Source organism: Streptomyces sp. NPDC051051, assembly GCF_040682975.1.
GTDB lineage: Bacteria > Actinomycetota > Actinomycetes > Streptomycetales > Streptomycetaceae > Streptomyces.
This window is the reverse complement of sequence record NZ_JBFBCB010000023.1, coordinates 1-114,209: the sequence shown is the minus strand read 5'-3', so window position 1 is coordinate 114,209 and position 114,209 is coordinate 1. Positions and strand designations below refer to the sequence as shown.

At 72.9% G+C, this 114,209-nt stretch carries 99 protein-coding genes and 4 pseudogenes (1 of these 103 running past the window's edge); 58 read left to right on the top strand and 45 right to left on the bottom strand.

The window, feature by feature from the left end; all coding sequences use genetic code 11:
• The 10 genes from AB0N31_RS19220 to AB0N31_RS19175 form a co-directional block, all read right to left on the bottom strand.
• Positions 1-25, bottom strand: partial view of a DUF6380 family protein gene (locus AB0N31_RS19220; protein ID WP_366059579.1) — the 5' portion only. 128 nt of this gene lie to the left of the window's left edge; only the first 25 of its 153 coding nucleotides appear in the window; the start codon lies at positions 23-25; the stop codon falls past the left edge of the window.
• Positions 25-975: a presqualene diphosphate synthase HpnD gene (gene hpnD, locus AB0N31_RS19215; protein ID WP_366059578.1), complete on the bottom strand. Its 951-nt coding sequence runs from the start codon at positions 973-975 to the stop codon at positions 25-27. The genes AB0N31_RS19220 and hpnD overlap by 1 nt, the downstream gene beginning before the upstream one ends.
• A complete protein-coding gene (gene hpnC, locus AB0N31_RS19210; protein ID WP_366059577.1) occupies positions 972-1,865 on the bottom strand; it encodes a squalene synthase HpnC in 894 nt (297 codons plus the stop codon). Before hpnC ends, hpnD begins: the two co-directional genes overlap by 4 nt.
• A 359-nt stretch (positions 1,866-2,224) precedes the next feature.
• Positions 2,225-3,004 (bottom strand): ABC transporter ATP-binding protein, encoded by a 780-nt coding sequence (locus AB0N31_RS19205; protein WP_366059576.1) that lies wholly within the window; start codon positions 3,002-3,004, stop codon positions 2,225-2,227.
• Positions 2,997-3,926 carry an ABC transporter permease gene (locus AB0N31_RS19200; protein WP_366059575.1) on the bottom strand — a complete coding sequence of 310 codons (930 nt, stop codon included), beginning with the start codon at positions 3,924-3,926 and terminating at the stop codon, positions 2,997-2,999. Before AB0N31_RS19200 ends, AB0N31_RS19205 begins: the two co-directional genes overlap by 8 nt.
• A gap of 97 nt (positions 3,927-4,023) precedes the next feature.
• On the bottom strand, positions 4,024-4,908 hold the full coding sequence (locus AB0N31_RS19195; RefSeq protein ID WP_366059574.1) for a glycosyltransferase: 885 nt from the start codon (positions 4,906-4,908) through the stop codon (positions 4,024-4,026).
• The gene (locus AB0N31_RS19190) at positions 4,905-5,684 is read right to left on the bottom strand and encodes a CDP-alcohol phosphatidyltransferase family protein (protein ID WP_366059573.1); all 780 of its coding nucleotides are present in this window, start codon (positions 5,682-5,684) and stop codon (positions 4,905-4,907) included. The genes AB0N31_RS19195 and AB0N31_RS19190 overlap by 4 nt, the downstream gene beginning before the upstream one ends.
• Positions 5,662-6,723, bottom strand: coding sequence for an iron-containing alcohol dehydrogenase family protein (locus AB0N31_RS19185; protein ID WP_363090683.1), 1,062 nt, complete (start codon positions 6,721-6,723; stop codon positions 5,662-5,664). Before AB0N31_RS19185 ends, AB0N31_RS19190 begins: the two co-directional genes overlap by 23 nt.
• Complete coding sequence (locus AB0N31_RS19180) at positions 6,711-7,463, bottom strand: phosphocholine cytidylyltransferase family protein (protein WP_366059572.1); 753 nt, start codon at positions 7,461-7,463, stop codon at positions 6,711-6,713. The genes AB0N31_RS19185 and AB0N31_RS19180 overlap by 13 nt, the downstream gene beginning before the upstream one ends.
• On the bottom strand, positions 7,460-9,307 hold the full coding sequence (locus AB0N31_RS19175; protein ID WP_366059571.1) for a DUF5941 domain-containing protein: 1,848 nt from the start codon (positions 9,305-9,307) through the stop codon (positions 7,460-7,462). Before AB0N31_RS19175 ends, AB0N31_RS19180 begins: the two co-directional genes overlap by 4 nt.
• Positions 9,308-9,607: 300 nt before the next feature.
• Between AB0N31_RS19175 and galE the strand changes: the two genes are divergently transcribed.
• The 3 genes from galE to idi all read left to right on the top strand — a co-directional run bounded on the left by galE (position 9,608) and on the right by idi (position 12,467).
• On the top strand, positions 9,608-10,597 hold the full coding sequence (gene galE, locus AB0N31_RS19170) for a UDP-glucose 4-epimerase GalE (RefSeq protein WP_366059570.1): 990 nt from the start codon (positions 9,608-9,610) through the stop codon (positions 10,595-10,597).
• A gap of 118 nt (positions 10,598-10,715) precedes the next feature.
• Positions 10,716-11,657 (top strand): cation diffusion facilitator family transporter, encoded by a 942-nt coding sequence (locus AB0N31_RS19165; protein WP_366059569.1) that lies wholly within the window; start codon positions 10,716-10,718, stop codon positions 11,655-11,657.
• A 216-nt stretch (positions 11,658-11,873) separates the two neighbouring features.
• The gene (idi, locus tag AB0N31_RS19160) at positions 11,874-12,467 is read left to right on the top strand and encodes an isopentenyl-diphosphate Delta-isomerase (protein WP_366059568.1); all 594 of its coding nucleotides are present in this window, start codon (positions 11,874-11,876) and stop codon (positions 12,465-12,467) included.
• A 1-nt stretch (position 12,468) separates the two neighbouring features.
• Here idi and AB0N31_RS19155 read toward each other — a convergent pair whose 3' ends face one another.
• Positions 12,469-13,005, bottom strand: a complete 537-nt coding sequence (locus AB0N31_RS19155) for an ATP-binding protein (protein WP_366059585.1) — start codon at positions 13,003-13,005, stop codon at positions 12,469-12,471.
• Positions 13,006-13,176: 171 nt separating this feature from the next.
• A complete protein-coding gene (locus AB0N31_RS19150; protein ID WP_366059567.1) occupies positions 13,177-13,818 on the bottom strand; it encodes a DUF308 domain-containing protein in 642 nt (213 codons plus the stop codon).
• 109 nt (positions 13,819-13,927) lie between these two features.
• Here AB0N31_RS19150 and AB0N31_RS19145 point away from each other — a divergent pair, with 109 nt between their 5' ends.
• The gene (locus tag AB0N31_RS19145; protein ID WP_366059566.1) at positions 13,928-14,677 is read left to right on the top strand and encodes an enoyl-CoA hydratase/isomerase family protein; all 750 of its coding nucleotides are present in this window, start codon (positions 13,928-13,930) and stop codon (positions 14,675-14,677) included.
• Here the strand turns inward: AB0N31_RS19145 and AB0N31_RS19140 are convergent.
• Both AB0N31_RS19140 and AB0N31_RS19135 read right to left on the bottom strand, forming a co-directional pair.
• The gene (locus AB0N31_RS19140) at positions 14,664-15,299 is read right to left on the bottom strand and encodes a DJ-1/PfpI family protein (RefSeq protein ID WP_366059565.1); all 636 of its coding nucleotides are present in this window, start codon (positions 15,297-15,299) and stop codon (positions 14,664-14,666) included. The two genes, AB0N31_RS19145 and AB0N31_RS19140, sit on opposite strands and share 14 nt — an antisense overlap.
• 31 nt (positions 15,300-15,330) lie before the next feature.
• Positions 15,331-16,347: a GlxA family transcriptional regulator gene (locus tag AB0N31_RS19135; RefSeq protein ID WP_366059564.1), complete on the bottom strand. Its 1,017-nt coding sequence runs from the start codon at positions 16,345-16,347 to the stop codon at positions 15,331-15,333.
• A 257-nt stretch (positions 16,348-16,604) separates the two neighbouring features.
• On the opposite strand from AB0N31_RS19135, the gene AB0N31_RS19130 reads away from it, so the two are divergent.
• Positions 16,605-16,736, top strand: a complete 132-nt coding sequence (locus AB0N31_RS19130; protein WP_363090691.1) for an LPFR motif small protein — start codon at positions 16,605-16,607, stop codon at positions 16,734-16,736.
• A gap of 89 nt (positions 16,737-16,825) precedes the next feature.
• Positions 16,826-19,231 carry a Tex family protein gene (locus AB0N31_RS19125; protein WP_366059563.1) on the top strand — a complete coding sequence of 802 codons (2,406 nt, stop codon included), beginning with the start codon at positions 16,826-16,828 and terminating at the stop codon, positions 19,229-19,231.
• Positions 19,232-19,303: 72 nt separating this feature from the next.
• Here AB0N31_RS19125 and AB0N31_RS19120 read toward each other — a convergent pair whose 3' ends face one another.
• Positions 19,304-20,944 (bottom strand): ABC-F family ATP-binding cassette domain-containing protein, encoded by a 1,641-nt coding sequence (locus AB0N31_RS19120; protein WP_366059562.1) that lies wholly within the window; start codon positions 20,942-20,944, stop codon positions 19,304-19,306.
• An 84-nt stretch (positions 20,945-21,028) separates the two neighbouring features.
• Here AB0N31_RS19120 and AB0N31_RS19115 point away from each other — a divergent pair, with 84 nt between their 5' ends.
• Positions 21,029-21,985, top strand: a complete 957-nt coding sequence (locus AB0N31_RS19115) for an FAD-dependent oxidoreductase (RefSeq protein WP_366059561.1) — start codon at positions 21,029-21,031, stop codon at positions 21,983-21,985.
• A gap of 45 nt (positions 21,986-22,030) precedes the next feature.
• On the opposite strand, the gene AB0N31_RS19110 is transcribed toward AB0N31_RS19115, so the two are convergent.
• From AB0N31_RS19110 to AB0N31_RS19100, 3 genes and pseudogenes are all read right to left on the bottom strand, one after another.
• On the bottom strand, positions 22,031-23,974 hold the full coding sequence (locus AB0N31_RS19110; protein ID WP_366059560.1) for a Xaa-Pro dipeptidyl-peptidase: 1,944 nt from the start codon (positions 23,972-23,974) through the stop codon (positions 22,031-22,033).
• An 81-nt stretch (positions 23,975-24,055) separates the two neighbouring features.
• Entirely contained in the window at positions 24,056-24,970 is a 915-nt protein-coding gene (locus AB0N31_RS19105; RefSeq protein WP_366059559.1) for a PfkB family carbohydrate kinase, read from the bottom strand.
• A pseudogene (locus AB0N31_RS19100) lies at positions 24,967-25,083 on the bottom strand (Appr-1-p processing protein); the annotation flags it as partial. The pseudogene AB0N31_RS19100 and the gene AB0N31_RS19105, both read right to left, overlap by 4 nt.
• Before the next feature lie 120 nt (positions 25,084-25,203).
• On the opposite strand from AB0N31_RS19100, the gene AB0N31_RS19095 reads away from it, so the two are divergent.
• Complete coding sequence (locus AB0N31_RS19095; RefSeq protein WP_366059558.1) at positions 25,204-25,926, top strand: MerR family transcriptional regulator; 723 nt, start codon at positions 25,204-25,206, stop codon at positions 25,924-25,926.
• A gap of 29 nt (positions 25,927-25,955) precedes the next feature.
• Here AB0N31_RS19095 and AB0N31_RS19090 read toward each other — a convergent pair whose 3' ends face one another.
• Genes AB0N31_RS19090 through AB0N31_RS19080 form a run of 3 tightly spaced genes read right to left on the bottom strand, consistent with a single transcriptional unit; the run spans position 25,956 to position 30,576 of the window.
• Positions 25,956-28,148 (bottom strand): 3-hydroxyacyl-CoA dehydrogenase NAD-binding domain-containing protein, encoded by a 2,193-nt coding sequence (locus tag AB0N31_RS19090; protein WP_366059557.1) that lies wholly within the window; start codon positions 28,146-28,148, stop codon positions 25,956-25,958.
• Positions 28,149-28,189: 41 nt separating this feature from the next.
• Positions 28,190-29,404 carry an acetyl-CoA C-acetyltransferase gene (locus tag AB0N31_RS19085; RefSeq protein ID WP_366059556.1) on the bottom strand — a complete coding sequence of 405 codons (1,215 nt, stop codon included), beginning with the start codon at positions 29,402-29,404 and terminating at the stop codon, positions 28,190-28,192.
• Positions 29,401-30,576, bottom strand: a complete 1,176-nt coding sequence (locus AB0N31_RS19080) for a CaiB/BaiF CoA-transferase family protein (protein ID WP_366059555.1) — start codon at positions 30,574-30,576, stop codon at positions 29,401-29,403. Before AB0N31_RS19080 ends, AB0N31_RS19085 begins: the two co-directional genes overlap by 4 nt.
• A 200-nt stretch (positions 30,577-30,776) precedes the next feature.
• On the opposite strand from AB0N31_RS19080, the gene AB0N31_RS19075 reads away from it, so the two are divergent.
• The gene (locus AB0N31_RS19075; RefSeq protein WP_366059554.1) at positions 30,777-31,955 is read left to right on the top strand and encodes a saccharopine dehydrogenase NADP-binding domain-containing protein; all 1,179 of its coding nucleotides are present in this window, start codon (positions 30,777-30,779) and stop codon (positions 31,953-31,955) included.
• Positions 31,956-32,043: 88 nt separating this feature from the next.
• Here AB0N31_RS19075 and AB0N31_RS19070 read toward each other — a convergent pair whose 3' ends face one another.
• Both AB0N31_RS19070 and AB0N31_RS19065 read right to left on the bottom strand, forming a co-directional pair.
• Positions 32,044-32,190 (bottom strand): hypothetical protein, encoded by a 147-nt coding sequence (locus AB0N31_RS19070; protein ID WP_366059553.1) that lies wholly within the window; start codon positions 32,188-32,190, stop codon positions 32,044-32,046.
• Between the two features lie 153 nt (positions 32,191-32,343).
• Positions 32,344-33,039 (bottom strand): endonuclease V, encoded by a 696-nt coding sequence (locus AB0N31_RS19065; protein ID WP_366059552.1) that lies wholly within the window; start codon positions 33,037-33,039, stop codon positions 32,344-32,346.
• A 50-nt stretch (positions 33,040-33,089) separates the two neighbouring features.
• Between AB0N31_RS19065 and AB0N31_RS19060 the strand changes: the two genes are divergently transcribed.
• On the top strand, positions 33,090-33,386 hold the full coding sequence (locus tag AB0N31_RS19060) for a YciI family protein (protein ID WP_366059551.1): 297 nt from the start codon (positions 33,090-33,092) through the stop codon (positions 33,384-33,386).
• Positions 33,387-33,403: 17 nt separating this feature from the next.
• Here the strand turns inward: AB0N31_RS19060 and AB0N31_RS19055 are convergent, their stop codons facing one another.
• Together AB0N31_RS19055 and AB0N31_RS19050 are read right to left on the bottom strand one after the other, a co-directional pair.
• Complete coding sequence (locus AB0N31_RS19055) at positions 33,404-33,730, bottom strand: plasmid stabilization protein (RefSeq protein ID WP_366059550.1); 327 nt, start codon at positions 33,728-33,730, stop codon at positions 33,404-33,406.
• Positions 33,731-33,780: 50 nt separating this feature from the next.
• Positions 33,781-34,917, bottom strand: coding sequence for an oxidoreductase (locus tag AB0N31_RS19050; protein ID WP_366059548.1), 1,137 nt, complete (start codon positions 34,915-34,917; stop codon positions 33,781-33,783).
• Positions 34,918-35,141: 224 nt separating this feature from the next.
• Here AB0N31_RS19050 and AB0N31_RS19045 point away from each other — a divergent pair, with 224 nt between their 5' ends.
• The 4 genes from AB0N31_RS19045 to AB0N31_RS19030 all read left to right on the top strand — a co-directional run bounded on the left by AB0N31_RS19045 (position 35,142) and on the right by AB0N31_RS19030 (position 39,590).
• A complete protein-coding gene (locus tag AB0N31_RS19045) occupies positions 35,142-35,558 on the top strand; it encodes an SsgA family sporulation/cell division regulator (protein WP_366059547.1) in 417 nt (138 codons plus the stop codon).
• Positions 35,559-35,848: 290 nt separating this feature from the next.
• A complete protein-coding gene (locus AB0N31_RS19040) occupies positions 35,849-37,471 on the top strand; it encodes an ABC-F family ATP-binding cassette domain-containing protein (RefSeq protein WP_366059546.1) in 1,623 nt (540 codons plus the stop codon).
• Positions 37,472-37,599: 128 nt separating this feature from the next.
• Positions 37,600-38,376, top strand: coding sequence for a dimethylargininase (ddaH, locus tag AB0N31_RS19035; protein WP_366059545.1), 777 nt, complete (start codon positions 37,600-37,602; stop codon positions 38,374-38,376).
• 236 nt (positions 38,377-38,612) lie between these two features.
• Entirely contained in the window at positions 38,613-39,590 is a 978-nt protein-coding gene (locus AB0N31_RS19030) for an acyl-ACP desaturase (RefSeq protein WP_366059544.1), read from the top strand.
• A gap of 242 nt (positions 39,591-39,832) precedes the next feature.
• Here the strand turns inward: AB0N31_RS19030 and AB0N31_RS19025 are convergent, their stop codons facing one another.
• Positions 39,833-40,078: a WhiB family transcriptional regulator gene (locus AB0N31_RS19025; RefSeq protein ID WP_366059543.1), complete on the bottom strand. Its 246-nt coding sequence runs from the start codon at positions 40,076-40,078 to the stop codon at positions 39,833-39,835.
• Between the two features lie 238 nt (positions 40,079-40,316).
• Between AB0N31_RS19025 and AB0N31_RS19020 the strand changes: the two genes are divergently transcribed.
• Positions 40,317-41,108, top strand: a complete 792-nt coding sequence (locus AB0N31_RS19020) for a VOC family protein (protein ID WP_366059542.1) — start codon at positions 40,317-40,319, stop codon at positions 41,106-41,108.
• A 48-nt stretch (positions 41,109-41,156) separates the two neighbouring features.
• Here the strand turns inward: AB0N31_RS19020 and AB0N31_RS19015 are convergent, their stop codons facing one another.
• On the bottom strand, positions 41,157-42,209 hold the full coding sequence (locus AB0N31_RS19015; protein WP_366059541.1) for a LacI family DNA-binding transcriptional regulator: 1,053 nt from the start codon (positions 42,207-42,209) through the stop codon (positions 41,157-41,159).
• 108 nt (positions 42,210-42,317) lie between these two features.
• Complete coding sequence (locus tag AB0N31_RS19010; RefSeq protein WP_366059540.1) at positions 42,318-43,274, bottom strand: multicopper oxidase domain-containing protein; 957 nt, start codon at positions 43,272-43,274, stop codon at positions 42,318-42,320.
• 198 nt (positions 43,275-43,472) lie between these two features.
• Between AB0N31_RS19010 and AB0N31_RS19005 the strand changes: the two genes are divergently transcribed.
• Both AB0N31_RS19005 and AB0N31_RS19000 read left to right on the top strand, forming a co-directional pair.
• Positions 43,473-45,986, top strand: coding sequence for a ThuA domain-containing protein (locus AB0N31_RS19005; RefSeq protein ID WP_366059539.1), 2,514 nt, complete (start codon positions 43,473-43,475; stop codon positions 45,984-45,986).
• On the top strand, positions 45,983-48,205 hold the full coding sequence (locus AB0N31_RS19000; protein WP_366059538.1) for a family 16 glycoside hydrolase: 2,223 nt from the start codon (positions 45,983-45,985) through the stop codon (positions 48,203-48,205). Before AB0N31_RS19005 ends, AB0N31_RS19000 begins: the two co-directional genes overlap by 4 nt.
• An 85-nt stretch (positions 48,206-48,290) precedes the next feature.
• Here the strand turns inward: AB0N31_RS19000 and AB0N31_RS18995 are convergent, their stop codons facing one another.
• Entirely contained in the window at positions 48,291-48,620 is a 330-nt protein-coding gene (locus AB0N31_RS18995; RefSeq protein WP_366059537.1) for a hypothetical protein, read from the bottom strand.
• 284 nt (positions 48,621-48,904) lie between these two features.
• Here AB0N31_RS18995 and AB0N31_RS18990 point away from each other — a divergent pair, with 284 nt between their 5' ends.
• The 4 genes from AB0N31_RS18990 (at position 48,905) to AB0N31_RS18975 (ending at position 56,011) form a co-directional block, all read left to right on the top strand.
• A complete protein-coding gene (locus AB0N31_RS18990; RefSeq protein WP_366059536.1) occupies positions 48,905-49,165 on the top strand; it encodes a hypothetical protein in 261 nt (86 codons plus the stop codon).
• Between the two features lie 333 nt (positions 49,166-49,498).
• Positions 49,499-50,794 carry a DNRLRE domain-containing protein gene (locus AB0N31_RS18985; protein ID WP_366059535.1) on the top strand — a complete coding sequence of 432 codons (1,296 nt, stop codon included), beginning with the start codon at positions 49,499-49,501 and terminating at the stop codon, positions 50,792-50,794.
• Between the two features lie 65 nt (positions 50,795-50,859).
• The gene (locus tag AB0N31_RS18980) at positions 50,860-55,668 is read left to right on the top strand and encodes an RHS repeat-associated core domain-containing protein (protein ID WP_366059534.1); all 4,809 of its coding nucleotides are present in this window, start codon (positions 50,860-50,862) and stop codon (positions 55,666-55,668) included.
• Between the two features lie 7 nt (positions 55,669-55,675).
• On the top strand, positions 55,676-56,011 hold the full coding sequence (locus AB0N31_RS18975; RefSeq protein WP_366059533.1) for a hypothetical protein: 336 nt from the start codon (positions 55,676-55,678) through the stop codon (positions 56,009-56,011).
• Positions 56,012-56,047: 36 nt separating this feature from the next.
• Here AB0N31_RS18975 and AB0N31_RS18970 read toward each other — a convergent pair whose 3' ends face one another.
• Entirely contained in the window at positions 56,048-57,553 is a 1,506-nt protein-coding gene (locus AB0N31_RS18970; protein WP_366059532.1) for an FAD-dependent monooxygenase, read from the bottom strand.
• Positions 57,554-57,944: 391 nt separating this feature from the next.
• On the bottom strand, positions 57,945-59,135 hold the full coding sequence (locus tag AB0N31_RS18965) for a zinc-dependent alcohol dehydrogenase (RefSeq protein ID WP_366059531.1): 1,191 nt from the start codon (positions 59,133-59,135) through the stop codon (positions 57,945-57,947).
• 238 nt (positions 59,136-59,373) lie between these two features.
• Between AB0N31_RS18965 and AB0N31_RS18960 the strand changes: the two genes are divergently transcribed.
• Positions 59,374-60,429, top strand: a complete 1,056-nt coding sequence (locus tag AB0N31_RS18960) for a DUF3048 domain-containing protein (protein WP_366059530.1) — start codon at positions 59,374-59,376, stop codon at positions 60,427-60,429.
• Positions 60,430-60,444: 15 nt separating this feature from the next.
• Here the strand turns inward: AB0N31_RS18960 and AB0N31_RS18955 are convergent, their stop codons facing one another.
• Positions 60,445-60,942 carry a MarR family transcriptional regulator gene (locus AB0N31_RS18955; RefSeq protein WP_366059529.1) on the bottom strand — a complete coding sequence of 166 codons (498 nt, stop codon included), beginning with the start codon at positions 60,940-60,942 and terminating at the stop codon, positions 60,445-60,447.
• 212 nt (positions 60,943-61,154) lie between these two features.
• On the opposite strand from AB0N31_RS18955, the gene AB0N31_RS18950 reads away from it, so the two are divergent.
• Genes AB0N31_RS18950 through pcaD form a run of 7 tightly spaced genes read left to right on the top strand, consistent with a single transcriptional unit; the run spans position 61,155 to position 67,631 of the window.
• On the top strand, positions 61,155-61,937 hold the full coding sequence (locus AB0N31_RS18950; protein WP_366059528.1) for a CoA transferase subunit A: 783 nt from the start codon (positions 61,155-61,157) through the stop codon (positions 61,935-61,937).
• Positions 61,937-62,584 (top strand): CoA transferase subunit B, encoded by a 648-nt coding sequence (locus AB0N31_RS18945; RefSeq protein ID WP_366059527.1) that lies wholly within the window; start codon positions 61,937-61,939, stop codon positions 62,582-62,584. Before AB0N31_RS18950 ends, AB0N31_RS18945 begins: the two co-directional genes overlap by 1 nt.
• The gene (locus AB0N31_RS18940; RefSeq protein ID WP_366059526.1) at positions 62,581-63,786 is read left to right on the top strand and encodes a thiolase family protein; all 1,206 of its coding nucleotides are present in this window, start codon (positions 62,581-62,583) and stop codon (positions 63,784-63,786) included. Before AB0N31_RS18945 ends, AB0N31_RS18940 begins: the two co-directional genes overlap by 4 nt.
• A 13-nt stretch (positions 63,787-63,799) precedes the next feature.
• On the top strand, positions 63,800-64,573 hold the full coding sequence (gene pcaH, locus AB0N31_RS18935; RefSeq protein WP_366059525.1) for a protocatechuate 3,4-dioxygenase subunit beta: 774 nt from the start codon (positions 63,800-63,802) through the stop codon (positions 64,571-64,573).
• A 6-nt stretch (positions 64,574-64,579) separates the two neighbouring features.
• Positions 64,580-65,185: a protocatechuate 3,4-dioxygenase subunit alpha gene (pcaG, locus tag AB0N31_RS18930; protein ID WP_366059524.1), complete on the top strand. Its 606-nt coding sequence runs from the start codon at positions 64,580-64,582 to the stop codon at positions 65,183-65,185.
• Positions 65,182-66,510 carry a 3-carboxy-cis,cis-muconate cycloisomerase gene (gene pcaB, locus AB0N31_RS18925; protein WP_366059523.1) on the top strand — a complete coding sequence of 443 codons (1,329 nt, stop codon included), beginning with the start codon at positions 65,182-65,184 and terminating at the stop codon, positions 66,508-66,510. Before pcaG ends, pcaB begins: the two co-directional genes overlap by 4 nt.
• The gene (pcaD, locus tag AB0N31_RS18920) at positions 66,507-67,631 is read left to right on the top strand and encodes a 3-oxoadipate enol-lactonase (RefSeq protein WP_366059522.1); all 1,125 of its coding nucleotides are present in this window, start codon (positions 66,507-66,509) and stop codon (positions 67,629-67,631) included. The genes pcaB and pcaD overlap by 4 nt, the downstream gene beginning before the upstream one ends.
• 96 nt (positions 67,632-67,727) lie before the next feature.
• Here the strand turns inward: pcaD and AB0N31_RS18915 are convergent, their stop codons facing one another.
• Entirely contained in the window at positions 67,728-70,442 is a 2,715-nt protein-coding gene (locus tag AB0N31_RS18915) for an AAA family ATPase (protein WP_366059521.1), read from the bottom strand.
• Between the two features lie 298 nt (positions 70,443-70,740).
• Here AB0N31_RS18915 and AB0N31_RS18910 point away from each other — a divergent pair, with 298 nt between their 5' ends.
• Positions 70,741-71,724 (top strand): DUF2510 domain-containing protein, encoded by a 984-nt coding sequence (locus AB0N31_RS18910; protein WP_366059520.1) that lies wholly within the window; start codon positions 70,741-70,743, stop codon positions 71,722-71,724.
• Positions 71,725-72,033: 309 nt separating this feature from the next.
• On the opposite strand, the gene AB0N31_RS18905 is transcribed toward AB0N31_RS18910, so the two are convergent.
• Positions 72,034-72,678: a TetR/AcrR family transcriptional regulator C-terminal ligand-binding domain-containing protein gene (locus tag AB0N31_RS18905; RefSeq protein WP_366059519.1), complete on the bottom strand. Its 645-nt coding sequence runs from the start codon at positions 72,676-72,678 to the stop codon at positions 72,034-72,036.
• 292 nt (positions 72,679-72,970) lie between these two features.
• Between AB0N31_RS18905 and AB0N31_RS18900 the strand changes: the two genes are divergently transcribed.
• Positions 72,971-73,777 (top strand): phosphatase PAP2 family protein, encoded by an 807-nt coding sequence (locus AB0N31_RS18900; RefSeq protein ID WP_366059518.1) that lies wholly within the window; start codon positions 72,971-72,973, stop codon positions 73,775-73,777.
• Positions 73,774-74,874: a hypothetical protein gene (locus AB0N31_RS18895; protein WP_366059517.1), complete on the top strand. Its 1,101-nt coding sequence runs from the start codon at positions 73,774-73,776 to the stop codon at positions 74,872-74,874. The genes AB0N31_RS18900 and AB0N31_RS18895 overlap by 4 nt, the downstream gene beginning before the upstream one ends.
• A 6-nt stretch (positions 74,875-74,880) precedes the next feature.
• Here the strand turns inward: AB0N31_RS18895 and AB0N31_RS18890 are convergent, their stop codons facing one another.
• Together AB0N31_RS18890 and AB0N31_RS18885 are read right to left on the bottom strand one after the other, a co-directional pair.
• Positions 74,881-75,753 carry a phospholipid scramblase-related protein gene (locus AB0N31_RS18890; protein WP_366059516.1) on the bottom strand — a complete coding sequence of 291 codons (873 nt, stop codon included), beginning with the start codon at positions 75,751-75,753 and terminating at the stop codon, positions 74,881-74,883.
• An 82-nt stretch (positions 75,754-75,835) separates the two neighbouring features.
• Positions 75,836-77,887: a phosphocholine-specific phospholipase C gene (locus tag AB0N31_RS18885; RefSeq protein ID WP_366059515.1), complete on the bottom strand. Its 2,052-nt coding sequence runs from the start codon at positions 77,885-77,887 to the stop codon at positions 75,836-75,838.
• A 551-nt stretch (positions 77,888-78,438) separates the two neighbouring features.
• Here AB0N31_RS18885 and AB0N31_RS18880 point away from each other — a divergent pair.
• The 10 genes from AB0N31_RS18880 (at position 78,439) to AB0N31_RS18835 (ending at position 90,611) form a co-directional block, all read left to right on the top strand.
• Positions 78,439-78,963, top strand: coding sequence for a hypothetical protein (locus tag AB0N31_RS18880; RefSeq protein WP_366059514.1), 525 nt, complete (start codon positions 78,439-78,441; stop codon positions 78,961-78,963).
• 493 nt (positions 78,964-79,456) lie between these two features.
• Positions 79,457-81,613, top strand: a complete 2,157-nt coding sequence (locus tag AB0N31_RS18875; RefSeq protein WP_366059513.1) for a hypothetical protein — start codon at positions 79,457-79,459, stop codon at positions 81,611-81,613.
• 134 nt (positions 81,614-81,747) lie between these two features.
• Positions 81,748-83,259 (top strand): GT4 family glycosyltransferase PelF, encoded by a 1,512-nt coding sequence (pelF, locus tag AB0N31_RS18870; protein ID WP_366059512.1) that lies wholly within the window; start codon positions 81,748-81,750, stop codon positions 83,257-83,259.
• On the top strand, positions 83,256-84,671 hold the full coding sequence (locus AB0N31_RS18865) for a hypothetical protein (RefSeq protein WP_366059511.1): 1,416 nt from the start codon (positions 83,256-83,258) through the stop codon (positions 84,669-84,671). Before pelF ends, AB0N31_RS18865 begins: the two co-directional genes overlap by 4 nt.
• A 103-nt stretch (positions 84,672-84,774) precedes the next feature.
• A complete protein-coding gene (locus tag AB0N31_RS18860; RefSeq protein ID WP_366059510.1) occupies positions 84,775-85,776 on the top strand; it encodes a GDP-mannose 4,6-dehydratase in 1,002 nt (333 codons plus the stop codon).
• 42 nt (positions 85,777-85,818) lie between these two features.
• The gene (locus tag AB0N31_RS18855; protein WP_366059509.1) at positions 85,819-86,532 is read left to right on the top strand and encodes a sugar phosphate nucleotidyltransferase; all 714 of its coding nucleotides are present in this window, start codon (positions 85,819-85,821) and stop codon (positions 86,530-86,532) included.
• Positions 86,533-86,539: 7 nt separating this feature from the next.
• The gene (locus tag AB0N31_RS18850; RefSeq protein ID WP_366059508.1) at positions 86,540-87,433 is read left to right on the top strand and encodes an NAD-dependent epimerase/dehydratase family protein; all 894 of its coding nucleotides are present in this window, start codon (positions 86,540-86,542) and stop codon (positions 87,431-87,433) included.
• Entirely contained in the window at positions 87,430-88,092 is a 663-nt protein-coding gene (locus AB0N31_RS18845) for a spherulation-specific family 4 protein (RefSeq protein WP_366059507.1), read from the top strand. Before AB0N31_RS18850 ends, AB0N31_RS18845 begins: the two co-directional genes overlap by 4 nt.
• Positions 88,089-88,895 carry an endo alpha-1,4 polygalactosaminidase gene (locus AB0N31_RS18840; protein ID WP_366059506.1) on the top strand — a complete coding sequence of 269 codons (807 nt, stop codon included), beginning with the start codon at positions 88,089-88,091 and terminating at the stop codon, positions 88,893-88,895. The genes AB0N31_RS18845 and AB0N31_RS18840 overlap by 4 nt, the downstream gene beginning before the upstream one ends.
• 204 nt (positions 88,896-89,099) lie before the next feature.
• Complete coding sequence (locus AB0N31_RS18835) at positions 89,100-90,611, top strand: MFS transporter (RefSeq protein WP_366059505.1); 1,512 nt, start codon at positions 89,100-89,102, stop codon at positions 90,609-90,611.
• Positions 90,612-90,882: 271 nt separating this feature from the next.
• Here AB0N31_RS18835 and AB0N31_RS18830 read toward each other — a convergent pair whose 3' ends face one another.
• Entirely contained in the window at positions 90,883-91,548 is a 666-nt protein-coding gene (locus tag AB0N31_RS18830) for a hypothetical protein (protein WP_366059504.1), read from the bottom strand.
• Between the two features lie 228 nt (positions 91,549-91,776).
• Here AB0N31_RS18830 and AB0N31_RS18825 point away from each other — a divergent pair, with 228 nt between their 5' ends.
• From AB0N31_RS18825 to AB0N31_RS18815, 3 genes are all read left to right on the top strand, one after another.
• On the top strand, positions 91,777-92,427 hold the full coding sequence (locus AB0N31_RS18825; RefSeq protein WP_366059503.1) for a helix-turn-helix transcriptional regulator: 651 nt from the start codon (positions 91,777-91,779) through the stop codon (positions 92,425-92,427).
• Between the two features lie 41 nt (positions 92,428-92,468).
• Positions 92,469-93,011 carry a toxin-antitoxin system, toxin component gene (locus AB0N31_RS18820; RefSeq protein ID WP_366059584.1) on the top strand — a complete coding sequence of 181 codons (543 nt, stop codon included), beginning with the start codon at positions 92,469-92,471 and terminating at the stop codon, positions 93,009-93,011.
• A gap of 235 nt (positions 93,012-93,246) precedes the next feature.
• Positions 93,247-93,486 (top strand): hypothetical protein, encoded by a 240-nt coding sequence (locus AB0N31_RS18815; RefSeq protein ID WP_366059502.1) that lies wholly within the window; start codon positions 93,247-93,249, stop codon positions 93,484-93,486.
• 32 nt (positions 93,487-93,518) lie between these two features.
• Here the strand turns inward: AB0N31_RS18815 and AB0N31_RS18810 are convergent.
• The 3 genes and pseudogenes from AB0N31_RS18810 to AB0N31_RS18800 form a co-directional block, all read right to left on the bottom strand.
• A pseudogene (locus AB0N31_RS18810) lies at positions 93,519-93,647 on the bottom strand (4'-phosphopantetheinyl transferase); the annotation flags it as partial.
• 147 nt (positions 93,648-93,794) lie between these two features.
• Positions 93,795-94,484: a 4'-phosphopantetheinyl transferase superfamily protein gene (locus AB0N31_RS18805; RefSeq protein WP_366059501.1), complete on the bottom strand. Its 690-nt coding sequence runs from the start codon at positions 94,482-94,484 to the stop codon at positions 93,795-93,797.
• Positions 94,481-95,341 (bottom strand): metallophosphoesterase, encoded by an 861-nt coding sequence (locus AB0N31_RS18800; RefSeq protein WP_366059500.1) that lies wholly within the window; start codon positions 95,339-95,341, stop codon positions 94,481-94,483. The genes AB0N31_RS18805 and AB0N31_RS18800 overlap by 4 nt, the downstream gene beginning before the upstream one ends.
• A gap of 271 nt (positions 95,342-95,612) precedes the next feature.
• Between AB0N31_RS18800 and AB0N31_RS18795 the strand changes: the two genes are divergently transcribed.
• On the top strand, positions 95,613-96,743 hold the full coding sequence (locus tag AB0N31_RS18795; protein ID WP_366059499.1) for an ATP-grasp domain-containing protein: 1,131 nt from the start codon (positions 95,613-95,615) through the stop codon (positions 96,741-96,743).
• Positions 96,744-97,279: 536 nt separating this feature from the next.
• On the opposite strand, the gene AB0N31_RS18790 is transcribed toward AB0N31_RS18795, so the two are convergent.
• Together AB0N31_RS18790 and AB0N31_RS18785 are read right to left on the bottom strand one after the other, a co-directional pair.
• A complete protein-coding gene (locus AB0N31_RS18790) occupies positions 97,280-100,342 on the bottom strand; it encodes a glycoside hydrolase family 38 C-terminal domain-containing protein (protein WP_366059498.1) in 3,063 nt (1,020 codons plus the stop codon).
• A gap of 201 nt (positions 100,343-100,543) precedes the next feature.
• Positions 100,544-101,881 (bottom strand): 6-phospho-beta-glucosidase, encoded by a 1,338-nt coding sequence (locus AB0N31_RS18785; RefSeq protein ID WP_366059497.1) that lies wholly within the window; start codon positions 101,879-101,881, stop codon positions 100,544-100,546.
• A gap of 130 nt (positions 101,882-102,011) precedes the next feature.
• Between AB0N31_RS18785 and AB0N31_RS18780 the strand changes: the two are divergent.
• The 5 genes and pseudogenes from AB0N31_RS18780 to AB0N31_RS18760 all read left to right on the top strand — a co-directional run.
• A pseudogene (locus AB0N31_RS18780) lies at positions 102,012-102,092 on the top strand (IS5/IS1182 family transposase); the annotation flags it as partial.
• 169 nt (positions 102,093-102,261) lie between these two features.
• Positions 102,262-102,615, top strand: a complete 354-nt coding sequence (locus AB0N31_RS18775) for a hypothetical protein (protein WP_366059496.1) — start codon at positions 102,262-102,264, stop codon at positions 102,613-102,615.
• Positions 102,612-103,058: a MerR family transcriptional regulator gene (locus AB0N31_RS18770; protein ID WP_366059495.1), complete on the top strand. Its 447-nt coding sequence runs from the start codon at positions 102,612-102,614 to the stop codon at positions 103,056-103,058. Before AB0N31_RS18775 ends, AB0N31_RS18770 begins: the two co-directional genes overlap by 4 nt.
• Entirely contained in the window at positions 103,039-103,353 is a 315-nt protein-coding gene (locus AB0N31_RS18765; RefSeq protein WP_366059494.1) for a hypothetical protein, read from the top strand. The genes AB0N31_RS18770 and AB0N31_RS18765 overlap by 20 nt, the downstream gene beginning before the upstream one ends.
• 11 nt (positions 103,354-103,364) lie before the next feature.
• The gene (locus tag AB0N31_RS18760) at positions 103,365-103,700 is read left to right on the top strand and encodes a YnfA family protein (protein WP_366059493.1); all 336 of its coding nucleotides are present in this window, start codon (positions 103,365-103,367) and stop codon (positions 103,698-103,700) included.
• Positions 103,701-104,195: 495 nt separating this feature from the next.
• Here the strand turns inward: AB0N31_RS18760 and AB0N31_RS18755 are convergent, their stop codons facing one another.
• Positions 104,196-104,474, bottom strand: coding sequence for a metal-sensitive transcriptional regulator (locus AB0N31_RS18755; RefSeq protein ID WP_366059492.1), 279 nt, complete (start codon positions 104,472-104,474; stop codon positions 104,196-104,198).
• A 198-nt stretch (positions 104,475-104,672) separates the two neighbouring features.
• Positions 104,673-105,002 carry a hypothetical protein gene (locus AB0N31_RS18750; RefSeq protein WP_366059491.1) on the bottom strand — a complete coding sequence of 110 codons (330 nt, stop codon included), beginning with the start codon at positions 105,000-105,002 and terminating at the stop codon, positions 104,673-104,675.
• Between AB0N31_RS18750 and AB0N31_RS18745 the strand changes: the two genes are divergently transcribed.
• Together AB0N31_RS18745 and AB0N31_RS18740 are read left to right on the top strand one after the other, a co-directional pair.
• On the top strand, positions 104,992-105,318 hold the full coding sequence (locus AB0N31_RS18745) for an Ig-like domain-containing protein (RefSeq protein WP_366059490.1): 327 nt from the start codon (positions 104,992-104,994) through the stop codon (positions 105,316-105,318). The two genes, AB0N31_RS18750 and AB0N31_RS18745, sit on opposite strands and share 11 nt — an antisense overlap.
• A 277-nt stretch (positions 105,319-105,595) precedes the next feature.
• On the top strand, positions 105,596-106,999 hold the full coding sequence (locus AB0N31_RS18740; protein ID WP_366059489.1) for a glycoside hydrolase family 16 protein: 1,404 nt from the start codon (positions 105,596-105,598) through the stop codon (positions 106,997-106,999).
• Between the two features lie 45 nt (positions 107,000-107,044).
• On the opposite strand, the gene AB0N31_RS18735 is transcribed toward AB0N31_RS18740, so the two are convergent.
• Positions 107,045-107,932: an AraC family transcriptional regulator gene (locus AB0N31_RS18735; protein WP_366059488.1), complete on the bottom strand. Its 888-nt coding sequence runs from the start codon at positions 107,930-107,932 to the stop codon at positions 107,045-107,047.
• A gap of 155 nt (positions 107,933-108,087) precedes the next feature.
• On the opposite strand from AB0N31_RS18735, the gene tkt reads away from it, so the two are divergent.
• The 5 genes and pseudogenes from tkt to AB0N31_RS18710 all read left to right on the top strand — a co-directional run.
• A complete protein-coding gene (gene tkt, locus AB0N31_RS18730) occupies positions 108,088-110,163 on the top strand; it encodes a transketolase (RefSeq protein WP_366059487.1) in 2,076 nt (691 codons plus the stop codon).
• A 19-nt stretch (positions 110,164-110,182) separates the two neighbouring features.
• Positions 110,183-111,346, top strand: coding sequence for a transaldolase (tal, locus tag AB0N31_RS18725; protein WP_366059486.1), 1,164 nt, complete (start codon positions 110,183-110,185; stop codon positions 111,344-111,346).
• Positions 111,343-112,887, top strand: coding sequence for a glucose-6-phosphate dehydrogenase (zwf, locus tag AB0N31_RS18720; protein ID WP_366059485.1), 1,545 nt, complete (start codon positions 111,343-111,345; stop codon positions 112,885-112,887). Before tal ends, zwf begins: the two co-directional genes overlap by 4 nt.
• On the top strand, positions 112,884-113,819 hold the full coding sequence (opcA, locus tag AB0N31_RS18715) for a glucose-6-phosphate dehydrogenase assembly protein OpcA (protein WP_366059484.1): 936 nt from the start codon (positions 112,884-112,886) through the stop codon (positions 113,817-113,819). Before zwf ends, opcA begins: the two co-directional genes overlap by 4 nt.
• Positions 113,812-114,209, top strand: a pseudogene (locus AB0N31_RS18710) (glucose-6-phosphate isomerase); the annotation flags it as partial. The gene opcA and the pseudogene AB0N31_RS18710, both read left to right, overlap by 8 nt.

Below are 114,209 nucleotides of genomic sequence, written 5' to 3'. Positions count from 1 at the left end.
CCGCGTGGTCGCCCCGTGGGTCCATCAGATCTGCCTCCTGCCGGTCAGCCGGGACACGTGGCGGGTGTCCAGACCGGAGAGGCCGCGGACGGCGACGTACGCCTTCTCCCGGCCGGGCAGGGAGACCCTGCCGCGCAGGACGGCCTCGGGGTCGCGCTCGATGCGGTCCAGCAGGCGGCGGTAGATGCCGGCCATGGCGGCGACGCAGGCGCCGCTGCGCCGGTCGAGCAGGGGCAGCAGCCGGTAGCCCTCGGCGAACAGGGCGCGGGCGCGCCGCACCTCGAAGTGCACGAGGCCGGCGAAGTCGGAGCCCTCCGGCGGTGTCGGCCCGTCGAAGCCGGCCGAGCAGCCGAACTTGGCGAGGTCGTCGGCGGGCAGGTAGGTGCGCCCGCCGGCGGCGTCCTCGCGGACGTCCCGGAGGATGTTGGTGAGCTGGAGGGCGAGGCCGAGGGTGTCGGCGTACTCCGGGGCCCGTTCGGCGCCGCGCGCTCCCGGTCCGGTGCCGAAGACGCCGAGGGAGAGCCGTCCGATGGCGCCCGCCACACAGCGGCAGTACGTCTTCAGGTCGTCCCAGGTCTCGTAGGTCTCGCCGCGGACGTCCATCAGGACGCCGTCGATCAGCTCGTCCAGGCCGCCCAGCGGGATCGGGAAGGTCCTGGCTGCGTGCGCGAGGGCGACCGCGACGGGGTCGGTGTCGTCCTCCTCGACCTCGCCCGCGCGGACCCGGGTGAGCAGCGCCCGGGTGTCCTCCAGCCGGGCGCTCTTGACCTCGCCGTCCAGGGCGCCGTCGCCGATGTCGTCGACGCGGCGCGAGAACGCGTACAGCGCCGACATGGCGCGGCGCTTCGCGGTGGGCAGCAGCCGGATGCCGTAGGCGAAGTTGCGCGCCTGCTGTCCGGTGACGGTCTCGCAGTAGCCGTAGGCGGCGAGTACCGGTGCGGACACGGGTGGCGGAGAGTCCACGGTCGGGATCACCCCTCTCCTCGCAGGGTCGTGCCCACCTCGCGCAGCAGCCGGAGCTTGCCGGGCTTGGGCGGGCCGGGAAGAACGTCGTGGTGGGCGGCGGAGATCGCGTGGAGCGCCGCCCTTCCTCCCGCCACGAAGCCCGCGAGCAGCAGTCTCAGTCTTCCGTGGACGCTGCCCACGAGGGGGGCGCCTTCGTCCAGGAGGTCGCGGGCGCGCTGGGCCTCGAAGGCGACCAGGGCGCGCACCGAGGCCCCCGCGGTCGGCGCGGCGAGGTCCGCCTCCTGGACGTGGAAACGCTTCATGTCCGTGGCGGGGAGGTAGACACGGTCGCGGCCGAGGTCCTCGGCCACGTCCTGGAGGTGCTCGACGATCTGGAGCGCGGTGCAGACCGCGTCGGAGCGGCGCACGCGCTCGGGGGTCGTGGTGCCGGTGACGGCGAGGACCAGCCGGCCCACGGGATTGGCGGACAGCTCGCAGTAGGCCAGCAGGTCGTCGTAGGTCTCGTACCGGGTGACGATCTGGTCCTGGCGGTTGGCGGCGATCAGGCCGAGGAAGGGCTCGGGGGTGAGCGAGCGGCGGCGCACGGTCGGCTGGAGGCGGCGCAGCAGGGGGTGGCGGGGCGTGCCGTCGAAGACGCGCCGCAGGTCGGCCTCGAAGGCGTCGAGGAGGACCAGCCGGTCCTCGGTCTCGGCGGCCGGCACGCCGAGCAGGCGGGCGTCGGCGCCGCCGGGCGCGAGGTCGCCGTCACCGATGTCGTCGACGAGGCGGGCGAAGCCGTACACGGCGACCAGGTCTTCGCGCCAGTCCCGGGGCAGGAAGAAGGGTGCCACGGGGAAGTTCTCGTCCGCGGCCTTGGCGAGGGTGGAGCGCTCCGTGTCCGCGACGTCCGGCGCCGTCATCGCCGGCTGCCCGGGGCAGGGACGGCACATGCTGCGTGGAGCAGGGGAGTTTCCGTAGCCATCGCCGTCACATCTCCCGTTCTACACCGACAACCCGACACCCACTATTTCGGACACGCCGCCCGGCCGCCCGCGCGGCGTCGGCGCTCGAGGGTGTCGCGCATTATCGCCCCACTTGCCGCGTTTCGGGACCGGTACAGCTTACGTTGTACAACGCACCGGGGGCCGCGCGGGTGTCCCGGACATCACAACAACACACCGATCGGCGTCAAGATTCCTACGACCGGCGGGAGTTGACGCTTCCTTTGCAGACGCGGGGCGCCACCGGAAGGTTCCGGCGGCGCCCCGGTGGCACCGGTTCACTTCCCGGTGAACTTCTCGTACTCCCTGAGGACCTCTTCGGTCGGTCCGTCCATGCGCAGTTCGCCGCGTTCCAGCCACAGCACGCGGTCGCAGGTGTCGCGGATCGACTTGTTGCTGTGGCTGACCAGGAACACCGTCCCGGCCTGCCGGCGCAGCTCGCGGATCCGCTCCTCGGAGCGCTTGCGGAACTTCGCGTCGCCGGTGGCCAGCGCCTCGTCGATCATGAGGACGTCGTGGTCCTTGGCGGCGGCGATGGAGAACCGCAGGCGGGCCTGCATGCCGGAGGAGTAGGTGCGCATGGGCAGGGTGACGAAGTCGCCCTTCTCGTTGATGCCGGAGAAGTCGACGATCTCCTGGTAGCGCTCCTTGATCTGCTCCCGGGACATGCCCATGGCGAGTCCGCCGAGGACGATGTTGCGCTCACCGGTGAGGTCGTTCATCAGGGCGGCGTTGACACCGAGCAGGGAGGGCTGGCCGTCGGTGTAGACCTTGCCGCTCTCCGGCGGCAGCAGGCCGGCGATGGCGCGCAGCAGGGTGGACTTGCCGGATCCGTTGGAGCCGATCAGGCCGATCGCCTCGCCCCGGTGGGCGACGAACGAGACGCCGCGCACCGCGTGCACCTTGCGCACGCCCCGGTCCTCGCTGCGCCTGACGATGCGGCTGAGGGCGGCGGTGGCGCTGCCCTTGCCCGTCCGGGCGCCGTTGACGCGGTAGACGATGTGCACGTCGTCGGCGATGACGGTGGGGACCCGGGTGCCCGGCGGCTGGTCAGCCACGGCCGTACCTCTCCTCCGCCTGCCAGAAGTAGACGAAGCCGCCGATCGCGAACAGCGCGGCCCAGCCGCCGGCGACCGCCCACACGTGCTGGGGCAGGTTCTCGGCGCCGTACTCGTCGATGAGGGCGAAGCGCATCAGGTCCATGTAGATGGCCGCCGGGTTCCACTGGAGGACGTTCGCCACCCACTGCGGCTTCTCGGCGAGGAAGACGGGGATGGAGAACATGACGCCGGAGGCGTACATCCAGGTCCGCATCACGAACGGCATCAGCTGCGCCAGGTCCGGGGTCTTCGCGCCGGCCCGCGCGAAGATCAGGGCCAGACCGGTGTTGAAGCAGAACTGGAGCACCAGCACCGGGACGATCAGGGCCCAGGAGGCGTCCGGGTAGCTGCCGAAGCCGATCACCACCAGGAACAGCACGATCATCGAGTACAGCAGCTGCTGGAGCTGCTGGAGCGCGAAGGAGATCGGCAGCGAGGCGCGCGGGAAGTGCAGGGCGCGGACCAGGCCGAGGTTGCCGGAGATCGCGCGGACACCGCTCATCACCGAGGACTGGGTGAAGGTGAAGACGAACACGCCCGTGACGAGGAACGGGATGTAGACGTCCTTCGGCATGCCCTTGCTGGCATTCAGGATCACGCCGAAGATCATGAAGTACACGGCGGCGTTCAGCAGCGGGGTGGCCACCTGCCACAGCTGCCCCAGCTTGGCCTGGCTGTACTGAGCCGTCAGCTTCGCCTGCGAGAAGGCCAGGATGAAGTGGCGGCGCCCCCAGAGCTGGCGGACGTACTCCCGCAGCGGGGGCCGGGCACCGCTCACGGCCAACCCGTACTTGGCGGCCAGCCGCGCCGCCGTGAGGCCCTCGTCGGGCGACGGCGGCGCGCTCACCACGACTGCGCCGTCATGCGTTGTCTCACTCACCAGTAGGAAACTTTCGTCTTCGGGATGCGCGGCCTGAACCGGGCCGGCACGTGCCGGGGGGCCGCGGAACGGCCCGGGGCCCTCGGGGACGAGCTTGTCAGATGACGGGAGGCCGGCCCAGTCGGGTCAGCCGCCACACCGTACGCCACTTCATGGGCCTGCGCGGCCCGCACGATGTGGTCCACCCTTCCCGGAAACCACCGAACCACGCCTTCAGGGCCGGGCGCGAGGGGCGGCGCAGGAGAGTGAGCAGCAGCCACACGCCGAGATAGACCGGGACGAGGGGCGCGGGAAGGTTGCGCCGGGCCAGCCAGACCCGGTTGCGGGCGACCATGCGGTGGTAGACGGCGTGCCGCGAGGGCGCTGTCGTCGGGTGGTGCAGCACCATGTCGGACCGGTAGTCGATCATCCAGCCCGCGTCGAGGGCCCGCCAGGCCAGGTCGGTCTCCTCGTGGGCGTAGAAGAACGCGTCCGGGAGGGCGCCGACCTCGGCGAGGACCTGGGTGCGCACCGCGTTGGCGCCGCCGAGGAAGGTGGTGACGCGGGAGGAGCGCATCGGGTCGGAGGCGCGCAGCCGGGGCACGTGGCGGCGCTGGGTGACGCCGGTCTCCGGATCGGCGATGCGGAAGCTGATGATGCCGAGCCCGGGGTCCTCCTCGAAGGCCCGGCGGCACAGCTCGGCGGTGTCGTGGTGTGCGAGGAGGCCGTCGTCGTCGAGGAAGAGCAGCACGTCGACGTCGCGGCCGCTCGGACCGAACGCCTCGATGCCCACGTTGCGGCCGCCGGGGATGCCGAGGTTCTCCGGCAGCTCGATCGTGCGGACGCCGGCGGGGACGTCCGGGACGGGCGAGCCGTTGCCGACGACGACCACCTCGACCCGTTCGCCGTCCTGCTTGGCGATCGAGTCGATCAGGGCGCGCAGCTCGTCGGGGCGGTTGCCCATGGTGATGATCACCGCGCCGACCTTCACCGGGGCGCTCACCGCAGCCTGCTCGACGCGAGGATGGACACCAGGTGCAGCACGGTCTGGAGCAGCGCGATGCCCGCGAGGACGGCGACCCCGAGCCGGGTGAAGAAGAGATCGCCGCGCGCCTGGTCCACGACCGCCAGGACCAGGATGAGCAGGGAGGCCTCGATGCCCAGGATCAGGCGGTGGAACTTCAGCATGGCGGCGGCCCTGCGGGCCAGCGCCATGCCGGAGGAGCGCATCTCCGAGGCCGCCTCCTGCACCGGCGGTTTCCCGGCCTGGTGGCGGGCGACGCCGACGAGGTCGGTCTCCGCCTTGATCAGGATCGCGCCGAGCGCGGCGAGCGTGCCGAGGAAGGCCCACAGCCAGTCGATGCGCCCGGTGCCCCACGGGTCGGCGGCGCGCAGGCCGAAGCCGACGAGCACGGCGGCGTCGGTCAGGTAGGCGCCGACCCGGTCCAGGTAGACGCCGCCGAGCGAGTACTGCTTCTTCCAGCGGGCGATCTCGCCGTCGACGCAGTCCAGCAGCAGGTACATCTGGACGCAGACCACGCCGAGCACCGCGCCCGTGATCCCCGGCACCAGCAGGGCCGGGGCCGCGAGCACGCCGAAGACGGTCATCAGGTACGTGAGCTGGTTGGGCGTGACCCTGGTGTTCACCAGATAGCGGTCGACCCGCAGGGACACCTCACGCATGTAGAGGCGTCCCATCCAGTGCTCACCGCTGCGCCGGTCCTTCACCCCCGCGGGGTGGACGACCGGTCTGAGTTCAGCTACTGATGGCCTTGACATAGTCGGCGTAGGTGTCCTTGATCTGTTCGGTCTTGAGGTCGAGGTGTTCGAGGATCGTGTAGCGGCCGGGGCGGGTCTGCGGGGCGTACTCCACGACCTTGACGAACTCTTCCGTCGTGAAGCCGATCTCGTCGGGCAGCACCGGCAGTCCGTGCCGGCGCAGCACCTCGGCCATGTACGCCGACTCCTCGTGGGCTCCGCGCAGGTACATCGCGAAGGCCGCGCCCAGTCCGCACTGCTCGCCGTGGGCGGCGGCACGTCTGGGGTACAGCAGGTCGAAGGCGTGGTTGATCTCGTGGCAGGCCCCGGACGACGGGCGGGAGTCGCCGGACACCGACATCGCGATGCCGCTGAGGACGAGCGCCTCGGCGAGCACCTGGAGGAAGCCGGTGTCGCCGACGCCGCCCGGGTGCCGCAGGACCGCCTCGCCGGCCTGCCGCGCGATGGCGGCGGCCAGTCCGTCGATCTTCTCGCCCTTGACGCGGTGGGCCAGCTCCCAGTCCGCGATCGCGGAGATGTTGGAGACGGCGTCGCCGATGCCGGCCCGCACGTAGCGGACCGGCGCGTCCCGGATGACGTCCAGGTCGATCACGACGGCGATCGGGTTCGGCACTCCGTAGGAGCCGCGGCCCGCGTCGTTGTCGAGGGTGGCGACCGGGGAGCACAGTCCGTCGTGCGCGAGGTTCGTCGGTACGGCGACCAGCGGCAGGCCCACCCGTGCCGCGGCGAACTTGGCACAGTCGATGATCTTGCCGCCGCCCAGGCCGACGACGGCGTCGTAGTGGCCGGCCTTTATGTCACCGGCGAGCCGCACGGCGTCGTCGAGGGTGCCGCCGTCCACCTCGTACCAGGTGGCGCCGGACAGGGCGGGGGTGAGGCGCTCGCGCAGCCGGGCGCCCGAGCCGCCGCTGACGGCGACGGCGAGCTTGCCCGAGTGCGAGATGCGCTCGTCGGCGAGGACCCCGACGAGGTCGTCGAGGGCACCCGGACGGATGTCGACGACGACCGGCGAGGGGATCAGCCGGGTCAGTAGTGGCACGCGATCTCCCGTCCACGGGCGAGATCGTCGTGGTTGTCGATCTCGACCCACTTGACGTCGCCGATCGGCGCCACGTCGATGCGGAAGCCGCGGTTGACCAGCTCCTGGTAGCCGTGCTCGTAGAACTGCTGGGGGTCCTTCTCCCAGACGGTCTTCAGCGCGTCGGCCAGGTCGGGGGCGGCGTCGCCCTCGATGAGGGTGACGCCGATGTACTCGCCGGTGGCCTCGGCGGGGTCCATGAGCTTGGTGATCCTCGTCATGCCCTTGGCGGGGTCGACGACGACCTTCATCTCCTCGTCGGCGAGGGACTTCACGGTGTCGAGCGCGAGGATGATCCGCTTGCCGTCGCCGCGGGCGGCGAGCAGGGTCTTCTCGACGGAGACCGGGTGCACGGTGTCGCCGTTGGCGAGGATCACACCGTCCTTGAGGGCGTCACGTCCGCACCACAGGGAGTAGGCGTTGTTCCACTCCTCGGCCTTGTCGTTGTCGATCAGGGTGAGCTTCAGGCCGTACTTCGCCTCCAGGGCCGCCTTGCGCTCGTACACGGCTTCCTTGCGGTAGCCGACGATGACCGCGACCTCGGTCAGACCGATCTCGGCGAAGTTGCCGAGGGTCAGGTCCAGCACCGTGGGCTCGCCCTCTATGCCCGCGGGCCCCACCGGCACCAGCGCCTTGGGAAGGCTGTCGGTGTAGGGGCGCAGACGCCGTCCGGCGCCGGCCGCCAGCACGAGGCCGATCATGCGGGTTCTCCTTCATCGTGTACGGACGGGGCGCCTGCCCGGTGGGCGGCGACCCAGAAGTGGATGCTCTCGGCGAGCACCACGAGGGCGACGGCCACGGCGAGGACCGTGAGCGCGACCGTGAACTGCCCGGCGGTGAGCACCGCGGCGAGCACGGCCACGAGCAGCGTCCGCCCCTCCTGTCCCCCGACGACGCGCACCAGCCAGGCCGGCGGCGCTCCGGCGTTGCCGCGGATGCGGTACACCGTGTCGTAGTGATGGTAGGCGACGGCGGCAACCAGCCCGAAAGCGGCAGGTAGCGCTCCGTTCACGTCGGCCTTCGCCGCGAGGAGCAGCACCGTGCCGTACTCGGCGGCGCGGAAGAGAGGGGGGACGAGCCAGTCGAGGGCGCCCTTGAGGGGGTGGGCGACGGCCTCGGCGGACAGCAGGGCGTAGGCACCGGCCATCAGCACGACCCACCAGCTCGGTCCCCACAGCCAGGCACCGAGGGTGACGACGACAGCGCCGACGGCGGCGCTCAGGGGCGCCGTGGGTCGGGGCTTGCCGGGCAGGAAGCGGACGAGCAGGCCGGTCAGCGGGCCGCTGTCCGCGAGGTCGGCCAGGGCCTGCGCGGCCCGGTCGGTACGGCTGGCCCTGCGGGTCAGCGAGCGCAGGACGCGGCCCGCGGTCGTGTACGTCGCGGCCAGGGCGCAGCCGACGAGCAGGACGGAGAGGGTGACGCGCGGGGTGGTGGCCGCGGTCAGGACGGCGATCATGGCCCATCGTTCGCCGATGGGCAGCACTATCATCCGGCGCGCCCAGACCGTCCAGCCGACGCTGTCCAGCTTGCCGGAGAGGGCGGCGGTGGGGCTGGTGTTGGCGGTGGCGTCGTGATTGGCCTCGTTGAAGGAGAAGTCCACGACGTGCCGGCAGGTCTGCAGCACCATCGCGCCGAGGGCCAGCGCCCAGACGTCGTCGCCCCCGCGGGCCGCCCCGAGGGCGAGGCCCGCGTAGTAGGCGTACTCCTTGGCCCGGTCGAAGGTGGCGTCCAGCCAGGCCCCGAGGGTGGAGTACTGGAGCGAGTAGCGGGCGAGCTGGCCGTCGGTGCAGTCCAGGACGAAGGAGAAGAGGAGCAGCAACGCGGCGGCGACGTAGCCGGCGCGGGTGCCGGTGGCCGCGCAGCCCGCCGCGATCAGCGCGGTGACCAGCGAGGCGGTGGTGACCTGGTTCGGGGTGAGGCCCCGGCGGGCGCACCAGCGGGCGAGGTAGCGCGAGTAGGGGCTGATGCAGAACGTCGTGAAGAAGCCGTCGCGGGCCTTCACGGCCGACTTCAGGCGTACGGCCTCGTCGTCGACGGCGCCGACGGCCTGCCGCGCCTCGTTGCGGGCCTGCGGGTCGGCGGGGACGGCGGCGACCAGGCTGCCCAGCTCGGGCCGGTGGACCTCGCTGCCGTCGGCGTCGAGGGCGGTGACGATGCGGTCGGCGAGGCTGTCTGCGTCCCCTGCGTTCCCCACGCTCGGCTTCGCTCGCGCGGGGGCACCCCCATCCGCGGTGCCGCCGCTCGCGGAGTTCTCGCGGGCCATCGCGCGGGTCAGGGCCTGGCGGCCGGCCGGCTGGGCGGTGACGGCGCCGGGGACCGCGGCGAGCGGGAAGCGGGGGTCGGTCAGACCGAGGCGCAGCGCGTGCTGATGGCCCACGAAGCGGGTGTCGACGACGGCGACCCGCTGGTCCGCCGGGACGGCGGCGAGAAGCGTCTCCGTGTCGGCGGCGTCGGCGGCGGTCCGGACGTCGAAGCCGAGGGACCGCAGGTCGGCCTCGATCGACGAACCGGGGACCGGCTGACCGGTGAGGATGGCGGTCGGCAACCGAACTCACTCCCTGGGTCCGGCGCGTACGCGCCGGTCTTCTGCATGGTGGGCTCTGCATGGCGGGCGCCCCTGTACGGCACCGGTGACGGCACCGGGCGCGCGGCATTCGGCAGAGGTTATCGGATGCCGGGAAGGCCACGTTCACCGGCCGTTCAGGTCGGATCCACGCGGCCCGGACCGGCCTTCGCCGAGATCATCATGGGCGATCGGCGGCCCCGCCCACAAACCGCGCTCCCCCACGGCAGACATCCGGGACATTGCGCACGGACCCGGGGCCTCGGCATAGGGTGGGCGGCCATGACGTGGCTGATCACCGGCGGGGCCGGATACATAGGGGCACATGTGGCGCGGGCCATGACCGGCGCCGGCGAACGCGTCGTCGTGCTGGACGACCTGTCGGCCGGCGTCCCCGCGCGGCTCCCGGCGGACGTGCCCCTCGTCACGGGTTCGGCGCTCGACGCCGGCCTGCTCGAGCGGGTCCTGGCCGAGCACGCGGTGACCGGGGTGGTGCACCTGGCGGCACGCAAGCAGGTCGCCGAGTCGGTGGCGGAGCCCACGCGCTACTACCGGGAGAACGTCGGGGGCCTGGCCACCCTGCTGGAGGCGGCCGCCGGGGCCGGTGTCCGGCGGTTCCTGTTCTCCTCGTCCGCGGCCGTCTACGGCAACCCGGACGTGGACCTCATCACGGAGGACACCCCCTGTGCCCCGGTCAACCCGTACGGCGAGACCAAGCTCGCCGGGGAGTGGCTGGTGCGGGCGGCGGGCGAGGCGCACGGCATGGCGACGACGTGCCTGCGCTACTTCAACGTGGCCGGGGCGGCCGAGCCCGAACTGGCCGACACGGGTGTCTTCAACATCGTCCCGATGGTCTTCGACCGGCTCACCCGCGGCGAGGCCCCGCGCATCTTCGGCGACGACTACCCGACCCCGGACGGCACCTGCGTACGGGACTACATCCACGTCGCCGACCTGGCCGAGGCACATCTCGCGGCGGCCCGCCGGCTCGGCGCGCCGGACGCGGGCGGCGATCTGACGGTGAACATCGGCCGCGGCGAGGGGGTCTCGGTGCGCGAGCTGGTCACCCTGATCGGCGAGGTCACCGGCGACACCCGGCCGGCCGTGGTCGAGGGGCGCCGCCCCGGGGACGCGCCGCGCGCGGTGGCCTCGGCCGCGCTGGCCGCCCGGGAGCTGGGCTGGACCGCCTCGCGCGGGATGCGCGAGATGGTCGGGTCGGCCTGGCGGGGCTGGCGGCTGCGCCGGGCGGCCGAGCTGCCGGAGGGCGCCTGACCTGGACTTCGTTTCCGCAGGTCAGGGCAGATGACAACGGTGTTCAGTGCCGCGTTGCCGGATACCCCCCGCCCGTAGTTCACTGGGTTCCCGGGCCGATCACAGGAGGCTGTTTCCCATGGGGGCTGGGCACGACCACGGGCACGGTCACACACACGTGCCGGCCACGGGTACGGCCGCGGCGGCGTACCGCGGCCGGCTGCGTGGCGCGCTGGCGATCACGCTCACCGTCATGGTGGTGGAGATCGTCGGCGGTGTGGTCGCCGACTCCCTCGCCCTGATCGCCGACGCGGCGCACATGGCGACCGACGCGCTCGGGCTGGGCATGGCGCTGCTCGCGATCCACTTCGCGGGCCGCCCGCCGACCGGGAACCGCACCTTCGGGTACGCCCGCGCCGAGATCCTGGCCGCCCTCGCCAACTGTCTGCTGCTGCTCGGCGTGGGCGGGTACGTCGTGTACGAGGCCGTCCAACGGTTCCTCACGCCGGCCCCCACCGAGGGCGGACTGATGATCGTGTTCGGCGGGATCGGCCTGGTCGCCAACATGATCTCGCTGACGCTGCTGATGCGCGGGCAGGCCGACAGCCTCAATGTGCGGGGCGCGTTCCTGGAGGTGGCGGCGGACGCGCTGGGCTCGGTCGCGGTGCTGCTGTCGGCGGTGGTGATCCTGACGACGGGCTGGCAGGCCGCCGACCCGGTCGCCTCGCTCGTCATCGGCCTGATGATCGTGCCGCGGACCGTGAAGCTGCTGCGCGAGACGCTGGACGTGCTGCTGGAGGCGGCCCCGAAGGGCGTCGACATGGCCGAGGTGCGCACCCACATGCTGGCCCTGGACGGGGTGGAGGACGTGCACGACCTGCACGCCTGGACGATCACCTCGGGGATGCCGGTGCTGTCGGCGCACGTGGTGGTGCGCTCGGACGTGCTGGACGCGATCGGCCACGAGAAGATGCTGCACGAGCTCCAGGGCTGCCTGGGCGACCACTTCGACGTGGCGCACTGCACCTTCCAGCTGGAGCCGCGCGGCCACGCGCAGCACGAGGCCCGGCTCTGCCACTGAGGGCCCGGGCGGCTCGGCGTTCGCACATCCGTTCCGGACGGTTCCGCGCGCGCGGCGCCGGGCAAGATCACCCACCGGGCCCCGTTTCCGGCGCCGAAGCGGCGACGGCCGCGGTCACGCCGTGCGGCAGGACATGCGGGCGTTCGCGGGGAAGTGCCGGGAGCGCTGTGTGCGTACGGCAGACTGGGGGCGCGAGGACCGATGTTAAGGATGGGTATGCCGATCACACCTGCCACCGCGACGACCGGCTCGTCGAACGGCACCGCGGACGCGATTTTGCTGGAACTGGTCGATGAGGACGGCGTGACCATCGGCACCGCGGAGAAGCTCGCGGCCCATCAGGCGCCGGGGCGGCTGCACCGGGCGTTCTCGGTGTTCCTCTTCGACGAGCGGGGCCGGCTGCTGCTCCAGCAGCGGGCGCTGGGCAAGTACCACTCCCCCGGTGTCTGGTCCAACACGTGCTGCGGTCACCCCTACCCGGGTGAGGCGCCGTTCGCGGCGGCCGCGCGGCGCACGTTCGAGGAGCTGGGGGTGTCCCCCTCGCTGATGGCGGAGGCGGGCACGGTCCGCTACAACCACCCGGACCCGGCGTCGGGCCTGGTGGAGCAGGAGTACAACCACCTGTTCGTGGGGATGGTGCAGTCCGCGCTGCGGCCGGACCCGGAGGAGGTCGGCGACACGGTCTTCGTGACGCCCGCCGAGCTGGCGGAGCGGCACGCGAAGGACGTGTTCTCCTCCTGGTTCATGACCGTGCTGGACGCGGCCAGGCCGGCGGTGCGGGAGCTGACGGGTCCCTCGGCCGGCTGGTGAGCTAGCGGTTTCCCGCGGGTGTGAGCGGCAGGGCGGCCCAGATCACCTTGCCGCCGCTCGTGGTGTGTTCGACGTCGCACACCCCGCCCGCCTCCCGGGTGATCTCCCGCACCAGCAGCAGTCCCCGGCCGCCCGTCCGGCCGTGGTCGGCCTCCAGGGCGGTCGGGCGGTAGGGGTGGCTGTCCTCCACGGACACCCGCACCCACTCGGCCCCGACGGCCACCTCCACCGCGAGGACCGGCGACAGCAGCGCCGCGTGCCGTACGGCGTTGGTCACCAGCTCGGAGACGATCAGCAGCAGGCCCTGGACCAGGTCGTCCGGGGCCGGCACCCCCTGCCGGTGCAGCAGGTCCCGCACGGCGTGTCTCGCCTGCGGGACCGAGGCGTCCACAGCGGACGCGGTGAACCGCCAGACACCCTCGTACGGCAGCGGTTGCGGTTGCGGCACTCTGCCGGCCGGGGGGTCCTCCGTCGTTCCGGGAGGCGCCCCCGCCTCGCCCTCCGGGCGTGGGCCGGGCCCGCACCCCTGGTTCTCCATCGTCCGGTCGCCGTCCTTGCGCTCGATTGTCACCACACGTCGAGTGTTGGTAACGCGGCGCTTCCCCCCGGATGCCTGAACAGAAGTCAGCCGATATAGAGCGTTCTCGACCGCCCCGGCCCCCTTCTGCCGGAAAACCGACCGCTTTTGTTGTGCCCACGTCGCCTTCGCTCACTCTTCGGGTTGTACGGGTTCGGCGGGGCGCCCGGCCGGTGCGTCCCCGGCGCCGGTCCCGCCGACCGTGGGTTCGGAGACCATGCCCACGATGCGCCGGCCGCCGAAGCCGGTGGCGAGCAGGCCGAGGCCGTCGAAGAGCAGGGCGAGGGAGAAGAAGCAGCCGATGACGTACTGGCTGCTGCTCGGCCAGTCGATCAGCACCAGGACGCCCAGCAGCAGGTCGAAGGCGCCCAGCAGGAGCGTCCAGCCGAACTGCGGGCCCCGTACGACCATGCTGCCGACCAGCCGGAAGAGGCCGCCGGTCAGGAACAGCAGGGCGGCGAACATGGTGAGCGCGGCGGCGGCCTCGTCGGGCTTGCGGATGATCACGACACCGGCGGCGATGTTCAGGGCGGCCACGATCACGCCGAGCCAGAAGAAGTTGGTGCCCCGGGCCTGGGTCGCGTGCAGCAGGCCGACGGCGCCGCCGATCAGGAGCAGCCAGCCGAACAGGAGCATCGACGTCAGGGTGGCGACACCGGTGTAGACGAGCCCGACGAGCCCGGCCACCACCAGGATCACCCCGAGCACGGTGAGCCGGCCGAACTCCCTGCGAAGTCTGGCCGCCTCGCCCCGGGGCCGGGTGGACGTGTCCATGGGCGCCTCCTCGTATCGCTCCCCCTTCAGTCACCTTTGCCCTCGATGCCGCGACGCTCACCCCACCGGGCTCGATCGGGTGCGCGGCCGCACGGTTAGCATCCGGGCCATGGAGCCCGAACTGCTGCACGGTGTCACCGACGCCGTCGCCACCGTCGTCCTGCACCATCCGGCCAAGCGCAACGCCATGACGGCCGCGATGTGGCGGGCGCTGCCGCCGCTGCTGGCGAAGCTGGCCGCCGATCCCGGAGTGGGGGCGCTGGTGCTGACCGGTGCGGGCGGCACGTTCTGCGCGGGGGCCGACATCTCCACGCTCCAGGGCTCGCCGGACGAGGCCCAGGCGCTGGCCGTGCGGGCCGAGGAGGCCCTCGCCGCCTTCCCCAAGCCGACGCTGGCCGCCGTGAAGGGGCACTGCGTGGGCGGGGGCGCGCAGCTGGCGGCCGCCTGCGACCTGCGGTTCGCCGAGGAGGGCGCGCTGTTCGGGGTGACGCCGGCCAGGCTCGGGATCGTCTACCCCTCCTCCGCCACCCGGCGGCTGGTGACGCTGGTGGGGCCGGCCGCCGCCAAGTACCTGCTGTTCTCCGGCGAGTTGATCGACGCGGCGCGGGCGCTGCGCACGGGCCTGGTCGACGAGGTGCTGCCGGCCGGCGAACTCGACGGCAGGGTGGAGGAGTTCACGCGCGTGCTGGTGTCCCGTTCGCGGCTGACGCAGGTCGCGGCGAAGGAGTTCGCCGACGGCCGCACGGACCGCGACGCCCACTGGGCGGCGCAGGCGCGCGGCAGCGGCGACACCGCGGAGGGGGTCGCCGCCTTCCTGGAGCGCAGGGAGCCGCGCTTCACCTGGACTACGTCAGGATGAACCGGCTCGTGGCGCGGAACTCCTCGACGAGGCGGGCCGGCGCCTTGTGCGGTGATCCGGCGTCGTAGGGCGGCCGCGGGTCGTACTCGGTGAGCAGCTGGACGGCCTGGGCGTGTTCGTCGCCGGCGATCCGGCCGAGCAGGGTGAGGCCCATGTCGATGCCCGCGGAGACGCCGGCCGCGGTGACGTACTTTCCGTCGGTGACGACCCGCTCCCCGGTCGGTTCGGCGCCGTACCGCCGCAGCTGCTCCAGGGCGAGCCAGTGCGAGGTGGCCCGGCGGCCTTCGAGGAGTCCGGCGGCGGCGAGGAGCAGGGAGCCGGTGCACACCGAGGTCGTCCAGGTGCTGGTGGCGTCGGCGGCGCGCAGCCAGTCCAGCAGCAGAGGGTTGTCCATCTGCGGGGTCTGGCCGGGGCCTCCGGGCACGACGACGATGTCGGGGTGCGGCACCTCGGCGAGGGTCCGGTCGGCGGTGAGGGCGAGGTTGCCGGTTTCGTTGCGCACGGGACCGGTCCGCTCGGCGACGAAGACGGTCTGCGCGTCGGGGAGGCGGCCGAGGGTCTCATAGGGGCCGACGGCGTCCAGGGCGGTGAAGCGGTCGAAGAGGACGATGGCGATCTGCATGCGCTGCCTTCCGGAAGGGGCCGGTGGACGTTCAGGGGGCGGGGGCAGGAGCCGGGTCAGGGGCAGGGTCCGCGGCGGGGACAGGAGCGGGATCGGGGGCGGCGGGGCGGAAGCGGCGGCGGTACTCGGCCGGGGGGACGGCTAGCGCCTTGACGAAGGCCCGCCGCATGGCCTCGGGGGTGCCGTAGCCGCTGGCGCGGGAGACTTCCTCGACGCCCTCGCCGGTGTCCTCCAGCAGCCTGCGGGCGTGCTCGAGGCGGACCCGGTCGACGTAGCGGCCCGGGGTCGTGCCGGTCTCCGCGCGGAAGGCGCGGGCGAAGTGGCGGGGCGACAGCGCGGCACGGGCGGCCAGCGACTCGACGGCCAGGTCGGCGTCCGGGTGCTCGGTGATCCACTGCTGGACCTCGCGCAGCGGCTCGCGGCGGGCGGTCTGCGCGGCGAGCTGGGCGCTGAACTGGGCCTGGTTGCCGGGCCTGCGCAGGAAGACGACCAGGTGGCGGGCGACGTCGAGCGCCACCTCCCGGCCGAGGTCCTCCTCGACCAGGGCGAGGGCGAGGTCGATGCCCGCGGTGACGCCGGCCGAGGTGGAGACCTGCCCGTCGCGCACGTAGACGGGGCGGGGGTCGACCTCGACCGCCGGGTGGTCACGGGCGAGAGTGGCGCAGTAGGCCCAGTGGGTGGTGGCGCGGCGGCCGTCCAGCAGGCCCGCGCGGGCGAGCAGGATCGCGCCGGTGCACACGGAGACCAGCCGCGCGGCGCGCGGGCCGTGCTCGCGCAGCCAGTGGGTCAGCCGCGGGTCGGGCCGGCGGGTGCCCTGCCCGCCCGGCACGAGGAGCGTGTGCGGTTCGGGCGCGTCGGCGAGGGCCGTGTCGGGCACCAGGGTCAGGCCGCTGGAGGTGCGCACGGCACCGCCGTCCAGGGACGCGGTCCGGACCCGGTAGGTGCCCGGAGCGTGCCGGTCGGCCCCCGCGAAGACCTCCACGGGGCCGGTGACGTCGAGGCTCTGGACGTCGTCGAAGAGGGCGACGAGGACGGTTCGCTGGGCCATGCGGTCGATTCTTCGCGGGCTGCGCGACGGCCGCAACGACGAGTTCCCCACCTTTCCTGCCACGGGGCGGCCGGTCGCCGTCCGCGGACCGCCGAGCGGAGGATCACGGACGAAAAGGGACGAACCCCCTGGTCGCGAGGACGGCGGCAGCCGGACACACATGATCGGCCGCGGTCGAGGTAGACGGAGGGTCCGGCCGCGACGGCCGGGAGACGACAGGGTCCGGCCATGGCGGCCGGGGACGAGAGGAGACTTCCGTGTTCCGTGCGATCGCAGATGTACTGCGGCAGATCGGTGGGGCGATCGCCACGGTGGTGACGCTGCCCTTCCGGGCCGTGGCCCGGCTGTTCGGCGGGGCCTCCTCGAGCACGCGGCACGGCCGGGCCTGAGACCCGCCCGGACACGCCCCGATCCCCGGGTGTCGGCGCCGCCTGCCACAATTGCCGCGCAACCCCAGTGGAGAAGGCGGTACGGGATCGTGACGACACCCGGGTCCATCGAAGTAGGGTCCATCGAAGGCAGGATCGCCGAGGAACTCGGCGTACGGGAGCGGCAGGTGAAGTCCGCCGTGGAGCTGCTCGACGGCGGCTCCACGGTGCCTTTCATCGCCCGCTACCGCAAGGAAGCGACCGAGATGCTCGACGACGCGCAGCTGCGCACGATCGAGGAGCGGCTGCGTTACCTGCGGGAGCTGGAGGAGCGCCGGACGGCGATCCTGGAGTCCGTGCGCGAGCAGGGCAGGCTCAGCGACGAGCTGGAGGCGCGGATCCGGGGCGCCGAGACCAAGGCGCGGCTCGAGGACATCTACCTGCCGTTCAAGCCGAAGCGGCGGACGAAGGCGCAGATCGCGCGGGAGGCGGGCCTGGTGCCGCTCGCCGACGGGCTGCTCGGCGACCCGTCCGTGGAGCCGCTCGCCGCGGCGGCCGCCTTCGTCGACGCCGACAAGGGCGTCGCCGATCCGCAGGCCGCCCTGGACGGCGCCCGGGCGATCCTCACCGAGCGGTTCTCGGAGGACGCCGACCTGATCGGCGAGCTGCGCGAGCGCATGTGGGTGCGGGGCCGGCTCGCCGCAAAAGTGCGGGAGGGCAAGGAGGAGGCGGGCGCCAAGTTCGCCGACTACTTCGACTTCACGGAGCCGTTCACCGAGCTGCCCTCGCACCGCGTCCTGGCGATGCTGCGCGGGGAGAAGGAGGAGGTCCTCGACCTCGTCCTGGAGCCCGAGGAGCCGACGGACGGGCCGTCGTCGTACGAGGGGATCGTGGCGCACCGGTTCGGCATCGCCGACCGGGGGCGGCCGGGCGACAAGTGGCTGAAGGACACGGTCCGCTGGGCCTGGCGCACCCGCCTCCTGGTGCACCTCGGCATCGACCTGCGGCTCAGGCTGCGCACGGCCGCCGAGGACGAGGCGGTGAACGTCTTCGCGGCGAACCTGCGCGACCTGCTGCTCGCCGCCCCGGCGGGCACGCGCGCGACGCTCGGCCTGGACCCCGGTTTCCGTACGGGCGTGAAGGTGGCCGTCGTCGACGCGACCGGCAAGGTGGTGGCCACCGACGTCGTCCACCCGCACGTCCCGGCCAACAGGTGGGACGAGGCGATCGCCAAGCTCGCGCGGCTGGCGAAGGAGCACGCGGTCGAGCTGATCGCGATCGGCAACGGCACCGCGTCCCGCGAGACCGACAAGCTCGCCGGGGAACTCATCGTGAAGCACCCGGAGTTGAAGCTCACCAAGGTGATGGTGTCCGAGGCCGGGGCCTCCGTGTACTCGGCGTCCGCGTTCGCCTCGCAGGAGCTGCCCGACATGGACGTGTCGCTGCGCGGCGCGGTCTCGATCGCGCGTCGGCTCCAGGACCCGCTCGCCGAGCTGGTGAAGATCGACCCGAAGTCGATCGGTGTCGGGCAGTACCAGCACGACCTGTCCGAGGTGAAGCTGTCGCGTTCGCTGGACGCGGTGGTGGAGGACTGCGTGAACGGCGTCGGCGTCGACGTCAACACCGCCTCGGCCCCGCTGCTCGCCCGCGTCTCGGGCATCACCTCCGGGCTCGCCGAGAACATCGTGGCGCACCGGGACTCCAACGGGCCGTTCACGTCCCGGCAGTCGCTGAAGAAGGTGCCCCGGCTCGGCCCGAAGGCGTACGAGCAGTGTGCGGGCTTCCTGCGGATCCGCGGCGGCGACGACCCGCTGGACGCCTCCAGCGTGCACCCCGAGGCCTACCCGGTGGTGCGGCGGATGGTGAAGACGTCCGGTCAGGAGGTGGCCTCGCTGGTGGGCAACACGGCGGTGCTGCGTTCGCTGCGGCCGGCCGACTTCGTGGACGAGACGTTCGGTCTGCCGACCGTGACCGACATCCTCAAGGAGCTGGAGAAGCCGGGGCGCGACCCCCGGCCTGCGTTCAGGACGGCCTCGTTCAAGGAGGGCGTGGAGAAGATCTCCGACCTGGAGTCCGGGATGGTCCTGGAGGGCGTGGTCACGAACGTGGCGGCCTTCGGGGCGTTCATCGACATCGGCGTCCACCAGGACGGACTGGCGCACGTCTCCGCGTTGTCCAGGACGTTCGTCAAGGACCCGCGGGACGTGGTCAAGCCCGGTGACATCGTCAAGGTGAAGGTCCTGGACGTCGACATCCCGCGCAAGCGGATCTCCCTGACGCTCCGGCTGGACGACGAGACGGCCCCGAAGGGCGATCCGTCGGGCGAGGGCCGGCCGCAGCGAGGCGGTCGTCCGCCGCAGCAGCGCCGGCAGGGCGGGCAGCGGCAGCAGGGCGGGCAGCGCGGCGGGAGCGGGCGGGCCGACGGCTCGCGTCAGGCGCCGCCGCCGGCCAACAGCGCGATGGCGGACGCCCTGCGCCGGGCGGGCCTGACCGACGGCCCGAAGGGCAAGCGGTAGGACGCGTGCACCGGGCCCGGCCCTCCGCGCTGCGCGGGGCCGGGTCCGGCGGCGGGAAGGTGACGACAGGCCCTAGCGTTCCGTCACCTTGCCGTCGACGACCTCCAGGCGCCGGGTCACGTGGACCGCGTCCAGCATGCGGCGGTCGTGGGTGACCAGCAGGAGGGTGCCCCGGTAGGCGTCGAGGGCCGACTCCAGTTGCTCGATGGCCGGGAGGTCGAGGTGGTTGGTGGGTTCGTCGAGGACGAGGAGGTTCACCCCCGCGCCCTGGAGGAGCGCGAGCGCCGCGCGGGTGCGTTCACCCGGTGACAGGGTGGCTGCCGGGCGCAGCACGTGCTCCGCCTTCAGGCCGAACTTGGCCAGCAGCGTGCGCACTTCCGCCGGCTCGGTGTCGGGGACGGCCGCGCCGAACGCGTCCAGCAGCGCCTCGGGTCCGTGGAACAGCTTGCGGGCCTGGTCGACCTCGCCGACCAGGACGCCCGAGCCGAGGACGGCGTGGCCGGCGTCCAGCGGGACCCGGCCGAGGAGCGCGCCGAGCAGGGTCGACTTGCCCGCGCCGTTGGCGCCGGTCACCGCGACCCGGTCGGCCCAGTCGATCTGGAGGGTCACCGGGCCGAAGGCGAAGTCGCCGCGCCGCACCTCGGCGTCGCGCAGGGTCGCCACGACGGCGCCGGAGCGCGGGGCGGACGCGATCTCCATGCGCAGCTCCCACTCCTTGCGCGGCTCGTCGACCACCTCCAGGCGTTCGATCATGCGCTGGGTCTGGCGGGCCTTCGCGGCCTGCTTCTCGCTGGCCTCGCTGCGGAACTTGCGGCCGATCTTGTCGTTGTCGTTGGCCGCCTTGCGGCGGGCGTTCTTGACGCCCTTGTCCATCCAGGAGCGCTGGGTCTGCGCGCGGTCCTGGAGGGCGGCCTTCTTGTCGGCGAACTCCTCGTAGTCGTCGCGGGCGTGCCGGCGGGCCACCTCCCGCTCCTCCAGGTAGGCGTCGTAACCGCCGCCGTAGAGCCTGATCTGCTGCTGGGCGAGGTCGAGTTCAAGGACCTTGGTGACGGTCCGGGTGAGGAACTCGCGGTCGTGGCTGACGACGACGGTGCCGGCGCGCAGACCGGTCACGAAGCGCTCCAGGCGCTCCAGGCCGTCCAGGTCGAGGTCGTTGGTGGGCTCGTCGAGGAGGAAGACGTCGTAGCGGGACAGGAGCAGGGAGGCCAGGCCCGCGCGGGCCGCCTGGCCGCCGGACAGGGAGGTCATCGGCTGGTCCAGGTCGACGCCGAGGCCGAGGGAGTCGGCGATCTCCCCGGCGCGCTCGTCGAGGTCGGCGCCGCCGAGGTCGAGCCAGCGCTCCAGGCTGGTCGCGTACGCGTCGTCGGAGCCCGGCGCCCCCTCGACGAGGGCCTGGGTGGCCTCGTCCATGGTCCGCTGGGCCTCGGCGACGCCGGTGCGGCGGGCCAGGAACTCCCGCACGCTCTCGCCGGGGCGGCGCTCGGGCTCCTGGGGCAGGTGGCCGACGGTCGCGGTCGGCGGGGACAGGCGCAGCTCGCCCTGCTCGGGTGCGGTGAGCCCGGCGAGGAGCGTCAGCAGGGTGGACTTGCCCGCGCCGTTGGCTCCGACCAGCCCGATCACGTCACCGGGGGCGACGACGAGGTCGAGCCCGGAGAAGAGGGAGCGGTCGCCGTGGCCGGCGGCGAGGTTCTTGGCGACGAGGGTGGCAGTCATCAGACGGTAGATCCTAGTCGGCGTCCGGTGCCGGGATCGCACCGCACCGTCGCCGGTGGGCCGGCCGTCGGCTACCGTCCGGGCGTGGAGACTCAGCGCGGTGGCGAGGTGGTCGTGGTCGGGGGCGGGGTCGTCGGGCTGGCGACGGCGGTCGTCCTCGCCGAGCGGGGCCGGCGGGTCCGGGTGTGGACGCGGGACCCGGTGGAGCGGACCACCTCGGCGGTCGCGGGCGCGCTGTGGTGGCCGTACCACATCGAGCCGGTGGCGTCGGCGCGGACGTGGGCGCTGCGCTCGCTGGAGGTGTACGAGGAACTGGCGGAGCGGCCGGAGTCGACCGGGGTGCGCCTGGTCGACGGGGTGATGGGCGAGACCGACCTGGACGACGTCGAGGGCTGGGCCGTCGGCCGGCTGGCCGGGCTGCGCCGGGCGACGGCCGCGGAGTACCCCGGCGGCACCGCCGTCCGGGCCCGGCTGCCGCTGATCGACATGGCGGCGCACCTGCCCTGGCTGCGGGAGCGGCTGCGGCGGGCGGGCGGCACGGTCGAGGAACGCACGGTGCGGGATCTGGCGGAGGCCGACGCGCCGGTGGTGGTGAACTGCACCGGCCTGGGCGCGCGCGACCTGGTCGCGGACCCTTCGGTACGGCCCGTGCGCGGGCAGCTGGTCGTCGTGGCGAACCCGGGAGTGCGCACCTGGCTCGTCTCCACCGCGCCGGACGGCGAGATGGCCTACCTCTTCCCGCAGCCGGGGCGGCTGCTGCTGGGCGGCACGGCCGAGGACGGCGTGTGGTCCCTGGAGCCGGACCCGGCGGTGGCGGCGGCGATCGTGCGGCGGTGTGCGGCGCTGCGGCCGGAGGTGGCCGGGGCGCGGGTCCTGGAGCACCGGGTGGGGCTGCGGCCGGTCCGGCCGGCGGTGCGGCTGGAGCGGGAGGTGCTGCCGGACGGCCGGGTGGTGGTGCACCACTACGGGCACGGCGGTGCCGGGGTGACTGTGGCGTGGGGCTGTGCGGAGGAGGCGGCCGGGCTGGCCGCCCCCTCCTGAAGCCGCTCCCCCGGGATCCGTCGGGGCACGATCCGCCGGACAGCCCTACGGGACGCGGTGGGCGTGCCGCGGGACCGCGACGCCGTCCAGCGGCCCGGAGTGCGCGGCGGTCGCCGGTGTGCCGGCCGTGGCGGCCGCGAAGGCCCGGGCGCCGCCGACGAACGGGACGCGGGCGGTGGTGCGGGACAGGTCGAGGGTGAGGGTCGGGGTGTCGGCGGGCGGGTCGATGAGGTCCTTGTCGGTGCCGGCGACGATCAGCGCCAGGCGGTGGCCCGCCGGGACGACGTGGTCGGTGGCGGCCAGGTCGACGGTGATCTTGCAGGCCTTGCCCGGGGTGAGCGGGACGCCCCTGCCGGGGTCGGCGTGGGTGCCGAGGTCGGCCCAGCCGCGGCTGAGGACGGTGTGCTCGACGGCGGCGGTGTCGGCCCGTGTCTCCTTGAAGCAGGCGCTGTCGCCGGCGGTGCTCAGGCCCCAGCAGGTGCGGTCGGTGAGGGTGGTGACGCCCTCGCCGCTCGCCGCGTAGTCGCGGACGGTGTCGGGGCCGAGGTCGACGAGGACGGCGCTCAGGTGGGCCGTGGGTGTGGTGGGCGTGACGGTGACGGTGACGCGGGAGGAGCCGGCCAGGCGCAGGTCGCGGCTGAGGGGCACGGTGGCGAAGGCGGCCTTGGCGGGTGTCGGGGTGTCGACGGCGGCGGCCCAGTCGGTCTCGCTCAGGGCGGGGTCGTCGGTGAACGTCGCGGTGCCCCCGCCCTTGCGCAGGCCGAGGGTGCCGACGCCCGGCTGTTCACCGGCGGCGGGGCGCAGGGTGGCGGGCCGGGTGTCCTTCGGCGGCCAGGACTTCGAGGTCTCCCATCGGTCGGGGTGGCGTTCGACGTCGGCCACGGGTTCGCGGTCGATGCCGTTGTCGTAGCCGAGGAGTTCGTGGTCGAACCAGCGGTGCAGGGTGTCGACCCAGGCGGCGCGGCGGAAGTCGAAGGGGTCGACGTGACCGGTCTGGGAGAGCCAGATCTTGCGCTCCACGCCGTGTTCGGCGAGGGCGTCCCACCACTGGCCGACGTGCTTCATCCGGACGTTGAGGTCCTGGAGGCCGTGCACGAGGAAGACGCTGGCCTTGACCCTGCTCGCGTCGGGGACGTAGTCGCGCTCGCTCCACGGACCGGTCAGGTCGCCGGTGCGGGGCGCCCCGTCGACGAGTTCGCGCTGGACGGCGGCGCACCTGGCGCGGGCGTCGGGGCTGTCGACGTAGTTCGCGAGCCAGTCGGGGCCGGAGTCGTAGAGCGGGGCGCCCTGCTGGAAGTAGTAGTCGTACCAGGAGGAGATGGCGCTGATCGGGACGATGGTCTTCAGGCCCTTCACACCGGTGGCGGCGACGCCGTTGGCGATGGTGCCGTCCCAGCTCTTGCCGATCATGCCGGTGCGGCCGTCGGTCCAGCCCGCGGTGGCGGTGGTGGTGCCGGTGCGGGTCGTGTACGCCGTGGCGCGGCCGTTGAGCCAGTCGACGACGGCCTTCGCGGAGAGGACGTCGGAGCGGCCGCCGACGTCGACGCAGCCGTCGGAGCGGTTGGTGCCGGCGAGGTCGACGCCGACGAAGGCGTAGCCGCGGGGTACGAAGTAGTTGTCGTAGAACAGCGGCATCCGGTCGACGTTCCCCTGCGCGTCGTACGTCTTGCGCTGGCTCTCGTTGCCGCGGCCGCAGCAGGAGTAGTAGGGGCTGGCGTCCATGATGACGGGCACCTTGCGGCCCTGCCGGGCGGGTTCGCGGGGGCGCACGATGTCGACGGCGACCCGGTCGGTGCGGCCGTCGCCGTCGCCGTCGAGGCGGGTGTCCACCCAGACGGCCTCGCGGATCGCGTCGTCGTAGGAGTAGCGGGGCAGGCTCTCGCGCGGCGTGGCGTGGGCCGCTGCCGGGGTGAGGAGGGCCGCCGTCAGGGTGACGACGGCGGCGGTCGCGAACGGTCTCCAGATCGTGAAGCGCATGCGAGTCGGCATGCGCGGGACGGTACAGCGGTCAACTCCCTTGCAGAAGATGGCGATTGAGTGACGGCTGGGGCAGCGGCCGGTGCGGGCGGCTCAGCGGGCGGAGCTCTCCCGGTCCGCACCGGCGAGGAGTTCGTCGCGGCCGATGGCGGCCGCCTGGGTGGAGGGGACCGTGCAGGCGTACGCCCCCGCGACCGCGCCGTACCGGGCGCATCGGTGCGGGGGTTCGCCGGTGAGGCGGCCGTAGAGGAAGGCGGCGGCGAAGGCGTCACCGGCGCCGTTGCTGTCCACCACCGGGGCGGGGGGCGTCACCGGCGGTACGTGGGTCAGCTCGCCGTCGGTCAGCAGGTACGCGCCCTCGGCGCCGGCCGTGGCGACGACGACGTCGGCGCGGCCCCGTCCGGCGATGCGGCGCATGGTGCGCTCGGGGTCGGCCAGGGCGGTCGTGGAGAGGAAGACGACGTCGGCGGTGTGCGCGAACGACTCGTGGTAGGGGTTCTCGCCGTCCCAGTCGTGCAGGTCGGTGGAGAGGCTCACGCCGCTCTCCCGCAGGGCGGGCAGGGCGTGGGCGCAGGGTTGGGTGATGGACACGTGCGCGTGCCGGCTGGCGCCGGCGAGGGTCCGCAGGGTGTCGTCCGGGAACCGGTCGTCGGGGTGGGCGCGGCTGGTGTCGTACAGGGAGAGGCGCCTGCCGTCCGGGCCGACCAGGTTGACCGCGCGCTTGGTGCCGGCGGGCTGCGGGACCGCGGTGAGGGCGATGTCCCGGTCCTCGTGCAGGGCGCGCACCAGGTCGCCCTCGGGATCGTCGCCGAGGAAGTCCAGGTGGTGGGTGCGCAGGCCGAGGCTGCTCAGCCCCAGCGCGACGAAGTCGCCCGTCTGTCCCGCGCGGGTGCGGACCCCGCTGTCGATCATGTAGCTGTCGGCGTACGGGAGCGGCAGCTCCGGCACGTACACGATGGTGTCCACCCCCGCGCCGCCCAGCACGAGCACGTCGATGTTTCGGCTCACCTGCGTCCCTCCCCGTGGTCGTGGACCGTGACGGCGGTCCCCCGTGCCAGGAGCCGCCCGTGCGCGAGCGGCTCCACGCGGGACCGCTTGCCGCCGGCCGGACCGCAGCCTAGCGTTCCGCCGGGTGAGGGGGACCGGTGAGCGATCACCCCGTTCCGGGCCCGCGCACGAGGTGGTCTCCGCGGCGTACGCGCGGGTTTCACAGCACTGGTGTGACAGCGATACTGCTGCACATGACGATCGAGACCGAGGAGCCGGCCCTCACGGTCGACGAGCTGGCCGCTCGTGCGGGGGTCACCGTGCGGACGGTGCGGTTCTACAGCACCAAGGGGCTGCTGCCGCCGCCGGTGATCGGTCCGCGCCGGGTGGGACGCTACGGGCAGGAGCACCTCGCGCGCCTCGCGCTGATCGAGGAGCTGCAACGGCAGGGCCTGACGCTGGCGGCGATCGAGCGCTACCTGGACCGGCTGCCGCCCGGCCTCGACGCCCGCGACCTGGCCGTGCACCGGGCGGTGGTGGCGTCCTGGGCGCCGGACACCGTGGAGACGGTGTCGCGGGAGGAGCTCGAGCGGCGGGCGGGGCGGGCGCTGGACGACGAGGACGTGGCGCGGCTGACCGCCATGGGCGTGCTGGGCGAGCGGGCCGGCGACGGCGCGTACCGCGTCGACGCCGGGCTGCTCAGGCTGGGCGTCCGTCTCCTCGACGTACCGCTGTCGCAGGAGGCGATCCTCGCGGCCCGCACCGTCCTGGTGGACCACGCGCGGGCGGCGGCCCACGAACTGTCGCGGCTGCTCCGCGAGGACGTGGCGGAGCGGGACGCGCGGGCGGTGCGGTCGCTGTCGGCGCACATGCAGCCGCTGGTCGTGCAGGCGCTGCTGACGGCCTTCCAGCGGTCGCTGACCGAGGAGGTGCGGGAGTGGCTCGGGGAGCCGCCGGAGACCGACGGCTCCCCGTGAGGTGCGGCTCCCCGTGACGGGCGGACCGCTCAGCGGGCGTCGGTGAAGGTCTCGCCCTTCTCCGCCTTGGCCACCAGCAGCGCGGGCGGGGTGAAGCGGTCGCCGTAGCGCTCGGCGAGTTCACGCGCGCGGGCCACGAAGCCGGGCAGGCCGCCGTCGTAGCCGTTGATGTACTGCAGGACGCCGCCGGTCCAGCCGGGGAAGCCGATGCCGAACAGGGAGCCGATGTTGGCGTCGGCGACGGACGTCAGGACGCCCTCCTCCAGGAGCCTGACGGTGTCGAGGGCCTCGGAGAAGAGCATGCGTTCCTGCATGTCCTCGAAAGGCACGGTCTCGGAGGGGACCCGCGCGTCGTCGCGGATGAAGTGCTCGCGCAGGCCCGGCCACAGTCCGGCCCGCCTGCCCTCCTCGTCGTAGTCGTAGAAGCCGGCGCCGCCGCTGCGGCCGGTGCGGCCGAACTCGTCGACCATGCGGTCGATGACGGCCTCGGCGGGGTGGCCGGGCCAGGTGCCGCCGGCCTCCTCGACGGCCCGCTTCGACTCGCCCCGGATCTTTCGCGGCAGGGTGAGGGTCAGTTCGTCCATGAGGGACAGGACCTTGGCCGGGTAGCCGGCCTGGGCGGCCGCCTGCTCCACGGACGCGGGCTCGATGCCCTCGCCGACCATGGCGACGCCCTCGTTGATGAAGTGGCCGATGACCCGTGAGGTGAAGAAGCCGCGCGAGTCGTTGACGACGATCGGCGTCTTATTGATCTGCCGAACCAGGTCGAAGGCGCGGGCGAGGGCCTCGTCGCCGGTGCGTTCGCCCTTGATGATCTCGACGAGCGGCATCTTGTCGACGGGCGAGAAGAAGTGCAGTCCGACGAAGTCGCTCTGCCGCTCGACGCCCTCGGCGAGGACGGTGATGGGCAGGGTGGAGGTGTTGGAGCAGAGCAGGGCGTCCGGCTCGACGACGTGCTGGATCTCCTGGAACACCTTGTGCTTGAGCGAGGTGTCCTCGAAGACGGCCTCGATGACGGCGTCGCAGCCGGCCAGGTCCTGCGGGTCCGCGGTGGGTGTGATGCGGGCGAGCAGGGCGTCGGCCTTCTCCTGGCTGGTGCGGCCGCGGGAGACGGCCTTGGCGCAGAGCTTCTCGGAGTACGCCTTGCCCTTGAGGGCCGCTTCGAGGGAGACGTCCTTGAGGACGACGTCGATGCCCGCGCGGGCGCACGCGTAGGCGATGCCGGCGCCCATCATCCCGGCGCCGAGGACGGCCGCCCTGCGGACCTGGCGGGGCTCGACGCCCCGGGGCCGGCTGACCCCGGAGTTGACGGCCTGGAGGTCGAAGAAGAACGCCTGGATCATGTTCTTCGACGTCTGCCCGGCGGCCAGTTCCACGAAGTAGCGGGCCTCGATGACCTGTGCGGTCTCGAAGTCGACCTGGGCGCCCTCGACGGCGGCGGCGAGGATGTTGCGCGGCGCCGGGTAGGGGGCGCCGCCGGTCTGCTTGCGCAGGGTGGCGGGGAAGGCGGGCAGGTTCGCCGCGAACTTGGGGTGGGCGGGGGTGCCGCCGGGGATGCGGTAGCCGGGCCGGTCCCAGGGCTGCTGCGACTCGGGGTGGGCGTCGATGAAGGCGCGGGCCTTGTCGAGCATCTCCTCGTGGGTGTCGGCGACCTCGTGGACCAGGCCGTTCTCCAGGGCGCGCCGCGGGCTGTACTGGGTGCCCTGGAGGAGGACCTTGAGGAGGGCGTCCGCGATGCCGAGCAGGCGGACCGTGCGGACGACGCCGCCGCCGCCGGGGAGCAGTCCGAGGGTGACCTCGGGGCAGCCGATCTTCGAGCCGGGCGCGTCGAGGGCGACGCGGTGGTGGCAGGCGAGGGCGAGTTCGTAACCGCCGCCCAGGGCCGCGCCGTTGAGGGCGGCGACGACGGGCTTGCCGAGGGTCTCGATGCGGCGCAGGTTGCGCTTGATCTCCAGGCCGCCGTCGAACAGTTCCTGGGCGGTGTCGGGGGTCACGCGGATCAGGTCGCGCAGGTCGCCGCCTGCGAAGAAGGTCTTCTTCGCGGAGGTGATGATGACGCCCCGGACGGTGTCCTTCTCGGCCTCCAGACGGTCGGCGACCTGCGCGAGCGAGGCGCGGAACGCCTGGTTCATGGTGTTGGCGGACTGGTCGGGGTCGTCGAGGACGAGGGTGACGAGGCCGGTGCGGTCCTGTTCCCAGCGGATGGTGGTGCTCTGTGTCATGACAGGGTCTCCGTAGCAGTCTCTTGGTTCCGCCGGGGTGGTCAGACGCGTTCGACGATCGTGGCGATGCCCATGCCGCCGCCCACGCAGAGGGTGGCGAGGCCGTAGCGCTTGTCCTGGCGTTCCAGTTCGTCGACGAGCGTGCCGAGGATCATGGCGCCGGTGGCGCCGAGGGGGTGGCCGAGGGCGATCGCGCCGCCGTTGACGTTGACCTTGTCCAGGGACAGGCCCATGTCCCGCGCGAAGCGCAGGACGACCGCGGCGAAGGCCTCGTTGATCTCGACGAGGTCGATGTCGTCGATGGTCAGGCCGGCCCTGGCGAGGGCCTTGCGGGTGGCGGGCGCGGGCCCGGTGAGCATGATGGTGGGCTCGGAGCCGGAGACCGCGGCGGAGACGATCCGCGCGCGCGGGGTGAGGCCGTTGCGCTCGCCGGCCTCCTTGGAGCCGACCGCGACGAGCGAGGCGCCGTCGACGATGCCGGAGGAGTTGCCCGCGTGGTGGACGTGGTCGATCTTCTCCACCCAGTGGTACTTCTGCAGTGCCACGGCGTCGAAGCCGCCCAGTTCGCCGATGTCGGCGAAGGAGGGCTTCAGCCTGGCGAGGGAGTCGGCGGTGGTGCCGGGGCGCGGGTGCTCGTCGTGGTCGAGGACGACGAGGCCGCTGCGGTCCTTCACCGGCACGAGCGAGCGGTCGAAGCGGCCCTCCTTGACGGCGGTGGCCGCCCGCTCCTGGGAGAGCGCGGCGTACTCGTCGACGTCCCGGCGGGAGAAGCCCTCGATGGTGGCGATGAGGTCGGCGCCGATGCCCTGCGGCACGAAGTTCACGGCGAGGTTGGTCATCGGGTCGTTGAACCAGGCGCCGCCATCGGAGGCCATCGGCACCCGGGACATCGACTCCACGCCGCCCGCGAGGACGAGGTCCTCCCAGCCGGAACGGACCTTCATGGCGGCCAGGTTGACGGCTTCGAGACCGGAGGCGCAGAAGCGGTTCTCCTGCACGCCCGCCACGGTGTCGGGCAGTCCGGCGGCGATGGCGGCGATCCGCGCGATGTCGGAGCCCTGGTCGCCGACCGGTCCGACGACGCCCAGCACGATGTCGTCGATCGCGGCCGGGTCCAGGTCCGGGAAGCGCCCGCGCAGCTCGTGGATGAGCCCGACGACGAGGTCGATGGGCTTCGTGCCGTGCAGGGCCCCGTCGGCCTTGCCGCGACCGCGCGGGGTGCGGATCGCGTCGTAGACGTACGCTTCGGTGCTCACGGGGAGGCCTTTCGGTGAGGGTCGGGGTGCGGGGTGTCTCGGGGGTCGGTGAGCCGGGGCACGTCCCAGTCGCGGGCCACGGCGGCGGTGTCGGCCCCGGGCCGCGCGGGCCCGCCGCGCACGGCCGTCGGGGTGGCGGAGAAGCGCGGGGCGGGAGCGGGCTGGGTGAGGCCGCCGTGGTCGGTGAAGGTGCCGCGGGCGGCCAGGTGCGGGTGGTGCGGGGCCTCGCGCAGCGACAGCACGGGCGCCACGCACGCGTCGGTGTCCGCGAAGACGGCCGTCCACTCCGCGCGGGTGCGGGAGGCGAAGCCGGCCGCGACGGCCTCGCGCAGCTCGCCCCAGCGGGTCCAGTCCGTGCGGGCGTCGGCGAAGTCCTCGAGGCCCAGGAGCCGGACGAACTCGTCGTAGAACCGCGGTTCCAGCGCGCCGACGGCCATGTGGCCGCCGTCGGCGGTCTCGTAGGTGCCGTAGTAGGGGCAGCCGCCGTCGAGGAGGTTGGCGGCGCGGCGGTCCTGCCAGCTGCCGGCGGAGAGCATGCCGTGGATCATGGCGGAGAGGTGGGCGGTGCCGTCGACGACGGCGGCGTCGACGACCTGTCCGGTGCCGGTGGCGCGGGCGTGGTGCAGCGCGGCGAGGACGCCGACGACGAGGTAGAGGGAGCCGCCGGCGTAGTCGCCGAGGAGGTTGGCGGGGGCGGGCGGGGGCGTGCCGGGGGTGCCGATCATGCCGAGGGTGCCGGTGAGGGCGATGTAGGTGATGTCGTGGCCGGCGCGCCGGGCGAGGGGGCCGTCCTGGCCCCAGCCGGTCATCCGGCCGTAGACCAGCCGGGGGTTGCGGGCGTGGCAGGCCTCGGGGCCGACGCCGAGGCGCTCGGCGACGCCGGGACGGTTGCCCTCGATGAGGACGTCGGCGCGGGCGGCGAGGTCGAGCACGCGCGCGGGGCCGTCCGGCGCCTTGAGGTCCACGAGCACCGAGCGCTTGTTGCGGTTGGTGACGTCGTGGTCCGGGTCGATGCCGAGGGAGGGGCCGCCGGGGCGGTCCACGCGGACGACGTCGGCGCCGAGGTCGGCCAGCAGCATGGCCGCGAAGGGACCGGGCCCGATGCCGGCCAGCTCGACCACGCGCACCCCGGCGAGCGGGCCGGGCCCCGCTGTGTCTGCCGTCGTCGTCATCCGGCTCCCTCGCTGTGACACAACCGATGTAACACCAGTGATGCTAAGAACGTGTTCCAGCGGACACAAGACGTGCGAGCAAGCGCTTGGCCAGTTCGCGGGAGCCGAGGTGGGTTCTCGGCCCCGGGGTCGGCGGGTCCCGCCGTCCTCACGCTAGCCTCAGCCGGCGACAGCGGCACGGGCTGCGACCAAGGAGTGTCATGAGCAGGCTGAAAACGACGGACCGTCCCTACGACATCGTGCTCTTCGGGGCCACCGGCTTCGTCGGGACGCTCACCGCGGAGTACCTGGCCGCCCACGCCCCCGAGGACCTGCGCTGGGCGATCGCCGGCCGCGACGAGGAGAGGCTGCGGCGGCTGCGCGACCGGCTGCCGGGCGGCGCGGAGCCCGGTGTGCTGCGGGCGGACGTGTCCGATCCGGCCTCGCTGCGCGCGCTCGCCGACCACGCGCGCGTGGTCGCCACGACCGTCGGCCCCTACGTGACGTACGGCGAGGAGCTGGTGGCCGCCTGCGCGGACGCCGGCACCGACTACCTCGACCTCACCGGCGAGCCGGAGTTCGTGGACCTGACGTACGTGCGGCACGACACCCGCGCGCGGGAGACGGGCGCCCGGCTGGTGCACGCGTGCGGGTTCGACTCGGTCCCGCACGACCTGGGCGCGTACTTCACCGTCCGGCAGCTGCCGGAGGGCGTGCCCCTGACGGTGGACGGCTATGTCAGCGTCGACGCCGCCTTCTCGGGCGGGACGTTCGCCTCCGCGCTCGGTCAGTTCGCCCGCGGCCGGCAGCTGGCGGCCGCGGCCCGCGAACGGCACCGGCACGAGCCGCGGCTGATGGGCCGCCGGGCCACGGCACCGCTGGGGACGCCCCGGTTCGCGCCGGAGGTCGGCGCCTGGGCGCTGCCCCTGCCGACGATCGACCCGCAGATCGTGCGCCGGTCGGCGAGGGCCCTGGAGCGCTACGGCCCCGACTTCCGCTACCGCCACTACGCGGCCGTACGGCGGCTGCCCGTCGCGCTGGGCGGGACCGCGGCCGTCGGCGCGCTGTTCGCCGCCGCCCAGGTGCCGCCCGCCCGGCGGTGGCTGTCGGACCGGCTGAAGCCGGGGGCGGGCCCGAGCGCCGAGAAGCGGGCGCGCAGCTGGTTCTCCGTCCGGTTCGTGGGCGAGGGCGGCGGCCGGCGGGTGTGCACGGAGGTCTCCGGCGGGGATCCCGGCTACGACGAGACGGCGAAGATGTTCGCCGAGGCCGCGCTGGCCCTGGCCCTCGACGACCTTCCGGAGACGGCCGGGCAGGTCACGACGGCGGTGGCGATGGGCGACGCGCTGACCGAGCGGCTGCGCGCGGCGGGCATCCGCTTCCGGGTGGCGTCGAGCCGCTGACGGCGGGCCGGTCCCCGGCCTTCCGGTACTGCTCCCGGGCCGTCCGGTCCGGGGCCTTCCGGTCCGAGGTCGTCCGACGGGTCGTGCCCTAGACCGGCCACTCCACCAGCGTGTAGATCATCCCGACGATCCAGCCGAGTCCGGCCAGGACGGCGAGGACCAGCGCGGCGTTCACGGCGCGCTCGACGGGCCGGTCGGGGTCGGCGAGGGGCTTCGGGGCTCGGTGCGTCGTCATATGGTCAGACTGCCCGGAGTCCGCCGGACCTCACATCCGTACGGGTACTCAGTTCGGCGCGCTCGGGCCCCGGGTACCCCAGCAGCCCTGGCGCCCCCGGTCACCGCGCCCCGGAGCCGGGCGACGGGTCGCCGGGGTACGCCGCGAGGCCGGTCAGCGGCGGGTGGTCGCCTCCCGGAGCGCCCTGCGGCACAGCGCGTCCGCCCGCCGGGTCGACTCCGGCAGGCGGAACTCCGGTGTCAGGGCCAGGACGTGGGCGCAGGCGTTGTCCAGGCTCACCCGGTGGCCGACCGAGACGAAGACCGGCTTGACGCCCGCGCGCGTGCGCAGGGCCCGGCCCACCTCCTCGTCACCGGCCAGCAGCGGCGCGGCGGATCCGCGCGCGGCGGCCGGATCGGCGTAAGAGAAGGCGAACGGGTTCTTGGCGACGCCGATCGTGGGCAGGCCGGTGAGGACGCCGAGATGGCTGGCGAGGCCGAAGCGGCGCGGGTGGGCGAGGCCGTAGCCGTCGCAGACGACCAGGCCGGGCTCGCGGGACAGGGCGTCCAGGGCGGCGAGCACGGTGGGGATCTCGCGGAAGGCGAGCAGGCCGGGGACGTAGGAGAAGGAGATCCGCCCCACGGCGGTGGCCTCGGCGACCACGTCGAGGCTCGCCGCGTCCAGCACGACGGCCGCCGCCGCGACGACGTCCCGCTCGTCGTCGTAGGCGACGTCGACGCCGGTCACCCGCCCGGTGCCGGGCGGCGGCCCCGCCTCGCCGAGCACCACCCGGGCCCGCAGCTCGTCCTGGACGGCGCGGGCCTCCTCCTCGGTCGCGGGCCAGCCCGCCGGAACGCTTACGGTCGTCATGGTGGGGACGAGCCTACGCGGGCTCCCCCGGACGGCGTAGGCTCGCGATCATGTTCGTACTGGAACTGACCTACACGGCACCCCTGGACGCCGTGGACGCCGTCCTGCCGGACCACGTGGCCTGGCTCGACGAGCAGTACACGCGCGGGGTGTTCCTGGCGTCCGGGCGCAAGAACCCCCGCGACGGCGGGGTGATCCTCGCCGTCGCGGAGGACCGCGCCACGATCGAGGGGATCGCCGCGGGCGACCCCTTCGTCCTGGCCGGTGTGTGCGCGTACCGCGTCACGGAGTTCGCGGCGACCAAGACGGCTCCCGAGCTGGAGCGTCACCGGGAGACGCCGGGCTGACCGCGTCGGCCGCGTCCTCAGTCCTTGCCCAGGGCGCGCTGCAACTGGCTCTTGTTCATGTCCGAACGGCCGTGGACGCCACGGCGCTTGGCCTCCTCGTACAGCTGGTCGTAGGTGGGACCCCCGGAGCCCTTGCCGGACCGCTGACCGCCCCGCTCGCCGGACGACTTGTCCTGCGTGGAGGTGCGGCTCGCGGTCTTCGACTCGCCGGACCGGGCACGCTCCTTGTTCACCGTGCGGGCGGCGATCTCCTCCGCCCGGCCGGCGCTCTCCCCCCGTTCCCGCGCGCTCTCCTTGATGTGCTCGTACTGGCGCTCCCGCTTGGGGCTGGAACCGCGTGGCATGTGCGCTCACTCCTCTCGTGTCCGCACCACCCGGGTACCCCGCGAACCGCTCACCTCTCCAGGCGTGCCACCCGCCCCTGTTCACCGGCGGCCCAGCAGCCGTGGTCCGGGGCGCAGTCGACGGTGTCGTACGAGCCGGTGTCGAGGGTGCGCCAGGTGCGGCCGGCGTCGGTGGTCAGGTCGGTGCCGGTGGGGCCGACCGCGAGGGCGGCGGTGCGGCTGTGCGGCAGCCAGGCGACGCCGGAGCGGTAGGCGGGCGGGGGCGTGCCGGCGGGCCGCCAGGTCCGGCCCGCGTCGCCGGTCGTGGCGGCGGCCGACGGGGAGGGCTGGTCGGCGCGGTGGTCGCCGCCGACCGCGAGGCCGTGACCGCGGTCGCGGAAGGCGAGCGCGAACACCCCGCGCGCGGGGTCGCCCGCCGGGATCGGGGCGTCGGTGACCGTCCAGGTCCGCCCCCGGTCCGCGGAGTGCAGCACGCGCGCGCGTGCGGCGCCGCCGGTGGCCAGCCACACGTCCCGGGGACCGGCCGAGACCAGGCACTGACCGCTCGCCGCGAAGCCCGCCTCGCCCGGCAGGGCGGGCGGCATTCCCGCGTCCGGCAGCACCGTCCAGGAGCGGCCGCCGTCGCTGGTCGACAGGATGCGGAACCTGCCGTCCACCGGGTCGCTCATCGCGAGGCCGTGGCGGCGGTCGAAGAAGGTCAGGCAGTCGTAGAAGGCCCGTGCGTCGGTGTTGCGGAAGGACTCCGTCCAGGTCGTCCCGCCGTCGGCGGTGCGATAGACACGGGAGGCCTCGCCCTCGCCGATGGCCAGCACCACGGCGTGCCGCGCGTCGAAGGCCTCCACGTCCCTGAACTGGAGGTCGGCGGCGCCGGGCGGGGAGACGTTCCGCCAGCTCGCGCCGCCGTCGGTGGTGCGCAGGACGGTGCCCCGCGTGCCCGCCAGCCAGGCGGTGTCCCGGTCGACCGCGGCCAGCCCGCGGAAGCGGACGGTCGGGGCTCCGGTGTCCTTGGGCGCCCACGCGGGCGCGTGGCCGGCCCGCCCGGTGGCGTGCGCCTGCGCGGGTACGGCCGTCAGCACGGCCAGCACCGCCGCGCAGGCCGCTCCCACCGCCGCCGTCCGCCCCGCGCGCCTCGCCGGTGCCGTGCGTGCCGTACGGATCGTGCGTCGCGTCTTCCCCGAGGGCCTCATGGCGGGCGAAGCTAGTCCACCGTCCCGGTGGCGTCCAGATGCCCTCCCTCGCCTCACCGGTCCGCAGAGGCACGGCAGGAGAGGTGAGTCACTCGTGTGCATGAAAGGCGGTGACCGAGGTCACTCGGACTGCGTGTGCACGCATCGGCCGGTTCCGGCGTCTCTTCCAGTGTCCGGCCTCACCCACCCGGTAGTTCGCCCCGCCGTCACAAGGGAGCAAGGCGTTGTCCATCGTCATCGAGCAGCCCGTCGAGGCGCGCCTGGTCGCCGCCGCGCCGCGGATGCAGAGCATCCCCGCCACGCTGCACTACGACCGTCGTGACCCCTTCGCCGTCCGCATGACCTTCCCGGCCCCGGCCACGCTGGAGGGCGTGGACGTCTGCTGGACCTTCGCCCGCGACCTGCTCACCGCGGGTCTGCACGACGCCGAGGGCGACGGTGACGTGCGCGTGCGGCCGTACGGGTACGACCGGACGGTGCTGGAGTTCCACGCGCCGGAGGGCACGGCGATCGTGCACGTGCACTCGGCGGAGATCCGGCGCTTCCTCGAGGCCGCCGGCGAACTCGTGCCGGCCGGTCTGGAGCACCTGCAGCTCGATCTGGACCGCGACCTGGCGGAGCTGATGGGGGACGCCCTTTAATCCGTTGACAGTCCCTCCCGGCCCCTCCTACGGTCGGTCACGCATCTGTTGCCGCCGATAGGAGAAGGACGTTGCTCGTCTGAGGTCCTGAGACACCACGCCGCACACCCCACGGGTGTGGGCGTCGCGTGCGACCTCGGCGTTCGAGCCGTCCTTGCGGAGCAGGGCCTTCCCACGGGTTCCCGTGGCGTTCCTCACGGCCCCGCGCTCCCTCCGCTCCCGCGGTGGTCGCCGCCCTCCGGTGTCTCGACACGCGTCGTCCTGACCGCACACGCGACCGCGAGGCCCCCTTGTCACCTTCGATCACCTGCACCTCCCTCTCCTTCGCCTGGCCCGACGGCACCCCCGTCCTGGACGGGCTCGACGTCGCCTTCGGCCCCGGCCGGACCGGACTCGTCGGCGTCAACGGCGCCGGCAAGTCGACCCTGCTGAAGCTGATCGCCGGCGAACTCACCCCCTCCGACGGCACCGTCCGCACGGCCGGCGAGATCGGCCACCTCCCGCAGAACGTCACGCTCGGCACCTCCCTCCGCGTCGACGAGGTCCTCGGCATCGCCGCCCGCCGGGCCGCGCTGCACGCCATCGAGGGCGGCGACGGGGCCGAGGAGCACTTCGAGACCCTCGGCGACGACTGGGACGTCGAGGAACGCGCCCTGGCCACCCTCGGCGAACTCGGACTCGGCCGCATCGGCCTGGACCGCACCGTCGGCGAGGTGTCCGGCGGCGAGTCCGTCCTGCTGCGGCTGGCCGCGCTGCTGCTGCGCCGGCCGGACGTCCTGCTGCTCGACGAACCGACCAACAACCTCGACCTGTACGCCCGGCGGCGGCTGTACGCGGCCGTCGCGGGCTGGCCGGGCGTGATGGTCGTCGTCAGCCACGACCGGGAGCTGCTCGAACTCGTCGACCAGATCGCCGACCTGCGCGCCGGGGAGGTGGCCTGGTACGGCGGCAACTTCTCGGCCTACGAGCAGGCGCTCGCCACCGAACAGGAGGCCGCCGAGCGCATGGTGCGCGCCGCGGAGTCCGACCTGCGCAAGCAGAAACGCGAACTGTCCGAGGCGCACATGAAACTGGCCCGGCGCAAGCGGTACGGCCAGAAGATGTGGGACCAGAAACGCGAGCCGAAGATCGTGATGGGGGCGCGCAAGCGGGCGGCGCAGGAGTCCGCCGGCAAGCACCGCATCCTGCACGAGGAGAAGCTCGCCGAGGCCAGGGAGCGGCTCGACGAGGCCGTCGAGGCGGTCCGCGACGACGACGAGATCCGCGTCGACCTGCCCCACACGGCCGTACCGCCGGGCCGTGAGGTGCTCACCCTGCTGGACCTGCGGCTCGCTTACGGCGCGCGCGTGGAGGGCGGTCTCGACCTGCGCGGGCCCGAGCGGGTGGCGCTGGTGGGGCGCAACGGCGCGGGCAAGACGACGCTGCTGCGCACGATCGCCGGGGAGCTGGACCCGGTGGCGGGCGAGGCGCGCGCGCACGTGCCGCTGCGTTTCCTGCCGCAGCGGCTGGACGTCCTCGACGACGGGCTGACGGTCGCCGAGAACGTGGCCCGCTTCGCGCCGGACGCCACCAACAACCGGATCCGGGCCCGGCTGGCCCGCTTCCTGTTCCGGGGCGCCCGCGCCGACCAGAGGGCGGCGACGCTGTCCGGCGGCGAACGGTTCCGGGCGACGCTCGCGGCGCTGATGCTGGCCGAGCCCGCGCCGCAGCTGCTGATGCTCGACGAGCCGACGAACAACCTCGACATGGCGAGCGTCCGGCAGCTCACCTCCGCCCTGGAGTCCTACGAGGGCGCGCTGATCGTGGCCGGCCACGACCTGCCGTTCCTGGAGTCGATCGGGATCACCCGCTGGCTGCTGCTCGACGGGGAACTGCGGGAGACCTCGGCACAGGAGCTGGCGGACCCGGCGTAGCGCGGCGGGTCTCAGGAGGGCCACGGCCAGGCGGTGGGGTTTTGCCGTGGTGGAGCGGCCCTGCATGATGGCTGACCGGCGCCCCGCACCCGGCGCCGGTCAGCCACCGCCGATTCGGAGATCTGGACGTGCCCAGCAAGAAGGCCCTCATCCGCCGCCCCGGCCCGCGTCTCGCCGAAGGTCTGGTGACGCACGTCGAGCGCGGGACGGTCGACGTGGACCTCGCACTGGAGCAGTGGGAGGCCTACGCCGAGGCCCTGCGGTCGACGGGCTGGGAGACCGTCGAGGTCGACCCCGCCGACGACTGCCCCGACGCCGTGTTCGTCGAGGACACGGTGGTGATGTACCGCAACGTCGCCCTGATCGCGCGGTCCGGAGCCGAGTCCCGGCGCGCGGAGACCGCCGGGGTCGAGGAGGCCGTGGCCCGGCTGGGCTGCTCGGTCAACTGGATCTGGGAGCCGGGCACGCTGGACGGCGGCGACGTCCTCAAGTGCGGCGACACGGTCTACGTGGGCCGGGGCGGCCGCACCAACGCGGCCGGCGTCCAGCAGGTGCGGGAAACCTTCGAACCGCTCGGGGCACGGGTCGTGGCCGTCCCCGTGAGCAAGGTGCTGCACCTGAAGTCGGCGGTCACCGCGCTGCCCGACGGCACGGTGATCGGCCACATCCCGAAGGTGGACCGACCGGCGCTGTTCCCGCGGTTCCTGTCGGTGCCCGAGGAGGCCGGCGCCCACGTGGTGCTGCTCGGCGGCCCGAAACTGCTCATCGCCGCGAGCGCGCCGAAGACGGCGGATCTGCTCTCCGACCTCGGGTACGAGCCCGTCGTGGTCGACATCGGCGAGTTCGAGAAGCTCGAGGGATGTGTGACGTGCCTCTCGGTGCGGATGCGGGACCTGTACGCCTGACCGGGTGATCTTGTCACCGGTTCGGCCCCGCGACCTGCGTGTCCCGGGGGCCCTTCGGGGTACCCGATAATCCCCTTGGGCGTCCGGTGAGACAGGTGCTGATCAGCAGCCTTTACCTGGAACTTAACCTACGGCTACGTAACCTACGGGTTCGTAGCCTACGATCCCGTAAGTTCTAGGTTCGGCACCGCCCGCCGGACGCAGTCCGCTTCACATCACGTCCCCCTGGAGTATCCGTGACGCTCACCTCCCCGCACCTCGGCAGCCCCTCCGCCGTCTGGACCGACGCCCGGCTGCTGTACGCCCTGGAGGAAGTGGTCGAGACGGAGCTGAACCGGCATCTGAAGGTCGCCAAGGACTGGATGCCGCACGAGTACGTGCCCTGGAGCGACGGCCGCAACTTCCCCGGCTTCTTCGAGGACGGCGAGGCCTGGGAGAAGGAGCAGTCGAAGGTCACCGAGATCGGCCGGATCGCGCTGGTCGTGAACCTGCTCACCGAGGACAACCTCCCCAGCTACCACCACGAGATCGCCTCGCTGTTCGGCCGTGACGGCGCCTGGGGCACCTGGGTGCACCGCTGGACGGCGGAGGAGGGCCGGCACGGCATCGTGATGCGCGACTACCTGCTCGCCTCGCGCGCGGTGGACCCGGACAAGCTGGAAGCGTTCCGGATGTCGCACATGAGCGAGGGCTTCGAGTCGGACAACCGTCACTCGATGCTGCACTCGGTGGCCTACGTCGCCTTCCAGGAGCTGGCGACCCGCATCTCGCACCGCAACACCGGCCACCAGTCCGGCGACCCGGTCTGCGACCGCATGCTGGCGCGCATCGCGACCGACGAGAACCTCCACATGGTCTTCTACCGCAACCTGCTGAAGGCCGCCTTCGAGCTGGCGCCCGACCTGACCATGCAGGCGGTGCGCGACGTGGTCGTCAACTTCCGCATGCCCGGCCACGGCATCCCCGGCTTCGAGCGGGCGGCGGCGCAGATGGCGATCGGCGAGGTCTACAACATGCGCATCCACCACGACGACGTGCTCCAGCCCGTCCTGCGCCACCTGAAGGTCCTGGAGCTGGACGGCCTCGGCCCGGAGGGCCTGAAGGCGCAGGAGGAACTCGGTCTGTTCATGGGCGGTCTGGACGCCGAGGCCCTGAAGTTCGACGAGAAGCTGGCAACACGCAAGGCCCGCATGGCCGCCCGCGCCGCGGGCTGACCCACCGCCACCGCGGCACCTCGTGAACGGCCCGCACCGGGAAGCACGTCCCCGGTGCGGGCCGTTCGCGGTCCGCGGCCTCCCGCCGCCACCGCGTCGGCGTCCGGTACCTCGGCGTCGGGTGCCCTCGGCGCCGCGGCCGCCCGTCGCGGGCGAAGGACGCGGCGACCTCGGCCCGCTCCCCTCGACCACACCCCCGCGATGCGGTCGTACGGATTCGCCGGCTCCCCGCCCCCGCCCGCTCAGCGCGAGGCACGGCGCAGGTGCAGGCGTTCCTTCTCGGACAGACCGCCCCACACACCGAAGCGTTCGTCGTGGGCGAGGGCGTAGTCGAGGCATGCGGACCGCATCTCGCACATGCCGCAGATGCGCTTGGCCTCCCGTACCGAGCTGCCCGGTTCCGGGAAGAAGAAGTCCGCCCCGGTCTGTGCGCACAGGGCCTGCCGCTGCCAGGCGAGGTCGGGGGAGGGAATCGTGTCGGTGTACATGGGCAGCATCGTGACGCGCGGCGAAAAACGTTCCATCAACGGCGGATATACGCGCTCCGGCAGGGCCCCGGCCGCACTGATGGTGCCCCCGGGGCACGCCGCGGCGCACGGCGGCGCGCCGGGCCCGTCGTCCCGGCTCCGGCAGCGGTTGTCGGTGGGCGGTGCGAGACTCGGCAGAGCACAGAGGCAGCGCACGCAAGCAGTGCGGAGAACGGGGCTTCCGAGGAGGAGGGCGAGGATGCTCACCACCCGTTTCGTCAACGGCGCTCCGAGCTGGCTCGACATCGGCACGTCCGACGTCGACCGCGCGGCCGCCTTCTACGGCGCCCTCTTCGGCTGGCGGTTCCGGTCGGCGGGGCCCGACGCCGGCGGCTACGGCTTCTTCCAGCTGGACGGGAGGACCGCGGCGGGCGGTGTGCAGACCGCTCCGGAGCAGGGCCCGCCGGCGTGGACGGTCTACTTCCGGACAGCCGACGCGGACGCCACGTGCGAAGCGGCCGCGCGGGCGCACGGCAGGGTGCTGTTCCCGCCGCTCGAGGTCGTGGACCGGGGCACGATGGCGATCATCGCCGATCCGGCGGGGGTGCCCTTCGGCGTCTGGCAGCCGGGCCGGCTCGAGGGCGTGGACGTGGCGGGTGAGCCGGGCTCGCTGTGCCGGGTCGAGCTGTACACCCCGGACATCGCCGCGGCGGCCGCCTTCTACTACGCCACCCTGGGCCTGGAGACCGCGGGCGTCCCCTTCCCCACCGGCACGTACACCAGCGTGAATCCGGCCGGGGCGGGCGAGGAGTCCGTGTTCGGCGGGTTCGTGCCGCTGGCCGACGACCCCGCGGAGGCGCCGTACCCGGCGTACTGGCTGCCGTACGTCGAGGTGCCGGACGTCGACGCGGTCGCGGCGCGGGCCGAGGAACTGGGCGGCGGTGTCCGGACGGCCCCGGCGGACGTGGCGGGCGTGGGCCGGATCGCCAAGCTGGCCGATCCGGACGGGGCGCGCTTCGCGGTGATCAGGAGCGAACCCCGGGACGGATGAGGGCAGAGGCGCGGGGCGGCGTGCCCTGCCTTCCGGAGCCGGCCCGCGCTACGCGGAGGCGCGGCGCACCAGGGTGGTCGGCAGGACCAGGCCGTTCGGGGCGGCGGGCTCCCCGGAATCCGGGGCGGACCCCGCGGTGTCGCGGCGGTCGGGGCCGCGCAGCAGGAGGCGGGTCATGACGCGGCCCATCTCCTCGATGTCCTGACGGACCGTGGTCAGGGGCGGGTCGGTCTGTTCGGCCAACGGCACCATGTCGTCGAAGCCGACCACGGCGACGTCCTCGGGCACCCGCAGTCCGCGTTCCCGCAGCACGCGCAGGACGCCCGAAGCGGTGAGGTCGTTGGCGGCGAACACGGCGTCGACGTCCGGGCAGCGGTCGAGGAGCTCGCGCATGGCGCGTTCACCGCCGCCGGGGGTGAAATCGCTCTCCACCACGAGCCGCGGGTCGGCGTCCCCCCTCACGTCCCGGAAGCCCTGGAGCCGGTCCGCCGCGGAGGTCTGGTCCAGCGGCCCGGTGATGTGCGCGACGCGGGTGCGGCCGAGTCCGACGAGATGCCGTACGGCCTCCCGGGCGCCGCCCCGGTTGTCGCTGTCCACGTACCTGACGTCGCACGTGCCGTCGCCCCAGCCGGGGCGGCCGCCGAACACCGTCGGCACCCCGGCGCCCCGGATCAGTCCGGGGAGCGGGTCGTCGACGTGGAGGGAGAAGACGAGGGCGCCGTCGACATGGCCCCCGGCGAGGTAGCGGGCGACCCGGACGTGGTCGTCGCGGCCCTCGGTGAGCAGCAGCACGAGTTGGTTGTCGTGAGCGGCCAGCTCCTTGCTGATGCCGCGCAGTTGCAGGGCGAAGAAGGGGTCGGCGAAGACCCGGGTCTCGGGTTCGGCGATGACGACGGCGACGGCGTCGTGCCGCCTCGTCACCAGGCTGCGCGCGGCCTGGTTGGGAACGTACCCGAGTTCGTCCACCGCGCGCCGGACCCGCTCGACGAGCGGCTCGCGGACCCCGTCACCGCCGTTGACGACCCGTGAGACGGTCGCCCGCGAGACCCCCGCCCGCGCGGCCACTGCCTCCAGCGTGGGACGGGGCGCTGTGTCTCTCACTTCGGGGCTCCTCCTCGGTGCGGTGCGGCTCAGGATAGCCGCGGCGAGGGAGGAGGAGGTGAGAGCGCTCTCGCTGCCGGGGGCGGCGGGTCCGCCGTCCGGGGTCCGTCAGTGCGCGTGGGGGTCGTGGGGCTCGTACCCGGGGATCGTGCCGTCGGGTTTGCGCACCAGGAACAGGCCCACCATCCCCATGTCGGAGTGGCTCTGCACGTGGCAGTGGTACATCCACGCGCCGGCGCCCACGCCCTCCCCCGCGATCACCTGGAAGCCGAAGGAGTCGGCCGGGCCGACGATCTTGTTGTCGACGACCTGGCTGGGGTCGTCCGGGCCGGTGAGCGTGCCGGTGCGGTTGTCGGCCCAGCGATGTCCATGCAGGTGGAAGGTGTGGTAGTACTCGCCGTGCGTGATCATCACGAACTCGACGCGGTCGCCCACGACGGCCTCGAAGTCCGGGCCGCTGTGGGCGGGCCTGTTGTTGATCGTCATGTCGTTGAAGACGATCGTGTGGGTGGCGTCGGGCAGGACGTCGCCCTTGCGCCGGACGATCACCGGTCCGTAGAGGCCCTTGCGGATGCCGCCCGTGCCGTGTTCCGTGCCGACGACGTGGTCGTGGTAGTGCCAGTAGCCCGCGCTGCCGGCCCGCCAGGTGCCGTCCGCGCGGCGGCCGGGGAGGTGGGTGCGCCAGGTGTAGGTGCGCGAGCCGCCCGGTTCCACGTCGCTGTGGTTCAGCGCCGTGCCGTCGCTGGAGGTCTCGTAGTCGAGGCCGTGCACGTGCAGGCTCGCCGGCACGTCCAGGGTGTTCTCGAACTCGATGTGGACGGTGTCGCCCTCGTTCACCTCGATCAGCGGGCCCGGGATCGTGGCCCGGCCCTTCTCGAACCCGTAGCCGAGCTGCCCGTCGGGGAGCTTCTCGGCGTACAGCCTGAGGTGCCGCACCTGGCCGCCGGCCGGGGCCGCCGCGGCCCGGGTGCCGGCACCGGCGGCCCGGGAGGCGGTCGGTGACAACGATGTCGCCGCCGCGGCGCCGCCGAGCAGCACCCGCCGGTTGAAACCGCGTCTGTCCATGCGGAACTCCCCATCCTGACGAGGGACTTGTGGAGGCGTACCGGTGACTTTCGTGATGAGCCCGTGTGACGGTACCGGTCGCCGCACCGTTCATCCACACCCAGGACAAAGTTCGTGCCATTGCGGTCATCGGTATTGGCGAGCCGGGCAAAGGGGTCTAGCTTCCTTGGCGCTGTCGCTGTGACCAGGGAGGTGCCCATGCACTTACGAGGGTTGAGCACGACAAGGGTGAGCGGTGCGCGAAGGGCCGGACGCCGCAGGAGACGGGCCAGGGCGGCCGCCGTGGCCGCCGGGGCCGTCACCGCCGGGCTGCTGTCGGGTCCCGCCGTGCAGGCGCGCCCGGCGCCGGAACCGTCGCCGACAACGATGTCCGTGAAGTCGCCGCCGGGTGGTCCGGGGGTGAACGTCCTCGTCTTCCACGGCTCCGCGGCCGCCGGGGAGGAGTCGCCGGTCGTCGACGCCGGCATCGAGGCGATCGAGGACATCGGCCTCACCGGTGCGCCGGACCAGCGCTTCGAGGTCGAGGCCACCGACGACGCCTCGGTCTTCACCGACGGGGCGCGGCTGGGCGGCTACAACGCCGTCGTGTTCCTGACCGGGGGCGGCGACGTGCTCGATCCCGAGCAGGAGGCGGGCCTGGAGGCCTACATGGAGGCGGGCGGCGGTTTCGTCGGCCTCCACGACGCGGCGCGCGCGGAACCGTACTCGGACTGGTTCACCGGCCTGATCGGCGCCCGCCCGACGGCAAACGGTCCGAGCGCCGTGCAGCGGGCCACCGTCGAGGTGGGCGACCGCCGGCACCCGGCCGGGAAGGACCTCCCCGTCGAGTGGAAGCGCCCCGACCGGTGGCCGAACTGGACGCGCAATCCCTCCGGCACCGTGCACACCGTCGCCCGGGTGCGCGAGACGACGTACCGGCCGGGCGCGGGCGCCAACGGCGCCGACCACCCGATCAGCTGGTGCCGGGACTACGACGGCGGCCGGTCCTTCTACACGGGCATGGGCGGCACGGCGTCCTCGTACGACGAGACGGACTTCCGCGCGCACCTGCGGGGCGCGCTGCTGTGGACGACCCGGCTGGCGCAGGCCGACTGCAAGGCGACCATCGCGGCGAACTACAAGGCCGAACGGCTGACCCGGCCCAACCAGCCGGGCCGCAACGACCAGATCGGTGAGCCGCACGGCCTGGTCACGGCGCCCGACGGCCGGGTGCTGTACATCGGTCGCGGCGGCGCCGACTCCTCCCAGCCCGTCATCACCGACTGGAACGATCCGGACATCGGCAAGGGCAGGGGCGAGATCCACGTCTACGACCCGGCGACCGGGAAGGTGACCCTGGCGGGCGCGTTGACCGTGTTCGGCAACAAGGGCGGCGGTGACGAGCTGGTCAAGGTCGAGGAAGGCCTGCTCGGCATCGAGCTGGACCCGCGGTTCGAGCAGAACGGCTGGGTGTACCTGCACTACACGCCCCACGCGGGGCTCGACCGCGAGAAGCGGACGGCCGAGCGGCGCGTCTCCCGTTTCACGCTCGACCCCGCCACGGACAGACTGGACCTCGGCAGCGAGAAGGTACTGCTGAAGTGGCCGGTGCAGGTGCACAGTTGCTGCCACGCCGGCGGCGGGATGGCCTGGGACTCCAAGGGCAACCTGTACATCGCGACCGGCGACAACAACTCGAGCGGTTTCAGCGGTGGTTACTCCGGCAACAACCCGCAGCCGAACTACCGGGGCGTCTCCTTCGCCGACGCGCGCCGCACCGCCGGGAACACCAACAACCTCAACGGCAAGATCCTGCGCGTCCACCCGGAGCCGGACGGCACGTACACGCTCCCCGAGGGCAACCTCTTCACCGGCCGGGAGACCGACGAGGGCGGCGGCAAGACGCGCGGCGAGATCTACGTGATGGGGGTCCGCAACCCGGCCCGCATCTCCGTCGACCGGCGGACCGACATCCTGTACGCGGGCTGGGTGGGACCGGACGCGAGCACCCCGTCGACGACGTGGGGCCCCGCCAAGTACGACACGTTCGCCGTCATCACCAAGGCGTCCAACCGGGGCTGGCCGTACTGCATGGGCAACAAGCAGCCCTACCGCGACCGCAATCTGCCGGACCCGACGCAGCCGCTCGGCTGGTACGACTGCGACCACCCGAAGAACGAGTCGCCGAACAACGACGGCCTGGTCGACCTGCCGCCGGTCACCGGCAACAACATCTGGTACTCGCCCCAGGGCGGTGCCCCGGACTATCCGCGGGACGCGAGCGGCGTCCCGTCGTACAAGCAGGAGGAGGCCCGCTACCTGTCGCCCTGGCTGAAGGGCGGCGGTCAGGCCGCGATGAACGGGCCGGTCTACCGCTACGACGCGGCGAACGCGAGCCCGGCCAAGTGGCCCGCCTACTGGGACGGCAAGTGGTTCGTCGGCGACTTCTACGACGGCGAGCAGCCGCGCAACGCGGTGCTGATGGACCCGGCGACCCAGGGCGACGGGGGCCTGCCGGTGCACTCCGAGTCGTTGAAGAAAATCGTGCCGGTCGGCAACGACGGCATCAAGAACCTCATGGACTGGAAGTTCGGTCCGGACGGCGCGCTCTACGTCCTCGACTACGGGCGCGGCTTCTTCACCTCCGACGCCAGGTCGGCGCTGTGGCGGGTCACGTACACCGGCGGCGGGCCGACCCCGGCCGCGGGGCAACTGGTGAGGGGGACGCGGTGACGGGGCGACGGAGCGTGTGGACGGCGCTGCTGGCCGCCGTACTGACGGTGCTCGGTCTGCAGGCCGTGCCGAGCGCCGCGCGGCCCGGGCAGGACCCGCCCTCCGCGCCGCCCGCCGCGGCCGCGCAGGTGCTGGCCTGGACGGCGGGCGACGACATCACCAGGTACACGACGGCGCCGACGACGGCGGTGGCGGGACCGGCGACGATCGTCTTCGAGAACAGCGCGGCGACCGGCAACACCACGGGAATGCCGCACACGTTGACGTTCGTGACGAACGACCCCGAGTTCAACGACGACGTGCAGCTGAACGTCCTGGCCAACCCGAACGACGACGCGGGCGGCCGGCACACCGCCGAGGTCACGCTCTCTCCGGGCCGCTACCTCTACCACTGCACGATCCCCGGGCACGGTCAGATGCAGGGCATCCTCGTGGTGACCGAGGGCAGCGGCGAGGACACCACCGCGCCGGAGACGACGGCGCGGGTGAGCGGGGTGCAGAACGCCGAAGGCGAGTACGTCGGGTCGGCGAGCGTGACGGTCTCGGCGACCGACGACGCCGGCGGGTCGGGGGTCGACAGGATCCAGTACGCCGTCGACGCCACGGGCGACTGGCTGCCGTACACCGCACCCGTGGTCGTCGACCGGGTCGGCAGCCACACGCTCCGCCACCGCGCCTTCGACAAGGCGGGCAACGCCTCCGCCGAGAAGACCGTGGCGTTCACCGTGGCTCCCCCGCCCTCCGACGACACCACCCCGCCGGAGACCTCGGCGACGGTGAGCGGGGAACGGAACACCGACGGGACCTATGTCGACATGGCGACCGTCACGGTCACGGCGTCCGACACGGGGTCGGGTGTCGACCGCATCCAGTACGCGGTCGGCACGGCGGGCGACTGGACCCTGTACACCGCCCCCGTCATGCTCCACCGGAGCGGCACCCACACCGTCCGCTACCGGGCCGTCGACAGGGCGGGCAACGCGTCGGCCGAGCGGAGCGTCACGTTCACGGTGGTCGCCGCACCCCCGCGGGACACCACTCCCCCGGTGACCGGCGTGACCGTCGAGGGCACGCGCAACTCCGCGGGCGCCTACGTCGGCAACGCCCGCGTCACCGTCAGCGCGAGCGACGAGGGCGGCTCCGGGGTCGCGGCCGTCGAGTACTCGCTCGACGGCGGGCCCTACCTGGCGTACACCGCACCGGTGATCGTCGACCGGGCCGGCACCCACACGGTGGCGTACCGGGCGAGCGACAAGGCGGGCAACACCGCCGCGGCGCGCAGCGTGAGCTTCGCGGTGGCGGCCGGCGGCGGGGTGCCCGCGCCCGACTGCCCCGAGTGGGACGAGCGGTCGACGGTGATCGTCGGCACGGTCGACAGCGGGGTGCCGAACCGGGTGACCGACAACCGGTGCCGGATCAACGAGTTGATCGAGGACGAGCGGGAGTGGACGTCCCACGCCCTGTTCCTCAAGCACGTGCGGACCGTGCTGGACGGGCTGCTGCGCGGCGGGGTCGTCGACGAGCGGGAGCACGGCGCCGTCCTCGACGCGGCCCGCGCGTCCGGGATCGGCAGGCCGGGGCAGACCGAGGGCTACCGCACGATCATGGACGGCAGTGCGGAGTCCTTCGCCCGGTGGGAGCACGTGGGCGGCGGCTCCTTCACCCCGAACGGCGACGGCTCGATCACCTCGGGCACCACGAGGGACGGTCTCGGGATGCTGTGGTTCCCGCAGCGCAAGTACGGCGACTTCTCGCTGCGGTTGCAGTGGCGGGACGACGCGCCGGGCATCGGGAACGCCAACTCCGGTGTGTTCGTGCGCTTCCCGTGGGTCCACGGCCAGGCCGAGGAGCCGCGTCCGGAGTGGGCGGCCATCAAGTACGGGCACGAGGTGCAGGTGCTGGACCGGCCCGACGGCGACCTGTACAAGACCGGCTCGGCCTACGGCTTCGACCGGGTGGGTCTGGCCGGGGCCGGCGTGACCCAGAAGGGCACCTGGAACGACTACGAGATCCGGGTGGTCGGCCAGCACTACTCGGTGTTCCGCAACGGTGTGCTGATCAACGAGTTCGACAACACCGGCGGACAGGAGTTCTCCCCGCCGCGGGCGGACGATCCGGGCACGGACGGGCGGCGGTTCGCCTCCGGCTACCTGGGCCTCCAGGTGCACGGCACGACGGACGTGGTGTCGTACCGGGACATCCGGATCAAGGACCTGTAGGTGCCCGCGACCGGAGTCGTGTCGCTGTGGCCCGGCCTCGGGGAACACCGGTACAGCGGTTGCCGGTGAGACGATCATGGTCCGATCAGTGTGAGGGTGCTGACGCGGTTCTCGTATTCGCGGCAGGCCTTGCGCTGGGCCGGAACAGCCGGGACGCCCCGGCCGCCGTCGAGCGGCCGGCGGCGGTCGAGGAGCCGGCGGTGCACGGTGGGACAGCGCTGACGCGCAGGCTGTAGCCCTGGCCGCGCCGTACGGCCGCCCCTTGATCGAGCGTGGCGCGCTCGGCGGGCTCCAGTTCGGTGGAGCGGAGGAAGTCGGCGCCCTTGCCCGGCATGTCGAGGGTGACCGGCAGCTCCGGGGCGGGGGCGTCCTCCTCGATGGCGGCGTGGTCGGGCAGGAGGCCGGCGACGGCCATGCGGATCGCGCGCCGCGGCTGACGCCGTGGTCGCGGGCGAGGGCGGCTGTCGAACGCCCTTCCAAGTAGGCGGTGCGCACGGTCTCGGTCTTGTCGGCCGCCACGGCGGGGCGGCGCCCGCCCTTGCTGCCCCTGGCCCCGGCGGCGCGCAGTCCGTCGTAGGTCAGCTCGCGCTGGAGTCCGCCGGCGGCGGCGAGGGTCTGCACCATGAACTTCACGGTGGACAGCAGCTCGCCGGTGCGCGGGTGGCGGGCGGTGAGGTCCATTGCGGAGAACGCGCCGTCGTGGACGCGCAGGGCGAGGCGGTCGCGGCGCAGGACGTCGAGCACGTCGAGGATGTGCCTGGTGCCGCGTACGAGGCGGAACATCTCGGAGATGTGCGCGGTGTCGCCCGGCCGCACGTACGCCAACGGCTCGCCGGACTTCGGCCGCTGGAGGGGGTGCAGGCGGCTGGAGGTGTCCGGGTCCTCCTCGAAGACGGCCGGGTCCTCGATCCCGGATTCCTGAAGGACGAGGTTCTACCGGGCGGTCGACGTCTGGGTTGAATGCCCCATGTCCGCCCGGTGGTCCAGTGACCTCTGGAGTGACCTCGTGGTCGATCCGATGTTCATCCGGCTCACATGCAAGCACGTCAAGCCACTGATGGGTGCGGGCAGGCAACGGTCCTGCGGGACTTCCTCCCTGTGCGTCGAGTCGTGCCGGTTCGCCGTCAGCCCCAGCGTTTACGATCTTGAGGCCCACGATGTGAAAGTTCGATGGGCGAGTCGTGTTACCGCAAGGGAGAAATGATGAAGCGAAGAGCGGGGAACGGGGTGCTCCGTCAACGGCGCAGACCGTCAACGGCCTTGCGCCGAATAGCCATGGCTGTGGCTGCGGTCATGGCGACCCAGGCCGCGACGGTGTCCGTCGCGACAGGTGGGGCGTTCGCGGCTGACTCGGGTGGAGCGGAGGCCATCACGGCTTCCGCGGAGACGAAGTCGGCTGCCTCGTCGGCGGATTCGGTGGCCGCGGCGCTGCTGATGGCCCGGATGCAGGACCGGAAGATCGAGGTGACCTCCGAGCGGACGGACACCTCGACGACCTACGCCCTGCCCTCCGGGGAGTTGCAAACGTCCACGTATGCCGGGCCGATCCGGCAGCAGGTGGACGGCAGGTGGCAGGACATCGACACCGATCTGTCGGACACCGGCGCGTCGCTGGAGCCCGGCGTGGTGGCGGCCGACATTGCCATCTCCGACGGCGGGGACACCGCGCTGGTGTCGGTCGACAAGGGGTCCAAGTCCTTCGGGCTGGGCTGGGAGTCGAAGCTGCCGACCCCGTCGGTGAAGGACGACACCGCCTCCTACGACCTGGGCGACGGCCAGACCCTCACGGTCACCGCGCTCGCTCAGGGCTTCAGCCAGAACGTCGTACTCGACAAGGCGCCGGACCAGGCTCCGGAGTACCGGATCCCCCTGAATCTCAAGGGACTTGAGCTGTCGGTGGCCGACTCCGGGCATCTGCTGCTGAAGGACTCCGGCGGCAAGCTGGTCGCCGAGGCGCCCGCGCCGATGATGTGGGACTCCTCCAAGGACGACGCGTCCGGCGAGTCGAAGCACCAGGCGCCCGTCACCACCAAGGTCGAGACCGCGGATGACGGCTCCCAGGCCCTGGTCCTCGCCCCGGACGCGGACTACTTCGCGCAGGACCTGACCTACCCGGTCACCGTCGATCCCACTTCCACCCTGGCCGTGACCACGGACACCTGGGTGGCGACGAACTACACCGACTCACAGGTCTCCTCGACCGAGCTGAAGTCGGGGACCTACGACGCCGGTTCGACGAAGGCCCGGTCGTATCTGAAGTTCGATGTGTCGGCGTTCAAGGGCAAGCACATCACCGACACCAACCTGGCGCTGTACTCGTACTACTCCTCGACCTGTTCCACCTCCGGCGCGGGGACGCAGGTGCGGCGGATCACTTCGACGTGGTCGTCCACCGACATCACCTGGGCCGACCAGCCGTCCACCACCACGACCGGCGCGGTGACCAACACCGCGGCCAAGGGCTACAGCAGCACCGACTGCCCGGCCGGCACGATGAACTTCGACATCGATGCCATCGTGCAGGCCTGGGCAGACGGCTCGGCCAACTACGGCTGCAGATCGCGGGCGCGAGCGAGACCGACAGTCTGACCTGGCGGCGTTTCCGCTCGGCGAACTACGTCTCCGGGGACGGCTCGACCGAGCCACACCTGACGGTGACGTACAACTCCTACCCGTCGGTGCCGACGGCGACGGCCATCTCGCCGTCACAGGTCAACGCCTACAGCGGCAGGCGGTATGTGACGACGTACACGCCGACGGTGTCGGCGAAGGTCACGGACGTGGACGGTTCGTCGGTCAAAGCACAGTTCGAGATCACCAACGACCCGGCCTACTCCGGGGAAACGTCCTACTCCTACACCGGCACCTCGGCCTCGGTGGTGTCCGGCGGGACGGCGAAGCTGACCATCCCGTCGGCGAACCAGCTGGCCGCGGCGCATCTGCGGATGCGGGTGCGGGGCTATGACGGCACGGACTACGGATCCTGGTCGTCGTACCTCTACTTCGTGCCGAACGTCGCCAAGCCCGTTGCCCCGACCGTCACCTGCGACGCATACACGCAGAACGACTGGACAGCCAAGGCCGACGCTGCCGTGTCCTGCACCCTGGACACCACGTCCTCCGACGGTGCGGGCTACCACTGGGGCCTGGACAACAGCAGCCTGCCGAACAAGAAGCTGGACACCACCAACGGCAACGGCGGTGACGCACTCACCGTCTCCATCGACCCCGCGAACGGCTGGCACACGCTGTACGCGCGCACGGTCGACTCCGGAGGAAACCTGTCTTCGGCCACGACCGCCTACAGCTTCGGCGTCGGCGCGGACGGCGCGGCGATCCTGTCTCCGCAGGACGGCGACGACACCGCCCGCCGCCTCACCCTGTCCGCCAAGGGCCTGACCTCCTACACCGGGGTCACCTGGCAGTACCGCCGCGGGGAGGAGGACTCCTGGCGCACCGTGCCGGTCGGTGACGTCACCGCTTCCGGCAATGCCGTCTCCGCCTGGCCGGTCGCGGTCGCCTCCGGCACCGCGACCAAGCTGGTGTGGAACACGGTGAACACCCTGTCCGAGGACGGTGTGATCGAACTCCGTGCCGCCTTCACCGACGGCACCACCACCGGCCACACCCAGACCGTCGAGGTCACCCTCGACCGGGACGCCGGCACCGCACCGAGCGCCCCCGTGGGGCCCGGATCAGTGAACCAGCTGACCGGTGACTACACCCTGGCCGCCACCGACGCCTCGGCGTTCGACACGACGGTGAGCCGGGTCTTCTCGTCCCGGGCGAACGACACGGACGACGAGGGCCAGGCGCAGATCTTCGGCCCGGGGTGGATCTCGTCCGTCGCTTCCCAGGGCGCTGCCTACACGCAGGTGCGTGCCACCTCCAGCACCTCGGTCGAGGTGCTGAGCGCGGACGGCAGCACCATCGCGTTCACCAGCACCACCGGCGGCGGCTGGAAGGCCCAGCCGGGCCATGAGTCCCTGACCCTGACGGGCACGCTGTCGGGGACGAAGTTCACCCTCACCGACACCGATGCCAACAGCACAGTGTTCGCCAAGGCCGCGTCCGCGGTCTCGACCTGGACCCTGTCGTCCACGGCTTCCGCGGTGGGCGACTCGTCCGTCACCATCGCGTCGGAGTCGGTGGTGGTCGGCGACGACACGCTGGCCCGTCCGAAGTACGTCATCTCTCCGACGCCGGCGGTCACCACGGCCGGCTGCCAGGCGGACCCCTCGACGAAGGGCTGCCGGGTACTGGAGTTCGTCTACGCCGACAGCACCACCGCCACGAGCAGTGCCCTGGGCGACTACAAGAACCGGGTCAAGGCCGTGAAGCTGTGGGCAACCAGCCCGGGGGCCTCCGCTGCCACGACCGAGACGGTCACGTCCTACGCCTATGACGCTTCCGGGAACCTGCGCGGTGTGTGGGATCCGCAGATCAGCCCGGCGCTGAAGACGACCTACACCTACGACTCGGACGGCCGCCTCGCGACCCTCACCGAGCCGGGGGAGCTTCCCTGGACCTTCAGCTACGGCACGGCCGGCTCCGCGCTGACCTCCGGTGCAGGCATGCTGCTGAAGGCCTCGCGCTCCGCGCTCGCCCAGGGGTCGAACAGCGACGTCTCCGGTACGGCAGTGACCAGCGTCGTCTACGACGTCCCGCTGTCCGGCTCCACAGCTCCGTACCAGCTGGACCAGGACACCGTCACCGGCTGGGCCCAGGACGAGGCGCCGACCGACGCCACGGCGGTCTTCCCGCCGGGCTCGTCGCCTTCCTCCCACACCGGGAGCGCCCTCGCCGCCGACGCATACACCACCGCCACCATCACCTACATCGACGCCAACGGTCAGGAAACCAACACCGCCACACCCGGCGGCTCGATCACCACGACCGAGTACGACGAGTTCGGCAACACGGTTGCCGAACTGAGTGCCGCCAACCGTGAACTGGCGCTGGGTACCGCTACTGGTGCCGACACGCTGGCCGCGCTCGGTCTGGCCGACCTGTCCACCGCGGACCGCGCCCGGCTGCTGGCCGTGGTCTCCGAGTACTCCTCCGACGGTGAGCGCCTGCTGGACGAGTACGGTCCACTGCACGAGGTCACCCTCACCAGGCAACTGGCGGGTTCCACCGCCGAGTCCACCCTCCCGGCGGGATCGGTCGTCCCCGCGCGCACGCACACCTCGTACGCCTACGACGAGAACCGTCCCTCCGACGCCGAGTTGTCGGACCTGGTGACCACCACCAGGACCGGCGCCTTTGTCGACGGGTACGGTACGGACGCGGATGTCCGCACCGTGACCACCGCCTACGACTGGTCCACGGGCCAGACGACGGCCAGCGGCGGCGACGACACCACCGGCACGGTCGCCACCTACGACTCCGCCGGGAAGGTGGCCACCACCCGTACCGCGGGATCCAGCGGAACGGACGCCGCGACCGTCAAGTACGAGTACTACACCGCCGACGGCACCGGCACCTGCGAGAGCCGACCGGAGTGGGCGGGCCTGGCCTGCCGCACCTCACCGGCGGCCGACATCACCGAGGGAGGAACCAACCCCGACGAGACGGTGACCACGGTCTACACCTACGACCGGTGGCTCCAGCTCGCCACGAAGACCGAGACCGCCAATGGCGTGACCCGCACCACGACCATCACCAAGGACAACGCGGGACGGCCGGTAAGGACGACCATCAGCGGCGGCACCGGAAAGGACGTCCCGGCCACGACGGTCACCTACAACGAGACCAACGGCCGACTGTCCCAGCGGACCGCGAACGGGCAGACCATCGCCTACACCTACGACACCCTCGGCCGTCCGACGTCGTACGGCGACGGCGCCGGCAACGTCACCACCACCTCCTACGACATCCTCGACCGGCCCGTGAAGGTCACGGACTCGGCTCCGTCCACCGTGACCTACGCGTACGACACGGCCGGCAACCGAAAGTCGCTCACGGACTCGGTCGCGGGAACCTTCACCGCGTCGTACGACGCCGACGGCACCCTCGTCTCCGAGTCCCTGCCCGGCGGCACCACGCTGACCATCGGCACGGACACCACCGGCACCGAGACGGGCCGGGTATATGCCGATGCCAACGGCACGGCGATCGTCTCGGACACCGTCCGCCACAACGCACGCGGTGAACAGGTCGGACACACCCAGACCGACGGCTCCACCACAGACACGGCCTACACCTACGACAGTGCCGCACGCCTCACCCAGGCCACCGACACCACCGCCACCGGCTGCACCACCCGCGCCTACACCCTTGACGCGAGCAGCAACCGCACCGCGCTGAAGACCACCACGGACGACTGCGACAGCAGCACCGACGATGCCGCCACGGCCTCGACGTCGTACGACCACGACAGCGCGGACAGGCTCATCGCGTCCGGCGTGGCCTACGACGCGTTCGGCCGAACCACCACCAGCGGCAACAGCACACTGACCTACTACGCCAACGACCTCGTGAACAGCGAGACCGTCGGCACCAGCCGCCGCACCTGGTCCCTGGACCCTGCCGCGCGACTGGCCGTGTCCGCCGACCAGACCCAGGCGACGGACGGGTCCTGGACCACCACGGGCAGCATCACCAACCACTACGGCTGCGACTGCGACAGCCCCAGCTGGAGCAAGTCCTCGTCAGGCGCCGTCAGCCGCAACGTGGCCGATCTGACCGGCACTCTCGCGGCGGTCACCACGGCCTCGGGTGACACGGTGCTCCAACTGTCCAACGTCCACGGGGACATCACGGTCCAGCTCCCGCTGGACACCTCCGTGGCGCCGACCGTCCAGCAGTACGACGAGTACGGCAACGCACTCGACGGAACGGTATCGACCGCATACGGATGGCTGGGCTCCTACCAGCGGGACAGCGGCACGCTCAGCGGCATCACGCTCATGGGCGTCCGGCTCTACGACGCCGGAAGCGGCCGCTTCCTCCAGAGCGACCCGGTGTACGGAGGAAACGACAACAGCTACGAGTACTGCCGCGGAAACCCCGTCTCCTGCACGGACCTCAGCGGCGCCTACTCCTACACGTTCACCTACTACATCGGTGCGTACTTCAGCTCCGCCAAGACGGTGTTCAAGTGGATCCGCAATCATTTCTGGGTGTTCCCCCTCAGCGGATGCGGCGCCACCCTCAACCGAGGCGAGCGATGCAACCTCAAGCCCGTGCTCGGTCCCGTCAAGGTGGAGAAGCTGACCTCGACCTACTTCCAGTTCCTCTCCCTGAAGGGGCACTTCGAAGGACCCGGCAAGCGGCTGAGGTTCACCTTCAGCAAGAGCTGGGGAGTGATCTCCATGAAGGTCAAGGCATGGGGCCCCAACAACACCAGATGCAACAACAACACGCTCTGCTCGACAGCCAACAAGATCGCGGCGCGGACCGGATTCGCAGCGTTCGCTTCCAATATCGCGTTCTACACGTCGCTCTACGGGATCTGGTGATCACACGATGAACGCACAGGTTCATGAACCGGCGAGGCCCGTCCTCACCTCTCTGGTGATCACGACGCTCGCGGCGGTTCCCTGGATCCTCGCCGTACTCCCGCTCACCCTCAACGGCATGCAGCAGATAGAGGAATCCGGCGGTTTTGGAACCCGGTCCGTCGGACTGGGCATCACGATGCTGGCGCTTGCGGCACTGCCGCTCGTCGCCTCGGCGCTGGTCCTCACATATGGGCTGACCGCCCGGATGGAGGTCCACAAGATGGTGCAGATCACGGCAGCGGCCCTCTTCTTCGGAGGCCTGGTGTCGTTCCTGTTCGCCGTCCTGCTCGCCATGGCGTAAGCAGGAGGCGGTAAGCACGGTGGTGGCGGCCTCCTCTCAGCGGAGGCCGCCACCACCCCCCAGAGCGCGTGTCAACCAGTCGTCCAACGCGGCTGGAGATGCGCCCGCCCACCCGAGGTGGGCGTCGGGGCGAACGAGCATGACGGTCCGTCTCCCGCCGGTCTCCGAGAGTGCGACCACCACGGTATCCGTGCCCAGGTGTGTGCGAGCGATGTCCGCAAAGGCCGACGCGACAGGGGCAGGGGCGACAATCGCCCACCGGTGACCGAGCTCCCCGTGCAGGCGGGTGCGGCTGCCGTCCTCCCGGAGGCAGGCCAGGTCGGGTACGCGATCGCCCGCGCGCGGTCCGACACCGGTCCGAAGGCGCGACCACCGGCCTCCCAGAGGTCCGTTGCGGTAGCTGATCCTGAGCTGCGAGGACTTCTCCCAGAGCAGCCGTTGCGCCGTCTGGAGACGGAGCAACGGAACCAGGGCACGATCACGGACGGCGCGCATCACCCTGTTGTCAGCGACGGCCAGACGCGTAACGCCGCTCGTCGAAGCCATCACCTCGCGGGCCACCGGACGCCGTTCGCCTTCGTAGGTGTCCAGCAGGCGGCTGTGGGCTCTGCCCGAGGCGACCAGTGCGAGCTTCCAGGCCAGGTTCTCGGCATCACCGAGCCCGGTGTTCATGCCCTGTCCACCGAACGGGCTGTGCACGTGAGCGGCATCTCCCGCCAGCAGAACTCGGCCGGACCGGTACCTGGTGGCCAAGCGGCGCTGAATACGAAAGGTCGAAGTCCACAGGTCCGTCCATCGCTCGGGCGGTTGGATGCCGGCGTGCTCCTGAAGGGCCAGCCTCAGCGCGTCCGACACACGATCGGAACCGATGTCCTCGCCATCCACGGGAGCCGACGCCACCAGCCGCCAGACACCGTCCCCGGGCAGAGGAAACACCCCGAGCATTCCCTCCCGGTGCAGCCACGCCGACACCACGTCTCTGGGAAACGGCAACGACGCGCGCACATCCGCGAGGGAAAATCCGTCCATCATGGGTGCTCCGGGAAAGCCGATGCCCGCCGATGTGCGCACATGGCTGTGCGCTCCGTCGCAGCCCACCAGCCACCTCGCGCGCACCGTTCCGTCGTCGAACTGAACGGTCACGCTCTCCTCATCCTGATCAGCGTCGACGAACTTCCGGCCCCACTCCACCTCGACACCAAGCTCGCGGAGCCGCCGCAGCAACTGCGCTTCCACCTCTGCCTGCGAATTGACGAGCACAGGGCGATCCACCAGCGCCGCATGCGCGCCGACCTTCAGACGCATCAGACACTTGCCGTTGACGTGCGTGACGAACTCCGCGACTCGCACCGAACGCTCCGGCAGTCCTTCCAGAGCTCCGAGCCGGTCGAGGACTTCGGAGCCCCGCGGCTGGATCCCCAGAGCACGTGACGCTGTCGACGGCCGCTTCGCCTTGTCGACAATCCTGACCGATATCCCGGCCAGGGCCAGACCGCATGCCAGGGCCAGCCCGGTCGGCCCCGCGCCGACCACGACCACCATCGGACCTTCCACCTGGCATCCTCCGCGACTGAGATCCGACGTGGCCGGAGTGTCGAGCCTAATGCGAGGGAGAGTTTCGCCGTTCACCGCCACCCACGTTCCGCAGGGCTCCGGCAGCCGAACTCCGATGGGCCCTGAAGCCCGCCGCCGGGCAAAGGAACCGCACGCCCAAGGGTCCGAACTGACGCTTCGAGCAAACCGGGGTCCTGGGCCGGCCGCACAGACCGCCGAACTCGTCCAGGACGGACCGCGGTTCACCTGCGGCGCGGACGGCGTCGGCGCAGTCGGTGCCGGGCTGCGGCCTGCCGCCCGGTACGGGGCGACGGGCGGCACCCGTCCCGTAGTGCCGCCCGTCCGCCCGGACCCGGCGCCCGCACCCGGGTCACCCGCCTCACGGCGTCATCAGGATCTTCACGGCCCCGTCCCGCTTCTGCTGGAACATCTCGTACGCCTTGGGGGCGTCCGCCAGCGGGATGCGGTGGGTGGCGAAGTCGTCGACGCCGAGCGGGTCCTCCTCGGTGAGGTAGGGGAGGATGTCGTCGACCCAGCGCCGCACGTTGGCCTGGCCCATCCGGATCTGGATCTGCTTGTCGAACATGGTGAGCATGGGCAGCGGGTCGGCCATGCCGCCGTAGACGCCGGTCAGGGAGAGCGTGCCGCCGCGGCGGACCAGCTCGATGGCGGTGTGGAGGGCGGCGAGCCGGTCGACGCTGAACCGTTCGGCGAGGGGGCCGCTCACCTTGTTCGGCAGCAGGGCGGACGCGTTCTGGATCAGGCGGGCGACCGTGCTGCCGTGCGCCTCGGTGCCGACGGCGTCGATCACGGCGTCCGGGCCGCGCCCGTCGGTCTCGTCGCGGATCGCGGCGACCAGTTCCTTCTCGCTGTCGAAGCTCCGGAGGTCGTACGTCTCCACGCCCCGCGCGCGGGCCCGGCGCAGCCGGTCGCCGACGAGGTCCACGCCGAACACCCGCCCGGCGCCGCGCACCTGGGCGACGCGGCAGGCCATGTCGCCGATGGGTCCGAGGCCCAGCACCGCGACGCTGCCGCCTTCGGGGATGTCGGCGTACTCCACCGCCTGCCAGGCGGTGGGCAGGACGTCGGACAGGTAGACGAAGCGGTCGTCGGGCGGGCCCTCGGGCACCTTGATCGGGCCGTACTGGGCCTGCGGGACGCGCAGGTACTCGGCCTGGCCGCCGGGCACCGCGCCGTACAGGCGGGTGTAACCGAACAGGGCCGCGCCCATGCCCTCGGCGGTGACCTGGGTGGTCTCGCACTGGGTGGGCAGGGAGTTGAGGCACATCCAGCAGTCGCCGCAGGCGATCTGGAAGGGCACGACGACCCGGTCGCCGACGCTGAGGTCGACGACGCCGGCGCCGACCTCCTCGACGATGCCCATGGGTTCGTGGCCGAGGATGTCGCCGGGAGTCATGAACGGGGTGAGCACCTCGTAGAGGTGCAGGTCGGAGCCGCACAGTCCGGTGGACGTGACGCGGATGACGGCGTCCGTCGGTTCCTGGATCACCGGGTCGGGCACGGTGTCCACCCGTACGTCCCGCTTTCCCTGCCAGGTCACTGCCTTCATCGTGCCGCGCTCCCTCCACCGAGTTCGGGGACCCGCCGTGCCGGGGCGGATCCCGGAGTGCGGGCCGGGTACCCGGCGCCCCGGATCCGAACCGCGCCGCACCGCCGGTCCGCCCCCTGGCCGACCACTCGGCGCCGGATGGACCGATCGGCCCACGGGGCGCACGCGATCAGGGACGGTCGGGGGTGGCCACCGACGAGTCGACAAGCGCACAATCGGGTCACGGAACGGGGTGGCGATGGTGGACACGGCGACGGTGGACGGCACGACGGGCCCGAGACCCGGCAGGCGGCTCCGGCCCTCCTGGAGGCGGAGGGGGAAGCTGCGGGGGACGCGCCCCGGGCGCGGTGCGGCGACGGCGGCCGCGCTCGCCGCGGCGCTCGCGCTGTCCCTCGCGGCGGGCTGCACGAGCGGCGACGGTCCGGCCGGCGACGGCCGGGGCACCGCCCGGCCGCCGAGCGGCACGGGCACGGCCGCTCACGGCCAGGTCCTGGCCGTGAAGATCGACAACGTCTCCGCGGCCCGCCCCCAGACCGGTCTCGACGCCGCGGACATCGTCTACGTCGAACAGGTCGAGGGCGGTCTGAGCCGGCTGCTGGCGGTCTACGCGACGCGGCTGCCGGAGACGGTCGGGCCGGTGCGCAGCGCCCGTGAGTCCGACCTGGAGCTGTTGCGCCAGTTCGACCGGCCGGTGCTGGCCTTCTCCGGCGCGCAGAGCAGGCTGCTGCCGCTGATCGGCAGGGAGCCGTTGGAGGCCGTCACCCCTGAGGGCGACGAGGACGCCTACTACCGCGGCACCGACAGGGCCGCCCCGCACAACCTCTATCTGCGCCCCGGTCGCGTGCTGCCGTCCGCGCCGGGCGAGGCCGCGCTGACCACCGGGTTCCGCCACGGCCCCGCCCCCGAGGGGGGCACGCCCACCGCCTCGCGCACCGTGCGCTATCCCGCGGCCCGCTTCACCTTCACCTGGTCCGGGGAACGGCGGCGCTGGGAGGTCACCACGGACGGCACCCCGACGGTGACCGCCGACGGCCGCCGGCTCGCCCCGGCGACGGTGGTCGTGCAGTACGTGAACGTGCGCAGGTCCGGCTACCACGACTCGCTCGGCAACCACACGCCGTACACGGAGACGGTCGGCTCCGGGGCGGCCCAGGTGCTGCGTGACGGGCGGGCCTACGACGTGCGGTGGCAGCGCCCGCGGGCGGCGGACGGCACCCGGTTCACGACGCGGGACGGCACGCCGGTCGCCTTCGCCGGGGGCCAGGTGTGGGTGGTGTTCGCGCGGGCGTCGTGACGCCCGGGAGCCGGCTCAGGTGAGGGCGCGGCCCGGGTCCCGGCCGCTCGTGCCCCGCCCGGCCAGGGGCTCCGCCGGGTTGCGCAGTCCCTCCGCCGCGTCCGCGACCCGGCGGATCAGGTCGAAGAACACCGTCTGCTCCTCGCCGGACAGCGGGGCGAGGAAGACCTGACTCATCCGGGCCGCGCGCACGGCGAGCCTGCGGTGGACGCGCAGGCCCTCGTCGGTCAGGCGCAGCAGGAAGCGGCGGCCGTCCTGCGGGTCGCGGACCTTGTCGAGGAGTCCGCGCCGGATCAGCCGGCTGATCACCTCGGCGACGGTGGAACGGTCCAGGCCCACCCGCTCCCCCACCGTGCGCTGGTCGAGGCCCGGCTCGGCGACGAGGGCGTTGAGGACGGCGAACTGCGGGGAGGTGGTCTCCTCGGACACCATCGCGTTCCACAGCAGGTAGTGCGCCTGCTGGAGCCGCCGGGCGAGGTGCCCGGGATGGGTGTCGAGGTCCACCGCAGCCATGCGCGCTCCCGAAGTCGAATCGAACGTGTACTGAACGATACTCGGAGAGCAGGCGGTTGTCTGCCCGCGGGAAAGAGCTGTTGACCTCACCTTTCCACGAAGTCTTGACGGCCCGGCCCGCCGATGACAGCGTGAAGGACACCTTGCCAAAATAGTCAGTGCCCTGATTAATTGAAGGCTGAGACGCACGGAGAGAGAGGGGGGCTGCACGCATGGACAAGGTGGTCGCCACGGCCCTGGAGGCGGTGGCCGACGTGCCGGACGGCGCGTCGCTGGCAGTGGGCGGTTTCGGGCTGAGCGGCGTACCGGGCGTCCTCATCCAGGCCCTGTACGAGCGGGGCGTCACCGGCGTCTCGGTCGTCTCCAACAACTGCGGGGCGATGGAGTCGGGCCTCGCCGTCCTGCTGGCCGCCGGGCGGATCGCCCGGGTGACCGGGTCGTACATCGGGGCGAACAAGGAGTTCGCGCGCCAGTACCTGTCCGGGGAACTGGAGGTCGAGATGATCCCGCAGGGGACGCTCGCCGAGCGCCTGCGGGCCGGCGGCGCCGGCATCCCCGCCTTCTACACCCCGGCCGGGGTGGGCACCCAGGTCGCCGAGGGCGGGCTGCCGTGGCGCTACGACGGCGAGGGCGGCGTCGCGCTCGCCTCGCCGCCGAAGGAGGTGCGGGAGTTCGACGGCACCGAGTACGTGCTGGAACGCGGTATCCGCACCGACTACGCCCTGGTCAGGGCGGCGAAGGGGGACCGGCACGGCAACCTCGTCTTCAACAGGTCCGCCCGCAACTTCAACCCGCTCGCGGCGATGGCGGGGCGGATCACGATCGCCGAGGTCGAGGAACTGGTCGAACCGGGCGAGCTGGACCCGGACGCCGTGCACCTGCCGGGCATCTTCGTGCAGCGGGTGGTGGCCCTGACGCCCGAGCAGGCCGCCGACAAGAGGATCGAGCAGCGGACCGTCTCGGCGCCCGCGACGAAGGAACGGGTGAACGGCTGATGGCCTGGACACGCGAGCAGATGGCGGCCCGCGCCGCGCGTGAGCTGAAGGACGGGCAGTACGTCAATCTCGGCATCGGTCTGCCGACCCTGATCCCCAACCACCTCCCCGCGGACGTCGAGGTGGTCCTGGAGAGCGAGAACGGCATCCTGGGCACCGGCCCCTACCCCGCCGAGGACCAGGTCGACCCGGATCTGATCAACGCCGGCAAGGAGACCGTCACGGTCCTGCCCGGCGCCTCCTTCTTCGACTCGGCGCTCTCCTTCGGCATGATCCGCGGCGGCCACATCGACGTCGCCGTGCTCGGCGCGATGCAGGTGTCCGAGCGGGGCGACCTCGCCAACTGGGCGATCCCCGGCAAGATGATCACCGGCATCGGCGGGGCGATGGACCTGGTCCACGGCGCCCGTACCGTCATCGTCGTCATGACGCACACCGCGAAGGACGGCAGCCCGAAGATCCTCGCCGAGTGCGCGCTGCCCCTGACCGGCAAGGGCTGCGTCAACCGCATCGTGACCGACCTCGGCGTCCTCGACGTCACCGAGGACGGCCTGGTGCTCGTCGGGACCGCGCCCGGCGTGGGCGTGGACGAGATCGTCGCGAAGACGGACGCCAAGGTCCGCGTCCCCGAGGAGATCCAGCAGTGAAGAGCGTCTACATCGTCGACGCCGTCCGCACCCCGGTCGGCCGCTACAACGGTGCCCTGGCCTCGTTGCGCCCCGACGACCTCGCCGCCCACGCGATCCGTGGACTCCTGGCCCGTACGCCCGCGCTGGACCCGTCCCGGATCGAGGACGTGTACGTCGGCAACGCCAACGGCGCCGGTGAGGAGAACCGCAACGTGGGCCGGATGGCCGCCCTGCTGGCGGGCCTGCCGACCTCCGTGCCGGGCGTGACCGTCAACCGGCTGTGCGCCTCCGGCCTGGAGGCGGTGATCCAGGCGGCCCGCGCGATCGCCGTCGGGGACGCCTCGATCGCCGTGGCCGGCGGTGTCGAGTCGATGACCCGCGCGCCCTACGTGCTGCCCAAGGGCGACCGGCCGTTCCCGGCGGGCCACGCGGAGCTGTACTCGACCACGCTGGGCTGGCGGATGGTCAACCCGCGGATGGACCCGCAGTGGACGATCCCGCTCGGCGAGAGCGCCGAGCTGATCGCCGACAAGCACGGGATCAGCCGTGCGCAGCAGGACGAGTTCGCGCTGCACAGCCACCGCAAGGCGGCGCGGGCCCAGGAGCAGGGGCTGTTCGACGCCGAGCTGGCCCCCGTCACGATCCCCCGCCGCAAGGGCGACCCGCTGGTCTTCGCGGCCGACGAGTCGGTGCGGCCGGACGCCTCCCTGGAGGCGATGGCGAAGCTCGGGCCGTCGTTCCGCACCGAGGGCGGCACGGTCACCGCCGGGAACGCGTCGCCGCTCAACGACGGCGCGGCGGCCCTGCTCCTCGTCGACGAGGAGGGCCTGAAGGCCGTCGGCCGTGAACCCCTCGCCCGGGTGAGCGCCACCGGGGTGTCGGCCCTCGATCCGCAGTACTTCGGACTCGCCCCCGTCGAGGCGGTCGACCGGGCCCTCGCCAAGGCGGGCAAGGGCTTCGACGACCTGTCCGTGCTCGAACTGAACGAGGCCTTCGCCGCCCAGGTGCTGGGCTGCGTGGCCGAGTGGCCCGAGTTCGATCCGGCGATCCTCAACCCGCAGGGCGGTGCCATCGCCCTCGGCCATCCGCTCGGCGCCTCCGGCGCCCGCCTCGCCGGCACCGTCGCCCACCAGCTCGCCCGCCGCGGCTCCGGTGTCGGTGTCGCCACCCTCTGCATCGGCGTGGGCCAAGGCCTCGCCCTCGTCCTCGAACGCCAGTGACCCGGGACTCCTCATGACTCTCACGCAAGCCGACATCGACCAGGAGATCGCGGCCGAGCACGCCGCGTACGAGAAGCGGATCGCCGGCGGCGCCCCCGTCGAGCACCATCCGCGCCGCGACTACGCGCCCTACCGTTCCTCGCTCCTGCGCCATCCGCAGCAGCCGCCGGTCACCATCGACGTCAGCAAGGACCCGGAGCTGGTGGAGCTGGCCTCGCCGGCCTTCGGCGAGCGGGACATCACCGAGATCGACAACGACCTGACCCGGCATCACCGCGGCGAGCCGATCGGCGAACGCATCACCGTCTCCGGCCGGCTCCTCGACCGCTCCGGGCGGCCGGTCCGCGGCCAGCTGGTGGAGATCTGGCAGGCCAACTCGGCCGGCCGGTACGCCCATCAGCGCGAGCAGCACGACGCCCCGCTGGACCCGAACTTCACCGGGGTGGGCCGCACGCTCACCGACGACGACGGTCTCTACCGCTTCACCACGATCCAGCCGGGCCCGTACCCGTGGCGCAACCACGTCAACGCCTGGCGGCCCGCGCACATCCACTTCTCGCTGTTCGGTTCGGCGTTCACCCAGCGGCTGGTGACGCAGATGTACTTCCCGAACGACCCGCTGTTCCCCTACGACCCGATCCTGCAGTCCGTCACGGACGACGCGGCGCGGCAGCGGCTGGTCGCCACCTACGACCACAGCCTGTCCGTGCCCGAGTTCTCGCTCGGCTACCACTGGGACATCGTGCTGGACGGCCCGAACGCCACCTGGATCGAAGAAGGACGCTGACCCGCCATGACGAAGATCGACACCGGCAGCCCGCAGAGCGTGCTGCCCACCCCGTCGCACACGGTCGGCCCCTTCTACGGGTACGCGCTGCCCTTCCCGGGCGGCGGTGACATCGCGCCCGTCGGCCACCCCGACACGATCACCCTCCAGGGGTACGTCCACGACGGCGAGGGCCGGCCGCTGCCGGACGCCTTCGTCGAGCTGTGGGGCCCGGACCCGGACGGCCGGGTGCCCACCGTCGACGGCTCGATCCGGCGGGACCCCTCGACCGGCGGCTATCTGGGCCGCAACGGCGTGGAGTTCACCGGCTGGGGCCGTGTCCAGACGGACGCCAACGGCCACTGGTACGCGCGGACCCTGCGGCCCGGCGCGCGCGGGCACAGCGCGCCGTATCTCAGTGCGTGCGTGTTCGCGCGCGGGCTGCTCGTCCATCTGTTCACCCGGATCTACCTGCCCGAGGACACGACCGCGCACGCCGCCGACCCGCTGCTGGCCGGGCTCGACCCGGCGCGCCGCGGCACGCTGGTCGCGGCCGACGACGGCAAGGGCACCTACCGTTTCGACATCCGCCTTCAGGGCGAGGGCGAGACGGTCTTCCTGGAGTTCCAGTGACAGCTGATCAGTCGGACGCCGGTCTGCTCGCCCCCGGGTGGACCGGTTCCCCGGCGGCCTCCGCGACGAGCGACGCGGCCTACCTGCGGGCGCTGCTCGACGCGGAGGCCGCGCTGACCCGTGCGCAGGCCGCGCTGGGCCTGGCCCCGGCCGCGGCCGGGAGGGCCGTCACCGAGGCCGCCGCGGGCGCCTTCGACGTACGCTCCCTCGCCGCGCGCGCCAGGAGCGGCGGGAACCCGGTGATCCCGCTGGTCGCGGACCTCACGGCGGCGGTCGGCACGGAGCACGGGCCGTACGTCCACCGGGGGGCCACCAGCCAGGACATCATGGACACGGCGACCATGCTGGTCGCGGTGCGCGCGCTGGAGGCGGTCCTCGCCGACCTGGACCGTACCCAGCGGGCGCTGGCGCGGCTGGCCGCCGAGCACCGGGACACGCCCCTGCCCGGCCGTACGCTCACCCAGCACGCCGTACCGACGACGTTCGGGCTGAAGGCCGCCGGGTGGCGGTCGCTGGTGCTGGACGCGCGTGACCGGATGTCGGCCGTCCGGGACTCCCTGCCCGCCCAGCTCGGCGGCGCGGCCGGGACGCTGGCGGCCTTCGCGGCCTACGGCGCCGCGGACGCGACCGAGCTGCCCGCCGCCTACGCGCGGGAACTGGGCCTGCGCGCGCCGCTGTTGCCGTGGCACACGCTGCGCACCCCGGTCGCCGACCTGGCCGGGTCCCTGGCCTTCGCGGCGGGGGCCCTGGGAAAGACGGCGGCCGACGTGCTCACCCTCTCCCGCACCGAGGTCGCGGAGGTCGCGGAGGGCAGCGGCGGCGGTTCCTCGGCCATGCCGCACAAGGCGAACCCCGTCCGGTCCACGCTGATCGCCGCCGCCGCCCTGCGGGCCCCCCAGCTCGCGGCGACGCTGTACGGCGCCCTGGTGGCGGGGGACGAGCGGCCGGCCGGGGCCTGGCACGCCGAGTGGGAGCCGCTGCGGGACCTGCTGCGGCTGGTCGGCGGGGCCGCCCGGGACGCGGCGGAGCTGACCGAGGGCCTGCGGGTGCGCGCGGACGTCATGCGCGGGCATCTCGGGCTCACCCACGGACTGATCGTCTCCGAGCGGCTCTCCGCCGAGCTGGCCACGGTGCTCGGCCGGACCCGCGCCAAGGAGCTGCTGACCCGGCTCGCGCCCCGCACCTTCGCCGAAGGCCGCTCGCTGGGCGAACTCCTTTCCGAAGAACCGGCGTTGAAGGACGTCGACCTCGACGGCCTCACCGATCCCGCCCGCTACACCGGCTCCGCCGGAGCCCTCACCGACCGTGCGCTGGAGCGACGTTGACCGAGAAACTCCTCAACCACCGGGCCGAGGGCCCGACGTCCGCTCCCCCGCTGATCCTCGGGCCCTCCCTCGGCACCTCGTACGCGCTGTGGGACGAGGTCGCGCCCGAACTGTCCGTCACGCACCGGGTGATCCGCTGGGACCTGCCGGGGCACGGCGGCTCGGCCGCCGATCTGATCGGTCCCGGAGCCACCGTCGGCGACCTGGCCGCCCTCGTGCTGGCACTCGCCGACTCCCTCGGCCTGGAGCGGTTCTCCTACGCCGGCGTGTCGCTGGGCGGGGCGGTCGGCCTGCACCTGGCGCTGCACCGTCCGGAGCGGGTGTCGTCCCTCGCGGTGATCTGCTCGTCGGCCCACTTCAACGGCGCCCGGCCCTGGCGGGAACGGGCCGCGCTGGTACGGCGCGAAGGGCTGGCCCCGGTCGCGGAGAGTGCGGACGCCCGCTGGTTCACGGGCGGTTTCACCGTACCCGGGCTGGTCGCCGACCATCGCCGCGCCGACCCGGCGGCCTACGCCGCCTGCTGCGACGCGCTGGCCGCGTTCGACCTGCGCGAGCGGCTGGCGGAGATCACCGCACCCACGCTGCTGATCGCCGGGCGCGAGGACCCGGCGACGCCGCCGGCGCATCTGCGGGAGATCGCGGACGCGGTGCCGGGCGCCGCGCTCGTGGAGATCCCGGGCGCCTCCCACCTGGCCCCCGCGCAGTGTCCGCAGGCCGTACTGACCGCGCTGCGCGCCCACTTCGGCGCGGGCGCCGGGCCGGGCATGCGGGTACGGCGGGAGGTGCTCGGGGACGCGCACGTGGACCGGGCCCAGGCCCGCCAGACGCCGTTCACCGCCCGCTTCCAGGACTTCATCTCCCGCTACGCCTGGGGCGAGATCTGGACCGACCCGACGCTCAGCCGACGTGAGCGCAGCATGATCACCCTGACCGCGCTGGTCGCCCACGGCCACTACGACGAGCTGGCCATGCACGTCCGGGCGGCCCGACGCAACGGACTCACCCCGGAGGAGATCGGCTCGGTCCTGCTCCAGACGGCCGTCTACTGCGGGGTCCCCGCGGCGAACTCCGCCTTCGCGACGGCCCAGCGCGTCCTGGCGGAGGAGACCGACGAGGGGTGACCGGGCGGGGCCCCGCGCCCCGGCTCGGCCGGCGCCCCGGCGTTGCGGGCCCGGCCCGGAGCCGGCCCCGGCCCGGACGCCGCTCCCCCCGGGTGCCTACCTGCGGGTCTGGCCCGGTACCAGGCCGACCGCCGGGGCGCCGAGGGCGTCCAGGGCGGTCTGGGCCTGGAGGGCGAGGCCGTCCGCGTCGCAGGAGCGGGCGAGGGTGAGGCCCCGCTGGAGTTCGGAGGCCGAGCGGGAGAGGATGCCGTACTCGACGCGGGCGGCGGCGTGTTCGTACTGGCAGGGCGAGGCCTCGAGGTAGGTGACGGCCTGGGCGGCGAGGCGGACCGCGCGCTGGCCGGTCTCCAGGGCGGCGGCACAGCGCAGGGCCTCGCCGATGGCGGTGTCCGTGCCGAAGCGTTCGGCCTGGCGACGGGCGTCGGAGGCCAGCCGGGCCGCGCGGGCGGGATCCTCGCCGGCGAGGGCCTTGGCCAGGTCGGCGGCCCAGGGCACCATCACCGGGTTGAGGTGACCGCGGGCGGCCGCCGCCTTCTCGGCCTCCTCCAGCTCGTTGACGCCGTCCTGGGTGCGGCCGACGGCCAGCAGCAGCCGGCCGCGCACCGACCGCGGGTCGGGCAGCACGATCGTGGACGGGTAGGGCGGGGCGAAACCGTACTGCTCGGCCACGTCCCAGGCCTCCTGGACGTGTCCGCGGGCGAGCAGCGTGTCGACGAGGTTGCAGGTGGCCGACCAGTACAGGGGCAGGCCGCGCCCGACGCGTTCGGCGATGCGCAGTGACTCCCGCAGGGACTCCTCGGCCTCCCTCAGCCGGCCCCGGCGGCGCAGGCCGAGTCCGAGGTAGGCGTGGGCCAGGGCGAGGTGGCCGCCGCTCCAGCCGGCGGTGACGTAGGCGCGCAGGGCCTCGTTGAAGAGGGCTTCGGCGCGATCGAGCCGGTCGGTGTAGGCGTACGAACTGGCCAGCATCATCAGCAGTTCGAGGCCCCACTCGGGGTCGGTCCAGCCGAGGCCGGGTGCGAGGCGGCCGTTGACGAGTGCGCGGTCGCACAGTTCGACGACCACTTCCGCGTTCTCGCCGTGGGTCATGGCGTCGAAGCCGCGCAGGATGAGCAGGGCCCGCTCGGCGTTGTCGCGGCCGGTGCAGGTGGCGGCGAGCCTGCTGAGTTTCGCGGAGCGGCCGGGCGAGGTGGTCTCGCCGGCGTGGATGCCCTCCCACATGAACTGCACCGCCTGGAGCCGCATCCGGGCCGGTCCGGCGGGCTGCCGGGCGGCCTCCGCCTCGACGGTGCGGACGGCCTCCTCCAGCTGGTCGTTGTGCGTGAGGGCCTGGGAGAGGCGGTAGACGGCGTCGACCCGCTCGGCGTTGTCGAGGCCGGGCACGGCGAGCGCGGTCCGCAGGTGCTCGATGGTCCTGGCGGGCGAGACGAGGAGGGTGGCGCAGCCGAGTTCGTAGAGGACGTGCGGGTGCACGTCGGGCGCGGGCGGTTCCGCCAGGGCGCGTTCCAGGCAGCGGCGGGCCGCGTCCGGGGCCCCGACGGCGAGGTGTTCGCGGGCGGCCTCGCGCAGCTGCTCCACGAGTTCCTCGTCGTCGTCCGCGTGGACCTGGAGCAGGTGGCGGGAGGCCGCCGCAAGGCCCTTGCCGGCGTCGATGACGACCTGGGCGGCGATGCCGTGCATCGCCTTGCGCAGCCCCTCGGGGATGGAGTCGTAGACGGCGGTGGCGATCAGCGGGTGGACGAACTCCAGGTCGCCGTCGTCGGCGGGGGCGGCCACCGCGTCGGGTGTGGTGAGGATGCGGGCGGTGCGCAGCAGTTCGGCGCAGCGGACCGCGACCTCGTGGCGCATTCCGGCGAGCCGGGCCGCCTGGTCGACGGTGATCCCTGCGCCGAGGATGGCGGCCGCCATGGCGAACCGGGTGGCGTCGACGCCCAGTTGTTCCAGGCGGTCGACGAGGCCGCCGCCGCGCGCGGAGCGGTTCAGCGGGCGCAGTTCGGTGGCGGAGGACTCGCCGGGCACGAGGGCCCGGTCCCGCACCTTGGCGAGGAGTTCGACGGTGTCGTAGGGGTTGCCGCCGGTGACGGCCCAGACCTCGCGGCAGAACGGGTCGTCGGCGTGCTCGCCGAGGGTGGCGCGGGTGAGGCCGGCGACCGCCTCCGGGGTCAGGGCGCTCAGGCTGGTGACGGACTGTCCGGCGACCGCGGCGACCGCGTCGAGGTACTGGACGGCGTCGCCCTTGACCTCGCTGGTCCTGCGGGCCACGACGACCAGGACGGACAGGTCGTCGAGGCGCTCCACGAAGGCGGCGAGCCAGCGCAGGGTCTCCTGGTCGGCCCAGTGCGCGTCGTCCACCAGCAGGACGAGCGGCCAGTCCCGCCGGGCCAGCCGGGTCACGGCGGCGACGAGGCCGTCGCACACGCCCTGCGGGTCGGCGTGGCCCTCACCGGGTTCGGCGATGCCGAGGGCCGGGCCCGCGATGTCGTACCAGTCACCGAGGTATTCGCGGGCCTCCTCCGGGTGCAGCGACAGCAGGGCGGGCTGGAGCAGCTGCCGCACCACGTTGAAGGGGACGGACCTGAGGGTCTCGCCGCCGCGGGCCGACCACACCGTGCAGCCGCGGGCCTCGGCGATGCGCCGTGTCTCGGCCAGCAGTGCCGTCTTGCCGAACCCCGCGTCGCCGCGCAGCAGGTGCACCCGGCCCGACGAGGAGCGGTCGGCGCACAGCTGGTCCACCACCCGCTCGATGACGGCCACTTCCTCGTCGCGCTCCCACAGGGAGGCCGAGGCGGCCGCCGCCGGCCGTACCTCCGTCATCCCGCTACCTCCCCAAGTCGCCCGAACGACGTACCGGACCTCGAGCGTAGCCGTCCGGCGGTCCGTGCGGAGGGTGGTCGGCCCAGCTGTTGCCCCGGCGGGTGACGGGCGGCGTCCCGCCGGGGCCCCGCGGGCCTGCGGGTGAGCCCCCGAACGTCAACGAGGCGGTACTCGCGGCGAATTGACGTCGATTTTACGCCAGCGCGGCACGGAGTGCCGGACCGGCCTCCGGAGAAGAGGCGGGAGAAGAGGCGATCCCTCTCATACGACTTTCACCGATGCCTCATACGGTGGGGGCATGACGCAGGTGACTCCCCCCGGGTGGTACCCCGACCCCGGGCAGACGAATGACGCCCCGCCCACCGAGCGCTGGTGGGACGGCGGGGCATGGACGGACCGGACCCGTCCCGCGGGCTCGGCCGCCGCGTGGGGTGCGCCGGCGCAGGCCCCGACGGTCGGAGCCTTCCCGGCATACCCGGCGTACCCGTCCGCGCCGCCCACCGGTTCGCGGCGCGGGCTGCGCACCGGGGCGGCCGTGGTGGCGGCCGTGGCGGTCCTGGCCAGCATCGGGGTCGGCGTGTACGCGCTGACCAAGGACGACGGCGGCTCCGCCGGGCCCGGTACGGCGCAGGGGCCCGGCGGCCGTGGCGGTCCGGGCGGCTCCGACGGGCAGGACCCCTTCGGCGACTCGGGGGGTCCGGGTGGCTCCGGCGGCCCGGGGGGCACCTCACCGGCCCCCGAGGGGTCGGAGGCGCCGAAGATCGAGAGCGGCGCGGTGACCGACGCGCTCAACGGCATCAGCATCCCCGTCCCGGACGGCTGGAGCGGGCAGGAGCTGGACGTGGGCGCGCAGATAACGTCCGAGTCCTCCTACAAGTGCCCCGGCGACACGTCGAAGACCTGCACCAAGGGCGGCGTGTACTCGGCTCCGGCCCAGGTGCCCGGCTCCACGGCGGAGGCGGTCGCCAAGGCGGACATCGAGGTCAACGCCGAGGAGTCGTACGGCGGCACCACGTACGGCGAGATCACCTCGCACCAGGTCCTCGCCTCGCGGGCGGTGACCGTGGCCGGCCAGAAGGGCTACCTGGTGCGCTGGAAGGCGGTCACGAGCAAGGGCGCCGACGGCTACGTCGAGTCCCTGGCCTTTCCGGCGCCCGCGGACACCGAGCGGATCGTGGTCCTGCGCTTCGGCGTCGACGCCGACCAGGAGGTGTCCGTCATCGACGAGATCACCAAGGGCATCAAGGTGTCGACGGGGAGCGGCAGCGGACAGGGGGTCTGAGCGCGGACCCGGCCGGGCGGGGCCGCGCGCCGCGCGGGCGCGCGTCCAACCGGGCTGACGGGTGCCGGCCGGGCCCCGCTCGGCCGAGCGGCTCGGCCCGGCTTCGTCCGGCCGGGCGGGTCCGGTCACTGCGGGGCGGCTCGAACCGGCACGGCCGGGTCGACCGTCCGGCCCCGCCGCCGCGTCCCGGCCGCCCGCGACACACGAGCGGCCGGGTGGGACGCCCCTCCGCTCAAGGGGCGTCCCACCCGGCCGGGGGTGCGCGCCGCCCCCGTCCCCACGGTGCGGCGCGAGCAGGTCACCGTCCGGTCATCCCGCGGACGGCGGCCTGGGTCTTTCCGCTCCGAGGCCGAGTGCCGGCAGCACGGCGGCCTCCACGAAGCGCAGCAGGTATTCCTCGTCGGCGTACTCCCCGTCCACCACGGGGCGGGCGCGGACGACGCCGAACATCTGGGCCGGGATGTACTCCAGCGCCGGGTGGCCGGCCGCCACCTCGCCGCGCTCGACACCCCGCCGCAGGATCTCCCGCAGGGCGGCGATCTCGGGTTCGACGATGGCCTCGCGCAGTGCGCCCGCCAGCTCCGCGTCCTGGGTGACGGCGTGTCCGAGCGCCTGGAGGAGTTTGGTGTCGGTCATGGACCACCGGGCGGCTCCCCGCGCGGCCTCGCGCAGGTCGTCGGCGAGTGATCCGGTGTCGATCCCGGCGAGCCGCGACCGGCGGCGGGAGCGCAGGGCCGCCACCACGAACTGGGGTTTGGTCTTCCACTGCCGGTACAGCGTGGACTTGCTGCACCGGGTGCTGGTGGCGACGCCCTCCATGGTGACGGCCTCGTACCCGCACTCGCGGATCTGTTCCAGGACGGCGTCGAAGAACTCCTGCTCACGCTCGGGCGTGAGCTTGGAGCGGCGCGAGGCGGCGACCGATTCCGGTCCGTCCGCGGCCTGCGACGTCATCGGCCCTTCTCCTCACTGCTGTCCGGCGGCCCTCGGACGGGCCGCTTCCAGTGTGTCGCACGTCCATCGATACGACAGTGTACCGATACGCCAGTGTACCGGTACCCGAGCGTATCGGTACACTGGCGTATCGGTACGATGTCGTATCGATGCTGCGCGCAGGCCCCGGGCCCGCACACCAGCGCACCGGGACACGCACGTGCACGCCACACACACGGACACGGGCACGGGCACGGCACTCGCGCAGCACACGCACCACTCACACGCACCACGTCAGCGAAGGGGCCGGGGGATGAATGCCCGCACCGAGCCTGAAGAAGCGGAGCCGGCCACACCGGTACGGCCGCCGATAATCCGGGAGCTCCTGCTCGTCGCCGGACTCTTCCTCGTCTACAAATGCGGCCGGCAGCTGGCCACGGGCCACACCGCCGAGGCCTTCCGCAACGCGCACCGCGTGTGGGACGCGGAACGGTGGCTGCGGCTGCCGGACGAGGACGCGGCGCAGTCCCTGCTGCTGTACGGCGACGGCCTGGTCCACGTCGCGAACACCTACTACGCGACCGTCCACTTCCCCGCCACCGCGGCCTTCCTGGTCTGGCTCTACCTGCGGCGCCCCGCGCACTACGTGTGGGCCCGCCGGGTACTGGCCGCCGTCACGGCCGCCGCCCTGGTGGTCCATCTCACGTTCCCCCTCGCGCCGCCCCGGATGCTCGCGGCGACGGGACTGATCGACACCGCGCGGGTGTACGGGCCCTCGGTGTACGGGCCCCCTCGGACGGACACCCTGTCGAACCAGTTCGCGGCGATGCCCTCGCTGCACTTCGGCTGGGCCCTGATGGTCGCCGTCGGGCTGATCGTCGCCACCCGGTCGCGCCGGCGGTGGCTGTGGCTGCTGCACCCGCTGGTCACCCTGCTGGTGATCGTGGGCACGGCGAACCACTACTGGCTGGACGCGCTCATCGCCTCGGCGCTGCTCGGGGTCGCCCTCGCGGTGATCCGTGCGCCGCGTCGCACGGTGACGGCGGCCGGACGCGGTGCGCCCACCGGTGGGCCGGCCCAGCCGGCCGGGGAGAAGGCGCTCGTGGGGGCGGGCCGATGAGCGCCGCCCTCGTCGCCGTCGTCCTGTCGCTGTTCTCCGCGGTCGCCTACGCCGCCGCGGCCGTCGCCCAGGAACGGCTGGCCGCCCGCTCCCCCGGCACCGGATTCGCCCGGCTGCTGGGCAGCGGCGCCTGGTGGGCCTCGGTGGGGCTCAACGGCGGGGCCGCCCTGTTGCACGTCGTGGCCCTCACGTACGGCCCGCTGACCGTGGTGCAGCCGCTCGGGGCGCTCACCCTGGTCGCGGCCGTGCCGCTGGGCGCGCGCATCGCCGGCCGGCGGGTCGGCGCGGCCGAGTGGCGGGGCACCGCCCTGACCCTGCTCGGACTGGCCGCGATCCTGGTCACGGCGTCCGGCCCGGCACCCGACGACGTACTGAGCGGGTCCGAGGCGGTCGCGGTGGCGGGGGTGACGGCGGCGCTGATCGGGCTGCTCGCCCGGCCCGGCACCCGGCCCGGCCTGCGGCACGCGAGCGCGTCCGGCTTCGCCTCCGGGGTGGCCTCCGCGCTCACCCAGACCGTGACGGTGGCCGCGTCCGACCGGTCCGGCCCGCTGCTCGGCGTGCAGGTGATCGGGGCGGCGCTGCTGGTGGCCGCCTTCGCCACGGGCGGGCTGCTGCTGTCGCAGACCGCCTACCGGGACGGACTGGGCGCCCCGCTGGCGGTGGTGACACTGGCGAACCCGGTGGCCGCCGCGGTGATCGGTCTCACGCTGCTGGGCGAACGGCTCCAGGGCGGAGCGGCGGGCGCGCTCCTCGCGGTCGCCGGAGCGGGCCTCTCCGCCTGGGGCGTGGTGCTGCTGTCCCGCGCGGCGCCGGAGCCGGTGACGGGAGCGGCGACGGGACCGGCACCGGTCCCGACCGCGGATCCCGCGGCGGGCCGAACCCCGGGACGCCCCACCGCGTACGCCTCGGGACGCCCGTCCCGACGCGGTTCGCGGTACGACGGCAGGCACGCCGAGGACCACGGCGACGGGCACGACGGGCACGGCGACGGGCATCCGGTGGCCGCGGTGCTCGCGCTGAAGCCGGAGACGGCCTCGGCCGAACCCGCTCTGCTGCCCCGGCCGGCCACGGGACCGGGGCGCCTCACCGCGCTGTGACCGGGGTCAGCCGAGGCCGCGGGAGTCCTGCTTCAGGGCCGTGTCCACCGTCAGGGCGGTGGCGACGACCAGACTCAGCAGGGGTTCGGGCAGCTGGTAGTGGATCTGCAGGACGTAGTTGTCCGCGGTGGTGAAGAGGGTCTTCGCCAGGCCTTCCCAGGTCTTGGTGATCCGGGCGACCTCGTTGTCCGCGTGGTCGACGATCGCGAAGTTCCAGGCCCGCCAGTTCTCCGCCTTGATCGCGCCGACCTGCCCGCCACCGGCGTCGATGGCGAAATTGATCTTCCCGAAGATGTTCTGCTGGACGATCTCGCCGACCGGCTGACCGTCGGGACGCGTGACGATCACACGGGACTTGAGGAACTTGCGCGGGCGGGTCAGCAGCAGGACCGGCCGGCCGTGGGCGTCGCGGATCTCCAGCCTGTGCGTCATGAACTGGTCGATGCTGGCGACGAACCGCAGGACCTTCCGCAGCGCGCTCTGCCCGACCTGCACGACCGAACCGAGCTGATTGCCCTGCTGGTCCATGACCTTGTACTCGTTGGTCAGCTCGATCAGCTTGGCCTTCTGGTTGACCACCAGCACCGGCTCGCTGAACAGCGTGCCGCCACCGGGGCCGCCCGCCGCGACCCCCGCCTGCTGCTGCACCTGGCGCTGCACACGGGGGTCGGGTCCGGCGGCCGGCTGCGCGGGCACCTGCGGCTGGGCGGGCTGCGCCGGTAGCGGCTGCCGGTCCGGCGTCTGCGGCAGGCCCTGCGCCGGCTGCTGCTCGGCGTGGGTGTGCTCGGTCCACCGGGAACCGTCCCAGTACCGCAGGGTCCGGTCGGCCCCGTGCGGGTCCGGGTACCAACCTGAAGGTGTGTTCGAATGCGTGGTCACCGGGGCACACTACCCCGAGCCTGCCCGGACCTGACCAGCCCCCACGATGCGGTGTTCACCGTGCTTCACCCGCTCGGTGTGCTCATTCCGTGACGATGGCCGGGTCGCTCACACCGGGACGCCCGTTCTCGACGTGCCCGGCGAACCGGCGCTGGAACGACGGGTCCGCGGCGGAGGTGACGGTGAGGTCGTACCAGCGCCGGCCGGCGCTCAGGTCGACGGTGCGCTTGAGGACGGCGCCCACCCGGACCCGTACGGTCGTGGTGCGGCCCCGGTAGCCGTCGGTCACCTTCAACTCCACCGTGCCGGAGCCCCGGTTGGTGAAGGTCAGCTCCACGTCGTCGCCCACGTGCCGGGCGACGACCTCGGGCCCCGCGGTCTTCCCCGGCCCCTTGAAGACGCGCAGGAAGCCGTTCGGTCCGTGCACGGTGAGGTCGTGGGAGCCGCCCGAGTACGCGGAGTTCCAGGTGTCGGAGATCTTCTTGCCGGCCTCGGTGGTGTATGTCCACGGGCCGTCGGCGCGGTTGCCGGAGGTGACCAGGAAGGCGGCGCCGGCCTTGGCGCCGGAGGCGAAGGTGAGCGTGAGCTTCCCGGTGGCCGGGTCGGCCGAACCGTCCACGGCGGGCGCGTACTTGAGGGGGCGGGCGGGCCTCAGGCCGCGTTCCTGCCGGGGCAGGGTGCCCTCGGCGGGCGGGGTGGGCCGGTAGTCGGGGTGGCGCTCGCGGTCCTGCGGCTCGTACCCGTCGGTGTCGGGCAGCACGACCGGCCCGGTGTCCCTGCGGGAGAAGTCGAAGGCCGCCGTCAGATCGCCGCAGACGGCCCGCCGCCAGGGCGAGATGTTCGGCTCGCGCACTCCGAAGCGGCGCTCCATGAAGCGGATGACCGAGGTGTGGTCGAGGGTCTCGGAGCAGACGTAACCGCCCTTGCTCCAGGGTGAGACGACGAGCATCGGCACCCGCGGGCCGAGGCCGTACGGACCGGCGACGCGGTTGCCGCCGCCCGGGTACAGGTCCAGGGAGACGTCGACGGTGGACCGGCCCCGCTCGTCCGAGGTCGGCGGGAGCGGCGGCACCAGGTGGTCGAAGAAGCCGTCGTTCTCGTCGTAGGTGATGAACAGCGCCGTCCTCGCCCACACCGCCGGGTTGGAGGTGAGCGCGTCGAGGACCTGGGCGATGTACCAGGCGCCGTAGTTGGAGGGCCAGTTGGAGTGCTCGGAGAAGGCCTCCGGAGCGGCGATCCAGGAGATCTGCGGCAGCTTGCCGGCCTTCACGTCGGCGCGGAGCCGGTCGAAGTAGCCGTCGCCGTTCTTGACGTCGGTGCCGGTGCGGGCCTTGTCGTACAGCGGGTCGCCGGGGGCGGCGTTGCGGTACTTGTTGAAGTAGAGCAGCGAGTTGTCGCCGTAGTTGCCGCGGTAGGCGTCCTGGATCCAGCCCCAGGAGCCCTGCGCGTCGAGGCCGTCGCCGATGTCCTGGTAGATCTTCCAGGAGACACCCGCCTCCTCCAGGCGCTCGGGGTAGGTCGTCCAGTCGTAGCCCAGCTCGTCGTTGCCCAGGACGGGGCCGCCGCCCCGGCCGTCGTTGCCGGTGTGACCCGTCCACAGGTAGTAGCGGTTGGGGTCGGTGGAGCCGATGAAGGAGCAGTGGTAGGCGTCGCAGACGGTGAACCTGTCGGCGAGCGCGTAGTGGAAGGGGATGTCCTCGCGGGTGAGGTACGCCATGGTCGTGGTGCCCTTCGCGGGGACCCACCTGTCGTACCTGCCGCCGTTGTAGGCCGCCTGTCCGTCCGGCCAGCTGTGCGGAAGGCCTTCGAGGAACTGCATGCCGAGGTCGTCGGCGGTCGGGTGGAAGGGCAGGAGGTCCCTGGTGCCGTCCGACTGGTGCCACACGGACTTGCCGCCGGGGAGCGTCACGGGATGCGGGTCGCCGAAGCCGCGCACGCCCCGCAGCTTGCCGAAGTAGTGGTCGAAGGACCGGTTCTCCTGCATCAGGACGACGATGTGCTCGACGTCCTCGATCGTCCCGGTGCGGTGGTGGGCCGGCAGTGCGGCGGCGCGCTCGATGCTGCTCGACAGCGCGCTGAACGCCGTGGTGGCACCCGCGATCTGGAGGAATCTGCGCCGGTTGACTTCGGACATGGGTGAAGGACCTCTCGTGCGGGGCGGGTTCGGCGGCCGGTCGTTCGCCGGGGAAGTGCGCGCGCAAGGAGTGTTCCAAGGGCACGCAACGCGAGGGAAGGGACGGATGGCGCCCACGTGAAGGCCGACGGTACGGGGGGTGCGGAACGGAACACCGTCGGCGGTGCGGGAGGGGGCGGAGCGCGACACCCTGATTCCCGCGGTCTCGTGGACGGGCTCGGCCGCGTCCGACGCCGCACCCACCACCCGCACGCGGGGCGGCCGGAAAACGGCGGACGGCCGGGAAGCCGCCGCCCCCCTGCGCGTCGGGCACGGGCCGGGCGCAGCCGTACGCGCCAAACCCCCCGGACCGGCCCCGGGCCCGGACGTCCCCGCCCGCACCCCCGCTCCCCTGCGTCACGGACCGGCTACCGTGCGCGTTTACCGGCTCTCCGGCACGGACACGGGTTCGCCACACGGTCTTCACGCGGGGCGCACTTCCGGCCGATCGGGGTCTTCGGTCGGCCGGCGGGGCAGACGGTGACGAGCGCTCCCGCCTAGCCTCCCGGCTCATGCGATCACCACTGATGAGACGCCTCGGCCTCGGCACCGTTCTCGCCGTCGTCCTGGCCGTGTTCGGCCTGACGCCCGTCGCGAGCGCGGACCCGGCTCCGGCCACGCTGACGTTCGCCACCGACAGCGCGACCACCACACCCGGCGGCACGGTGAACCTGTCGATGACGATCACCAACAACAAGACCTACGACATCTGGTTCGTGTACCAGACGATCGACCCGACCTGGTTGACCACCCAGCGCCCCGACCTGAAGTACGGCTTCACCGGCTGCTCCCTGGCGACGGCCGCCGGCGCCACCCCCTGCTCAGGGACCGGACCGGCCGACCTCGGCGCCAACTACGGCACCACCGTCCCGCCCGGCCAGAGCCGTACCGTCACACTGACGCTCCAGATCGCCGCCGACTCGGGCTGCAACGGCAACATCGGCTTCTACTCGTACTTCTACGCCGAGTTCAGCGACACCACCAGCATCAGCGGCGGGCCGGTGTACACGCCCGAGACCCGCGTCCTGTGCGCCTGACGGACCGGCTCCCCGGCCCGCCCGGACACCTCGTCCCCGTCGGGCCGACTCCGGCGGATCCGGCCCGACGGACCGTCAAAGAGCGCCGGAAACAGTCGGGTTGACCTGAAAGCGGCCCACGGCCCGAAACCGGCCTGTGAGCGGGCCCACATCACGACCGGGATCGCGGGCCCGGGTCCGGCGGGCCGGGCCCGTCCGCCGGTACGCCCTCCGGGCCCCGGACCAGCAGGCATCCCCCTCACGCCACCCGGTTCCACGGCGCACCGGCGGACGAACCCGCGCCCCTTCCGGTTCCCCCGGCACCACATTGGTCACCTGCACTTTTCCGTCATGTTTCGCAACACCATCACGAAAGCTACACAGAGACATCACCATGTGACGCGACGGATGCGTCGACGACCGGCTTCTGAGGGGGATGCCGGCGCCGCGCCAGGGGGTGCGTCCGCTCCACGGGAGCCGTGCTCACCCCTGCCCGGGGAGGGGACTTCACCGCATGAAGCGGACCATACGCACCACCGTGTTCACGGTCGGTGCGCTCATCGCCGCGTTCGGCCTGCCGGCCGGCACGGCACACGCCGGCACCACCGCACCCCGCGTCGACCTGCGGGTGCTGGTGGTCGGCGACGGCGGCCCGGCCACCGACGCCATCGCGGCCGAACTCGACGCGGCCGGCACGCCGTACACCGAGATCGACCTGACGCAGGCGGGCCGGCCCGTGATCGACGGCGGTTTCCTGGCCGACACCGTGGACGGCCGGCCACGCGCCAGGTACCAGGCCGTGGTGCTGCCGAACGACAACCCGTTCCCGGCCGGTTCCACCGAGATGGCGGCCCTCGCGGCCTACGAGCAGACGTACGCGGTGCCCCAGGTCGACGCCTACACCTACGCGCGCCCGGAAGCCGGTCTGCAGTACCCGGTGCACGGCGGCTACTCCGGCAGTCTCGACGGCGTGCGGGCCTCGGTCACCACCGCCGGCCGGGCGGGCCCCTTCGGCTACCTGGACGGCTCCGTGCCGTTCGAGGACAACGATCCTGCCGTCGGGGAGAGTTACGCCTACCTGTCGACCCCCGTCGCGGGCGCCGACTTCACCTCGTACGTCGACGCGCCGGTCCCCGGCCGGGCGACGCGCGGTTCCCTGGTGGGCGAGTACCGGCACGACGGGCGGCGCGAGCTGGTCGTCACGTTCGTCTACAACCGGTACCAGCCGCAGTTCCGGCTGCTGGCCCGCGGCATCGTGGAGTGGATGACCGGCGGTGTGCACCTGGGCGCCTCCCGGAACTACTTCGCGGTGCACGTGGACGACGTGTTCGCCGCCGACGACCGCTGGAACACCGCCTTGAACTGCACCCCGGGCGACGTCGACTGCACGGACCCGAACGCCGCCCCGGACCCGATCCGGATGACGCCCGCCGACGTCGACCACGCCGTCTCCTGGCAGCAGGAGCACGGCCTCACCCTCGACTTCGCCTACAACGGCGCGGGCAGCGTCGACCACCGCGAGGACCACGACGGGGCCGATCCGCTCGCCGACCGGCTGATCGCCGGACGCGACGCGTTCCGCTGGATCAACCACACCTACACGCACGCCTTCCTCGGCTGTGTGCAGGACACCTCGGTGGTGCCGTGGAAGTGCGCCACCGCCGCCGACGGCACCACGCGGTGGGTGAGCCGCAACGAGATCGCGGACGAGATCACGGCCAACCGGGTGTGGGGCGAGGCGGCGGGACTCCCCCTGGAGAACGAGGAGTTGGTCACCGGCGAGCACTCGGGCATGAAGGTGCTGCCGCAGCAGCCGGTGGACAACCCCAACCTGGCGCCCGCCCTGGACGACAACGACATCACCTGGCTCGGTTCGGACAACTCCCGTGAGCCCGAACAGCGTTCGGTCGGTCCGGCGACCACCGTCCCCCGCTACCCGATGAACGTCTTCTACAACGCGGGCCGCGCCGCCGAGCAGGTCGACGAGTACAACTGGATCTACACGAGCCGCGCCCAGGGCGGCAGCGGCATCTGCGAGGACAACCCGGCGACCACCACCTGCCTCGCGGCCCCGCTGGAGCCGGCCACCGGCTACACCGGGCACATCGTGCCGCTGGAGACGCGGATCGCCCTCGGGCACGTGCTGTCCAACGACCCCAGGCCGCACTTCATCCACCAGTCGAACCTCGCCGAGGACCGCATCGCCTACCCGGTGCTGAGCGGCGTCCTGGACGGCTACGCGGCACTGTTCGCGGACGACACCCCCGTGGTGAACCCGCGGATGAGCGAGATCGGCACCGAGCTGGGCCGCCGGGCCGCCTGGCGGAACGCCCTGGAGGCCGGCCAGGCGGCGGCCTACCGCATCGGCGACACGGTCACCGTCGAGGCGCCGGCCGGACTCCCGGTCCCCGCGACCCTGCCCACCGGCTCCACGCTGAACGACGCCGCGTTCGGCGCGCCGTACGCGGGCCTGGTGTCCGGCTGGACGCCCTCCGTCGGCACCCCGCTCACCCTCACCCTGCCGGCCTCCGTCCCCGCTCCGGCCGTCCCCGCTCCGGCCGTCTCCGCCCCGGTCGCCGGTGCTCCCTCCGCCGCGGTCACCGGGCCGGCCCCGGACACCCGCGTCCCGGCGGGCGTCACCGAGCAGGTCGTGTCCTCCGCCAGGGACTGAACGGCACACCGACCCGCATCCACCGAAGGTCCCGGCCGCCCACCCGCGGCCGGGACCGCCACTGGCGAAACGGTCCTCCAGAGGGACCCGCCGCCGGGCACGACCACCCCACACCTCGGCCGTGGAGCACCTCGATGCACGTTCCCCACGGCGCGCGACGCCCCGGCGCGACGCGCGTCACCCTGCTCACCGAAGGCACCTACCCGCACAGCCACGGCGGCGTGAGCGTCTGGTGCGACCAACTCGTCCAGGGCATGCCCGACCTCGACTTCGACGTCCTCGCCGTCACCGGCACGGGACGCGAACCCCTGGTGTGGGAGCTGCCCGCGCACGTCACTCGGGTGCGGTCCGTCCCCATGTGGGGCGCCCCGCCCGAGGGACGCCCGCCGCGCGGCCGGTCCCGCGACCGGCTCGCCGCCGCCTACGAGCGGTTCCTCACCGCGCTCCTCGACCCGTGCGCGCAGGACGGGTTCGCGCCCGCCCTGTACGCCATGGCGGGGGCGGCGGTGGACGGCGGGCTGAGCGCCTTCCTGCGGGGCGACCGGGCGATCGCCCTGCTGTCCTCGGTGTGGAACCGTCCCGGTCTGGCCGTCCGCGAGGCCCGGCCGACCGTCCATGACGCGCTGACCGCGACGTCCCTGCTGGAGCACGCCCTGCGTCCGCTGGCCGTACCGCCGCCGGAGAGCGGGGTCGCGCACGCGGTGAGCGGCGGCGTCGCGGCCCTGCCCGGTCTGGCCGCGCTCGAACGGCACGGTGTGCCGCTGCTGTTGACCGAGCACGGCGTCTATCTGCGTGAGCGCTACCTCGGTTACCGCACCGCTCCCTACCGCTGGCCGGTGAAGGCGGTCGTCCTCGGCTTCTTCCGGCTGCTGGCGGAGGAGACCTACCACCGAGCCGCGCTGATCACCCCGGGAAACCGGTACAACCGGTTGTGGGAGGAGCAGGGCGGCGCCGCCCCGGAGTCGATCCGCACCGTCTACAACGGGGTGGACCCCGCCGCGTTCCCGCCGGCCGGGCCCGAGCCGCGGGCGCTCACCCTCAGCTGGGCGGGCCGGGTCGATCCGATCAAGGACCTGGAGACCCTGATCCGGGCCTTCTCCCTGGTGCGGGCCCGGCTGCCGGACGTGCGGCTGCGGCTGTTCGGCGGGACGCCGCGGGGCGGTGAGGCGTACCGGGAGCGGTGCGAGGCGCTGGCCGCCGAGCTGGGGCATGCGGACGCCGTCACCTTCGAGGGCCGCGTCGACGACATCAAGGACGCCTACGCGGCCGGCAACGTCGTGATGCTGTCGAGCATCAGCGAGGGTTTCCCGTTCACGCTGATCGAGGCCATGTCGTGCGGGCGGGCCACCGTCTCCACCGATGTGGGCGGGGTCCGGGAGGCGGTCGGCGAGACCGGTCTGGTGGTGCCGCCGCGCGATCCGGCCGCGATGGCCGCCGCCGCGCTGGAGCTGCTGGGCGACCCGGCACGGCGCCGGGCGATGGGCGAGGCGGCGCGGCTGCGGGTGATCGAGCAGTTCACCCTGCGGCAGACCATCGACACGTTCCGCGCCATCTACCAGGAACTGCCCACTCTGAAAAAGGAGTCGCCCGCTCGGATCGTCCTGCCCGCTCCGGCGGTCACCGGCACGGGGAGCCTCGCCGGATGAGCGGGCCGATGTTCCTCGAACCCGGCGGCGCCGAACAGGACACGCTGGCACTGCGGTTGGCGACGCCCCGGCCGCCGCGCCGCCGCCCGCGCTGGGCCCTGGACGAGGCCACCCTCGCCGTCCGGCTGCCCCGGCGGGGCCCCGACGAGGAGGCGGTCAGCGCCCTCGCCGCCGAACTCGCCGACCGCGTCGGCCCCGCCGTCCACCCCTACGAGGTGGCCGCGCTGCTGGAGGCGGAGGGCCTGTCCGCCTCCGTGATCAAGGAGCGGTACGGTCACCCGAACCTGTTCTCGCTCGCCTCCGCGCTGTACGAGAGGGTGCCGCGGACCTTCCCCGAACCCGCGCCCGCGCCCGACCCCTGGCGCCCGGACACCGTGCGCTGTCTGCTGCGGGGCGCCCTGTTCGCCCTGCCGGGCCTGGCCTATCCGATGACCGCGCCCCTCTGGGACGCCGGCCGTCACACCGCCGTGCTGGTGGTGGCCGGACTGCTCTCCTGGGCCTGGGGCCAGGCGCTGGGGCACCGGGCCCACCTGCGGATGGCGGCCGGGCGGCGGGAAGCCGGCCGTACCCTCCTCGTCGGCGCGCCCCTCGGGGCGGCGGTCGCCACGGCCGCCGCCGCGCTGCCCGCCGGGGGCGGGCCGGTGACGCTGGTGGCGGCCGCGCAGTCGGTGTACCTGGCGGCGGCCGGCGTGCTGCTGGTGCTGGGCCGGGAGCGGCTGCTGCTGGCCGCGCTCGGTCCGCTGGTCGCCGGTGCCGCCGTGCTGCCCCGGTGGGACCTCCCGCCGTCGCTGCGGGCCGGGCTGCCGCTGCTGGCGCTGCTCGCCGTGCTCGCCGTCACCGGTCACGCGCTGCGCACCGTCCTCGCCGTCCCGCCGGCGCCGGCCGCGGCCCGGCCGCGGCTGCTGCGGTCGCTGCCGTACGGGCTGTTCGGGCTGGCCGCGGGTGTGCTGGTACTGCTGGAGGGCCACGAGGAGCCGTACGCCGTGATCGCGCTGACCGTCAGCATGGGACCGGCGGAGTGGTTGCTGTACCGCTACCGCGGGCTGTCCGTCGCCGCGCTGCGCGCCGCCGCGACGCCCGCCGGCTTCCTGCTGCGCTCGGCCGGCGTCCTCGCCCTCTGCCTGCTCGCGTACGTTCTGCCGCTGCTGCCCGCGGCGCTGCTCACCGGCGCCGATCCGGCCGTCCTGCTGCCGCTCGCCGCCGCCCTGTGGACCGGGCTGCTGCTCCAGGCGTTCGGGGCGGCCTGGCCGTCCGCCGCGATCTGTCTCACGGCCGCGGTCGGCGCCTCGGCGGCCGCCCTGTTCCGGCTGCCACCCGGTCCGGCCGCCCTGCCCCTGTGCTGCGGGGCCGCCGCGCTCTGTCTGGCCGGGTGCGCACTGCGGCTGCTCGGCCGTCCGGCCCCGCACGCCTGACGGCACGCCCGCTCCGCCGCCCACGCCCCGACGACCACCGGCAACACCGTCGACCACCGGCAACACCACCCATGACCGTCAACGACCGTAAGGATCGACCAAGTTGACCTCCGCACCGCTCGCCGCCGTCACCGGAGCCGAGGGTTTCATCGGCTCGCACCTCACCGAGGCGCTGGTCGCCTCCGGCCACCGGGTGAGAGCCATGGCCCAGTACAACTCCTTCTCCTCCTACGGCTGGCTGGAGACACTGCACCCGGACGTCCTGGACCAGGTGGAGATCGTCCTCGGCGACGTCCGGGACCCCGGCTCGGTCCGCGGGCTCCTCGACGGCGCCGACGTGGCCTACCACCTGGCCGCGCTGATCGCGATCCCGTACTCCTACCAGGCGCCCCACAGTTACGTGGACACCAACGTCACCGGCACCCTCAACGTGCTGGAGGCGGTCCGCGCGCTGGGCACGCCCCGGCTCGTGCACACCTCCACCAGCGAGACGTACGGCACCGCGCAGTCCGTGCCGATCACCGAGGACCACCCCATCAACACCCAGTCGCCGTACGCCGCTTCGAAGGCGGGCGGGGACCGGCTCGCCGACAGCTACCACGCGAGCTTCGGCACCCCCGTGGTCACGCTGCGGCCGTTCAACACCTTCGGGCCCCGCCAGTCGATGCGCGCGGTCATTCCCACCGTCATCGGGCAGGTGGCCGCCGGGGAGCGGACGATCACCCTCGGCGACCTGCGTCCCACGCGGGACTTCACGTTCGTCGAGGACACCGCGCAGGCGTTCCTCGCGGTGGGCTCGGCACCCGCCGAGCGGGTGGTGGGCCGCACCTTCAACGCCGGCACCGGCGGCGAGATCTCGGTCGGGGACCTGGTCGCGCTGATCGGCAAGGTGATGGACACCGCGCTCGACGTGCGCGAGGACCCCGCCCGCATCCGGCCGGCCAACTCCGAGGTGCTGCGGCTGGTCGCCGACGCGAGCCGGCTCGCCGCCGCCACCGGCTGGCAGCCCGCCCGCACCCTGGAGGAAGGTCTCGCGCACACCGTGGAGTTCTTCCGCGACCCGGGCAACCTGGCGCGCTACAAGACCGGCATCTACAACATCTGACCCGTCCGGCACGTCCCCGAACAGGCATGAAGGAGGAGCCCCATGCACGCAGTGATCCTGGCCGGAGGCAAGGGCGTCCGGCTGCGGCCGTACACCACCGCGCTGCCCAAGCCGCTCGTCCCCATCGGTGACCAGCACGCCATCCTGGAGATCGTGCTGCGCCAGCTCGCCACGGCCGGCTTCACCAGCTGCACCATCGCCATCGGCCACCTCGGCGAGATCATCCGCGCGTACGTCGGCGACGGCACCCAGTGGGGCCTGGCCGTCGACTACGCCACCGAGGAGAGCCCGCTGGGCACCATGGGCCCGCTGCTGAAACTGCGCGACCGGCTCCCGGAGACGTTCCTGGTGATGAACGGCGACGTCCTGACCGACCTCGACTACGCCGACGTCCTGCTCCGGCACCGCGAGTCGGACGCGCCGCTGACCATAGCGACGTACGCCCGCAGGGTGCACATCGACTTCGGGGTGCTGACCACCACCGACAGCAAGGTCGTGGCGTTCACCGAGAAGCCGAGCATGGACTACCGGGTGTCGATGGGCGTCTACGGTCTGACGCGCTCGACGCTGGACGGGTACACGGCCGGACTGCCGCTGGGCTTCGACGAGTTGGTCCTCGACCTGCTGAAGGCCGGCGACGCGCCGCACGCCTACGACTTCGACGGGTACTGGCTCGACATCGGCCGTCCGGACGACTACGACCGGGCCAACGCCGAGTTCACCAGCCGCCGGTCCCTGCTGCTCAAGGGAGCCTGAGCACCACATGCGCATTCTCGTCCTCGGCCACACCGGCTATCTGGGCGCCCACGTCGCCGAGCGGCTGCGGGCCCTGCCGGGCACGCGGGTCCTCGGCGGCGGACGTTCGCCCGCCGCCGAGTTCCCCGTCGACCTCGCCGCCGTCCGCCCGGAGCAGCTGGCGAAGATCCTGGCCTCGGCCGCGCCCGACACCGTCGTCAACTGCGCGGGCGCGACCGGCGGCGACGCCGTGACGCTCGCGGAGGTCAACGCCCGCGGCCCCGCCGTCCTGTGCGCGGCACTGCGCGCGGCGGCCCCGGCGGCCCGCCTCGTCCACCTCGGCTCGGCCGCCGAGTACGGGCCCGGCGCCGTGGACAGCCGGGTGACGGAGTCGGCGGCCACCAGCCCGGCCGGCCCGTACGGCGCCACCAAGCTCGCGGGGACGGTCGCGGTGACCGCGTCCGGGCTGGACGCGGTGGTGCTGCGGGTGGGCAACCCGGTGGGGCCGGGGGCGCCCGCCTCGGGGCTGCCGGGCCGGATCGCCGGGCTGCTGCGGGCGGCGGGCCCGGACCCGGAGGCGGTGCTGCGGCTGGGCGACCTGTCGGCGTACCGCGACTTCGTGGACGTACGCGACGTGGCGCGGGCCGTGGCGCTGGCGGTCACGGCGCCCGGTCCGCTGCCGCCCGTCCTCAACATCGGCGGCGGGCGGGCGGTCCCGGTGCGCGAGCTGGTGCGGCGGCTGGTGCGGCAGGCGGGTTTCGCGGGCCGGGTGGAGGAGAACGCGGCGGGCTCGGACCGTTCCGCCCGGGTGTCCTGGCAGTGCTCGGACATCGGCGCCGCCGCGCGGGTCCTCGGCTGGCGCCCGGTCCACACCCTCGACGACGCCCTCGCCGCGCTGTGGGGAGGTGACGGTACGCCGTGAACCTGCTGATTCCGCTGTACGTCCATCCGGCCGAGGACCCGGGCGCCTGGAACCGGCTGATCAGGTCCGCCGCCGGTACCTACGGCGTCGTCCTCAACCCGGCGAACGGGCCCGGCGAGGGGCCCGATCCGGCGTTCGCGGCGGCGGCCTCGGCGCTGCGCGCGGCGGGGGCGCGGCTGCTGGGGTACGTGGACACCGACTACGGGATCCGGGACGAGGCGGAGATCGCCGACGAGGTGCGCCGGCACCGCGAGTGGTACGCGGTCGACGGCTGTTTCCTGGACCGGGTGACGGCGACCGCGGACGGTCTGTCCGTCTGCCGCCGGCTGGTGCGGGCGCTGCGGCGGCAGGGGGCGGGGACGGTCGTGCTGAACCCCGGGGTCCACCCGGCGGTCGGGTACGTCCGGCTGGCCGACCTGACCGTCACCTTCGAGGGCCACTGGTCGACGTACGTCTCGGCGTTCAGCAGACCGGAGTGGACCGCCCGGCAGGCGCCCGAGCGGCTGTGCCACCTGGTCTACGGGGTGCCGGAGGCGCTGGTGCCGCTCGCCGTGCGCACCGCGCACGAGCGCGGCGCGGCGGTCTGCGGTCCCGTCACCGGTGAACTCCCCAACCCGTGGTCCGAGTTGAGTCCGGCGCTGAGCGGAGTGCGGTCGTGAGGCGGGCGGTGGCGGGCCTGGCGGTACTGGCCGCCGTGCTGGTGACGGTGCTGAGCGGCTGTTCCGGTGACGGCCGGACCGGCGGTCCGGACCCGACGGCGAAGCCCCGGTGGCAGCCGCGCCCCGGCCTGGCCTGGCAGTGGCAGCTGGACGGCAGGGTCGACCCGTCGGCCGACGTGCCCGTGTACGACATCGACGGCTTCGAGAACTCCGCGGCCGACGTGGCGCGGCTGCACCGGGACGGCCGCAAGGTCATCTGCTACGTCAACGTCGGCGCCTGGGAGAGCTTCCGGCCCGACAGGGACGCCTTTCCGCGCGCGGTGCTCGGTGAGCCCAACGGCTGGGCGGGCGAACGGTGGCTGGACATCCGGCGGGTCTCCGTCCTGCGCCCGTTGATGGCGAAGCGTTTCGACATGTGCCGCGACAAGGGGTTCGACGCGGTGGAACCCGACCTGATGGAGGGGTACGGCAACGAGACCGGCTTCCCGCTCACCGCGCGCGACCAGCTCCGCTACAACCGCATGATCGCCGGGCTCGCCCATGAGCGCGGCCTGTCGGTGGGGCTGAAGAACGACCTCCCCCAGATCCCCGAGCTGGTCGCCGACTTCGACTTCGCGGTGAACGAGGAGTGCGCCCAGTACGACGAGTGCGGCCGCCTCACCCCGTTCGTCGCGGCGGGCAAGGCGGTCTTCCACGTGGAGTACACGGAGCCGGCCGGGGAGTTCTGCCCCGAGTCCCGCAGACTGCGCCTGTCGTCGATGCTGAAGAAGCCCGAGCTGGGGGTGTGGCGCAGGCCCTGCTGAGCGGGGCGCGGGGCCGGGGCACGCGGGCGCCCTCGGGGGCGCGGGGCGGGCGCCTCACGGGCGGACCGGAGCGAAACGTTTGCGTTTCGCTCGTCGGGCACCTAGGCTATGTGTACGAAACGGTTTCGTTTTACCTGTTCGTCACCGGCTCGTCACCGACGTCGCCACCGACTTCGTCACCGATCACGACTGGAGTACGTCCCCATGGCTCACACAGCCGCAGCACCGGACACGGTGTCGCCCGGCAGGAGCGGCTCACCGGCCGAGGCCGCCGAGCCCCGCCACCGGTGGTGGATCCTCGCCGTCATCGGGCTCGCCCAGCTGATGGTCGTCCTGGACGCGACCATCGTGAACATCGCCCTGCCGTCCGCCCAGGCCGACCTCGGCTTCTCCGACGGCAACCGGACCTGGATCGTCACCGCCTACTCCCTGGCCTTCGGCAGCCTGCTGCTGCTCGGCGGCCGGATCGCCGACCTCTTCGGCCGCAAGCCCGCCTTCCTCGTCGGCGTGAGCGGCTTCGCCGCCGCCTCCGCCGTGGCGGGCGCGGCCACCAGCTTCGAGATGCTCGTCGCGGGCCGCGCCCTCCAGGGCCTGTTCGGCGCCCTGCTCGCTCCCGCCGCGCTCTCCTTGCTGACCACCACCTTCACCGACCCGAAGGAGCGCGCCAAGGCCTTCGGCATCTTCGGCGCGATCGCCGGCTCCGGCGCGGCCGTCGGCCTGCTGCTCGGCGGTGTCCTCACCGAGTACCTGGACTGGCGCTGGACCCTCTACGTCAACCTCTTCATCGCGGCCTTCGCCATCGTGGGCGGCTCGCTGCTGCTCCGGCGCACGGCTCGCGACCCCGGCGCCAAGCTCGACATCCCCGGCACGGTCCTCGTCACCACCGGCCTGTTCGGCATCGTCTACGGCTTCTCCAACGCCGAGTCCCACGACTGGAGCTCGCCGCTGTCCTGGGGCTTCCTCGCCGCCGGCACCGTGCTGCTGGCGCTCTTCACCTGGTGGCAGACCAGGGCGTCGCATCCGCTGCTGCCGCTGCGGGTGCTCCTGGACCGCAACCGCGGCGCGTCCTTCACCGCCATGCTGATCTCCAGCGCCGGAATGTTCGGCGTCTTCCTCTTCCTGACCTACTACCTCCAGCTCAGCCTCGGCTTCTCCGCCGTCCGGACGGGCCTGGCCTTCCTCCCGATGGTCGGTGCCCTCATGGTGAGCGCCACCCTGTCCACCAGCGTCCTGCTGCCGCGCGTCGGACCGAAGACCGTGGTCCCGCTCGGCATGGTGCTCGGAGCCGCCGGCATGGTCTGGCTGACCGCCCTCGGCCTGGACAGCACCTACGCGGCCGACGTCCTGCCCCCGCTGCTGGTCACCGGCCTCGGCATCGGCCTGATCATGGCCCCCGCCATGAGCGTCGCCACCAGCGGTGTGGCCACCGATGACGCCGGAGTCGCCTCGGCCTCCGTCAACACGATGCAGCAGATCGGCGGCTCCATCGGCACGGCCCTGCTCAACACCCTCGCCGCCAGCGCCGCCACGTCGTACCTGGCCGGCAAGGACCCCTCCGACAAGCTGACCCAGGCCCGGGCCGCGCTGGAGTCCTACTCCGCCGCCTACTGGTGGTCGGCCGGCTTCTTCGCGGTCGGCGCGCTGGTCACGGCGCTGCTCTACCGGCGCGGCGTCCCGGCGGTCGACGCGGACGCCGCCCCCACCGTCCACATGTGAGCGGCATGTGGTGACCCGCGCCGGCCCGTGGGGACGGGGAGGGCGCGGCCGACGGGCCCGGTGCTTTCGAGCACCGGGCCCGTCGGCATGCCGCACCGCTTCTCCCGCGACGCCGGCCGAGCTCCCGCGTCCGGCGCACGTCGCGCAGCCGGGCCACCGGCCGGGACGGCAGAGCCGTGCATGCGCACCTGCCCGCCTTCGGGCAAGAACGTGCGGTGCGTGTCCCGCTGGCCCGGGCGCCGTCGGCGACCTGAACGCCGACGGTGCCCGGTCAGGCCTCGGGGGCGGGGACCACGCTGAGGTGTCCCGCGGTGCGGCGCGGACGCCGTCCCCCACGGGGCGTCGGCGCGGGTGCCTCGCGCAGCACCATCGTCAGCCGCGTGTACCCCATCTCACGCAGCGTGCGCGGAGTCTCACCGACGATACGGCACTCGGTGGCGGGCCGGTGCGGGTCGGGATGGAGCAGGGTGCGGACCGCTCCGTCGTGCTCGACGGCGTCCTCGCCCATGGCGCGCACCCAGTGCGGCAGTCCCTGCCGGTAGGCGGCCTCCATCAGGGGGTCCTGGGCGATCTCGCGGCGGATCGCCTGCAGGACGGGATCGTGGCCGTGCCCCTCGAGGGTCGCGGCGAACCGGGCCAGCACGGGCAGGCACCAGCCGGCCTCGTGGTCGCCGAGGACCGACGCCGCGTCCGGGTGGAAGAGGACGAACCGCAGGAAGTTGTCGTCCGGCAGCGCGGTCGGATGCGGGCTCACGTCGCGGAAAAGTGACGTGAAAGCGGCGTTGGCGAGAACGACGTCCCAGCGGTGGTCGAGAACGACGGAAGGAAAGGGCACGGCCTCCAGGTACGCGGCGTAGTCCCGTAGGTAGGACTGGGCCTCGGGACTTGCGGGGACGGGCCGCGGTACCGACCGCTGCCCACCTGCCTGATACGCCATCGGGAGGTCACCCCTCTTGCCTCTGCGGCCTTCACGCGGCGTGCCGATCCTGCTGCCCGACGCGCGGCGTGTCAACTATCGTGGCATTCGGCGCTCGTTGACGGCTGAAATTGGCCACAGTTGTGGCGAGACCTGGATGTGAGTTCGAAAGACCGGTTACTCTCCGGGCAGTTCACGGCGATCGCGTGTGCCCGTGAGAGGCTCGTGAGAGACGTAGGAGACCTGTCGGTGACGGATGGCTTCGAGGTTCCGGGCGCCACGGCGACGGTGCTGTTGTCGGCCGTCGTCGCCCGCGTCACCGCTCTCGCCGACCGGCTCGGCGTGTCGCACGCGGAGGTCTTCGGCACCGGACGGCTGTCCATCGCCTCCGGCGTGCCCGAGTCCGTGGTCAAGGCCCTCCTGAGCGGCCGTCCGGCGGGGGAACCGGACGTGCAGGCCAGGTTCCTGCAGCGGCTGGACCTGTTGCGCCGCACCCGGCTCAAGCCCAACGGCCGCAAGTACACCCAGCAGGAGATCGCCGACGGCGCCGGTATGTCGCGGCAGCAGGCGGGCGCCCTCATCAACGGCGACCGCCGCCCCACCATGGAGCACTGCGACGCCCTCCAGCGCTTCTTCCGCGTGCACGCCGGCTTCCTCACGGCCGAGGACCCCGAGGCCCTGGCGGGCGCCCTCCAGCACATCGAGCAGGAGTTGCTCCAGAAGCTCGCCGCCCGGGAGGCGGCCGCGGCCGCCGAGGACCCGCTGGAGCGGCTGCTCCAGGACCACGGAGTGCGCGGGATCGCGTGGCGGGCCGCCCAACTGCCCACCGATCAGCACCGCGACAAGGTCGCCGAGTGGCTGGACATGCTCCTGGAGAGCGTGAAGCGGCCGGAGTCGTGATCCGGGGGAGAACTGGGAGAACTGTGGGCATCGCCAAGGACATGCGCCGGTTGTGCGGCGAACTGGTCGCGGAGCTGACCCTCCCCGCCCCCGCCGCCCCCGCCGACCTGTACGCGGCCCTGTGCGAGGGCATGAGCCGCCGCCGCGGCCGCCCGGTCGTCTTCCGTACGGCCGCGTTCCCGCCCGGCACCGCCAGCGGCCTGTGGCTCGACATGGCCGACCAGGACCTCGTCGTGATCGAGGAGCGCACCGCCCCCGACCACCAGCTGGTGATCCTGGGCCATGAGCTGTGGCACATGAAGGCGGGCCACTGCGGTCACCACGTGGAGGGCTCCGCGGTCGCGGCCCGGCTGCTCCACGACGGGGCGGACCTCCAGGCGACGGTCCGCAGCGTCGCCGCGCGCACCCGGTTCGACCAGGCCGAGGAACGGGACGCCGAGAGCTTCGGTCTGCTCCTCGCCAGCAAGTGCCGTACCTGGCTGCCCGGTTCGTCGCCGCGCGGCCGCGGGCGGCGCGATCACCTGGCGGGCCGGATCGAGGCGGCGCTCGGGTACCTCGGGCCGCAGGACCGGGCCGGCGGCTGAGGCGGGCCGCGGGTCGGGGCCGGCGGCCGAGCGCGGTGTCGGCACCGGCACCGGCCGTCGGCTTTCCCGCGGGGGCTCCCGGTGACGTCCCGCCTCGGCCGAGCGGGCGAACCGCTGCCCGGGAAGACCGGATTGTCAGTGGTGGGCGGCAAGCTTGGAGGTGCGCCGCCGTACGGGGGCGCACGCGCCGTGACCGGCGCGTGGGAGACGACGCCGACACGGGGAGAGCCGACCGATGCCCACTGCCGTACCGACCGACCGCGAGCGCACCGCCGTGCAGGCCTACCTGCGGCTGCTCCACACCGTGCGGGCGGCCTTCGGGGACGACGCCGGCGGTCCGCCGTACGACCGGCTGCCGCCGTTGGTGCCGCCCGCCGTTCTCGCCGAGGCGGAGCAGGCCCTGGCGGCCGCCGGTCTCACGGGCGGCGAGGAGGAGTTCTTCCGGCTGCTGCACAGCTGGTTCCCGGAGCGGTGACGCGGGGTGACCGGGCCGCGAGGCCGCGGGGTTCAGCCGTGCGGGACGGTGATCGCCGTCGCCACCAGTCCTCGGCCGACGGTCCAGCCGCCCTCGAAGTGTCCGAGGCGGTGGCCGCCGACCACCGGTCCGGGGACGAGGAGCCGGGCCCTGAGGGTGCCCTGCGAGCCGCCCGCCGTTCTCGCCGAGGCGGAGCAGGCCCTGGCGGCCGCCGGTCTCACGGGCGGCGAGGAGGAGTTCTTCCGGCTGCTGCACAGCTGGTTCCCGGAGCGGTGACGCGGGGTGACCGGGCCGCGAGGCCGCGGGGTTCAGCCGTGCGGGACGGTGATCGCCGTCGCCACCAGTCCTCGGCCGACGGTCCAGCCGCCCTCGAAGTGTCCGAGGCGGTGGCCGCCGACCACCGGTCCGGGGACGAGGAGCCGGGCCCTGAGGGTGCCCTGCGAGCCGCCCGCGGGTCCGGCGTCGATCTCGATGTCGGCCTCGGCGAAGTCCAGCCACTTCCGGGTGAGGGGGAACCACGCCTTGTAGACGGATTCCTTGGCGCTGAACAGCAGCCGGTCCCAGTGCACCTCGGGACGGTCCGCGGCCAGCCGGCGCAGCCGTTCCTGCTCCGCGGGCAGGGCGACGGCGGACAGGACGCCGTCGGGGAGCGGCCGGTGCGGTTCGGCGTCGATGCCGAGAGAGGCCAGGTCGGCGGCCCTGACCAGGGCGGCCGCCGCGTAGCCGTCGCAGTGGGTCATGCTGCCGGCCAGTCCGGCCGGCCAGCGGGGGGCGCCGCGTTCGCCGGGCAGCACGGCCTGCGGGGGCACGCCGAGCTTGTCCATGGCGCGGCGGGCGCAGGAGCGTACGAGGGTGAACTCCCGGCGCCGTTTGGCGACGGCCCGCGCCACGAGTGCCTCCTCCTCCGGGTAGAGGGGCCCGTCGCCGAACTCGCGGACGCCGTCCTCGCCGTGCGCCTCCACGGCGACCACCGTCTCCGGCAGCAGCTCCTCGATCACGCGTTCTCGTCCTTCCAGGGCAGGATGCGGCGCAGCCGACCCGGCGGCTGCGGGCGTTTGCGCCACTCGCGGGGGTAGCCCACCGACACCTCCTCGAAGCGGACGCCCTCGTGCCAGGTGGTCCGCGGGATGTGCAGATGGCCGTAGACCATGGCGGTGACCCGGAATCGGCGGTGCCAGTCGGCGGTCAGCCGGGTGCCGCACCACATGGCGAACTCGGGGTACCACAGGACGTCCGTGGGGTGCCGGTCCAGCGGGTAGTGGTTGACGAGGACCGTGGGGAGGTCCTCCGGGAGGGCGGCGAGCCGGCGCCCGGTCTCGGCGACGCGGGCCCGGCACCAGTCCTCGCGGGTCGGGTAGGGGTCGGGGTGCAGCAGGTACTCGTCGTTGCACACGACGCCCGTCCCGTGCGCGTACTCCAGGCCCTCCTCCTTGGTGGCGCAGCCGGCCGGGAGGAACGAGTAGTCGTACAGCAGGAACAGCGGGGCGACGGCGACGGGACCGTCGGGGCCCTCCCAGACGGGGTAGGGGTCCTCGGGGGTGGTCACGCCCAGCTCGCGGCACATCTCGACGAGGTGCTCGTAGCGGGCGACGCCCCGCAGGGTGACGGTGTCCTTGGGGTGGGTCCACAGTTCGTGGTTGCCGGGGGCCCAGACGACCTTGCGGAAACGGCTCGCGAGGGTCTTCAGCGTCCAGCGGATGTCGGCCACGTTCTCCGAGACGTCCCCGGCGACCAGCAGCCAGTCCTCGTCGGTCTCCGGGGCCATGCGCTCGACCAGGGCCCGGTTCTCGGGATAGCCGATGTGCAGATCGCTGATGGCCAGCAGTTGCCCGGCTCCACCGGCCGTCGACGTCACGCTGTGCTCCGTTCCCCGGCTCTCATCCGTCACCGCGCGCACGAACGGCGTCGCGGCCGTCCCATCCTTACCCGCGCTCGCGCCCCGTACGAACATGATCGGAAAATCCGTAACACGCGCGTTGCACGCGGCACCTCCGGGAAGCCGTATGATCGCCCCAACACCACCGCCCCGACCTGTCTTCGCGCAGGGCGGTTTGGTGTCCCTCCAATCCCTCTTGCCCGGGCCGGGCCTGCTTCGCCCTGCCCGCGAACCGTGAAAGGCGGCCTGCATGGTCTCTCGCGTACGCGTCTGGCTCAACCGCACGTACGCGGAGAACGTGTTCTTCATGGATCAGCTGCGGCGAAATCCGAGCGACCGGGCCGTGGACATCCACGCCACGCACGGTGACGTCGACTCGCCCGTGCTGGCCGCCGCCGACACCGCCGACCTGGAGCCGGAGGGCCTGTCCCCCGCCGCGTACGTCGAGTACGCCCTCGACCAGTGCCGGCGCCGCGGCATCGACGTGTTCGTGCCCCGGCTGCACCAGGCGGCGATCGTGGCGCACCGCGCGGACTTCGCCGCGGCCGGGACGGCGCTGCTCGCCCCGCCGCCGGAGGCCGTCGCGGTCTTCCACGACAAGGTGATCGCCTACGAGGCGGTCAAGGCCATCGGCGTGCCCGTGCCGCCGTGGTGGCGGGTCCGGACGGCGTCCGAACTCGTCGCCGCCGTCGAGGCGTTGGAGGCCGGTGGCCACAAGGCGTGCTTCAAGCCGGCGTCCGGCGCGGGCGGGGTGGGCTTCCGGATGATCACCCGCGCCCCCTTCTCGCTGGCGCAGCTCAACGGTTTCCCGTCGCCGTACGTCCAGCTGGACATGGTCGTCGAGGCACTGGAGCAGGCCGAGGAGCAGGTGGACTGGCTGGTGATGCCGCGGCTGGAGCAGCCGGAGGTGTCGGTGGACTGCCTGACCGGCCCGGACAACCTGATCCGGCTGTCCATCGGCCGCACCAAGAACGGCCGCCGTCGTGGCTTCACCCTCCAGGAGCAGTGGCTGGAGCCGGCCCGGCGGATCGCCGAGGGCTTCGGGCTGCACTACCTGTCCAACATCCAGTTCCGGATGTTCGGTGACGTCCCGGTCCTGATGGACGTCAACACCCGTCCGGCCGGCGGGCTGCACCAGCTGTCCCTGTGCGGGGTCAACGCGCCGTGGGCGGCCGTGCAGCTGGCGCTCGGCGAGGACCCCGGCGAGATCGTGCCGCCGTTCCTCGGGCAGGACTACGCGGTGGTGTCGGGGCCGCGCCCGCTGGGTGCGATGCCGCTCACCGCGCAGCGGACGGAGGAGACGGAGCCCCTGCTGCCGGCCGTGCCCGCCCCGGTCGGCTCCGTCGAGATGGGCCAGGCGGCACAGGCGCTGCCGCTGTAGACCTCGGGTGACCCGCCGAGCGCGAACTCGGCGATGAACGCGACCGGGGCGAAGTAATACACACTGGCGTTCGCCCTGTCCTCCGTCGGCTGCAACCCGGCCCGGGACGGGCGGACGAGCAGCGGGCGCTCGCCGACGGCAACGACCGGAGCGTCATCAACGCGATCCGCCGAAGTCCCCCGGACGAAAAGTCCGGGGGATTTTTTCCTCCCGGGGTGTATCAGGGTCCGGAGTGCGCGCTCTTAACGGTGCAACACCGAAGGCCCACGGAGGAACGAAGGGGATCACGGGGGACGACGGGGGGCACGGGGGACCTTCGTGGGAGCAGGAAGGCACGACGAGCACCACCGCACGGGGGAACCGGGGATCGACGGGGGATCCCCGGGGAAACGGGGGATCGGGCCGGCCGGCCGCTGTCACGGGGAGCGACCGGCCGGGCCGAACACGTCAGCGGCACCACGGTCGAACACCTGGGCTGCGCAGGGAACTTCGCGGCGAGGGGCGGGCCCGTCCGGCTACGGACCCGCCTCGGACGGTCAGATCCGGTGACCGGTGGTGGTGCGGCTCAGCCGGAGCGTCAGGATCTGGAAGGGCCGCAGCCGCACGGGGACACCGTTCCCGCCGTCGGTGACGGCCGGCTCCAGCGGCCTTTCCAGCAGGTCCGTGACCTGCGCGCCGGCGAGCGGGAAGCCGGTGCGCAAAGTGCCGGTGGCCCGGCCGCCGCGCGACTCGTAGAGCCGGACGACGACATCGCCGGACGCGTCGTCGGCGAGCTTCACCGCCTCGACGGTGATGCCCTCGCCGTCGACGGAGACGACCGGGGCGGGCGCGCCCGCCGCGTCGGCCACCCGCAGCGGGAGGTTGAGGGCGTAGCCCTCGGCGACCGCGTCCTCGATGCCCGCGCCGGGCAGCAGCGCGTAGACGAGGCGGTGCCTGCCCTGGTCGGCCTCGGGGTCCGGGACGCGCGGGGCGCGCACCAGGCTGAGCCGGACGGTGGTGGTCGTGCCGCCGTCCTCGCGGACCGTGCGGGAGACGTCGTGGCCGTAGGTGGAGTCGTTGAGGACGGCCACGCCGTAACCGGGCTCGCCGATGTGCACCCAGCGGTGGCAGGACACCTCGAACTTCGCCGCCTCCCACGTGGTGTTGGTGTGGGTGGGGCGCTGAACGTGACCGAACTGGATCTCGGCGGAGGAGTGCGGGGCGCGCACGTCCACCGGGAACGCGGCCTTGAGGATCTTCTCGGCCTCGTGCCAGTCGATGTCGGTCTCGAAGTCGACGCGGGCGCTGCCGGCGCGCAGGGTGACGGTCTGGGTGATCGTCGATCCCTTGCCGAAGGAGCGGGTGACCCGGACGGCTCCGACGAGCGGGCCCTCCTCCACGACCTCGACGGAGTCCGCCGCCAGGAGGTCGGTGTACCTGTTCTTGTAGTGCTTGTCGATGTCCCAGGCGTCCCAGTTGTTCGGGAGGTCGGTGTGCAGGCGCAGCAGGTTGCCGGCGTCGGCGAGGACCTCGCGGTCGGCCCGCAGGTCGAACACCGAGGACAGGGTGCCGTCCTCGGCGATCTCCACCCGCACCAGCCCGTTGTCGAGGACGCGCCCGGCGACCCTGACCGGCTGCGGGGGCTCGGCGGCCGTGAGGGGTGCGCTGCCGCCCGCCGGGACCGTCACGAAGACCGGCGTGCCCGTGCCGGTGCGGACCACCTCGGCGCGGTCGTAGGGGCTGGTGTTGAACACCCGGGGCCCGCCGCCGCCCAGCGCGCCGACGGCCTCCGCCGTCAGCTCCTCCAGCTCCCCGGCCACGCGGGCGTACTCGGCCTCCGCCTCGCGGTGGACCCAGGCGATCGACGAGCCCGGCAGGATGTCGTGGAACTGGTGGAGCAGGACCGTCTTCCACAGCCGGTCGAGCTTCTCGTGGGGGTAGGCGTAGCCCGGTGCGTGCAGCGCGGCCGTCGTCGCCCACAACTCCGCCTCGCGCAGACGGTGTTCGGAGCGGCGGTTGCCCTGCTTGGTGCGGGCCTGGGAGGTGTAGGTGGCGCGGTGCAGTTCCAGGTACAGCTCGCCGTTCCACACCGGGGCGTCCGGGTACTCGGCGCGGGCCTTGGCGAAGAAGTCGTCGGGGTGCTCGACGACGACCTTGGGAGAGCCCTCCAGGTCGGCGAGCCGGCGGGCGCGTTCCATGATCTCGCGGGTGGGGCCGCCACCGCCGTCGCCCCAGCCGAAGGGGGCCAGGGAGCGGGTGCCCACGCCCTTCTCCGCGTAGTTGCGGACGGCGCGGTCCATCTCCACGCCGCTGAAGCGGGCGTTGTAGGTGTCGATCGGGGGGAAGTGGGTGAAGATGCGGGTGCCGTCGATGCCCTCCCACCAGAAGGTGTGGTGGGGGAAGGTGTTCGTCTGGTTCCAGGAGATCTTCTGGGTGAGGAACCACTCGTTGCCGGCGAGCTTGGCGAGCTGCGGGTAGGCCGCGTTGTAGCCGAAGGAGTCCGGCAGCCAGACCCCCTTGGTCTCGATCCCGAAGTGCTCGATGAAGAACCGCTTGCCGTGGACCAGTTGGCGGGCTATGGCCTCGCCGCCGGGCAGGTTGCCGTCGGACTCGACCCACATGCCGCCGACCGGCGCCCACTGCCCCTTGCGCACCGACTCCTGGATGCGCGCCCAGACCTCGGGGTAGTGGTCGCGCACCCACTCGTACTGCTGGGCCTGTGAGCAGGCGAAGATGAAGTCGTCGTACTCGTCGGCGAGCGCGGTGACGTTGGAGAAGGTGCGGGACGTCTTGCGCTTGGTCTCGCGGATGGGCCACAGCCAGGCGGAGTCGATGTGCGCGTGGCCGACGCCCGAGACGGTGTGCGCGCTGGCGTGGGCGGGCCTGGCCAGGACGGGGGCGAGGACCTCGCGGACGGCCGTGGCACTGCCGGAGACGTCGTCCAGATCGAGGGCGTCCATGGCCCGGTCGAGGGCGTGCAGGATCTCGTGCCGGCGTGGCTCGTGCTCACCGAGGTGGACCATGAGTTCGCGCAGGACCTGGAGGTCGAGGTCGAGGTGCCAGACCTGCTCGTCGAGGACGGCGATGTCGGCGCTGCGGAACGTGTACAGGGGACGGTCGCCTGCCGTCAGTACGTCGCCGAGCGGCGTCGGGGCCGCGAAGCCGTTCGCCAGGATGTCGGGGTTGGAGGCCGCCTCGACCAGGTAGTCGATCGCCTCGCCGCCGGTCGCCGGGTTGCCGATCGGCACGTACTGGTTGAGCGGGTTGACCGCCTTCAGCGGGGTGCCGTCGGTCAGGTGGACCAGGGCCTCGGCCTGGTTGCCGGGCCAGTCCTCGGTGAAGCCGAGGTCGACGACCGCCTCGACCCGCCGGCCGGCCCACTCGGCGGGCACCCGGCCGCGCATCCGGAACCAGGTGGTCCCCCAGGGCGGGCCCCAGGGCGTGCCCATCACGAAGGGCTCGTACGGGGCGGCCGCGGCCTCCGCGAACGGGACGGGCTCACCCGGCGCCTGCCAGGCCTCGACGTCGAGGGGCACGGTGGCCGCGTAGACGGCGGGCTTGATGCGCTGGGTGTGGACGCGCTCGACGCGCTCCTCGATCCGGCGGCGTTCGTCGTGCATGGGGAGTCTCCAGGGAACCGGGAAGGCGTATGGCTGGAACCTACGGCAAGGAGAAGAAGAGGGAAAGCGCTTACCCCGGTGCTTTGCCGGAGGTACACCCGGGCGGGGTGTGCGCGCCCGAGGTGCTCGTGCCCAGGGTGCGCGTGCCCGAAGCGCGGGTGCCCCGGGCGCGCTGCGCGAGGCAGGCCCGCCCGCGGCGCCCTACGTGAGGTACGCCAGGCCGGGGTGGACGGCGGTGTAGCCCTCGACCAGTCGGCGGGCCACGTTCACGGAGTCGACCAGCGGGTGCAGGGCGAAGGCCTTCACCGCGCCGGCGCGCGAACCGGACCCGGCGGCGGCCAGCACCTCCCGCTCGACCGCCTTCACCGCGCAGACCAGGCCGGTCGCGTGCTCCGGCAACGGGGCCACCGCCACCGGATGTGCTCCGTTGGCGTCGACGAGGCAGGGCACCTCGATGACCGCGTCCCCGTCGAGCACCGAGAGCGTTCCCTGGTTGCGGACGTTGAGGATCAGGGTGGTGCGTTCGTCGCGGGCGATGGCCCGCATCAGGGCGAGGGCCACCTTCTCGTAGCCGCCGGAGAGGTCGTCGGCGTCGCGTTCGCCGGCGCCGGCCGTCTCGCGGTTCTCGGCCATGTAGGTCGCCTCGCGCTCGGCGCGGGTGCGGTCCCAGACGGTCAGCGCCGACGCGTCGGGCCGGCGCATCTCCTCGTAGAACCGGGCCTGCTGGTCGCGCAGGAAGGCGCCGCGGGTCTTCTCGGCCTGCCGGTAGGCCTGCACGGCCTCGCGGTTGAAGTAGTAGTAGTGCAGGTACTCGTTGGGGATCGCGCCGAGCGAGCGGAGCCAGTCGACGCCGAACAGCTTGCCCTCCTCGAACGAGCCCAGCAGCTCGGGATCGGCGAGCAGGCGCGGGAGTTCGTCGCGGCCGGCGATCCGCAGCCCGCGGACCCAGCCGAGGTGGTTGAGGCCGACGTAGTCGATGAACGCCTCGCCCGGGTTCGCGCCGAGGACGCGCGCGATACGGCGGCCGAGGCCGACGGGCGAGTCGCAGATGCCGATGACGCGGTCGCCGAGGTGGCGGGACATGGCCTCGGTGACCAGGCCGGCCGGGTTGGTGAAGTTGATGACCCAGGCGTCGGGGGCGAGGCGGGCCACCCGCCGTGCGATGTCGGACGCGACGGGCAGCGTGCGCAGACCGTAGGCGATGCCGCCCGCGCCGACCGTCTCCTGGCCGAGCACGCCTTCCGCCAGGGCCACCCGTTCGTCGTTCGCCCGGCCCTCCAGGCCACCGACGCGGATCGCGGAGAAGACGAAGTCGGCGCCGCGCAGGGCCTCGTCGAGATCGGTGGTCGTGGTCACGGTGGGGGCGTCGGCCACCGTCGACGCCTGCTCGGCCAGTACACGGGCGACCGCATACAGCCGACTGTCGTCCAGGTCGTGCAGGACGACCTCCGTGACCCGCCCTTCGGCACGGTCCGTCAGCAGCGCCCCGTACACCAGTGGCACCCGGAACCCGCCGCCGCCCAGAATCGTCAGTCTCACGCTCGCACCTCTCCTGCCGGGACCACCTCGACGCCTGTCTCCTCCGGGGAGGACCGGGTCGCCGGATCCCCCGGCGCGTTGGTCACCACCACGTCCGGTTCCGGCGGACCGCGGGCCCACCGACCGCCGAGTCGCCGACGCGGGCACGCGCCCGGTCGTCGTTGTCGGCCGGCCCCTGCCCGGTAACCGTAACGACTGCCGGGCCCGGGAGTAATCCGGAGCCGGAGCCGCCGTCGGCACGACCACCACGATCGTCGACGGCGGCTCCCGGAGCCCCGGGCCGGAAGGTCTCCCGGCCGGGCTTGCAACCTGTACCCGGGTACAGGTCTACCGTCGGAGGTGTCCCCGCCCGGCGGGACCCGACGAAGGGAGTGAGTGCGATGAGTGCTCTGGCGTGGGTGCCGCGGTCCTGCACGCTGCCCGCCGAGGAGCGGCCCCTGCGGGTCGCGGAATGGGACGCGCTGTTCTCCGAGCCGCAGGCCTCGCTGTCGCGGCCCGAGCCGCTGCGTCTGCGTCTCGGGCCGGCCGGCGGACCGGGCGTCGAGGGACGGCTCCGGGACCTGGTGGAGCGCGAGAGCGGCTGCTGCTCGTTCTTCACCTTCACCATCGGCCCCGGCCCCGGCCCCGGCCCCGGCGAGCATCCGATCGTTGTGGACATCACGGTGGAACCGGCACGCGAGGCCGTCCTGGACGCCCTCGCCGCACGGGCCGCTGCCGTCAGGGAGCAGCGGTGAAGGCGGGCCTGCGCAGCGGTCAGGTCGACGAGGCGGCCGGGGTGAACGTCCAGACCCTGCGCTACCACGAGCGCCGCGGCCTGCTGGCCGAGCCGGAACGCAGCAACGCCGGCCACCGCCTGTACGACGAGGACGCGGTGACCGCGCTGCGGGTGATCAAGGCCGCCCAGCGCCTCGGGTTCACGCTGGAGGAGGTCGCCGAGCTGCTGGAGGCCGGCCGCCACCGCCACGGCCGTCCCGTGGCGGGGCTCCAGGAGCGCGCCGCGGCCAAGCTCGCGGAGGTCGACGCGAAGATCGCCGACCTGACCACCATCCGCACCGCGCTCACCGCGGCCGTCGAGGCGGGCTGCGACGACCTGACCGTCTGCGCCACGAGGGCCTGCTGTCCCGTCCCCTTCACCGACCTCGCCGAGGAGAACCGCCATGCCGGACCCTGCTGCTGACCACCGCTCCCGCAAGACGTCGCGGGTGTTCGGGGGCCTGGCCGCCCTGGCCTGCGTGGCGTGCTGTGCGCTGCCCGTCCTGATCACGGCGGGCGTCCTCGGAGCCGGGGCCGGGGCGGTGGTGGGACGGCTGCCCGCCGTCGCCGTCGTCCTGGCCGTGCTCGCCGCCGGGACCCGGTGGCTCGGTCGCCGCCGTCGCGCCTGCTCCTGCGGGCCGGAGATCGCCGGTGGGGGTGGGTGCGGCTGCCGCGCCTCCGAGAACCCGCTGAAGATCGCCGGTGCGGGCCGCCGGTAGGGTCGGCCGGTATGACCGTCGCTCGTTCCGTCGCCCTGTTCGTCGTCGCCGCCCTCTTCGAGATCGGTGGCGCCTGGATGGTGTGGCAGGGCATCCGCGAGCACAGGGGCTGGACCTGGATCGGCGCCGGCGTCATCGCCCTCGGGCTGTACGGCGTGGTGGCCACGTTCCAGTCCGACGACGACTTCGGGCGCATCCTGGCCGCGTACGGCGGGATCTTCGTGGCCGGGTCGATCGCGTGGGGCGTGGTCGCCGACGGCTACCGGCCCGACCGCTTCGACGTCGTCGGCGCCCTGGTGTGCCTCGCGGGCATGGCCGTGATCATGTACGCGCCCCGCGGCCGCTGACTGCTGCACGCCCCGCCCCGCTCCGCGCGGGCCACGGCCGACGGTGGGGTGCGCGCGCTGCGGCTGCACGGTGTGGATCCAGGCCGGCCCGCAGAAGGTCCCGGCACCGGCCGGGCGCTGGGAAGGGCGTCCACGTGTCGGAGCACGAGCGGGAGCCGGCCGAGGCCCAGCGGGAGCACGGGCGGCGGGCGTACGGCGAGCATCCCGGTATGTACGGCGAGGAGCCGTCCGAGCCGGCCGTCCACGCTGCCGAGGTGTTCCGCGCGGCCGGAGCGGTCGGCGTACTGGAGCTGAGGGCCGGGCACGGCCGCGACGCCCTGTACTTCGCCCGCGAGGGCTTCACCGTCCGGGCCACCGACTTCAGCCCGACCGGCCTCGACCGGCTGCGGGACGCCACCCGGGCCCAGAGCGTCGAGGAGCGGGTGACGACCACGGTGCACGACGTCCGTGAGCCGCTGCCGGCGATGAACGTCCCGGCCGTGCCGGACGAAGCGGTCAGGCCAGGGACAGGAAGAGCTTCTCCAGCCGGGCCCGCATCTGCGCGGAGTCGCGCACCTCGGCGTCCTCGCTGGTCATGCACTGTTCCAGCCCGGTCGCGATGATCGAGAAGCCGGCCCGGTCCAGGGCCCGGGAGACCGCCGCGAGCTGGGTGACCACGTCCTCGCAGTCCCGGCCCTCCTCGATCATCCGGATCACTCCCGCGAGCTGGCCCTGCGCCCGCCGCAGGCGGTTGAGCGCCGACTTCAGCTCCTCGGCCGACATGTCGAGTTGCACGCTTCCTCCTCGTATATACCCCCACGGGTATCATACCCACCGGGAGAGGAACACCTCGGGAGGAGTTTCTGTTCCCTGCCCGGCCCGGCGGCACCGGCCCCCGGGCACGCGCCCTCCCCCACACCTCCGGCGCACCGGCCACCGTCCCCCGCGCCCACCGCCTCCGAGGCCCCCGCAGCCCCCTTCCTCGCGAAAATCTCAGCCGCCGCCCTGCGATCCCCAGGACCCACCCAGACGCGAGTCGCACAATGCACGCACAAAGGTGGACATCTCAGGAAGGCGTGCCGTGGGCGTCCCGCACATGTCGAACCGGTCCGAGCAGCGGGCGCGGGGGTGGTCCCGGCGCGGGGTGCCGGCGGTGCCGGGGGTCGCGCCGGCCGCCGCGCCGGCCGGCTGCGGCCCGGGGCCGGCGGACGCCTCGGAGCAGCCGACGGCGACGAGGGCGACGGCGACCACGGCGAGCGTGCAGCCCTCGGCCTCCGGGGGAACCCCGGCGCCGGCCGTCTCCGTCGTTCCCGTGGACGGCACGAAGAAGGCCGCCTTCACCGGCCCGGTCGCGGTCTCGGTGACCGACGGCACCCTGGCGTCCGTGACGGTGACCGGCAACGACGGCTCCACCCTGGAGGGCGCCCTCGACGAGGCCGGGACGACCTGGACGTCGGCGGGGAACCCGTTCTCGGGCACCACGTACACGGTCGTCGCGCAGGCGGCCGGCGCGGACCCGCTGACCTCGACGTTCACCACCAAGGCGCCCGGCGCGACCTTCATCGGGCCCTTCACCCCGGAGGCGGGCTCCACCCCGGAGGCGGGCTCCACCTCGAAGGCGGGCAGAGCCCTCGGGTGAGGCGTCGCCCGTGGGGCGAGCCGTCCCGGGGCGGGCGCCGTCCGCAGGGACCGCCCGTCCCGGAGGCGGGCGCCGTCCGCAGGGACCGCCCGTCCCGGAGGCGGGCGCCGTTCACAGGGTGAACTCGCCCGGCGGGCAAGGACTTTCCCTGCTTCGACTCTTGACGGCCGGGGTGCCGAGGGGCACATTGGCGACGCCGTGAGAGCGCTCTCAGAGATCGGGCGCTGTCGACGGCACCCGCGCATGACCACTCCGTACCCGAGAGGCACTCCCCACCATGAGCGAACCCTCCGGCACACCTCCCCGCAGACGCCGCTCCCTGCGGCGGGCGCTCGTCGCCGCCGTCGGCACCCTCGGCCTCGCGGCGGCCGCGGCGGTGGCCTCCCCGTCCGCGAACGCCTCCGCCCCCACTCCCCCGTCGGGCTGGTCGCAGGTCTTCCTCGACGACTTCAACGGCGCCGCCGGCACCGGCGTGAACACCTCCAACTGGCAGTACGCCACCGGTACCTCGTATCCGGGCGGTCCCGCGAACTGGGGTACCGGCGAGGTCGAGACGATGACGAACAGCACGAGCAACGTCTCGCTCGACGGCAACGGCAATCTGCGCATCACCCCGCTCCGGGACGCCGCGGGCCGCTGGACGTCGGGCCGCATCGAGACCAACCGCACCGACTTCCAGCCCCCGTCCGGCGGCAAGCTGCGGGTCGAGGCCCGGCTGCAGATGCCGAACGTGACGGGGACCGCCGCCGAGGGCTACTGGCCGGCGTTCTGGACGCTGGGCGCCCCCTACCGGGGCAACTACCAGAACTGGCCCTCGGTCGGCGAGCTGGACATCATGGAGAACGTCCAGGGGCTGAACCGGGTCTGGTCGACGATGCACTGCGGGACCAGTCCGGGCGGGCCGTGCAACGAGACCACCGGCATCGGCAACTCCACCGCGTGTCCCGGCACCACGTGCCAGTCGGGCTTCCACACCTACACGATGGAGTGGGACCGCTCGGTGACCCCCGAGGCGATCCGCTTCTTCGTCGACGGCGTCAACTACCACACGGTGACGGCCGCCCAGATGGATGCCACCACCTGGAACAACGCGACGAACCACGGCTTCTTCGTCATCCTCAACGTGGCGATGGGCGGCGGCTTCCCGGACGCGTTCGGCGGCGGCCTGGACGGTGACACGCGCCCGGGCGTGCCGATGGTCGTCGACTACGTGCAGGTCCTCCAGGCCGCGGGCGGCGGGGGCGGCACCACGCCTCCCCCGACCGGCAACCGCGACGCCTACGCCGCCGTTCAGGCCGAGTCGTACGACGCCCAGTCCGGCACGATCACCGAGACCACCACCGACAGCGGCGGCGGCCAGAACATCGGCGCCCTCGCAGGCGGCGACTGGGCGCTCTTCCGCGGTGTGAACTTCGGCTCCACGGCGGCCCGGCAGTTCAACGCCCGGGTGGCGAGCGGCGCGGCCGGCGGCGTCAGCGGTCTGGTCGAGGTGCGTCTGGACAGCCGTACCGCCGCGCCGATCGGGAGTTTCGCGCTGGCCGACACGGGCGGCTGGCAGTCGTGGCGGACGGTCCCGGCGAACATCGCCTCCGTCACCGGAACCCACGACGTCTACCTGACCTTTACCAGTGGGCAGCCCGCCGACTTCGTGAACGTGAACTGGTTCAGCTTCGGCCACTGAGGCCACCGAGGGCCCGCGGGGCGGGACCGCCGACCCGGCGGCGTTTCAGCGCAGTTCCGCGCGGAACGCCGCCGGCGTCATGTCCGTGTGCTGGTGGAAGAACTTGGAGAAGTTCGCCGGGTCGGGGAAGCCCACCGCCGCGCCGACCCGGCCGATCGGCAGTTCCGTGTGGGCGAGGAGCCGCTTCGCCTCCAGGACGACCCGCCGGTCGATGAAGCCCTTGGGCGTCTGGCCGGTCGCGGCGCGCACCGCGCGCACGAGGGTGCGGCGGGAGTAACCGAGCGCGTCGGCGTACGCGCTGACGCTGTGGTTGGTGGCGAAGTCCCGTTCCACGGCCTCCCGGAAGAGGGTGAAGGTGGTGTCGGCCTGACGGCCGGCCGCCTCCGCCGAACTGGCGGCGAGGTGCGCGAGGCGCAGCAGAAACGCCGTCAGGCAGTGCCGCAGCACCGAGGTGTGCAGGCCGAGGGGCAGGGTCTCGGTGTCCTCGTACTCCCGTTGCAGGTGCGCCAGGGCCGCCCGCAGGCCGGCCGACCGGGCCTCGTCGGGGCGGAGCAGCGGCGGCAGGTCGTAGCGGTACAGGCCGGTGGCCTCGACGGTGGCACGGGGCAGGAAGCCGGGCTGCATGGTCAGGACGGTTCCGCGGTACTCGCTGGTCTTCGAGAAGCGGTGGACCTGGCCCGGACGGATCCACAGGACGTCACCGGCCGTGGCCTCGTACTCGGCGAAGTCGACCATGTGACGGACGGGACCGCCGGTGAACAGCAGGACGGTGTGGAAGTCGATCCGGTGGACGCGTTCCAGCGGCGCGTCGGCGTGCCAGGTGCGGCCCGCGCCCATGGGGCCGACCTGCATGCCGACGCCGCCGACGCTGAGGCCCGCCGGGAAGGGGAACGTCCTGATCGCGTCGCCGTCTCCGACGGTGGTGTCCGCCATGTCCGTCTCGTGCCGCCTCGTACCCGCCCGGCGCCGCCGGGGTGTCCCACTTTCACCACAGCGTGACACACACCGACCTTCCTTCGAAAAAGTCAGACTTTTACTTTTGAACGCGTCAGACCAGCCGCTCCGCTCGGATCGAGGATTTCTTGAAGATGAGCACGCAGTCACCGGACAGTTTCGAATGGACCGAACTCGACCGGCGTGCCGTCGACACCGCACGCCTGCTGGCGGCGGATGCCGTGCAGAAGGTGGGCAACGGGCACCCCGGCACCGCGATGAGTCTCGCGCCGGCCGCGTACACGATCTTTCAGAAGGTGATGCGGCACGACCCCGCGGACCCGGAGTGGACCGGGCGTGACCGCTTCGTGCTCTCCCCCGGCCACACCTCGCTGACCCTGTACACCCAGCTGTTCCTGGCCGGCTACGAGCTGGGGCTGGACGACCTCGAGGCGTTCCGCACGCACGGTTCGAAGACGCCGGGCCACCCCGAGTACGGGCACACCGCCGGCGTGGAGACCACCACCGGGCCGCTCGGCCAGGGCGCCGCCAACGCGGTCGGCATGGCGATGGCCGCCCGCTACGAGCGCGGCCTGTTCGACCCCGAGGCGCCCGAGGGCGGCTCGCCGTTCGACCACACCGTCTGGGCGATCGTCTCCGACGGCGACCTCCAGGAGGGCGTCTCCGCCGAGGCCTCCTCGCTCGCCGGCCACCAGAAGCTCGGCAACCTGGTCTTCCTCTACGACGACAACCACATCTCCATCGAGGGCGACACCGCGACCGCCTTCTCCGAGGACGTCCTGAAGCGGTACGAGGCCTACGGCTGGCACGTGCAGCGGATCGAGCCGCTGGAGAACGGCGACGTCGACGTGCGCGCCCTGTACGCGGCCCTGACGGCGGCACGGGCCGAGACGGCACGCCCCTCGATCATCGCGATGCGCACGGTCATCGCCTGGCCCGCCCCGAACGCGCGGAACACCGAGGCCTCCCACGGCTCCGCCCTCGGCGACGACGAGGTGGCCGCCACCAAGCGCGTCCTGGGCTTCGACCCGGAGCGGTCCTTCGAGGTCCCGGCCGACGTGCTCGCCCACACCCGCGCCGCCCTGGACCGGGGCGCCGAGGCGCACGCCGCCTGGGACAAGCGGCTCGACGTGTGGCGCGGCGCGCAGCCGGAGCGGGCGAAGCTGCTCGACCGGGTCCTCGCCGGCCGGCTTCCCGAGGGCTGGGAGGACCACCTGCCCGTCTTCGAGGAGGGCGGGGCGGTCGCCACCCGCGCGGCCTCCGGCAAGGTGCTCCAGGCGCTCGGCGCGGTCGTCCCCGAGCTGTGGGGCGGCTCGGCCGACCTGGCCGGCTCGAACAACACGACGATCGACAAGACGTCGTCGTTCCTCCCGGCGGACAACCCGCTGCCGGAGGCGAGCCCGTACGGCCGCACGGTCCACTTCGGCATCCGCGAGTTCTCGATGGCCGCGGAGATGAACGGCATCGCGCTGCACGGCAACACCCGCGTCTACGGCGGCACGTTCCTGGTGTTCTCCGACTACATGCGCAACGCCGTGCGCATGTCGGCGCTGATGCAGCTGCCGGTGACGTACGTGTGGACGCACGACTCCGTCGGTCTCGGCGAGGATGGTCCCACCCATCAGCCGGTCGAGCACCTGGCCTCGCTGCGCGCGATCCCCGGCCTGAACGTCGTACGCCCCGCCGACGCCAACGAGACGGCGATCGCCTGGGCGGAGATCCTGCGCCGGCACGGCACCCGTCCGGCGCCGCACGGGCTGGCCCTCACCCGGCAGGGCGTACCCGTGTACGCGCCGAACCCGGACGCGGCGAAGGGCGGTTACGTCCTGCGGGAGTCCTCGAAGGACATCCCGGACGTGATCCTGATCGCCACCGGTTCCGAGGTGCACCTGGCCGTCGCCGCGCGGGAGGCGCTGGAGGCCGAGGGGATCGGTGCCCGGGTGGTGTCGATGCCGTCCGTGGAGTGGTTCGAGGAGCAGCCGCGCGAGTACCGCGACGGCGTCCTGCCGCCGTCGGTGCGGGCCCGGGTCGCCGTCGAGGCGGGCATCGGCCTGACCTGGCACCGCTTCGTGGGGGACGCGGGACGCATCGTCTCCCTGGAGCACTTCGGTGCCTCCGCCGACGCCGCGACCCTGTTCGCCGAGTTCGGCTTCACCCCCGAGAACGTCGCCGCCGCGGCCCGGGAATCCCTCGCCGCCGCCCGCGGTTGATCCGATCGCCAGAAAGAAGATGATCACAGTGACCGAAGCAACCGCCACCGCGGGTGGTGCCCTGCGGCGCCTCTCCGACGAAGGCGTCTCGATCTGGCTGGACGACCTGTCCCGCAAGCGGATCGCGTCCGGCAACCTGGCCGAACTCGTCGCCACCCGGCACGTCGTCGGCGTCACCACCAACCCGTCGATCTTCCAGGCCGCCATCGGCTCCGGCGAGGGCTACCAGGAGCAGCTCGCCGACCTCGCCGTACGGGGTGTCACGGTCGACGAGGCGGTACGGATGATGACGACCGCGGACGTGCGTGCGGCCGCCGACGTCCTGCATCCCGTGTACACGGCCACGGGGGGCCGTGACGGCCGGGTCTCCATCGAGGTCGATCCGCGTCTCGCCCACGAGACCGCGGCCACGATCGCCGAGGCGAAGCAGCTGGCCTGGCTCGTGGACCGCCCCAACGTCATGATCAAGATTCCGGCGACGAAGGCCGGTCTCCCCGCGATCACCGAGGTCATCGGTCTCGGCATCAGCGTCAACGTCACGCTGATCTTCTCCCTGGAGCGCTACCGCGAGGTCATGGACGCCTACCTGGCCGGCCTGGAGAAGGCCGCCGCGCGGGGCGTCGACCTCTCCACGATCCACTCCGTCGCCTCCTTCTTCGTCTCCCGCGTCGACGCCGAGATCGACAAGCGCCTCACCGTCCTCGGCACCGACGAGGCCCTCGCGCTCCGGGGACGGGCGGCGCTCGCCAACGCGCGGCTGGCCTACCAGGCGTACGAGGAGGTCTTCGCGGGAGACCGCTGGACCGCCCTCGCCGGGGCGAAGGCGAACAAGCAGCGTCCGCTGTGGGCATCCACCGGTGTGAAGGATCCTGCGTACAAGGACACGCTGTACGTCGACGAACTCGTGGCGCCCGGCACCGTCAACACCATGCCGGAGGCCACGCTGAACGCCACCGCCGACCACGGCGCCGTCACCGGCGACACGGTCACCGGCGGCTACGCGCAGGCCCGTGCGGACCTCGCCGCCGTGGCGGCGCTCGGCATCTCCTACGACGAGGTCGTCACCCGGTTGGAGGAAGAGGGCGTCGCCAAGTTCGCGACGGCGTGGCAGGACCTGCTGGACGTGGTCACCAAGTCGCTGGACACCGAGGCACTCGACACCGAGGGAGTTGACGCGGAATGAGCACTGCCGGCACCGACGCCGCCTGGGACAACCCGTTGCGGGATCCCCGCGACCGGCGCCTGCCCCGTATCGCCGGCCCGTCCGGGCTCGTCATCTTCGGCGTGACCGGCGACCTGTCCCGCAAGAAGCTGATGCCCGCCGTCTACGACCTCGCCAACCGCGGCCTGCTCCCGCCGGGCTTCTCGCTCGTCGGCTTCGCCCGCCGCGACTGGGAGGACCAGGACTTCGCGCAGGTCGTCCACGACGCGGTGCGCGAGCACGCGCGGACACCGTTCCGCGAGGAGGTCTGGCAGCAGCTCGCCGAGGGCATGCGGTTCATCCCGGGCGACTTCGACGACGACACGGCGTTCGAGCAGCTGCGCGACGCCGTCGAGGAGCTGGACCGGTCCCGCGGCACCGGCGGCAACTTCGCCTTCTACCTGTCGGTCCCGCCGAAGTTCTTCCCCAAGGTCGTCGAGCAGCTCAAGAAGCACGGGCTGGCGAACGCGCCGGACGGGTCGTGGCGGCGGGCGGTCATCGAGAAGCCGTTCGGGCACGACCTGGCGAGCGCGCAGGAGCTGAACGCGATCGTGCACGACGTGTTCGCCCCGGACCAGGTGTTCCGCATCGACCACTACCTGGGCAAGGAGACCGTCCAGAACATCCTGGCGCTGCGCTTCGCCAACACGATGTTCGAGCCGATCTGGAACCGGTCCTTCGTGGACCACGTGCAGATCACCATGGCCGAGGACATCGGCATCGGCGGCCGGGCCGGCTACTACGACGGCATCGGCGCCGCCCGGGACGTCATCCAGAACCACCTCCTGCAGCTGATGGCGCTGACCGCGATGGAGGAGCCCGCCTCCTTCGACGCGGCCTCGCTGCTGACCGAGAAGCTGAAGGTCCTCAACGCCGTGAAGCTGCCGGAGGACCTCGGCCGGCACACGGTGCGGGCGCAGTACGCGGGCGCCTGGCAGGGCGGCGAGAAGGTGCGCGGCTATCTGGAGGAGGACGGCATCGACCCGTCGTCCACCACGGACACCTACGCCGCCGTCCGGCTGAACGTCGACAACCGCCGCTGGGCGGGCGTGCCGTTCTACCTGCGCACCGGAAAGCGCCTGGGCCGCCGCGTCACCGAGATCGCCGTGGTCTTCCAGCGGGCGCCGCACTCCCCCTTCGACTCCACCGCCACCGAGGAACTCGGCGCCAACGCGATCGTCATCCGGGTCCAGCCCGACGAGGGCGTCACCGTCCGTTTCGGCTCCAAGGTGCCGGGCACGTCGATGGAGATCCGGGACGTCACGATGGACTTCGCGTACGGCGAGTCCTTCACGGAGTCCAGCCCGGAGGCGTACGAGCGCCTCATCCTGGACGTGCTGCTCGGCGACGCCAACCTGTTCCCGCGCCACCAGGAGGTGGAAGAGTCCTGGAGGATCCTCGACCCGATCGAGGAGCACTGGGCACGGCACGGCAGGCCCGCGCAGTACGCCTCGGGCAGCTGGGGACCCGAGGAAGCCGACGAGATGCTCGCACAAGACGGACGGAGCTGGCGCAGGCCATGAAGATCGACCTGACCGACACCACGGCAAGCAAGATCAACAAGGCGCTGGTGCAGGGCCGCCGCGCCATCGGCACACCGGCCGTGGGCATGGTCCTGACGATGGTGATCGTCACGGACGAGGAGAACGCCTACGACTCGATCAAGGCGGCCGAGGAGGCCTCGCACGAGCATCCCTCGCGCACCCTGGTCGTCATCAAGCGGCACGCCCGCTCTCCCCGCGAGCGCACGCACTCGCGGCTCGACGCCGAGGTCCGGGTGGGTTCCGAGGCCGGCACCGGGGAGACGGTGATCCTGCGGACCTACGGCGAGGTGTCCGAGCACGCCGACTCCGTGGTGCTGCCGCTGCTGCTGCCGGACGCCCCGGTCGTCGTGTGGTGGCCGGTGGACGCGCCGCATAACCCGGTCAAGGACCCGCTGGGTGCGCTGGCCCAGCGCCGGATCACCGACATGTACGCCGTCGAGCGGCCCCTCCAGGCGCTGGAGGCGCGCGTGCAGTCGTACGCGCCCGGCGACACCGACCTGGCGTGGACCCGGCTGACGCCGTGGCGTTCGATGCTGGCGGCGGCGCTGGACCAGGCGCGGGTGCGGATCGTCTCGGCGGCCGTGGAGAGCGAGGCGGACAACCCGAGCGCCGAGCTGCTCGCGCGCTGGCTGGAGGCCCGGCTGAAGGTGTCCGTGGACCGGGTGGAGACCGCGGGTCCGGTCGTCACGGCCGTCCGGCTCGGCACCGGCGACGGCGAGATCGTCATCGACCGCCCCGAGGGCCCGCTGGCCACGATGTCCCTGCCGGGCCAGCCCTCGCGGACCCTCGCGCTGAAGGTCCGCCCCACCTCCGAACTGATCGCCGAGGAGCTGCGGCGCCTCGACGCCGACGAGATGTACGCCATCGCCCTGCGGGGCGAGGCCACCGAGGAGACCCCCGCCCATGTCTGACACCCCCGTGCTCACCCAGCGGCCCGAGTGGGCCGCGCTGGAGGACCACAGCGCCCGCCGGCCCGCGGGCCTGCGCGAGTTGTTCGCCGCGGACCCCGGGCGCGCCGGACGGTACGTCGTGCGGGTCGGTGATCTGCACATCGATTACTCCAAGCACCTGATCACCGATGAGACGCTCGCGTTGCTGCGCGAGCTGGCCGCGGCGACCGGCGTGTTCGGTCTGCGGGACGCGATGTTCCGCGGGGAGAAGATCAACGTCACCGAGGACCGGGCGGTGCTGCACACCGCGCTGCGGGCTCCGCGGGAGGCGGTGGTGGAGGTGGACGGCGAGAACGTGGTGCCCAAGGTGCACGCCGTCCTGGACCGGATGGCCGCCTTCGCCGGGCGGGT

Bases quoted from the DNA above. Each gene is read 5' to 3' on its own strand.
- AB0N31_RS18815 (WP_366059502.1), top strand. From the start codon at position 93,247: ATGCCCACTGCCGTACCGACCGACCGCGAGCGCACCGCCGTGCAGGCC.
- AB0N31_RS19110 (WP_366059560.1), bottom strand. From the start codon at position 23,974: ATGCCGACTCGCATGCGCTTCACGATCTGGAGACCGTTCGCGACCGCC.
- AB0N31_RS19135 (WP_366059564.1), bottom strand. From the start codon at position 16,347: ATGGCCCAGCGAACCGTCCTCGTCGCCCTCTTCGACGACGTCCAGAGC.
- AB0N31_RS18775 (WP_366059496.1), top strand. From the start codon at position 102,262: ATGAGTGCTCTGGCGTGGGTGCCGCGGTCCTGCACGCTGCCCGCCGAG.
- AB0N31_RS19050 (WP_366059548.1), bottom strand. From the start codon at position 34,917: ATGAGGCCCTCGGGGAAGACGCGACGCACGATCCGTACGGCACGCACG.
- pelF (WP_366059512.1), top strand. From the start codon at position 81,748: ATGCACGTTCCCCACGGCGCGCGACGCCCCGGCGCGACGCGCGTCACC.
- AB0N31_RS19055 (WP_366059550.1), bottom strand. From the start codon at position 33,730: ATGCCACGCGGTTCCAGCCCCAAGCGGGAGCGCCAGTACGAGCACATC.
- AB0N31_RS19150 (WP_366059567.1), bottom strand. From the start codon at position 13,818: ATGGACACGTCCACCCGGCCCCGGGGCGAGGCGGCCAGACTTCGCAGG.
- AB0N31_RS18955 (WP_366059529.1), bottom strand. From the start codon at position 60,942: ATGGCTGCGGTGGACCTCGACACCCATCCCGGGCACCTCGCCCGGCGG.
- AB0N31_RS18895 (WP_366059517.1), top strand. From the start codon at position 73,774: ATGAGCGCCGCCCTCGTCGCCGTCGTCCTGTCGCTGTTCTCCGCGGTC.
- AB0N31_RS19070 (WP_366059553.1), bottom strand. From the start codon at position 32,190: ATGACGACGCACCGAGCCCCGAAGCCCCTCGCCGACCCCGACCGGCCC.
- opcA (WP_366059484.1), top strand. From the start codon at position 112,884: ATGAAGATCGACCTGACCGACACCACGGCAAGCAAGATCAACAAGGCG.
- hpnC (WP_366059577.1), bottom strand. From the start codon at position 1,865: ATGACGGCGCCGGACGTCGCGGACACGGAGCGCTCCACCCTCGCCAAG.
- AB0N31_RS18850 (WP_366059508.1), top strand. From the start codon at position 86,540: ATGCGCATTCTCGTCCTCGGCCACACCGGCTATCTGGGCGCCCACGTC.
- AB0N31_RS19095 (WP_366059558.1), top strand. From the start codon at position 25,204: ATGACGATCGAGACCGAGGAGCCGGCCCTCACGGTCGACGAGCTGGCC.
- pcaH (WP_366059525.1), top strand. From the start codon at position 63,800: ATGACTCTCACGCAAGCCGACATCGACCAGGAGATCGCGGCCGAGCAC.
- AB0N31_RS19065 (WP_366059552.1), bottom strand. From the start codon at position 33,039: ATGACGACCGTAAGCGTTCCGGCGGGCTGGCCCGCGACCGAGGAGGAG.
- AB0N31_RS18900 (WP_366059518.1), top strand. From the start codon at position 72,971: ATGAATGCCCGCACCGAGCCTGAAGAAGCGGAGCCGGCCACACCGGTA.
- AB0N31_RS18835 (WP_366059505.1), top strand. From the start codon at position 89,100: ATGGCTCACACAGCCGCAGCACCGGACACGGTGTCGCCCGGCAGGAGC.
- AB0N31_RS18970 (WP_366059532.1), bottom strand. From the start codon at position 57,553: ATGGTGGTCGTGGTCGGCGCGGGGCCGACCGGGCTGGCCCTGGCATGC.
- AB0N31_RS18880 (WP_366059514.1), top strand. From the start codon at position 78,439: ATGCGATCACCACTGATGAGACGCCTCGGCCTCGGCACCGTTCTCGCC.
- AB0N31_RS19165 (WP_366059569.1), top strand. From the start codon at position 10,716: ATGGGGGCTGGGCACGACCACGGGCACGGTCACACACACGTGCCGGCC.
- AB0N31_RS19025 (WP_366059543.1), bottom strand. From the start codon at position 40,078: ATGTACACCGACACGATTCCCTCCCCCGACCTCGCCTGGCAGCGGCAG.
- AB0N31_RS19080 (WP_366059555.1), bottom strand. From the start codon at position 30,576: ATGACGACGACGGCAGACACAGCGGGGCCCGGCCCGCTCGCCGGGGTG.
- pcaG (WP_366059524.1), top strand. From the start codon at position 64,580: ATGACGAAGATCGACACCGGCAGCCCGCAGAGCGTGCTGCCCACCCCG.
- AB0N31_RS18885 (WP_366059515.1), bottom strand. From the start codon at position 77,887: ATGTCCGAAGTCAACCGGCGCAGATTCCTCCAGATCGCGGGTGCCACC.
- AB0N31_RS18910 (WP_366059520.1), top strand. From the start codon at position 70,741: ATGACGCAGGTGACTCCCCCCGGGTGGTACCCCGACCCCGGGCAGACG.
- AB0N31_RS18975 (WP_366059533.1), top strand. From the start codon at position 55,676: ATGAACGCACAGGTTCATGAACCGGCGAGGCCCGTCCTCACCTCTCTG.
- AB0N31_RS18875 (WP_366059513.1), top strand. From the start codon at position 79,457: ATGAAGCGGACCATACGCACCACCGTGTTCACGGTCGGTGCGCTCATC.
- AB0N31_RS18740 (WP_366059489.1), top strand. From the start codon at position 105,596: ATGAGCGAACCCTCCGGCACACCTCCCCGCAGACGCCGCTCCCTGCGG.
- AB0N31_RS19145 (WP_366059566.1), top strand. From the start codon at position 13,928: ATGGAGCCCGAACTGCTGCACGGTGTCACCGACGCCGTCGCCACCGTC.
- AB0N31_RS19020 (WP_366059542.1), top strand. From the start codon at position 40,317: ATGCTCACCACCCGTTTCGTCAACGGCGCTCCGAGCTGGCTCGACATC.
- AB0N31_RS18915 (WP_366059521.1), bottom strand. From the start codon at position 70,442: ATGACGGAGGTACGGCCGGCGGCGGCCGCCTCGGCCTCCCTGTGGGAG.
- AB0N31_RS19090 (WP_366059557.1), bottom strand. From the start codon at position 28,148: ATGACACAGAGCACCACCATCCGCTGGGAACAGGACCGCACCGGCCTC.
- AB0N31_RS19180 (WP_366059572.1), bottom strand. From the start codon at position 7,463: ATGATCGGCCTCGTGCTGGCGGCCGGCGCCGGACGGCGTCTGCGCCCC.
- tal (WP_366059486.1), top strand. From the start codon at position 110,183: ATGATCACAGTGACCGAAGCAACCGCCACCGCGGGTGGTGCCCTGCGG.
- AB0N31_RS18960 (WP_366059530.1), top strand. From the start codon at position 59,374: ATGGTGGACACGGCGACGGTGGACGGCACGACGGGCCCGAGACCCGGC.
- AB0N31_RS19155 (WP_366059585.1), bottom strand. From the start codon at position 13,005: ATGGAGAACCAGGGGTGCGGGCCCGGCCCACGCCCGGAGGGCGAGGCG.
- tkt (WP_366059487.1), top strand. From the start codon at position 108,088: ATGAGCACGCAGTCACCGGACAGTTTCGAATGGACCGAACTCGACCGG.
- AB0N31_RS19190 (WP_366059573.1), bottom strand. From the start codon at position 5,684: ATGTCAAGGCCATCAGTAGCTGAACTCAGACCGGTCGTCCACCCCGCG.
- AB0N31_RS19005 (WP_366059539.1), top strand. From the start codon at position 43,473: ATGCACTTACGAGGGTTGAGCACGACAAGGGTGAGCGGTGCGCGAAGG.
- AB0N31_RS18945 (WP_366059527.1), top strand. From the start codon at position 61,937: ATGGCCTGGACACGCGAGCAGATGGCGGCCCGCGCCGCGCGTGAGCTG.
- AB0N31_RS19140 (WP_366059565.1), bottom strand. From the start codon at position 15,299: ATGCAGATCGCCATCGTCCTCTTCGACCGCTTCACCGCCCTGGACGCC.
- AB0N31_RS18760 (WP_366059493.1), top strand. From the start codon at position 103,365: ATGACCGTCGCTCGTTCCGTCGCCCTGTTCGTCGTCGCCGCCCTCTTC.
- AB0N31_RS18795 (WP_366059499.1), top strand. From the start codon at position 95,613: ATGGTCTCTCGCGTACGCGTCTGGCTCAACCGCACGTACGCGGAGAAC.
- AB0N31_RS18985 (WP_366059535.1), top strand. From the start codon at position 49,499: ATGGCGACCCAGGCCGCGACGGTGTCCGTCGCGACAGGTGGGGCGTTC.
- AB0N31_RS19010 (WP_366059540.1), bottom strand. From the start codon at position 43,274: ATGGACAGACGCGGTTTCAACCGGCGGGTGCTGCTCGGCGGCGCCGCG.
- AB0N31_RS18965 (WP_366059531.1), bottom strand. From the start codon at position 59,135: ATGAAGGCAGTGACCTGGCAGGGAAAGCGGGACGTACGGGTGGACACC.
- zwf (WP_366059485.1), top strand. From the start codon at position 111,343: ATGAGCACTGCCGGCACCGACGCCGCCTGGGACAACCCGTTGCGGGAT.
- AB0N31_RS18950 (WP_366059528.1), top strand. From the start codon at position 61,155: ATGGACAAGGTGGTCGCCACGGCCCTGGAGGCGGTGGCCGACGTGCCG.
- AB0N31_RS18855 (WP_366059509.1), top strand. From the start codon at position 85,819: ATGCACGCAGTGATCCTGGCCGGAGGCAAGGGCGTCCGGCTGCGGCCG.
- AB0N31_RS18995 (WP_366059537.1), bottom strand. From the start codon at position 48,620: ATGGCCGTCGCCGGCCTCCTGCCCGACCACGCCGCCATCGAGGAGGAC.
- AB0N31_RS18820 (WP_366059584.1), top strand. From the start codon at position 92,469: ATGCGCCGGTTGTGCGGCGAACTGGTCGCGGAGCTGACCCTCCCCGCC.
- AB0N31_RS18735 (WP_366059488.1), bottom strand. From the start codon at position 107,932: ATGGCGGACACCACCGTCGGAGACGGCGACGCGATCAGGACGTTCCCC.
- AB0N31_RS19120 (WP_366059562.1), bottom strand. From the start codon at position 20,944: ATGACTGCCACCCTCGTCGCCAAGAACCTCGCCGCCGGCCACGGCGAC.
- AB0N31_RS18790 (WP_366059498.1), bottom strand. From the start codon at position 100,342: ATGCACGACGAACGCCGCCGGATCGAGGAGCGCGTCGAGCGCGTCCAC.
- galE (WP_366059570.1), top strand. From the start codon at position 9,608: ATGACGTGGCTGATCACCGGCGGGGCCGGATACATAGGGGCACATGTG.
- AB0N31_RS18905 (WP_366059519.1), bottom strand. From the start codon at position 72,678: ATGACGTCGCAGGCCGCGGACGGACCGGAATCGGTCGCCGCCTCGCGC.
- AB0N31_RS18765 (WP_366059494.1), top strand. From the start codon at position 103,039: ATGCCGGACCCTGCTGCTGACCACCGCTCCCGCAAGACGTCGCGGGTG.
- AB0N31_RS19060 (WP_366059551.1), top strand. From the start codon at position 33,090: ATGTTCGTACTGGAACTGACCTACACGGCACCCCTGGACGCCGTGGAC.
- AB0N31_RS18830 (WP_366059504.1), bottom strand. From the start codon at position 91,548: ATGGCGTATCAGGCAGGTGGGCAGCGGTCGGTACCGCGGCCCGTCCCC.
- idi (WP_366059568.1), top strand. From the start codon at position 11,874: ATGCCGATCACACCTGCCACCGCGACGACCGGCTCGTCGAACGGCACC.
- AB0N31_RS18865 (WP_366059511.1), top strand. From the start codon at position 83,256: ATGAGCGGGCCGATGTTCCTCGAACCCGGCGGCGCCGAACAGGACACG.
- AB0N31_RS19075 (WP_366059554.1), top strand. From the start codon at position 30,777: ATGAGCAGGCTGAAAACGACGGACCGTCCCTACGACATCGTGCTCTTC.